This window comes from Streptomyces maremycinicus, assembly GCF_001184025.1.
Classification (GTDB): domain Bacteria; phylum Actinomycetota; class Actinomycetes; order Streptomycetales; family Streptomycetaceae; genus Streptomyces; species Streptomyces maremycinicus.
Window position 1 is genome coordinate 450030 of the sequence record NZ_BBYG01000008.1, and the last position, 112032, is coordinate 562061.

The window sequence follows — 112032 nt, forward strand, 5'->3', positions numbered from 1 at the left end:
GCGGTCGTGGGGCGGCGTGCGGGGGGTGAGGGTTCGGTCGTGGGCTGGTGTCCGGAGCCGAGGGTGCGGTCGTGGGGCGGTGGTGTCCAGGAGGTGAGGGCCCGGCCGTGGGACGGCGTCCCGGAAGGGAGGGTGCGGACGTGGGGGCGGCGTGCGGGAGGCGGGGGCCGGGCCGTGGGGCGGCGTCACGGTGACGAGGGCCCGACCGGCGGCCGCGGTGCCGGTTCCGCCGCCGGGACCGCCTCGGGCGCCTCCCCGAACCGGGCCAGTGCCAACGCCCCCGCCACCGCCACCGCGAAACCGAGCACGGCCAGCCAGCCGAGCCCCTCCCGGGTACGGTCGCCCAGCCACACCACCCCCACCAGCGCCGGCCCGATCGTCTCCCCGATCACCATCCCGGCCGTGGCCGTCGTCACCGACCCCCGCTGGAGGGCCGACGTCAGCAGCAGGAACGCGGCACCACCCCCCAGCAGCAGCGCGTACACCGCCGGGTCGGTGAGCAGCTCCGCCGGGTCCAGCGAGTCGATCAACCGCACCGCCACCTCCACCACCCCGAACCCGAAACCGGCCCCGAGACCCAGCACCAGCGCCCGCCCGCGCCCGGTCAGCCGCCTTCCGGCCGCCCCCAGCAGCAGCACCCCGCCCGCCGCGCCGAGCATCACCCACGGCAGCGCCGCCGGTCCGCTCTCCTCGCCCTCCGTCCCCGCCGCGAGACCCAGCATCGCCAGCCCCGCGCACACCACCGCGACGGCCGCCCACTCGGTCCGGCTCAGCCGTACCCGCAGCAGCCGCGCCGCGACCACCGCCGTCACGGCCAGGCTCGACGCGAGGGCCGCCCCCACGGCATAGATCGGCACCGACCGCAGCGCGGCGATCTGGAACAGGAACCCCAGACCGTCCAGCGCGAGCCCCGCCAGGTACCGCCACTCCCGCACCGCCCGCAGCAGCAGCGCCGCGTCCCCGCCGCGCCCGTCGGCCGCCGCCCGCGCGGCCATCGCCTGAAGCACCGTCGCCGTACCGAAGCAGACCGCCGCGCCGAGGGCGCACACCATTCCGAAGAGCACGAATGGACTGTAGGGGAACGGGTCCCGGGCGGGCCGCCTTCGGCCGCTCCGGGCACGGTGTCTAGGCTGACGGCCGGAAATCGTCGTAGCGGCGATGCGACAACGGGGAGACGGAACATGGCGGACGCGCGACGCAGACTTCGCTCGGGCACGGTCGTACTCGGCGGCATGGGAGTGCTCGCGGCGGCCCTGTCCGCCTGCTCCTCCGAACCCGACAAGCGGTGCGTCGACCGTGACAGCTACAACCTCACCAAGGGCTACAAGGTCGTCGCCGACAAGAACTGCCGGTCCACGGGGTCGGCCAGGTCCGGCAGGACCGCCAAGGTCTCCACCGACGCCGCCTGGTACTACGGCGGTGAGAAGAAGGGCTCCTGGGTCGACGGCGGATCCTTCGCCGAGCCGGGCGAGGACGCCGGCAGCTCGACCGGATCGAGCAGGACCACCGGCGGCGGCAGCGGCGGCAGCGGCAGCGGCGGCGTCGACCGCAACGGATTCGGCAGCGGCGGCGACAGCGACAGCGGCGTCGGCAAGGGCAGCTCCGGCGGCTGAGCGCCCGAGCGGCTGAACAGGACACCGGCACCGTGCGACGTCACACCATCGAACCCCGCCCCGACTGGCAGCGGACCGTCGAGGACCAGGGTCTCGTCTACCCCCTCACCCGCCACCCCGACGGCCGGCTGCGTCCCTACTGGGACGAGAGCGCCTACTACGCCTTCACCCTCGACGAGGTCGAGGCGCTGGAGGAGACCGTCGAGGAACTGCACACCATGTGCCTGGCGGCGGCCGACCGTATCGTCGCGTCCGACCGCCTCGCCGACCTCGGCATCACCGACCCGCGGATCGCGGCGGCGGTCGTCGAGGCCTGGCACCGACGCGCCGAACTCCCGTCCCTCTACGGCCGTTTCGACCTCCGCTACGACGGCACCGGACCGGCGAAGCTGCTGGAGTACAACGCCGACACCCCCACCTCGCTCGTGGAGGCGGCCTCCCCCCAGTGGTTCTGGATGGAGGACCGGTTCCCCGGCGCGGACCAGTGGAACTCCCTCCACGAACGCCTGACCGCCGCCTGGAAGGACCAGGCCCCCCTGCTGCCGCCCGGCGGCCCGCTCTACTTCGCGCACTCCTCGCAGGACGAGCTGGGCGAGGACCTCATGACGGTCGCCTACCTCAAGGAGACCGCCGAACAGGCCGGTCTCGACACCGACTGGATCTCCATGGAGGAGATCGGCTGGGACCCGCTCTCCGGCCGTTTCGTCGACCGGCAACTCCGATTCATCCGCAGCTGCTTCAAGCTCTATCCCTGGGAGTGGCTGACCACCGACCGGTTCGCCGGTCATGTCCTCGACACCCTCGACAACGGCGGCGGCACCGGCACGACCCTGTGGATCGAACCGGCCTGGAAGATGCTCCTCAGCAACAAGGCGCTGCTGGCCGTCCTGTGGGAGCTGTACCCGGGGCACCCCAACCTCCTGCCCGCCTACCTGGACGGCCCCCGGGAACTGGCGACCACCACCGGCTATGTGGCCAAGCCGCTGCTGGGCCGCGAGGGCGCCGGCGTCACCGTGCACGCAGCGGGCGGCGATCCCGCCCCGCGCACCGACGAAGCCTGCTGCTACCAGCAGTTGGCGCCGCTCCCCGCGTTCGACGGCAACCACGTCGTCCTCGGCGCGTGGACGGTGCGGGACGAGTCGGCCGGTCTCGGCATCCGCGAGTCCTCCGGCCTCATCACGGACGAGTACGCCCGCTTCCTGCCCCACGTGATCCTCTAGCTCCCGCCTCGTCCACCGGCCGCTCCGGGCCCGCTGGAGGCGTGCTCCTGCGCGGGTCCGGCGTCGCTCGCATGGTGGACGCCGGACCTTGGGATTCGGGCGTGCCCGGTAGGCTGGCGAGCGGGCCGTGACTGGCGCGCTGGGATGGGACGGACCATCGGGGAGCGGCCTGTGAGCGACAAGAGTGCCGTGCGCCTGGGCCAGACCGAGAACCGTGACCGCACGCCACGCCCCCGGAGGCCGACGACATGTCCGAGCAGCAGTCCCTCTCCACCGAGTCCACCGCCTTCCGCGCCGCACTCGACGTGATCCGCGCCGTCGAGCCGCGCGTCGCCGACGCCATCGGCCAGGAGGTCCACGACCAGCGCGAGATGCTCAAGCTGATCGCCTCGGAGAACTACGCCTCCCCGGCCACCCTCCTCGCGATGGGCAACTGGTTCAGCGACAAGTACGCCGAGGGCACCGTCGGCCGCCGCTTCTACGCCGGCTGCCGCAACGTGGACACCGTCGAGTCACTGGCCGCCGAGCACGCCCGTGAGCTCTTCGGCGCCCGCCACGCCTACGTCCAGCCGCACTCCGGCATCGACGCCAACCTCGTCGCATTCTGGTCCGTCCTCGCCGACCGCGTGGAGGTCCCGGCGCTCGCGAAGGCGGGCGTCCGCCAGGTCAACGACCTCTCCGAGGCCGACTGGGCCGACCTGCGCCAGGCCTTCGGCAACCAGCGCATGCTCGGCATGTCCCTGGACGCGGGAGGCCACCTCACCCACGGATTCCGCCCGAACATCTCAGGAAAGATGTTCGACCAGCGCTCGTACGGCACGGACCCGGCCACCGGCCTGATCGACTACGAGGCCCTGCGCGCCACCGCCCGTGACTTCAAGCCGCTGATCATCGTCGCGGGCTACTCCGCGTACCCCCGTCTGGTGAACTTCCGGATCATGCGCGAGATCGCCGACGAGGTCGGCGCGACGCTCATGGTCGACATGGCGCACTTCGCCGGGCTGGTCGCGGGCAAGGTCCTCACCGGCGACTTCGACCCGGTCCCGCACGCCCAGATCGTGACGACCACCACCCACAAGTCCCTGCGCGGCCCCCGCGGCGGCATGGTCCTGTGCGACGACTCGCTCAAGGACCAGGTCGACCGCGGCTGCCCGATGGTCCTCGGCGGCCCGCTCCCGCACGTGATGGCCGCCAAGGCCGTCGCCCTGGCGGAGGCCCGTCAGCCCTCCTTCCAGGACTACGCCCGGCGCATCGTCGACAACTCCCGCGCACTGGCCGAGGGCCTGACGCGGCGCGGTGCGACCCTGGTCACCGGCGGCACCGACAACCACCTGAACCTGATCGACGTCGCCTCCTCCTATGGCCTCACCGGCCGCCAGGCCGAGGCGGCCCTGCTCGACTCGGGCATCGTCACCAACCGCAACGCCATCCCCGCCGACCCGAACGGCGCCTGGTACACCTCCGGCATCCGCATCGGCACGCCGGCGCTGACCACGCGGGGTCTCGGGACGGCCGAGATGGACGAGGTGGCGGGTCTGATCGACCGCGTCCTCACCACGACGGAGCCCGGCACGACGAAGTCGGGCGCCCCGAGCAAGGCCTCCCACGTCCTGGACGCGAAGGTGGCGGACGAGATCGCCCAGCGGGCGACCGACCTGGTCGCGGGCTTCCCGCTGTACCCGGAGATCGACCTCGGCTGACCCCGGCGGCACCCCGGGCGGCCCGGTGGCCGCCCGGGACCCGTTCCGGGTGGTCTCCGCGCTCTGAGACAATGATGAGCATGGCCTCAGACCGACCCCGCGTGCTCTCCGGAATCCAGCCCACCGCAGGCTCGTTCCACCTCGGCAACTACCTCGGCGCCGTCCGCCAGTGGGTGGCGCTCCAGGAGAGCCACGACGCGTTCTACATGGTCGTCGACCTGCACGCGATCACGGTGCCGCAGGACCCGAAGGAGCTCAGCGCGAACACGCGGCTGGCCGCCGCCCAGCTCCTCGCGGCCGGTCTGGACCCGGACCGCTGCACGCTCTTCGTCCAGAGCCACGTCCCCGAGCACGCCCAGCTCGCCTGGGTCATGAACTGCCTCACCGGCTTCGGCGAGGCGAGCCGGATGACCCAGTTCAAGGACAAGTCCGCCCGGCAGGGCGCCGACCGCGCCTCCGTGGGCCTGTTCACGTACCCGATCCTCCAGGTCGCGGACATCCTGCTGTACCAGGCCGACGAGGTCCCGGTCGGTGAGGACCAGCGCCAGCACATCGAGCTGACCCGCGACCTCGCGGAGCGCTTCAACGGCCGCTTCGGCGAGACCTTCACGATCCCGAAGCCGCACATCCTCAAGGAGACCGGGAAGATCTACGACCTCCAGGACCCGTCGATCAAGATGAGCAAGTCGGCGTCCACGCCGAAGGGCCTCATCAACCTGCTCGACGACCCGAAGGCGACCGCGAAGAAGGTCAGGAGCGCGGTCACGGACACCGACACGGTCGTCCGCTACGACACCGAGAACAAGCCCGGCGTCAGCAACCTGCTCGGCATCTACTCGACGCTGACCGGCACGAGCGTCGCCGAGCTGGAGCAGCGGTACGAGGGCAAGCTCTACGGCGCGCTCAAGACGGACCTCGCCGAGGTCGTCGTCGACTTCGTGACGCCGTTCCGGGACCGCACCCAGCAGTATCTGGACGACCCCGAGACGCTCGACTCGATCCTGGCCAAGGGCGCGGAGAAGGCGCGTGCCGTCGCCGCCGAGACGCTGTCGCAGACGTACGAGCGCGTGGGATTCCTGCCCGCGAAGCACTGAGCGGCGCTCGGAGTCACCCGGAGGCACTCGGAATCACCCGGGGCGCACTCGGGGCGCACCGCACACCTGTTCCTCTGGGCAGAGCGCTGCACATCACTGTCCCTGCGCCTGCCCAGAGCACAGCTGTGGCCGTACAGTCGATAGCCGTACGACTGAGTACGAACCCGGCAACACACCCCGCCAGGACGACATGACGACAGGAGAAGACGTGGGGACCGTAACGATCGGTGTGTCGATCGCGGTCCCGGAGCCCCACGGCAGCCTGCTCCAGGAGCGGCGCCTGGGCTTCGGCGACGCCGCGGCTCACGGCATCCCCACGCACGTCACGCTGCTGCCGCCGACCGAGCTCGCCGCGGGCGCGCTGTCGGCCGTCGAGGCGCACCTCACCGAGGTCGCCGCGGGCGGCCGTCCCTTCCCGATGCGGCTGTCCGGCACCGGCACCTTCCGGCCCATGTCGCCGGTGGTCTACGTGCGGGTCGTCCAGGGCGCCGAGACCTGCGCACGGCTCCAGCAGCGGATCCGGGCCGGCTCCGGGCCGCTGACCCGTGAGCTCCAGTTCCCCTACCACCCGCACGTCACCGTCGCGCACGGCATCGACGACGCGGCGATGGACCGGGCCTTCGAGGAGCTCGCCCACTACGAGGCCGAGTGGTCCTGCACCGGCTTCGCCCTCGCCGAGCAGGGCGCCGACGGCGTCTGGCGCAAGCTGCGCGACTACCCCTTCGGCGGTGCAGTCGTCCCCCCGCAGGCGGCCCACGTCGACCGGGGCTCGCTCCCCACGCGCTAGCCGCTCCCGCTGCCGCCCGCTCCCGCTGCCGCCCGCTCGCGCCGGACCGGGGGCCCGGGGGGCCCGGGGGCTAGACCGGCAGCCTGCGGAACAGTCCGCGGGGCGCGTGCCGCAGGGCCGACATCACCACGCGCAGCACGCCGGGCACCCACACGGTCTCCGAGCGGCGCCGCAGCCCCAGCTCGACGGCCGTGGCGACCGCCTCCGGGGTGGTCGCCAGCGGCGCCTCCGGCAGCCCCGCGGTCATCTTCGTCCGGACGAACCCGGGCCGTACGACCATGACGTGCACGCCGGTGCCGTGCAGCGCGTCGCCCAGCCCCTGCGCGAAGGCGTCGAGGCCCGCCTTGCTGGAGCCGTAGATGAAGTTCGAGCGGCGGGCCCGCTCGCCTGCGACGGAGGAGAGGACGACCAGCGAGCCGTGGCCCTGGGTCTGGAGGGCCCGCGCGGCGACCAGCCCCGCCGACACCGCCCCCGTGTAGTTGGTCTGCGCGACGCGCACCGCGGCCGCCGGGTCGCGCTCGTCGTGCGCCTGGTCGCCGAGCACGCCGAAGGCGAGCAGCACGGTGTCGACGTCGCCCTCGGCGAAGACCTTGCCGAGGACCGTCTCGTGGGACCCGGGGTCGAGCGCGTCGAAGGCGACGGTGTGGACGTCCGCCCCCAGTGTGCGCAGCTCGGCGGCGGCCGACTCCAGGGCGGGCGACGGGCGCCCGGCCAGCCACACGGTGCGGGTGCGGCGGGCGATCAGCCGGCGGGCGGTGGCCAGCGCGATCCCGGACGTGCCGCCGAGGACGAGCAGGGACTGGGGGAGGCCGAAGGCGTCCTTCATGGTGACTCCTGGAGGTTGAGCCGGCGGGCGAGGTCCGACATGAACACCCCGCGCGGGTCCAGCTCCGCGCGCAGCGCGCGGAAGTCGTCGAGGCGCGGGTACATCGCGGTGAGCAGGTCGGGGCGCAGCCGGGAGTCCTTGGCGAGGTAGACGCGGCCGCCGGCGCCCGCCACCTCCTCGTCCAGTTCGTCGAGGAAGGCGCCGAGGCCGGGCAGCCCGGCCGGGATGTCCAGCGCGAGGGTCCAGCCCGGGCGGGGGAAGGACAGCCAGCCGGGGTCGGCGTCCCCGAACCGCTTGAGGACGGCCAGGAAGGACGGGCAGCGGCGGGCGGAGACGCGCCGCACGATCCGGCGCAGGGTCTCCTCCCGGCCGTGCCCGACGACGAACTGGTACTGCACGAAGCCGTCGCGGCCGTAGACGCGGTTCCAGTGCGGGACGCCGTCGAGCGGGTGGAAGAACGCGGCCAGGCTCTGGAGTTCGCCGGTACGCGCGCGGGGCGCGCCGCGGTACCAGAGCTCGTTGAACAGTCCGACGGTCGTGCGGGTGAGCAGGCCGCTCGGCAGGAACGCGGGGACCGCCGGGAGCCGCGGCGGGCGGAACACGAGCGGGGTCCTGCGCGCGCGGGCGGGCAGCGCGTCCAGGGGCGCGTGCTCGCCGCGGGTGAGGACGGCCCGTCCGGTGGCGGCCCCGCGCGCGAGGAGGTCGATCCACGCGACCGAGTAGCGGTAGCGCTGGTCGCCGGCCGTCAGCCGGGCCAGCAGGTCGTCGAGGTCGGCGGCCCGCTCGGTGTCGACCGACATCAGGGACGTCCCGACCGGCTGGAGCCGGATCCTGGCGGTCAGCACCACGCCGGTCAGGCCCAGGCCGCCTGCGGTCGCGTCGAACAGGTCGGTGCCCTGCTCCACCGTGCGGATCGTGCCGTCCGCCGTGAGCAGTTCGAAGGACAGCACATGCCGGGTGAAGGACCCGGAGACATGGTGGTTCTTGCCGTGGACGTCGGCGCCGATCGCGCCGCCCACGGTCACGTACCGGGTGCCGGGGGTCACCGGCACGAACCAGCCGAGCGGCAGCAGGACCTCCATGAGCCGGTGCAGGGAGACCCCCGCGTCGCACAGGACGCTCCCGTCGCCGGCGTCGATGACGTGGATCCGGTCCAGGCCGGTCAGGTCGATCACCGCACCACCGGCGTTCTGCGCCGCGTCCCCGTACGCCCGCCCCAGGCCCCTGGGGATGCCGCCGCGCGGACCGCACTCCCGGACCGCCGACACGGCCTCCGCGTAGGTCCGGGGGCGGACCAGGCGCGCGACGGAGGGGGCGGTGCGGCCCCAACCCGTGACGGAGACGGTCTCGGCGGTGATCGCGGTCGTGGTCTCGGCAGGCATGGAGGTGACCGTATCGGCTCTATATGGGCGATTAATTTTGAAACATGCACCACTCCCCGAAATGGGTGATTAATGGGATGTCGCTCTATATTGCCGGAGTTCCGGGAGTGCGGACGTGAACAGTCGGTCCCCATGGACGAACTCGACGACCTGGACCACCGGATCCTCTCGGCGCTCCACGCCCTGGGCGCGGACCCACGCGTCGCCCGCGTCGCGCGCGCCCTCTCCCGGACGGGCGAGCACGCCGCCCTGTGGCTCGCGGCGGGCGCCCTCGGAGCCGCCCTCGACGGCGCCCGGCGCGGCGCCTGGCTGCGCGCCACCGCGCTCACCGCGGGCGCGCACGCCGCCGGCACGGTGGTGAAACACGTCGTCCGGCGCCCGCGCCCCAGCCGCCTCGCACCCCGGGTGCGCACCGTGGGCCGGCACTCGTTCCCCAGCTCGCACGCGACCTCCGCGACGGCGGCCGCCGTCGCCTACGGCGGGCTCGGGGTGTACGCCGCCGCGCCGCTCGCCGCCGCGATGTGCCTCTCCCGTCTGGTCACCGGCGTCCACCACCCCTCCGACGTGGTGGCGGGCGCGGCCCTGGGGGCGGCCACCGCGCGGTGGGGGGCGCGCTGGACGAGAGAGGGACGCCGTGGCTGAGGCACTGCTCCACCGGCAGCGCACGCACCGCCCGCCGGCCCCCCGGCCCCCGAGCCGGCGCCCCGGCCCCCTCGTCGGCGGCCTCCTGCGGACCACCCGCCCCAAGCAGTGGGTCAAGAACGTCCTGGTCGTCGCCGCCCCCGCTGCGGCCGGCCGGCTGTTCTCCCCGCACGCGGCCGGCCGACTCGCCCTCGTCTTCGCCCTGTTCACCGCCTGCGCCGCCGCCGTCTACCTGGTCAACGACGCCCGGGACGCCGAGGCCGACCGCGCCCACCCCACCAAACGGCACCGCCCGATCGCCGCCGGAGAGGTCCCGGTACCCGTCGCGTACGGCGTCGCGGGCATCCTCGCGGTCCTCGCGCCGGCCGTCGCGGCCTGGCTGACGACCCCCGCCGTCGCGGTGCTCCTCACCGCCTACCTGGGCATGCAACTGGCGTACTGCGTCAGCCTGAAACACGTCCTGGTCGTCGACCTGGTCGTCGTCACGACCGGCTTCCTGATGCGGGCCATGGCGGGCGGACTCGCCCTGGGGATCCCGCTCTCGCGCTGGTTCTTGATCACCACCGGGTTCGGGGCGCTGTTCATGGTCGCCGCCAAGCGCTACTCCGAGGCCGTCCAACTGGCCGGCGCGGCGGGCGCCACCCGCGTGCTGCTCACCGAGTACACCACCGGCTACCTGCGCTTCGTCTGGCAGCTGGCGGCCGGGGTCGCCGTGCTCGGCTACTGCCTGTGGGCCCTGGAGGCGGGCGGCGTGCCGCACCCGAGCGTGCTGCCCTGGCGCGAGCTGTCCGTGGTCGCCTTCATCCTGGCCGTCCTGCGCTACGCCGTCTTCGCCGACCGGGGCACCGCGGGCGAGCCCGAGGAGGTCGTCCTCGGCGACCGCGCGCTCGTCGTCATCGGCCTGGTCTGGCTGGGCATGTACGCGCTGGCGGTGGCCGATCGGTGAGCCCCGCGCGCGGGCCGCGACCGGCCGGCCCGGCATCGGCGGTCTCCCCGCGTTTGCGGGGTACCCGAACCACGGTGTTCCGCGGGATTCGCACCGGCGACATCCGCGTCGTTCCTCCTGACAGGGGCAGAGTCGGACCATGGACTGGCTGAAGAAGCTCCCCGGCATCGGGCCGTGGATCGCGCGCCTCATGGCCACGCACGCGTGGCGGTCGTACGAGCGACTGGACCGGGTGAAGTGGACGCGGCTGGCCGCCGCCATGACCTTCGTCAGCTTCGTCGCGCTCTTCCCGCTGCTGACCGTGGCCGCCGCCGTCGGCGCCGCCCTGCTGAGCGAGTCCCAGCAGCAGGACCTCCAGGACAAGATCGCCGACCAGGTCCCCGGCATCTCCGACCAGCTGGACATCAACGGCCTGGTCCAGAACGCGGGCGCGATCGGTCTCATCGCCGGTGCGCTGCTGCTGGTCACCGGCATCGGCTGGGTCGGCCAGATGCGGGACTGTCTGCGCGCCGTGTGGGAGCGGCCCGACGACGACGAGAACCCCTTCCTGCGCAAGGCCAAGGACACCGGCGTCCTCGTCGGCTTCGGCGGCGCCGTCCTGCTCACCCTCGCCATCTCCACCGTCGCCTCGGCGCTGGTCGGCTGGATCACCGAGCAGTCCGGCATCGACAAGGAGGGCTGGGGCAGCGTCCTGCTGCGCGTCGCCGCGTTCTCCGTCGCCGTCCTCGCCGACTTCCTGCTCCTGCTGTACGTCCTCACCCTGCTGCCCGGGGTCGAACCCCCGCGCCGCCGCCTCGTCGTCGCCGCGCTCATCGGCGCCATCGGCTTCGAACTGCTGAAGCTGCTGCTGAGCGGCTATATGCAGGGCGTGGCCGCCAAGAGCATGTACGGGGCGTTCGGCGTGCCCATCGCCCTGCTGCTGTGGATCAACTTCACCTCGAAGCTGGTCCTCTACTGCGCGGCCTGGACGGCGACGGGCAGCGTCCCCGACAACCCCCGGGACATCGACGTCAGCGACGACGTCGTACCAGGTCCGGCAGCGGCCAGCGGCGGTTGACCAGGTACCCGCCGCCCGCGAGCAGCACCAGCAGCCCACCGGTGATGGCCAGCGCGATCCACATGCCGCCCGAGCCGCTTCCGGTCACCGCGCCCGCCACCGGCTTCGCCGACACGGCTCCGGCGCCACCGGCCTGTCCCTCGGAGGGAGACGGGCCCGCGCCGGGCTGCGCGCCGGCCGGCGCGGTGCCCTTCGGCGCGACCAGCTCACCGACCGGCGTCACCTTGCCGACCGCCTGGAAGCCCCAGTCCAGCAGCGCGGCGGTCTCCTTGTAGACCTCGTTGTGGTCGGTCTTCTCCGGGTTCATGACCGTCACGAGCAGCACCTTGCCGTTGCGCTCGGCCACGCCGGTGAAGGTGGCGCCCGCGTTGGTGGTGTTGCCGTTCTTGACGCCCGCGATGCCCGGGTACTGGGAGATGTCGTAGTCGCCGCTCAGCAGCCGGTTGGTGTTCTGGATCTCGAAGGTCCCGCGGGTGGTCCTGCCCTTCTTCTTCGTCGTCTCGCCGGGGAACTTGGCCGTGACGGTCGCGCAGTACTCCCGGAAGTCCTGCTTCTGGAGTCCCGAGCGGGCGAACAGCGTCAGGTCGTACGCGGAGGAGACCTGGTGGGGGGCGTCGTAGCCGTCCGGGGAGACGACGTTGGTGTCGAGGGCCTGGAGCTCCTCGGCGTGCTCGTTCATGTCCTTGACGGTCTCGGCGATGCCGCCGTTCATCTGCGACAGGACATGCACGGCGTCGTTGCCGGAGCGCAGGAAGACGCCGAGCCACAGGTCGTGGACCGTATACGTCTCGCCCTCCTTTATGCCGACGAGGCTGGAACCGGCCCCCATGCCGGCCAGGTCCGCGGCCTCGACCTTGTGCACGGTGGTCTTCGGGAACCTCGGCAGCACGGTGTCGGCGAAGAGCATCTTCAGCGTGCTCGCCGGGGGCAGCCGCCAGTGCGCGTTGTGCGCGGCGAGCACGTCTCCCGACTCGGCGTCGGCGACGATCCACGACCGTGCGGTGAGGTCCTTCGGCAGCACCGGCGCGCCGCCCGCGAGCGCCACCTGCGTCCCGGCCTGCCCGAGCCGCGTGCCGCCCAGGGACGACATGTTCGCCGGGGGCGCGACCGACGGCGACGCGGAGGCGGACGCCGATCCGGAGGCCGCGGCGGACGCCGACACGGACGCCGACGGTGATCCGGACGCCGCCGGGGACGGTGACGGGCTCGGCGCCGCGAGCGAGACGGGCGCCGTGAGCGCGAGGGACGCGAGGGTCGCGGAGGTGACCAGCAGGGTTCGCCTGACGGTCTGCATCATGGGTGCGGGCACGACGGAGAACGTACCTGGCACGCGACGGGATGTCCCGTCCCCCACCCCACCCCGGTCACGGAACCGGACAACCGCCGGTGATACTGAACCCATGAAGCTCAGCCGCCCCGTTTCCTGGTTCCTGCTCGCCTTCGGGGTGTGGAGCTGGGTCATCTGGGTCACTTTCGTCAAGAACCTGGTCAAGGACAGCAGCGGACTCGCGTTCGACGACGGCGATCCCACGGCGTACTTCTGGGTGCACCTGACGCTCGCGGTCGTCTCCTTCGTATTGGGGACGGTCGTCGGGGCCATCGGGTTGCGTGGTCTGCGGGCACTGCGGCGGGCGTCATAGCCATGGTGATCGTCTTCGCGCTGCTCGCCCTGACCGTGCTGGTCGCGGCCAACTGGTACCTGTGGCGGCGGCTGTTCCACGACACCACCCGCGGCCCCGGACCGGCGCGCCGCGGCGGGGCGGTACTGGTCGCGGGCGGCTGGGCGCTGGCGATCGGCGCCCTGGTCGCCGAACGCGCCGGCGCTCCCTTCTGGCTCCAGCGCGCACTGGCCTGGCCGGGCTTCCTCTGGCTGGCCCTGTCGGTGTACCTGCTGCTGGCCGTGATCGTGGGCGAGGCCGTACGGCCGCTGCTGCGCCGCTTCCTGGAGAAGCGGGCCGAGCGGGCACCCGCCGAGACACCGGCCCAGGCGCCCGCGGCGCACCCCCAGCCCAGCCCGCTCCCGGTCGGCGGGCCCACCCCCGGGTCACCGGAACCCGAGCGTCCGGCACCGTCCGTCTCCGCCCCGTCCCGCCGGCTCTTCGTGTCCCGGGTCGTGGGCGGCGCCGCCGCCGCGGTCGCCGTCGGGACGGTCGGCCACGGCACCTACGGCGTCCTGCGCGGCCCCCGGGTCAAGCGGGTGACGGTGCCGCTGGCCAAGCTCCCGCGCGCCGCCCACGGGTACCGGATCGCGGTCGTCAGCGACATCCATCTGGGCCCGGTCCTCGGCCGCGGCTTCGCGCAGCGGGTCGTCGACACGATCAACGCGACGCAGCCCGACCTGATCGCGGTCGTCGGTGACCTGGTCGACGGCAGCGTGAAGGACCTCGGCCCGGCGGCGGCCCCGCTCGCGCGGCTGAAGGCCCGGCAGGGCACCTTCTTCGTCACCGGCAACCACGAGTACTTCTCCGGCGCCGAACAGTGGGTGGAGGAGGTGCGGCGACTCGGCATGGACCCGCTGGAGAACGCACGTCAGGAACTGCCCTGGTTCGACCTGGCCGGCGTCAACGACATCGCGGGCGAGAGCGAGGGTCAGGGGCCCGACTTCGACGGCGCCCTCGGCGACCGTGACACCACGCGCGCGTGCGTGCTCCTCGCCCACCAGCCCGTCCAGATCCACGACGCCGTACGCCACGGCGTGGACCTCCAGCTCTCCGGCCACACGCACGGCGGTCAGCTGTGGCCCGGCAACTTCCTGGCGGCCGCCGCCAACCCGACCGTGGCGGGGCTGGAGCGCTACGGCGACACCCAGCTGTACGTGTCCCGGGGCGCGGGCGCCTGGGGTCCGCCGACCCGGGTCGGAGCGCCCTCCGACATCACCGTCGTCGAACTGGCCTCGACGCACGCCTGACGGACCGTCAAAAATCCTCGGCAGGCTGTGAACAGGCTGTGAAACCCGGGCGAAACACGGCGTCGGTAAGTTCTTTCCCATCTCGTCAGATTCCTCTTCCCCCTGGCGAAACACGTGTGATTAGGTGAGCCCGCCGCCAAGGGGGGCGGCACTTTCTTCTGGGGACTGGGCCCCTCGGGCGGCCTGGGGAGGCAGGGCATCACCATGCGATCTGTTCGCATGCGGATACTCGTGACGCTGCTGGTTCTCGCGGTCGTCGCAGTGGGCGGCTGGCAGTTGCTGCCGTCGCGGGACAGCGGTGGCGGCGAGACCATCACGGTCGGCACCACGGACACCGTCACCTCGCTCGACCCGGCGGGCGCCTACGACGCCGGATCCTGGGCGTTGTTCAGCAACGTCTTCCAGTCGCTGCTGACCTACGAGCCGGGCGGTGTCTCGCCCGTGCCGGACGCGGCCGAGAGCTGTTCCTTCGCCGGCGGCAGTCTCCTCACGTACACCTGCGAACTGCGTGACGACCTCACCTTCGACAGCGGCGCCGAGGTCACCGCCGAGGACGTGAAGTACTCCTTCGAACGGGTCAAGAAGATCAACTCTGATGTCGGCCCGGCGTCCCTGTTCTCCACCCTGAAGTCGGTGGACGCCAAGGGTCTGAAGGTCACCTTCCACCTGTCTGCGCCGGACGCCACGTTCCCGTTCAAGGTGGCCACCGGCGCGGGCTCGATCGTCGACCACACCCGCTACCCGGCGGACGGACTGCGCGTCGGCAGCGGCGTCGACGGCACCGGCCCGTACCGGCTGACCCGGTACACGAAGGGCAAGAAGATCCTGCTGTCGCCCAACCCGCGCTACCAGGGCGCGGTGTCGACCGGCGCCCCCGTCGAGCTGCGCTACTACGCCGACCCCGAGGCCCTGGACAAGGCGTGGAAGGCCAAGGAGATCAAGGCCGCCACCCGTCAGCTGCCGCCCTCGGTACTGGCCGCCCTCGACACCAGCGACCCCGAGCAGCGCGTCTACGAGGCCGACGGCTCCGAGACCCGCAACCTGTACTTCAACACCCGCTCCGGCTCGCCGCTGCACGCCACGGAGGTGCGCAGGGCGATGGCCTGGCTGATCGACCGGGAGCAGCTGGCGGCGAGCGTGTACGACGGGACCGTCGAGCCGCTGTACTCGCTCATCCCGACCGGTATCACCGGCCACACCACCTCCTTCTTCGACAGCTACCCGCACCGCGACGCCACGAAGGCGCGCAAGCTCCTCGAGGCGGCCGGTGTCGGCATCCCGGTGAAGTTCACCTACGGCTACGGCGTGGGCAGCGGCGCCGCGGCGGCCGAGGCGGAGGAGCTCAAGCGGCAACTGGAGGCGAGCGGTCTGTTCCGGGTGGACGTCAAGGGCTACGAGTGGACCGACTTCCAGAAGCGGTGGGCCACCGGCAAGCTCGACGCGTACGCGGTCGGCTGGGTCGCCGACTACCCCGACCCGGACACCTTCGCCGGCCCGCTCGTCGGCACCGGCTCCACCATGAACACCGGCTTCAGCGACAAGGCCGTCGACAAGTACATCGCCGGCAGCCGCCAGTTCGCCGACCGCAGCCGGGCCGCCGGCGACTTCCGCGACCTCCAGCAGGTCGTCGCCCGGGAGGTGCCTGTCGTCCCGCTGTGGCAGCGCAAGGAGTACATCGTCACCAGCGCGGACATCGGCGGCGGCCAGTTCCTGGCGGACGGCAACGGGGTGTTCCGCCTCTGGAAACTCGACTGGATCTGAGCCAAATCCCCACCCGGCTCGCGGACCTGATCCCGTGAGCCGGGCATGCGCCCCCGTCCCACCGGGCAGGCACCCGGAGCGGCACCATGTGACGGAGGTGTGTACGGGATGAGGAGCAGACGTGCTGAGACGCAACTCCTTCCGGCTGCCCCGGCACCCGGCGTCCGTCGGTCTCGCCCGGCGCCGGGTACGGGACCATCTCGCCGACTGGGGCCACGGTCCCGACGACCCGGCGCTGGCGGACGTGATCCTCGTCGTGTCCGAGCTGGCCACCAACGTCGTACGCCACGGGCCCCTGCTGGAGCGGGAGTTCGAGGTGGCCGTCACCGCCCTCGGGGACGGTTCCTGTCTCATAGAGGTCTCCGACGAGGGCCGGCTCGAACCCCGGCCGCGGCAGGTCGGCGAGTCGGAGGAGCACGGCCGCGGCCTGCACCTGGTGGAGCACCTCGCCGCCGCGTGGGGCGTCTGGAGCCGGGGCCGCCACGGCAAGACGGTGTGGGCCCTGGTCACGGCCCCCGCCTAGGGGGTCGCCCGGGCATCCGCTCGGTGGCACACGCTCAGACGCAGGCCTTCGGCCGGGCCGGCAGCGTCACGGTGACGGCCAGGCCCTCGCCCGGCGCCGTCCGCACACTCACCTCGCCGCCGTGCGCCCGGACCACCCCCTGCACGATGGCCAGGCCTAGGCCGCTGCCCGCGCCGCCCCCGGCCCGGAAGAAACGGTCGAAGACCCGGGCCGCGTCCTCCGGTCCGAGCCCCGGCCCCTGGTCCTCCACCGACAGCCGTACGACCCCGTCCACCCGCTCCACACCGAGCCGTACCGGTACCTCGGCGGACGTGTGGGTGCGCACGTTGGCGACCAGGTTGCCCAGCACCTGACGCAGCCCCGACTCGTCGGCCCGCACCAGGACGGCCCCGTCGGCCTCGACCGTGACCGGCCGCCCGGGCTGCTGCGCGCGCAGGTCCTGCGCCGAGTCCCGCACCAGACGACTCACGTCCACGCCCCGCAACCGCAGTTCGGGCCGCTGGTCGAGACGGGCCAGCGTGAGCAGCTCGTCGACGAGCCGGCCCATCCGGTCCACCTCGCCGTTCATCCGGTCCCAGGCCCGCCGGCGCTCCTCCCGCTCGACCAGCATCCCCTGGTCGTAGAGCTGGAGGTAGCCGCGGATCGCGGCGAGCGGGGTGCGCAGTTCGTGCGAGGCGTCGGCCACGAAGCGGCGCAGCTGGGCCGCGCTGTGCTCGCGCGTGCGGTACGCCGTCTCCACCTGGTGGAGCATGGAGTTCAGGGCGAGCCGCAGCTGCTCGACCTCCTGGGTGGGGTGGTGGCTGGAGGGTACGCGCCGGGTCAGGTCGCCCTCGGCGATCGCCGACGACGTCTCCACCATGTCCTCCAGCGGCCGCATCCGCCGCCGCACGCTGAACAGGGTCAGACAGGCCAGCAGGGCCAGCAGCAGGGTGCCGACGGCGAGGTCGAGCTTCAGGGCCTTCGCTATGCCCTGGTGCAGGGCCTCCGTGGAGGTGGCCATCAGGATGTAGGTGCCGTCGGGGAGCCGGGTCGCGGTCGCGCGGTAGGTGTCGCCCAGCACGGTGACGTCGTGCGGGTCGGTGTCGGTGCTGAGGGCGAGCGGGTCGGACACCGCCCGCGCGAGGCCGCGCTGGGCCTCGGTGGGCTCGACGGCGAAGATGGCGAGGGCGCTGCCCCGGCCGTCGACGGCGGTGAAGATCGATTCCGGTGCCGGCCGGCTGTCCGCGTTCCGCGTGTCCGTGCCCTCGTCCGTGGACCGGGGCATGAGCCGGTCGCTGACGACGCTCAGCACGGACAGCGAGTCGATCTGGCGCAGGGTGAGCTGCGAACTGCCCAGCGAGTCGCGCATCTTGGTCAGCTCGGTGTCCACCTGGTCGACCAGGTAGTGGCGCATCCCCATCAGGCTGACGGCGGTCGCGACGACGATGCCCAGCGCGAGCAGCCCCACGTTCGCCGCCGTCAGCTTGGCCCGCAGCGAGTGGATGCCGTGCCGGTGGACGCGCCTCACGCCAGCCCGTATCCGACGCCCCGCCGGGTGGTGATCACCGGCGGTCCCAGGACGTCCAGCTTGCGCCGCAGATAACTGATGTAGGTCTCGACGACCGTCGATTCCGGCGGGGTGTGCTCGTACTGCCAGACATGACGCAGGAGTTGCTCCTTGGGCACGATCCGGCCGCCGTTGCGCACCAGGAACCGCAGCAGCGCGTACTCGGTGGGTGTGAGCTCGACCGAGCGGCCCGCGCGGTGCACGCTGTACGTCGTCTCGTCGAGCTCCAGGTCGCCGTAGCGCAGGGGCGGCCGCTGCGGCAGGACGTCGGCCGGCCGGGTACGGCGCAGCACCGCGGTGATCCGGGCGACGACCACCTCGATGTCGAACGGTTTGGTGATGTAGTCGTCGCCGAAGCCCAGGGCGCCGACGATCTCGGTCGGCGCGTCCCGCGCGGTGAGGAACACCAGCGCCAGACCGGGCCTGCGCGCCCGCAGTTCACGCCCCAGCGCCCGGCCGTCGCCGTCCGGCAGCATCACGTCCAGCAGGGCCACGTCCGGCCGGGTGCGGTCGGCGAGGGCGAGGGCCTCGCGGACGGTGCCCGCCACCATGACCTCGAAGCGGTGGAAGCGCAGGGCGATGGCGAGGACGTCCGCGATGCTCGGTTCGTCCTCCACGACCAGCACGGTGCCGGAAGCCGTCGTCATGCCCCCAGTATCGGCGGACCCGCCCACGATCGGGCCGGTTCCCGCTTTGGAGTTCCTTGAGAGTCATGGTCGTCACATGTCCTTGCACGCGTGGCGCCGCCGATCCTGTTGTCCAGGACCTGGGGGACCGACCGACGATCTGTTGAAGGAGATTGAGCGTGGCGGCATTGGCACGCTGGTGCTATCGGCACCGGCTGGTGGTCCTGTTGCTCTGGGTGGGGGCGCTGTTCGGCCTGGGATTCTCGGCCTCGACGGCGGGCACAGACTACGCGAACGTCTTCTCCCTCCCCGACACGGACTCCAAGAAGGCGTACGACCTGATGGAGAAGGCGTTCCCGGCGAGCGCCGGCGACACCGACACGGTCGTGTGGAAGGTCGACGAGGGCTCGGTACGGGACCAGGACGTACGGTCCCGGATCCAGCCCGCGCTGGACGAGATCGCGAAGATGAAGGGCGTCGGCGGGGTCACCGGTCCGTACGCCCCGGACACGGCACAGATCAGCGGTGACGGGCGGATCGCCTACGCCCAGATCACCTTCACCGAGCAGGCGAACGCCGTCCCGAAGGAGCTCGTCCAGGACGTCGTCGACACCGCGCGGGACGCCGGAAAGGACGGCCTGGAGGTCGAGGTGGGCGGCCAGGCCGTCCAGCGGGTGCAGGAACCGCCCACCGGACTCGCCGAGATGGTCGGCCTCGCGGCGGCGGCCGTCGTCCTGTTCCTGGCCTTCGGCTCGCTGTACGCCATGCTGCTGCCGCTCGCCGTGGCGGTCTTCGGCGTCGGCATGGGCCTGTTCTCGACCCAGCTGCTGAGCCATGTCACGGACATCCCGGACCTGGCCCCGCTGCTGTCCTCGCTGATCGGCCTCGGCGTCGGCATCGACTACGCCCTGTTCATCGTCACCCGGCACCGCAAGGGCGTCCTGCGCGGCATGGACCCGGAGGAGTCGGCGGTCACCGCCCTCAACACCTCCGGCCGGGCCGTGCTGTTCGCCGGCGGCACGGTGTGCATCGCCCTCGCCGGGATGCTGGTGACGAACCTGCGCTTCCTGGACGGCGTCGTCATCGGCACCTCCCTGACGGTGGTGCTGAGCGTCCTCGCCGCGACGACCCTGCTGCCCGCGCTGCTCGGCTTCCTCGGCCCGCGCGTGCTCAGCCGCAAGCAGCGGCGCCTGCTGGCCGCGACCGGCCCCGAGCCGGAGAGGACGAGCGGCCCGGCGGCCCGCTGGTCGGTGGGCGTCCAGCGCCGGCCGCGGACGATCGCCGCGATCGCGCTGGTCGTCATGGCCGTGCTCGCGCTCCCCGTGCTGTCCCTCCGTCTCGGCGCCACCGACCAGGGCAACGACGACGCCTCGACGACCACCCGGCAGGCCTACGACCTGCTCGCCGAGGGCTTCGGGCCGGGCTTCAACGGCCCGCTCCAGGTGGTCGTGGACGGCGCCGGCGCCGACGCCCTGGCCCAGGGCATCAAGGGCACGGAGGGCGTCGCCCAGGTGGTCGCGCTGCCGCCCGCGAGCGGGGTGACGGTCATCCAGGTGGTGCCCACGACCTCGCCGCAGTCCGAGCAGACCGACACCCTGATCGACCGCCTGCGCGACGAGGTGATCCCCGACGCCGGGGCCCGGGCGCACGTGGGTGGTGTCACGGCGGTCTCCAAGGACTTCGCCACCGTCACCGGCGACCGGCTGCCGCTCTTCGTCGCCACCATCATCGGCCTGGGCTTCCTGCTGCTCCTGGTGGCCTTCCGCTCCCTGGTGGTGCCACTGACGGCCGCTCTGATGAACCTGGTCGCGGCCGCGGCCTCGTTCGGTGTGCTCGTCGCGGTCTTCCAGTGGGGCTGGGGCCTGGACCTGCTCGGCCTCGGCAAGGAGGGGCCGATCAACGCCTTCCTGCCGGTCATCATGCTGTCCCTGCTCTTCGGCCTGTCGATGGACTACCAGGTCTTCCTGGTCAGCCGGATGCACGAGGAGTGGGTGCACACCAGGGACAACGCGCGAGCGGTCCGGGTGGGCCTCGCGGAGACCAGCCGGGTCATCAACTCCGCCGCCCTGATCATGGTCTGCGTCTTCCTCGCCTTCGTGCTCAGCGGCGACGCGGGCGCGGCGATGGCGGGCGTCGGCCTCGCGGCCGCGGTCGCGCTGGACGCGTTCATCCTGCGCACGGCACTGGTGCCGGCCGCGATGCACCTGCTCGGCGACTCCAACTGGTGGCTGCCCGGGTGGCTGGAGAAGCGGCTGCCGCATCTCGCGGTCGAGCCCAAGGAGGAGGCGGCGGCGCCGGAGCCGGCCGCGGCCGGCGAAGGACCGGCCTCGGTCGTGCACGGCTTCGTCCGGAACACCGCCGGTGAGCCGGTGGAGGACGCGACGGTCACCCTGCTGTCGCAGGGCGGCCGGGAACTGGACCGCGTGACCTCCCTCGCCGACGGCTCCTACATCCTCTCCGTCCCGGCCCCGGGAACGTACCTGCTGGCCACGACGGCCGCCCCGCCCCTGCTCAGGCGCGCCCGCAAGCTGACGGTGGCGGGGGAGCCGCTGGTCCTCGACGTGGAGCTGGAGGAGGGCGCCGAGGTGGGCTGACTCAGTCCGAGGAGGAGTCCGCCGGGCCGGGCGGACTCTTCCTCACGGGGTCCGGCAGGGCGTTGGTCATGCCGGGCAGGAAGTCCGTGAACAGGTCGTGGACCTCGAGGACGAGCGGCCGCAGCACCCGGAACCGGGCCAGCGCCACCCCCCGCGCGGTGAGGCGCGCGCCCCGCCCGGCCAGCCGGTAGCTGCGCTCGCGCCCCGGCGTACGGTCGTAGATCCAGTACATGACGAGGCCCATCTGGGAGAGCCACATCAGCTCGGGCAGCACCTCCCGCAGCTCCTCCGGGACCTTCGCCTTCGACCCCGCGAGCACCTCCTTGTGGACGGCGATGGCCTCCTCGCGCGCGTGCTCCGACTCGGCGGAGAACGGGCTGAGCGGGCTGTCCGGGTCGGCGGCGTTCTTGAAGAACTGGACCGCGAACTCGTGGTACGGCTCGGCCACCTCGAGCCAGACCCGCAGCACCCCCGCCAGCCGGGCCTCCAGGCCGGTCTCCCGGGACAGGACGTCCCGGACGGCCTCCCGGTGCTCGGCGGCCAGCCGGTCGTAGAAGCCCTGGATCAGGTGCTCCTTGCCGGCGAAGTAGTAGTACGCGTTGCCGACCGAGACACCGGCCTCCTTGGCGATGGCCCGCATCGTCGTCTTGTCGTAGCCGCGCTCCTGGAACAGCCGCATCGCCGTCTCCAGGATCAGAGCGCGGGTCTGCTCGGACTTGGACGTGGGGACGGCCTCATGGCGTTCGGTCGCGGGGGCGGCCTCATGGGGCTCGGACGGGGAAGCGGCCTCGGCGGGACCGTCGTTGTTCGCGGGCACGTACAGGAGCCTAGCCAGTGGCGCAGGCGCCGTCGGCACAGGTGGGCCGCCGGTAGCTCCAGCCCTGCTGCGGGTCGTACGACCAGCCGTCGCCGCGGCGGTAGACACCGCCGTCCCAGCCCACGGCCTGCCCGTGGCTGTCGCGCCACCTGGCGGCGGCGAGCACCGCTCCCCGCGCCAGTTTCGCCCCGGCGGGAGTGCTCAGCCGGTGGGACGTCGGGCGGTACTCGCGCAGCGCCCACAGGGTGACGATCCAGGCCGCGGGGCCCCGGTAGACCTGGCCCGAGTCGCCGACGACGGTGATCTCGTCGAGGGTCGCGCGGTGGTCGAGGCCGGGGAAGCGGGCGGCCGCCTCCGCGGAGCCCGCCGGGACGAACTCCAGCGGCACCAGCTGCGACTGCCGGCCCAGCCAGTCGCGCAGGTAGCGGCACAGGGGACACGCGGCGTCGTGGAGCACGGTGAGCCGGCGGACCGGGACGCGCCGGGCGTCCCGGTCGGCGGCGTCCCGGTCGGTGGCCGGTCCGGCGGCCATGGTGCTCACGCCCCGGCGGCGGGTGCCGAGGGGGCGGTCCAGGCCTGCGGGGCGACGGGCGGGACCTGCTCCCGCTCCATGACCCCGCGCCGCCGGATCCGGTTGAGGACGTACACGTTGGCCAGGTGCATCGCGCCGAGGACCAGCAGCACCACGCCGAGCTTGGTCGAGAGGGCCTCGAAGATGCCGCGCGTGTCCTCGATGGTGTCGTCGCCGCTCAGGTAGAGGGCGACGAAGCCGAGGTTGAGGAGGTAGAAGCCGACCACCAGGAGGTGGTTGACGGCGTCGGCGAGCTTCTCGTTCCCCTGGAGCACGTCGGCGAGGAAGATCCGCCCGTTGCGACTGAGGGTCCTGGCCACCCAGACGGTCAGACCGATGCTGACGACCAGGTAGACGACGTAGGCGATGACCGTGCGGTCCATGTTCCCCACCCTTTCTTGAACGCGTTCAAAACGCTGTCGAGGCATGACTGTAGCGCTTGTTTTGAACACGTTCAACTGGAGGGGTGCCGCTGTCCCGCCGCGCTAACGCCTCGCCAGCTCGGGCCGCTTGAGGTAGTCCGTGAGCCCGAGGACGTTCCCCCAGGGGTCGGCGATCTCGACGGTCCAGCCGGTGGACGTGGAGAACGGCGGGTCCAGAAGGGTGAGGCCGGCCCCGGTCAGCCGCCGGGCCGCGGCCCGCGCGTCCGGCACCTCCAGCCACAGGCGTGGGGACGGCCACGGTGGCGGCCGGTGCCCCAGGCCCTCCTCCTGCCGGAGGAGGATCCCCGGCGTCTCGCCCCCTGCCTTCAGCAGTGCGATCCCGGCCTCGTCGAACCGCAGTCCCACCGTGAACCCGGCCCGCTCGTAGAAGCCGACCGCCTCCCCGAGGTCCCCGACGGGCAGCAGGACGTTGTCGAATCCGAGCAGCTCGTACGACTGGTCATCTGACATGCCGTCAGATTAGGTGGAGGGGGCCCGAAAACCGGTCAAGAGCACCCCGGTCTCCGCGTGGCGGGATTTCTGCTGCAAGATGTTGGGCCAGCCATCCGCGCTCATCACCTCTACGGATGGTCCGATCACCTGACCTCGGGGGAACTCACCTTGTCCGAAACACCGCAGCAGCCGCAGCCGCCACAGGAGCCCCAGCAGCCGCCGACGCCGCAGCCGCCCCATCCCGGCTACGGGTACCCCGGCGCGGGCCCCGCCGGTCCCGCCGGCCCGCAGGACGCCGGGCCGTTCGGTGGTCAGCCCGGTCAGCCCGGGCCCGGCCCCTACGGTTACCCCCAGGCCGGCCCGCCGTACCCGGGCTACGCCCACCCCGGCTACGCGGCCCCCGGCTACCCCGCGCCCGGTTACATACCGCCCGGCACCTTCACCGGCGATCCCCAAGCCCCTTACGGGTACGACCTCATGGGCCGCCCCTACTCCGAGAAGTCGAAGATCGTCGCGGGCGTGCTCCAGCTCACCCTGGGCAGCTTCGGCGTCGGCCGGTTCTACATGGGTGACGTCGGCATCGGCCTCGCCCAATTGTTCACCTGCGGAGGCCTGGGCATCTGGGCGCTGATCGACGGCATCATCCTGCTGGTCAGCGACGACAAGACCGACTCCGACGGGCGGATCCTGCGTGGCTGACGCGGACCGCCTCTCCACGAGGTGTCCGGCCGCGCTGCGGCACCCGGCGGCGGGGCCCCTCGCGGTGCTCGCCGCCGGCGCGGCCGGTTCCGTGTACCTCTACGTCACCGATCCGCACCAGCCCGGCCACTGGCTGCCGCGGTGCCCGTTCCGGCTCGTCACCGGCCTGCTCTGCCCCGCCTGCGGCGGCACCCGCATGGTGTACGACCTGATGCACGCTCACTTCGCCCAGGCCTGGCTCGACAACCGGGTCCTGCTGCTCGCCTCGCCGTACGCGCTCGCGATGCTGGTCCGCTGGATGTGGGAGGGGCTGCACGGCCGCGCCTGGCATCCGAACCTGGGCCCCAGGGCGTTGACGGTCGTTCTCGCCGTCGCGGTGGCATGGACGGTGCTGCGGAACGTCGTTGACTGATTTTGATCACGGATCAGGAACGATGGATCATCTGTACTCCCTTTTTACCCTCTGTTTTCTCTAGGCTCACCAGTCACAGGGGGGACGTCCTGGCATGGCGGAGCCGTGCGAGGACGTGGGTCGAGATCGGTCGACGTCGGTCGACGCGTGTGGTTGTCGCGTCGCGTCCCTCCTGGACTCCCCATTTCGGAGCAGGCCGCCTCGGCCTCCCGCAGTCATCCCAGGAGCAGTTCTCATGACCGTCCCCACCCCGCAGGCCCCCTACGGGGTCGACCCGCTTGGTCGTCCGTACTCCGACAAGTCCAAGATCGTCGCCGGTATCCTCCAGCTCTTCCTGGGCACCCTCGGCATCGGACGCTTCTACGTCGGCTCCGTCGGCGTGGGCGTCGCCCAGCTGCTCACCTGCGGCGGCCTCGGCATCTGGGCGCTGGTCGACGGCATCCTGTTCCTCACCAGCAACGACCGTACCGACAAGCAGGGTCGCGTCCTGCGCGGCTGACATCGGCACGGCGACACGGCGAGGGCCCCGCTCCTTCATGGAGCGGGGCCCTCGCCGTGTGCCGGGCTCAGCGAGCCGGGAGGCTCAGAAGCGGCGCGTGATCAACGCCCGCTTCACCTCCTGGATCGCCTTCGTGACCTCGATACCGCGCGGGCAGGCGTCCGTGCAGTTGAACGTCGTACGGCAGCGCCAGACGCCGTCCTTGTCGTTCAGGATCTCCAGACGCTGCTCACCCGCCTCGTCACGCGAGTCGAAGATGAAGCGGTGGGCGTTCACGATCGCGGCCGGACCGAAGTACTGGCCGTCGTTCCAGAACACCGGGCAGGACGAGGTGCAGGCGGCGCACAGGATGCACTTCGTCGTGTCGTCGAACCGCTCGCGGTCCTCGGCGGTCTGGAAGCGCTCGCGCGTGGGCTCGTTCGTGTCCTTCGTGATGAGGAAGGGCATGACGTCCCGGTACGCCTGGAAGAACGGCTCCATGTCGACGACCAGGTCCTTCAGGACCGTCAGGCCCTTGATGGGCTCGACCGTGATCGGCTTCTCGGGGTTGATGTCCTTGATCAGCGTCTTGCACGCCAGGCGGTTCTTGCCGTTGATCCGCATCGCGTCCGAGCCGCAGATGCCGTGGGCGCAGGAACGCCGGAAGGTCAGCGTGCCGTCGACGTCCCACTTGATCTTGTGGAGACCGTCGAGGACGCGCTCCTTGGGATCGATCTCCAGCGTGAAGTCCTGCCAGGCGGCTTCCGCCGAGACCTCCGGGTTGAACCGGCGGATCCGGAAGGTGACCGTGATGTACGGGGAGGCCGCGGACTCCGCCTCGACCTTGTCCAGAACGGGGGTTGCCATCAGTACTTACGCTCCATCGGCTGGTAGCGGGTCTGGACGACCGGCTTGTAGTCGAGTCGGATGGACTCGGTGCCGTCGTCGCCCACCTCGCGGTACGCCATGGTGTGGCGCATGAAGTTGACGTCGTCGCGGTTCGGGTAGTCCTCGCGGTAGTGACCGCCGCGGGACTCCTTGCGGGCCAGCGCGGACACCGCCATGACCTCGGCCAGGTCGAGCAGGTTGCCCAGCTCGATGGCCTCCAGCAGGTCCGTGTTGAACCGCTTGCCCTTGTCCTGGATCGAGATGTTCCGGTAGCGCTCGCGCAGCTCGGCGAGCTTCTCCACCGCCGTCTTGATCGTCTGCTCGGTGCGGAACACCATGACGTTGGCGTCCATGGTCTCCTGGAGCTCGCGGCGCAGTTCCGCCACCCGCTCGGTGCCCGTGGACGTACGAAGGTGCTCGACCTGGTCGATGACCTGCTGCGCGGGGTTTTCCGGCAGCTCGACGTACTCCGCCTTCTGCGAGTACTCGGCGGCCGCGATACCGGCCCGCTTGCCGAACACGTTGATGTCCAGCAGCGAGTTCGTGCCCAGGCGGTTGGCGCCGTGCACCGACACACAGGCGACCTCGCCGGCCGCGTACAGGCCTGGGACGACCGTCGTGTTGTCGCTCAGGACCTCACCCGCGACGTTCGTCGGGATGCCGCCCATCGCGTAGTGCGCGGTGGGCTGGATCGGGATCGGGTCCGTGTACGGCTCGATGCCGAGGTACGTGCGCGCGAACTCCGTGATGTCCGGGAGCTTCGCGTCCAGCTGCTCCGGCGGGAGGTGGGTGAGGTCCAGGTAGACGTGGTCGCCCTCGGGACCGCAGCCGCGGCCTTCCCGGATCTCGGTGTAGATGGAGCGGGACACGACGTCACGCGACGCGAGGTCCTTCATGACCGGCGCGTACTTCTCCATGAAGCGCTCGCCGTCCTTGTTGCGGAGGATGCCGCCCTCACCGCGGGCGCCCTCCGTCAGCAGGATGCCCATGCGCCAGATGCCGGTCGGGTGGAACTGGAAGAACTCCATGTCCTCCAGGGGCAGCCCGCGCCGGTACACGGCGGCCTGGCCGTCACCCGTCAGCGTGTGAGCGTTGGAGGTCACCTTGAAGAACTTGCCGGTGCCGCCGGAGGCGTAGATGACGGCCTTCGCCTGGAAGACGTGGATCTCGCCGGTGGCCAGCTCGTACGCGACCACACCCGCGGACCGCTTGACCCCGTCGACCTCGGTGATCAGCTGGTCGAGGACGTAGAACTCGTTGTAGAACTCCACGCCCTCCTTCACGCAGTTCTGGTACAGCGTCTGGAGGATCATGTGACCGGTGCGGTCGGCCGCGTAGCAGGACCGGCGGACCGGGGCCTCGCCGTGGTTGCGGCTGTGCCCGCCGAAGCGGCGCTGGTCGATCGTGCCGTCCGGCGTCCGGTTGAACGGCAGGCCCATCTTCTCCAGGTCGAGGACGGAGTCGATGGCCTCCTTCGCCAGGATCTCGGCGGCGTCCTGGTCGACCAGGTAGTCACCGCCCTTGACCGTGTCGAAGGTGTGCCACTCCCAGTTGTCCTCCTCCACGTTGGCCAGCGCCGCGGCCATGCCGCCCTGCGCGGCGCCCGTGTGGGAGCGGGTGGGGTAGAGCTTGGTCAGCACGGCGGTGCGGCTGCGCTTCGTCGACTCGATCGCGGCGCGCATACCGGCGCCGCCCGCGCCGACGATGACTGTGTCGTACTTGTGGATCTTCATGAGTGTGTCTCTCAGTCCCTCGGTCCCGTGCGCCTAGCGGATGTTCGGGTCGAAGGTGAAGATCACCAGCGTGCCCAGCAGGATGGTGAACACCGCGGCGGTGTAGAGCAGGCCCTTCAGCCACAGGCGGGTGTTCGCGCGCTCCGCGTAGTCGTTGATGACCGTGCGCAAGCCGTTCGTCCCGTGCAGCATGGCGAGCCACAGCATCAGCAGGTCCCAGACCTGCCAGAACGGGGAGGCCCAGCGGCCGGCCACGAAGGCGAAGCCGATCTTGGAGACGCCGCCGTCCAGGACGAGCTGGATCAGCAGGTGGCCCAGGACCAGGACGACCAGCACGACGCCGGACAGGCGCATGAACAGCCAGGCGCCCATCTCGAAGTTGCCCCGGGTGGACCGGGGGGTCTTCTTGGTGCGTTGGCGCGGGGCCTCGATGAGGGGCGCGGGGTTGTCCACGTCGTAGACGGATCCGCCCTCGACGGGGCCGATCCCGGCCGCGGTGGTTTCAGTGGTGGCCATCGGTCTCAGCTCCCGAACAGTTCACGAGCGGCGTGGCCGAGCACGGGGTAGATCGCCCCGAGCATCAGCACCAGCCACAGGCCGACGACACTCCAGAGCATCTGCTTCTGGTAGCGCGGGCCCTTCGACCAGAAGTCGACGGCGATGACGCGCAGGCCGTTGAGCGCGTGGAAGAGGATGGCGGCCACGAGGCCGTACTCCAGCAGCGCCACGATCGGCGTCTTGTAGGTGGCTACGACCTTGTCGTAGTCCTCGGGGGAGACACGCACGAGGGCGGTGTCCAGCACGTGGACGAACAGGAAGAAGAAGATGAGGACGCCGGTGACTCGATGAGCCACCCAGGACCACATTCCTTCCCGGCCGCGGTACAGCGTTCCAGCCGGCACGGAAGAACCCTCCGGGAGCGGGGATTGGGGCCTGCCGGCTTGGGGTGTCGGACGGGCCCGGCCGGGTACGGTCCACCGGCCCCCAGCATCGTAGCCAGCCATGGGCGCTCGGCTTACAGGGGGCCTACCGGTGTGATCAAACTGGCACGCGTATGGGTGAGCGGCGGAGGCATCCGGGAGGGTTCGGGACGGTATGCGCCGTTCGCGTGTTCCTGGTGTCCGGACCCGGCCCGGCGGCCGGGCGCCGAGGTCACGGCCCCGTGCCCCGGACCGAGCCCGCCAGCCGCTGTCTGGCCAGGCGGCGCAGCTCCTCGGCCGCGACCACCCGCTCGTCCTCGGGATCGTTCGTCAATCGTGACCGGATGCCTTCCAGGACACGGTCCAGGGACTCGTCCGCCGGAACGCCGTCGAGGCAGATGACGAACGCGTGTCCGAATCGGGCCTCGTAGGCGGCGTGGGCCGCGTTCAGCGCCGTGTGCGCCGCTCCGTAGGCGTCCTCCGGCAGACCGGGCAGGCACTCCGCCGCCAGGGCCTCCGCGAGATCGGCCGGGCTCAGGTCGTACGCGGCCTCGTCCGAGGCGGCCAGGAGGGCGTCGAGCGTCGGATACGGGCGGTGGTCGGCGATACGGCGGGCCCAGCGGGGACAGCGCAGACAGGCGAGGAGGGTGCGGTGCGCCTCGTCGGCGGGAGCGGTGTTGAAACCGTCCAGCAGAGGTGCGGGTGAGGTCCGGGTCTGCGCCGGTATGGCGAGGCGTCCGGAGAGAGGGGAAAGACGGTGCGCAGGCAGCGTGGATCCTCGCGTCACGTGTGATGTGGCAGGGGATGCAGTGAAAGGTGTGTCGACACGTTATCGAGAGCGGTCAGGACGTGTCTGACCGATGCCTGAATTTCACCCGAACGAGAGAGTTTCGGAATGTGTCGTGGACTCCGTCACGCCGGGCTCGACGCGCTTCCGGTCGCGGGGAGTCGTACGGTTGGCGGAGTGAGCAGGCACAGGCACCGGCGCCGCGCGCCGCAGAGGAAGCCGCACCGGCGGGTCGCCGGGCGGGCCGTGATGGCGGGCGGGCTGGTCGCCGCGCTCGGCGTCGGCATCGGCGTGTGGGCCTCCTCGGACGATGGCACGGAACCCGCGGGATCGGCCGCCTCCCGGCAGGCCGCGCGGACGCCCGGGGACACCGGCGCGGCCGCCGCCCAGGCCCCCACCCCGACGCCCAGCCGCTCCTACGCCCTCTCCACCACCCCGCGCACCATCCCCGCCGTCAGTGCCCACACCCCGGCGCGCGGACCCGGATGGAAGCCGCGGTCCGCGAGCCGGGTGGTGGTGAGCGACGCCGGACTCGCCGACGAGGGGCGGCTGGTCGCCGGCGAGCTGGGCCTGACGTACACCGGGGAGAAGGACGACGTACGCGCCGGGGACCTGCGGCTGGCGCTCAACGACGACGAGGGCGCGAACCCGGAGTCGTACACCATGACCGTGCGCGGCGGGCGGGTCACCATCAGCGCGCCCTCCGACGCGGGCGTCTTCTACGGCACCCGCACCCTCAAGCAGGAGGTGCACGGCGGCGGGACGGCTCCGGAGGGCGTCGTACGCGACCAGCCGGCCAAGCCGCAGCGCGGGTTCACGCTGGACATCGCGCGCAAGCACTTCACCGCCGGGTGGATCGAGGACCGGGTGCGCGAGCTGGGCGACCTGAAGTACAACCAGCTCGGCCTGCACTTCTCCGACGACCAGGCCTTCCGGATCGAGTCCGACAGTCACCCGGAGATCGTCTCCGCCCAGCACCTCAGCAAGGCCCAGGTGAAGAAGATCGTCGACCTCGCGGCGAGTCGGCACATCACCGTCGTGCCCGAGATCGACTCACCCGGGCACCTGGGCGCCGTCCTCGCCGCCCACCCCGAGCTCCAGCTGCGCAACGCGAGCGGGGTGGCGACCCGCGGGGCGATCGACATCTCCAAGGACGACTCCGCCGACCTTCTCGACGACCTGCTCGACGAGTACGCCGACGTTTTCCCCGGTGCCTACTGGCATCTCGGCGGGGACGAGTACCAGGCCCTGACGGTCTCCAGCCCGGCGGCCTCCTACCCCCAGCTCGCCGCCGCCGCGACCGCCCGGTACGGATCCGGCGCGGGCGTCGCCGACCTCACCACCGGCTGGCTCAACGACCGCGCCGACACCGTCCGCGCCCACGACCGCACCATGCGGGTGTGGAACGACGGCTTCTTCCGCGGCACCTCGGTCAAGCCGGCCTCCGACCTCGTGGTCGCCTACTGGACGGGCAAGGAGATCGGGGCGCGGCCGCCGGTCGAGTACCTGAGCGCGGGGCGCAAGGTGCTCAACTACAACGACGAGTACCTGTACTACGTCCTCGGCGAACCGAACGACTTCACCTACCCCACCGGGCAGCGGATCTACGAGCAGTGGACCCCGCGGGTGCTGCGCGGCACGACCCCGGTTCCCGCGAAGTACGACGCCCAGATCCTCGGCGGCTCCTTCTCGGTCTGGTGCGACCTCGCGAACTCGCAGACCCAGGACCAGATCGCGGCCGGGATCCGGATGCCGCTGCGGGCGACCTCGCAGAAGCTGTGGGACGCCGGGACGCCGCCGCTGACCTGGACGCAGTTCAAGTCCCTGGCGGACCAGCTCGGTTGAGCGGGCTCCCGAACGTGCCGTGCCCGTTTGCCGATCCGCCCAGGGTTGGCTGAAAAACCCTCCTGTGATACTCCTGGCCTGTCGCGCGCAGTAAGGGGAAGTGCGGGCTCCGTAAGGGCGGTGCCCTGGGGCGAGGGGGGCGTGGATGAGTCTGGTGGAACTGATAGCTCAGGCCGACGAACGCGGACTGGCTGCCAGCGGGCTGGCTTGTTTGGATCGGTGCGTACCCCTGCTCGGAGGTGACGACGAGATCCTGCGACCGCTGTGGGGGAACCTCACGGAGGACTCCGACGCCGCCGACTGGGGCGAGCTGCTGGAACAGGCGCGCGGCAAGCTGGCGTCGGCCGCCGAGGAGGGTGACGAGGAGGGCGACGAGGCCGGGTCGCTGGCCCGCCGGATGCTGGCCGCCGCCCCCGACGACCGCTCCGCCGCCGAGGTGCGGCTCTGGGCCGACGCCTGCTCCGTCGCCTCGCTCCAGATCCACCGCCTCCTCGACCCGGCGGAGGACGACTCCCCGGTCGACTCCCGCCGCGAAGGCCGCACCGAGGGCATGTCGCCCCTCGTCGCCGCCGAACTGCGCCGCCAGGTCGCCGTCCTCGAGGTGCTCGCCGGGCACGGCGCGGGCGGACTGCGCCGCGCCCTCGAAGTGTCCACCGAGGGCCGCCGGGTGCTGCGCGCGGTGGTCTCGCGGCGGGCTCGTGGACGCGGGTGAGGGGTCTGCGGGGGAGATGGGTCGGTCCTGCGCCGGTCTCGCGAAGGCCCCGGAAATGAGTGACGAGACCCGCGCCGACCTCGCTTTTCCTGATGTGACGCGCAGGACGAACGACCAGCCCGGCCGACCCGACCGGCCGCCCCGCCCCTCCGCCGCCGCGAAACCCGTGCGGTGGGCGGCGGAGGCGGTGGCCGCCGTGCCCGACGCCGTCCGCCCCCACCTCGACCACTCGGCGCCGAGCCTGTGGCGCGTCGACCGCATGATCGAGGAGCTGCGCCGCGAGGGCTCGCCGTACCCGGCCGTGGAGCAGGTGCTGCGCGGGCTCGGCGCCTACGCGGGCGAGGTGATCGTCCGGCAGACCGGGGCCGAGTGGTGGGGCGCCGGCGGCGACCACTGGGTCCGCACCCCCGACGGCCGCCTCTGGGAACCCCTGGACGAGTCCCGGCGCTGCTTCGCCGGCCACGGATCCCTGCGGTTGCTGTGCCGGGACGCGATGCGGGGGCGGTAGCCCCGGACCCGTCCGGCGGCCGGGGGCGCGTGCGCTGGTGCATTCGTCCGCTGTGACACTTCTGCGCCGCCCGGCGCTGATGACCGTGAGGGCGTGGCCGTGTCCGGACCCGGGGTCCGGCGGGGGAGTCGCGCGCCGTAACGCACTCCGCACGAACGAGGACAGTCTTGGGCCAGGGAGGGGAACCCCGGCGCGCGCAGGCGTACGACGGGGAACTGGGCGCGGCCGTGACGCGGGCCCAGGACGGGGACGAGGCCGCGTTCGCCGTGGCCTACCGGATCGTGCAGCCAGGACTGCTCGGCTACCTGCGGGGGATCGTCGGCGACGACGCCGAGGACGTGGCCTCCGACGCCTGGCTGGAGATCGCGCGGGACCTGGGGCGGTTCAAAGGGGACGGCGCGGGGTTCCGCGGCTGGACCGCGACCATCGCCCGGCACCGGGCCCTCGACCATCTGCGCCGGCTGCGGGTCCGGCCCCGGTCGACGGCGCTGGACCCGGACGTCGTCCTCGACCTGGCCGGCCCGCACAGCACCCACGACGAGGCGCTGGAGTCGCTCTCCACCGAGCACGCCCTGGAACTGGTCCGCGGGCTGCCGCGCGACCAGGCCGAGGCGGTGCTGCTCCGGGTGGTCGTGGGGCTGGACGGGCCCGCCGCGGCCCGTGTCCTCGGCAAGCGCCCCGGCGCCGTCCGTACGGCGGCGCACCGGGGACTGAAACGGCTGGCCCGCCGGCTCGACGCCACGGGCGCGGGCGAAGGTGTGACGGATGGCGGGCCCCGAACGCTGGGGGAGTCGACATGAACGCCGGGGGCTGTGGACCGTATGGATCAGTGGCGGGCCCGGCCACCAGGTCGAACGGTCTGAGCGCACGCACGGGACAGAGGCGGGAACGGACATGGGTGAACGGCTGAACGACGGCGCGGGCCACAGCCGTCGGCGCGCACACCCCGCGGACACCGCCGCCGAGAGCGCGGCCGCCGCCCCGGAGGCCGTCGCCCCGGACGCCGCGGAGGTGCCGTTGACCGTGGCCCTCCCGTCGGCGGCGCTGCTCCTGCGGGCCCTGCGCGGACAGCGGGGGCCGCGCGGCCCCGGCGACGGCCCGGACCTGGCGCCGGAGGCCGGGAGCGACGGCGAGCGGCGGGCCGTCGCCGCCTTCCTGGCCGCCCGCGACACGGGTGCGCACCGGGCCAGGACCCGGCGCCGGGACGACTGGCGACCCCGGGTCCGGCGGCACACGGCCCGCTCGCTGCGGGCCACGTTCTCCGTACTGGTCGCGGGCCTCGCGCTGGGCGGGGTCGCGTTCGCCACCGTGGGCTCGTCCACCGACGGCGTGGCAGGCGGCGCGCGGCGCTCCGCACCGGCGCCGACCGCCTCCGCGCCCGGGGCCCGGTCCGCCGACACGGTTTCCGCGAGCCCGCGGCCGCCCGCGCCCACCGGCCGGGAGCGTCCCGTGGGCGCCGCGGACACCGACGCGCACTGCCGTGCCTACGAGAAGGTGCGGGGGCGGGGCAGGGCGCTGGACTCCACCGCGTGGCAACGGCTCGTGACGGCGGCGGGCGGCGCGGAGAACGTCGTGGCGTACTGCGGGGCGGCGGCAGCCGGTTCGGCGTCAGCGGCGGCATCGGCGCCGACGGCGGGGAGCACCACGAAAGCCGCCGAGAGCTCGGGAACCACGAAGACCACCAAAGCCGCGAAACCCACGAATACCGCCAAGAGCGTGACGAGCCCGACGGCCGACGGGACGCAGCGGGCCGGGTCGGCCCCGGGGACCGCGAAGGCGTCGGGGGCCGGGAAGACGTCGGGGTCCGGCAAGAGCGTCGGGACCGTCACGAGCGGGGCCCGGGGGCGGTAACCGGTTGCCGCCAAAGCAACGGCCGGGGCCGCCACCCCCCACAGGAGAGGCCCCGGCCGTCGCGCGGCACGGGCCGCGCGGCGGCCCGTACTCCCTACAGCGCCATGAGTGCGGTTTCTGTCACACCCCGGACGCACCCGCTCGCGTCACGAGTTAGTTGCATGTTCTACGGACATGGACGTGCGGCTGTTTCAGGTCGTAACGTGCCTTTCGCGCCGGAAGGCCAAGCGGCAGACCACCGCAACGACCCGCGGTCCAGAAAACCGCGCACCATCGACCGAGGAACCACGACGTGGGGGACGACGCGGAGCTGACAGCCGCGGTGCTCGCGGCACAGAACGGGGACGAGAGCGCGTTCCGGACTGTGTACCGCACGGTGCACCCGCGGCTGCTCGGGTACGTACGCACGCTCGTCGGCGATCTCGACGCCGAGGACGTGTCCTCCGAGGCCTGGCTCCAGATAGCCCGCGACCTGGAACGGTTCAGCGGAGACGCGGACCGCTTCCGCGGCTGGGCCGCCCGGATCGCCCGCAACCGCGCGCTGGACCACATCCGCATGCGCGGACGCCGCCCGGCGACGGTCGCCGACGAGAGCGAACTGACGGCCCGGCCCGCCGAGTCCGACACCGCGGGCGAGGCCATGGAGGCGCTGGCCACCGGCCGCACGCTGAACCTCATAGCCCGGCTGCCGCAGGACCAGGCCGAGGCCGTCGTGCTGCGGGTGGTCGTGGGCCTGGACGCCAAGACGGCCGCCGAGACGCTCGGCAAAAGACCCGGTGCCGTGCGTACGGCCGCGCACCGCGGCCTGAAGAAGCTCGCCGAACTGCTCGGCGAGGATCCGGAGTCGGCCGGTGCGCTCGACGCGCTGCCGTCCCAGCGAGAACCGCGCCCGCGCGCGGTGACGTCCGCCGGTGTGACGCATACGCGCGTGCGGACGCAGAAGGACATGTGATGGCCGACAAGCAGGACAGGTGGCTCGATCGCGAAACGGCGGAGCGTCTGCTGCGCGGTGAGTCACCCGACAACGCTGTCGACGCGACGGCCCGCGCGGAGGCCGAGCGGCTCGCCCGGACCCTCGGCGCGCTCTCCGCCCTCGCCGCCGAGCCCCTGCCCGCCGACGATGAGCTGCCCGGCGAGGCCGCGGCCCTGGCCGCCTTCCGCAAGGCCCACGCGGACCGCGCCGACCTCGCGGGACGGACCGGCCCCACCGCGGTTCCCGCCGGACCCGACGGGACGGTGACGGCCGCCACCGGACGGTCCCGTGTCACGCACGCCACCGACGCGGGACTGGTGCGCATCGGCGTCCGTGTCCCGGAAGCCGGTCGTCCGGCCCGGTGGAGCCGGCCCGCCCGGCTCGGGCTGGCCGCCGTGCTCGCCGCCGGGATGGTCGGCGGTATCGCGGCCGCGACCGGTGTCCTGCCGACCCCGTTCGACGGCGCCGGGCCCGCCCGTCCCGCGGCGTCCGTCCCGGCCCCCGCGGCCCCGGACGAGAGCCCGCTCGACTCACCCGCGCCCGACGCGTCGGGCGGCGACGACGACCCGGCGGCCGGGGACGGCGGCACGGGCGCCACCGGCGGTGAGGACCCCGGGAGCGGGACGGCGGACGGCGCCGCCCCGACCGCCCCGGACCCGCGTGGCGGCCGGCCGGCCGGCGTGACCTCGTCCTGCCGCGACCTGAGTGCCGGCCGCACCCTGGACGCCGGGCGCCGACAAACCCTGGAACACCTCGCGGGCGGTCCGACGCGGGTGCCGAAGTACTGCGCGGGCGTCCTCGACGGCTCTGCCGCCGGAAACTCCCGGGGCGACGACCGCTCCCCGAACGGCACCACCGGCCGCGACACCGGGAAGAACCAGAGCGACCGCGGCGGCCGCGGCGGCGCCACCGGCGACAGGTCGGGTGCGGACGACAAGGGCGGCTCCGACGACGACGGCGACGGCGACGGGGGCCATGACCGTGATCGTGACGGCGACCGCGAGCGGGGCCGTGGTCACGGCGGCCGGGGCGGCGGCCACGGCGGTGACGCCAAGGACGGTGCCGCTCACGGGGCCCGCGGTTCCGGGCACTCCTCCACGGACTCGTCCTCGCACCGCCACTGACCTGCCCTTTTCGTGAATCCCCGGAGTTTTTTCGCCGGGGGTGTGACGTTTTCGGCGGCCGGAGCGCAGTAAGAAGTGAGCCGACTGGTCATCGGCCCTTGCACAGAGCCGGGGTTCCCCCCGTACTTCCGGCTCGTGCGCTCGGCGCGGGCGGGACACGTTCCCCCGGTCCCGCTCGCGCCCCGAACACCTCTCGCGGGACCGCGCTCACCAGGACACGACGACCTTGTCGCCGTTCCTCACCTGCGCGAAGAGGATCGCGATCGCCGTCTCGTCCCGCACGTTGACGCAGCCGTGCGAGGCCCCGGCGTAACCGCGGGCGGCGAAGTCGGCCGAGTAGTGCACCGCCTGCCCACCGCTGAAGAACATCGCGTACGGCATCGGTGAGTGGTAGAGCGTGGACACATGGTCCCGGGACTTCCAGTAGACGTGGAACACACCCTCGCGGGTGGGCGTGTACTGCGAGCCGAAGCGGACCGACACCGTCGTCAGCGTCCGGCCGTCCACCATCCAGCGCAGGGTCCGGGTCGTCTTGTCGATGCACAGCACCCGTCCGGACAGACACCGCGGATCGGGTGCGGCGGCCGGCTGACCGCCCATCAGGTACAGCTCCCACTCGCCGGGTTCGCGCGTCATCGCCAGCAGCCGCCGCCAGGTGACGGTGTCCGTCCGCCCGGTGGCCGGCAGCCCGCGCTTGCCCTGGAATCCCTTCACGGCCTGCTCGGTGCGTTCGCTGTACGTTCCCGTGGGCCCCTCGAAGAGCCAGGCGATCTGGCGCAGCCGGGCCTGGAGCTCGCGCACGTCGCGTCCCCGGTCGCCCCGGGACCACAGGACCGCGGGAGGCGGGGCGCCGGTGGCCGGGGCACCCGGTCTGTCGTCGGTGCTGGTCCGGGCCGGAGCCGACACCGGTGCCGACGGCGGCGCCGACCCGGGCGCCGAGGCGGAGCCCGCCGCCGACGACGTCCGGCCGACGTCGGCCGGCACGGGTGAGTGCGCCCCGCCGTCCGCGCCGGAGCCCCGCACACCGCACCCGCACACCGTCACCAGAGCCGCCGTGCCGGCCAGGACGGCGATCGATCTCCGCATCCGCATGCCTGAGATGTTCCCCCGGGATGACGCCTCGCGAACGGCGCGGCATTGTGGTGACCGGTACCGCGGACAGTCTGTGAGGAAGGTCCCAGCGTGGTCCTCCGCGCCGGCTGTGCGCGCGCCGATACAGTCCCTCGGACAACGGGTCCGTACCGACGGGTAACCGGCGGTGTGTTCGGCAGGTGACCGGCAGGCGACCCGAGTGGTCGAAGAAGCGGGAAAGCTCAGCGGGAGGCATGACACCCATGGCGCGTGAGTCGGAGTCCGGACTGCCCATCGAGCCGGTGTACGGGCCGCAGGACCTGGCGGGCTGGGACCCGGCCCGGCAACTGGGCGAACCGGGTGAGTACCCCTTCACCCGGGGCGTCTACCGGTCGATGTACACCGGCCGCCCCTGGACCATGCGCCAGTACGCGGGCTTCGGCACGGCGGTGGAGTCCAACGCCCGCTACCAGCAGCTGATCGCCAACGGCACGACGGGCCTGTCCGTCGCCTTCGACCTGCCGACCCAGATGGGCCACGACTCGGACGCCCCGATCGCGAGTGGCGAGGTCGGCAAGGTGGGCGTGGCCATCGACTCGGTCGAGGACATGCGGGTGCTGTTCGACGGGATCCCGCTGGGCAAGGTGTCCACGTCGATGACGATCAACGCCCCGGCGGCCCTGCTGCTGCTCATGTACCAGCTGGTCGGCGAGGAGCAGGGCGTCCCGGCCGACCGGCTCACCGGCACGATCCAGAACGACGTGCTGAAGGAGTACATCGCGCGGGGCACGTACATCTTCCCGCCGAAGCCCTCGCTCCGGCTGATCGCCGACATCTTCAAGTACTGCAAGGCCGAGATCCCTAAGTGGAACACGATCTCGATCTCCGGTTACCACATGGCCGAGGCGGGCGCGTCCCCGGCGCAGGAGATCGCCTTCACGCTGGCGGACGGCATCGAGTACGTCCGCACCGCCGTCGCGGCCGGCATGGACGTGGACGACTTCGCGCCCCGCCTGTCCTTCTTCTTCGTGGCCCGTACGACGATCCTCGAAGAGGTCGCCAAGTTCCGTGCCGCGCGCCGGATCTGGGCCCGGGTGATGCGGGAGGAGTTCGGCGCGAAGAACCCCAAGTCGCTGATGCTCCGCTTCCACACGCAGACGGCCGGCGTCCAGCTGACGGCCCAGCAGCCCGAGGTGAACCTGGTCCGGGTCGCCGTCCAGGGCCTGGCGGCGGTCCTCGGCGGCACCCAGTCCCTGCACACGAACTCCTTCGACGAGGCGATCGCGCTGCCCACGGACAAGAGCGCCCGCCTCGCCCTGCGCACCCAGCAGGTGCTGGCCTACGAGACGGACGTGACCGCGACCGTCGACCCCTTCGCGGGCTCCTACGTCGTCGAGAAGATGACCGACGACGTGGAGGCGGCGGCCGTCGGGCTGATGGAGAAGGTCGAGGACCTCGGTGGCGCGGTCGCCGCCATCGAACACGGCTTCCAGAAGTCGGAGATCGAGCGCTCCGCCTACCGGATCGCGCAGGAGACCGACTCCGGCGAGCGGGTCGTGGTCGGCGTCAACCGCTACCAGCTCGACACGGAGGAGCCCTACGAGCCGCTCCGCGTCGACCCGGCCATCGAGGCCCAGCAGGCCGAGCGGCTCGCGAAGCTGCGGGCCGAGCGCGACCGGGCGGCGGTGGACGCGGCCCTCGACGCCCTGCGGAAGGCCGCCGAGGGCGAGGACAACGTCCTGTACCCGATGAAGGACGCGCTGCGCGCCCGGGCGACGGTGGGCGAGGTGTGCGACGCCCTCAGGGGGGTCTGGGGGACGTACGTGCCGTCGGACGCGTTCTGAGCCGCGACGACTAGCCGAGGCCGACCCGTGCGCGGTAGGACGCGAGGCCGTCCTCCGTGGCGCCCGCCCAGCCCACATAGCCGTCCGGGCGGACCAGGAACACGCCGTCGTCCAGGGTCAGCAAGGTCCAGTCGGGACCCCTGAGCCGGTCGAAGAGGCGGACGCCGTCGACCGTCTGGTCCGGCACGCGGTCGCCGGCGCCGAGCGGGCCGGGGTCTTGCCGGGTCTCCTCGCTCAGCGACGAGTACCGGTAGTTCAGGCCCAGTTGCCGGGTCGACGCGCCGCGCCTCGCCTCGTCCCGGTGGATCGCGGTGGAGAGGCCGAGCACCTGCTCGGCGACCGGACGGCGCTCCTCCTCGTAGGTGTCCAGCAGGGCCTCGGGCGCCCGCCCCGACAGCACCGCGCCCAGCTTCCAGCCCAGGTTGTACGCGTCCTGGACGCTGGTGTTCAGCCCCTGGCCGCCCGCCGGTGAGTGCACGTGCGCCGCGTCGCCGGCCAGGAAGATCCGCCCCTCGCGGAAGCGGTCCGCCAGAGCGGCGCGCGGCCGGAAGTCGGACGCCCAGAAGAGCTCCGCCACCGCACCGGGCGCGAGGTGGGTGCGCTCCGAGACCAGCTTGCGGACGCCCTCCAGGGACAGATCCGGGGTCGTCCCGCCGGGCAGCCGCGCCACCAGCTGGAACTGGTCCGTCCCGGCCAGCGGGCACAGTGCCAGGAAGCCCGACTCCGGCCCGCTCGGCGGGAAGAGGTGCCACCACGCCCGGTCCAGATCCGGGATCCGCACGTCCGCCACCAGGGCCGCGTCCGGGTCGAGCGTCTCGCCCCGCATCTCGATGCCCAGCGCGCGGCGCACCGCAGAGCGGCCACCGTCCGCGGCGACGGCGTACCGGGCGCGGACCGGCTCGCCGGAGGCGAGGTGCGCCGTCACCCCCTCGCCGTCCTGCTCGAGCCGCACGACCTCACGGCCGAAGGCCACGGTCCCGCCCAGCTCCGTCAGCCGCGCCAGCAGGATCTCCTGGTTGCGCCACTGCGGGACCATCCACGGGGTGGTGAAGCGGCAGCCCTCCTCGCCGTCCTCCATCGGGTCGAACATCGCGTGCTCGCCGACCTGCTCGCCGTCCGCCCAGACCATGCCCACCGGGTACGCGCCACCGGCGGCGAGGATCCCGTCCAGGACGCCGAGGTCCTCGTACACCTCCATCGTGCGCGGTTGGAGACCCTTGCCGCGGGAGCCGGGGGCGAGGGTCTCGCCGCGCTCCACCACCAGAGCGCGCACTCCGCGCCGGGCCAGGTCGATGCCGAGGGCGAGACCGGTGGGACCCGCGCCGACGATCAGGACGTCCACGTCCATATCCATGCAACTCTCCTTAACGTTGTTAAGTGCCGTCGGCTACGAGAGTGGCCTTAACGGCGTTAAGCTGTCAAGTGTGAGTACCGAACGACGTGCCCCCCTCGACCGCAAGCGGGTCGCGGACACCGCGCTCAGGCTGCTCGACGAGGCGGGTCTCGACGGGCTGACCCTGCGTGCCATCGCCAAAGAGCTGGATGTCAAGGCACCCGCCCTGTACTGGCACTTCAAGGACAAACAGGCCCTGCTGGACGAGATGGCGACCGAGATGTACCGGCGGATGGTCGCGGGCGTCGCGCTCGACCCCGCCGACACCTGGCAGGACCGGACGCGCAAGGCCAACCACGGGCTGCGCGCCGCGCTGCTCGCCTACCGGGACGGCGCGAAGGTCTTCAGCGGCTCCCGCTTCACCGGCACCGACCACGCCGTGCAGATGGAGGAGAACCTGCGCCTGTTCACCGCCGCCGGCTTCACCCTCGCCGACGCCGTACGCGCCTCGTCGACCGCGTACGCGTACACCATCGGGTTCGTCACCGAGGAGCAGGGCGTGCAGCCGCGGCCGGACGAGCGGCGTGCGGGGTTCGACGTGGCGGAACGCGCCCGGATGCTCGCCGACTTCCCGCTGGCGGCGAAGGCGGGTGCCGAGATCTTCGCGGACTACGACCGGCACTTCGAGGAAGGGCTGGAGATCGTCGTGGCCGGCATCGCCGCGCGGTACGGGGTGCGGTAGCCCGGGACCCCCCACCGGCCGGGAATCGGGTGGGAGCGGTCCGTCGATTCACGGCATTGCACCACTCATCGCGAATTCTCATCTCGTTCACATCGCGCACCTAGTTTCGCCGAATGCCTGACATAGCCAGCCGGGTGCAGGAGTCCCGCGTGCCCCGTCAGCGGGGTGGCGCCGCGCTCGTCTCTTATGTGCTGCCCGTCTTCGACGAACAGGACGGGATCCGCCACTTCCACGAGGAACTCGTGGCGGCACTGCGTGAACGCCCCGAGTACGCCTTCGAGTTGGTGTACGTCAACGACGGGTCCACCGACGGCACCCCGCTCGTCCTGGAAGACCTCGCGAAGAACGACCGGCGCGTCCGGGTCGTCGACTTCGCGCGCAACTTCGGCCACCAGATGGCCATCACGGCCGGTATCGACGAGGCGCGCGGCGATGCCGTGATCGTCATGGACACCGACCTCCAGGACCCGCCGAAGGTCAGCCTCCAGCTGATCGACGCCTGGCGGGACGGCGCCGAGATCGTGCACGCCCGTCGGCGCAGCCGCCAGGACACCCTCTTCAAGCGGACCACCGCGCACGCCTTCTACCGCCTGCTGCGGTCCTCCACCGAGGTTGACATTCCGGTGGACACCGGCGACTTCCGGCTCATGGACCGGCGCGCCGCCGACGAACTGCGGCGCTTCCGCGAGCGCAGCCGGTTCGTGCGCGGCATGGTCGCCTCGATCGGCTTCCGGCAGAGCGAGGTGCACTTCGACCGCGACGAGCGGTTCGCCGGCGAGACCAAGTACCCGCTGCGCAAGATGGCGCGCCTCGCCGTCGACGGCCTGACCGGCTTCTCCACCGCGCCGCTGCGGATGATCACCAAGCTGGGGTTCGCGGTGCTCGCGCTCTCCCTGGTCGGCATCTGCTACGCGCTCGGCATGAAGCTGCTGCGGCCCGAGATCACGGTCTCCGGCTGGACGATGCTGATGGTCGTCGTGCTGTTCATGGGCGGTGTGCAGATGCTGTCCCTCGGCGTGCTGGGCAGCTACATCGGACGCACCTACAACGAGGTGCAGGGGCGGCCCCTGTACACCGTGCGGCAGGTCATCTCGCACGACGCGGAGGCCGGCGGTGACGGCACCGGACATGACCACTGAGGACATGGTGCGGGCCGACGTCCGTACCGGCACCGGCGCCCGCACCCGTGACCTCCGCCAGCTGATCACGTACGCGCTGGTCGGCGGCAGCGGTGTCCTGCTCGACCTGGGCGCGTTCCTGCTGCTCTACAACGTCGCCGGACTGCACGAGCAGGTGGCCAACGTGCTCTCCACCAGCCTCGGCATCACCAACAACTTCGTCCTGAACGCCCTGTTCACCTTCGGCAAGCGCGACCGGCTGCTGTTGCGCTACGTGCGCTTCTACGCCGTCGGCCTGACCGGTATCGCCCTGACGTTCGTCCTGCTCGCGGTGTTGTCCCGGGGGCTCGGCGTCGATCCGAACCTGGTGAAGGCCGGCTCGCTGCCCCTGGTGCTGGTCTTCCAGTTCGCGCTCAACAGAAAGTGGAGTTTCGCATGAATCTCGGCGTCATCGGCGCGGGAGCGACCGGCCTCACCGCCGCGTACGACGCGGTCAAGCGGGGCCACGCGGTCACCGTCCTGGAGGCCGCCGACGAACTCGGCGGGCTCGCCGCGTCGATCCCCGTCGGGGGAGTGCCGCTGGAGCGCTACTACCACCACATCTTCCGCAGCGACCGCCGGATGATCGAGCTCATCGAGGAGCTGGGCCTGGGCGGCGACCTGCGCTTCCACAAGACGACCACCGGAGTGTTCCGGGACGGGCGCACGTACCCCTTCAGTACCCCGCTGGAGATGCTGACCTCCCCGCTCTACGGGCTGCCCGCCGGTGTCCGCTTCGGTCTGTCGTCGGCGTGGCTGAAGATCGTCCGCGACGGGGAGCGGTTCAACGACCGCACCGCCCTGGGCTGGCTGCGCAAGTGGGCCGGGCGGCGCGCCACCGAGGCCGTCTGGGAGCCGCTGCTGCGCGGCAAGTTCGGCGACCGCGCCGACCAGGTGTCCATGGCCTGGCTGTGGGCGCGGGTGCACTGCCGCACCTTCGAACTCGGTTACCTGGACGGCGGGTTCGAGCGGGTGTACGCGACGCTCGCCGAGCGCATCGCGGAACGCGGCGGCAAGGTCGAGTTCGGCAAGCGGATGGAGACGATCCGTCAGGACGGCGGCGACGGGCAGGTCACCGTGCGCACCGCCGACGGCTCCTCGTACGCCTTCGACCACCTGATCGTCACCACTCCGCAGCCCGCCTTCGCCAAGGCCGCCGACGCCCCGGCCGACGACGTCGTCCGGCGCAACCAGTACCTGGGCGCCACCTGCTTCGTCCTGGAGCTGGACCGCAGCGCCATCCCGTACTACTGGCTGAACATCAACGAGCCCGACTTCCCCTTCCTGGCGGTCGTCGAGCACACGCGGATGATCGACCCGGAGCGGTACGGCGGCCGCCACATCCTCTACGTGGGCAACTACGTCGAGCGGGACGACTGGCGCTTCACCACCGATCCGGCCGAGCTGCTGGAGCGGTTCCTGCCGTGGCTCAAGCGGGTCAACCCGGAGTTCGACCGCTCCTGGATCAAGGACTGGCACTTCTCGCGGGCCCCCTTCGCCCAGCCGGTGGTCACGCCCGAGTACAAGGCGCTGATCCCCGGCCACGAGACCCATCTCAGTGGGGTGACGCTCGCGACGATGGCGCAGATCTACCCGCAGGACCGGGGGCAGAGCTACTCGGTCGAGCTGGGCCACAAGGCGGCCCGCGTCGCGGGCGTCGCCTGACCGGCCCCCCGCCCGCAGCGCGCAGGAACGGCCCCGGCGGGGAGTTCGCCGCCGGGGCCGTTCCTGCGCGCGGGTACCCGCCTCAGCGGCGCGCGGTGCACACCACGAGCTGCCGCCCCTCCGGCTCGGGGCACCGGTACGCCCTGCGGATGTCGGCGGCGATCCGCGGGTCGATGACGCCCAGCGAGAGCCAGCTGGGCTGGTAGACGGCGTAGGCGGCCGGATGCTCCTGCGTGACGCAGCGGACGTTCTCCCGGGTCGACTCCAGCGAGGGCACGTCGGTGAGCTGCTCGGGCACGTTGAGGAAGGTGGGGAAGGGGTAGCGGCAGGCGGTCGGGTGGCCGATGTAGTAGGCCTGCTGACCGAAGGCCAGATACAGGACGGGCACCCCGTCCGGGAGTTCGGCGTCCACCTGCTCGGCCGCCGCCGCGGCCGACCGCGCCTGCTCCTTCAGCTCGGCGTTGGTCGTGACGATCCGCCCCTCGATGACCCGCACCCCCGACAGCGGCCACACCGTCGCGGCCAGGCACACGACGACCGCGAGGACCGGCAGGGCGACCGGGACACGGAGGCCGCGCGGACGCGCCGCCCGCGCCCACCGCAGGTCCACCGCTCCGGCGAGGAGAGCCGCCGCCGAGGCGAGCCACGCGACGACATCCGTGTCGACGTCCTCGCGGACCAGGGTGAGCAGCGGGGCCGCGCCGTAGAGGAGGGCGAGCCCGGTGAGACACAGCGGAGGCCGCCCGTGGGCTCCGTACCAGCGGCCGATCGCGAGCGCGGTCAGCGCGGCGGCCACCACCGGCAGGCTCTCGCCGTGGTACGCGAACCAGTTGCCCTGGTAGACCACGACGGCCAGGGCCACGACCAGGAGCAGCAGCGTGACGAGCACGGCCTCGACGCGCCGCCGGCGCGAGGGGAGCGTCGCGGCGAACAGCAGCAGCGCGCCGGGCAGCAGCGCGAGCACCGGCGTCACCGCGATCCGGTCGCCCAGGTAGTCCGCGGTCCGCAGCAGCAGGTCCGGGACGACGACCGGGTCCTTGCCCAGCGCGTGCGCGTTGATGTGCGGCATGTCGCGCAGCCACTGGAGCTCCCGGGAGCCCGACCAGGCGCTGAACGCGAACAGCAGGCCGGTGCCGACGGCGGTCGCGGCGGCGAGCAGCAGGCCCCGCACCCGGTCCACGGCGAAGACCACGAGCAGCGCCATCGCGGCGGTGCCCGCGGTGGAGAACTTCATCAGCACGGCGAGACCGAGCGGCGGCGCGGCGAGCGCGGCGGCCTGCCACAGGTCGCGGACGCCGAGCGCGGCGGCGACGGCGCCCGCCGCGAAGACGATCGCGAACCACTCCGGCTGCAAGTAGTCGATGACCGGCGCGAAGGCCAGCGTGAGGGCGGTCAGGCCGGAGACGAGCACCGCGTCCCGCTCGGGCATCCGGCGCCGCAGGGCCCGGTGCAGCAGCAGACCGGTGGCCGCGCACAGGGCGATGCCGATGAGCCGCAGGAGGGCCTCGCGCACCGCGTTCGACCCGCCGGTGAGGGAGTCCAGACCGTCCAGCAACCAGCGGTAGAAGAAGGGCCGGTGAGCGAAGATCTCGGAGGGGGACAGTCCGCTCGCCCCCGTCGTCCGCAGGGCGGCGAGCACATAGCGGATGTCGAGGAAGACACCGGCGGTGAGCGTCGTGTGGAGCAGCAGCGCGACGGTGGTGAGGGCGGTGGTCCACCCCGCGGGAGAGGTGAGGCGCAGCCGGCGCGCCGCCGGTCCGTGCGGGCTCCGCCCGCGCCGCGCGGCGGGCGGAGGTGAGGTGGATATGTCGGTCACGTGCGCGAACGTAGCATCGAATTCCACGGGAATAACGGGTGTTGAAAAGGAGAGGGCGTGTCACACCCGTTCTTCATCTGTCATTTTCCGACCCGATCCGGATGTCACGTCGAATTCACCTGAGTGTCGGCGACGCGACATGCGGAAGCGGATCCTGCTTTCTTAGGATCACTTGACTTTCCGCTGAGAATCCAGGTGCGCACACGTGGCCAACACACCGACCCTGTCCGTCGTCGTCCCCTGTTACAACATCGAGTCGTATCTGCCCGAGACCGTGACCAGCCTGGTCAACAACGCCCGGGACGACTTCGAGTTCATCTTCGTCGAGGACAGATCCACCAAGGACAGGACGTACGAAGCCCTTCTCGCCCTGACGGCGCGGCTCGGGAACAGCCGGGTGATCCGGCACGAGCGCAACGGCGGACTGGCGACCGCGCGCAACACCGGGATCGACGTCGCGGAAGGCCGCTACCTCACCTTCCTCGACGGTGACGACTGGCTGGCGCCGGGCTATCTGGCCCGGCTGGTGGACGTCATCGAACGGTTCGACGTCGACTTCGTCCGCACCGACCACGTCCAGGTCACCGGCGTCGAGCGGGCCGTCCACCGGGCACCCGAGGGCCGCCGCCACACCCCGCTCGACCCGCGCACCTCGATCCTCCCCGTCGACGACACCACCATGGTCGACTATCCGTACGCCTGGGCCGGCGTCTACCACCGCCGCCTCCTGGACCGGGGCATGCTCCGCTTCCACGACGGGCTGCGCACCGCCGAGGACCGGCCGTGGATCTGGGACCTGCACCGCAGGGCCGAGTCCTACGTCGTCGCCGGCCTGCACGGCGTCTTCTACCGCCGGGGCATCGCCAGTTCGCTCACCCAGATCGGCGATGTGCGCCAGTTGGACTTCTTCCGCTCCTTCGACCTCGTCCTCGCCGAGCTCGCCGACGATCCCGAGGCGGACCGGCTGCGCGCGAAGGCGCTGCGCAACTTCTGCGTGGTCATCGCCCACCAGCTGATCGACCGGCGCCGGTTCGAGCGCAGTGTGGCCGCGAAGCTGAGGCGGCTGGCCGCCGAGGCGCTGGGCGCGATGACCGAGGAGGAACTGAGCGAGGCCGTGGTGGGGATGGGCGAGGAACGTGTCCATGTGCTGCGCCGGGTCCGCGGCGGTATGAAGGGTGTGGCGGCGTGATCCAGATATTCTGCTCGGCCACCCAGTACGCGGCCGCGACCGTCACCGCCGCGATCCGCGCCGGTCGGTTCGGCCCGCGCGAGGGCGTCCGCCGCATCCTCGTCGTCAGCAACACCGCCGCCGTGCCTGAGGTCGGCACCCCGCTGGACCGGATGGCCGGCTTCGAGAAGCTGCGCCCCGAGTTCGACCAGGTGCACTCCTGGAACGAGTTCATCTCCCCGCACCACCCGGCCGGCTGGTCGCCGCGCGCCCAGGACACCGGACTCTGGGAGAAGGCCGTACGCCTGGCCTGGGACCTGGGCGACGAACAGGTCGAGATCGCCTGCGAGTCCCTCCAGGCCAACCCCTCCCGCGCGATCGCCGACATCTTCGCGGACAGCCCGATCCACGTGTACGCGGACGGCCTGATGAGCTACGGCCCGACGCGCAACCGCATCCCGCACGGCATGAGCAGCCGCATCACCCGCGTGCTCCACCTCGACCTGGTCCCCGGGCTGCGCCCGATGCTCCTGTCCGAGTACGGCGTCCGGTCCGAGGCCGTGCCCCGGGAGGCGATGGTCGACGTCCTCGCGCAGATCGGCGAGTCCGGCGCCGGCCTCCTCGCCGAGCGGCTCCCGGCCGACCACCGCGCCACCGCCGTGCTCCTCGGCCAGTACCTCTCGGCGATCGACCTGATCACCCAGGACGAGGAGGAGCGGCTGCACGTCCGCATGCTGCGGGCCGCCGCCCGCGCGGGCCACGAGGACGTGCTGTTCAAGCCCCACCCGAGCGCGCCCGCCGTCTACAGCGAGTCCCTGGAGGCGGCCGCCGGGGAACTCGGCGTACGGCTCACCGTGCTGAACGAGCCGATCCTCGCCGAGACGGTCTTCGCCTTCCTGAAGCCGAAGCTCGTCATCGGCTGCTTCTCCACGGCCCTGATGACCGCCGCCGCCTTCTACGGCATCCCGGTCGCCCGGGTCGGCACGGAGCTCCTCCTGGAGCGCATCACACCGTACGAGAACAGCAACCGCGTCCCGCTCACCATCATCGACGTGGCACTGCCCGACGCGGAGCACGCGGAACTCGGCGCCCCGCTCGAACTCGCGGGGGCGGCCGAGAGGCTGACGCCCCTGATCCGGGCCGTGGGGTACTGCATGCAGTCCCGCAAGTACCACGGCCTGCGCGCGGAGGCGGTCGGCTGGCTTGCCGCGCATCTCACCGAAGGGTCCCCGTACCAGCGCTACTTCAAGCGCCGCCGCCTCACGAGCCTCCGCCTCCCCGGCGGCGGCCCGATCCGAGCGGAAGCCCTCCGCCGCCACCCGACGGTACGCCGCGCGGTACGCCGCCTCCGCCGGACGACCCGCCAACCGACCACATGACCGACTGAGCGAACAAACCGGGGGACCGGGACCGACGGACGAGCGAGCACGCGCAACGTCCCGCTCAGGGACACGGGGCTCCGTCGAATTTGCGGCTCCGCCGCGCGGGCGCGACCAGCCACGACGGTGCCGCGGACGGCGTACCGCGGCACCGCCGACCCCCGCACCCGGCCGCCGGCCCGGACTCCGGACCACTCAAGCCCGCCGCACGGCAGGCGCCGAGTCAGCGGACGAGCGAGGACGCGCAGCGTCCCGCTCAGGGACACGGGGCTCCGTCGAATTTGCGGCTCCGCCGCGCGGGCGCGACCAGCCACGACGGCCCGGGGGACGGCAGGCGCCGAGTCAGCGGACGAGCGAGGACGCGCAGCGTCCAGCCCAGGGGCGCGGGGCTCCGTCGAATTTGCGGCTCCGCCGCGCGGGCGCGACCAGCCACGACGGTGCCGCGGACGGCGGACGGCGTACGGCGGACGGCGTATCGCGGCACCGCAGAACCCCGCACCCGGCCGCCGGCCCGGACTCCGGACCGCACCGGCCGCGGGCCCCGGACTCCGACCCGCTCAAGCCCGCCGCACGGCGAGCGCACGCTTCAGCCGGGGCCCGACCGGCTTCTCCACGAACCGGTGGAGAAGCCAGGCGATCCCCAGCAGGGACAGAACCGTCGTACCGAACGTCAGGTACGGGTTCAGCCCGAAGTCGCGGTACAGCACCCGGATGAAGAACCAGCCCAGGTGCTCGTGGATCAGGTAGAAGGGGTACGTCAGCGCCCCGGCCACCGTCAGCCAGCGCCAGTTCGCCCGGCTCGTCCAGCCCAGGGCCACCGCTCCGACGGCGACGAAGGCGACGAGGACGATCAGTTCGATGACGTACGGACTGCGGTGGAACTGGCCCTGCGGGCCGGGGTGCCACAGGGCCGTGACCGAGTAGCGCTGGCCGAGCAGGAAGCTGAAGCCGACGATGCCCCACAGCAGCAGGTCGTTGCCGAAGCGGTGGATCAGGTAGAAGGCCAGACCGCCGATGAAGTACGGGGCGTGGTCACGCATGACCAGCTCGTCGGTCAGCGGGTGGTCGGCGACCCGGGCGAAGACGCCGGCCAGCGTCCACAGGACGCAGAACATGACGACCCGGCGGTAGGTGACGCCCCGCCAGACCACGAACAGCGCGAACAGGGCGTAGAAACGCACCTCCACCCAGAGCGTCCAGTCCACCCCCAGCACCCGGGGCACTCCCATCGGCTGCTGGAGCATGGTGAGGTTGGTGAGGATCTCGTCCGAGCGCAGCGGCCCGGACACCACCGGAAGGATCACACCGGCCGCGGTGACCAGGACGATCGCGGCCCAGTACGCCGGGTACAGCCGTGCGACCCGGGAGCGGAAGAAGTCCCCGGTGCTCCGGCCCCAGCTGCTCATGCAGATCACGAACCCGCTGATCAGGAAGAAGAACTGCACGCCCAGGCTGCCGTAGGTGGCGAACTGCGACAGCGTCGGGAACTTCTCGCCGGGGGACTGGTGCCAGGACTGCGCGACCTCGCCGTTCTTGCCGGCGTAGTGGTAGAAGCAGACCATCAGGGCCGCCAGCAGCCGCAGTCCGTCCAGGGCACGCAGCCGGCTCTCCGCCCGGGGCCGGACCGGAGCCCGTTCGGGGACGAGCATGTTCAGCCGGAGTGCTGGGGTCGGGGCCGGTGCCGCCGCCTGGTCAGCCGCGCTCATCCTGGGACCTTCCGTGGGAGTCATGAGAGGTGTTCCGTCGTGCGTGACGGTCACGGTCACGGCCGTGGCCGTAGTCGTGGCCGTTGTCTCGACGACGGAACGCTATGCATCTCCGACAAGTCGGGGATGAGTGACGGCTGACTCACCGGCGGCGCATGAATGACGATCGGATGAACAGCTGTCCCGGTATGTCTCGTTTCCCCTCGCCGGCCACCCCTCGCCGGCCACCCCTCGCCGGCCACCCCTCGCGGCCACCCCTCGCGGCCACCCCTCGCCGGCCACCCCTCGCGGCCACCCCTCGCGGCCACCCTTCGCCGGCTACCGCTTGCCGCCCACCCGCTTCAGGGCCCGTGCCCGCCGCGCCAGGCGGCGGACGGTCGCGTTGCGCGGGATGAAGGCCAGCTGCCCCGGGACGGCGCCGGGGAGGGCCAGTGCCGCCAGGCGCCGACGCTTGAAGTAGCGCCAGGTGTGCGGGTCGAGGTGGGTGGAGAGGTAGCGCTCCGCATCGCCCTGGAGTCCCGGATAGATCTTGGGCTGCATGGCGAAGCCGACGGCCTTGAGGAGCGCGGCCAGTTCGTCCACCCGCTCCGCCGAGGGCATCGCCCAGGACTCCACCGCCGACCGGTCCGCCAGGTCCGGCAGCAGCGCGTCGACGATGGTGAGCGGCACCCGGTTGCTGTTCTGGTACGGCGCGAGTCTGGCCAGCACGGTGTCGGTGCCGACCCGCGCGACCGGGAGGCCGTAGAGACCGGCGGCGGTGAGCAGCGCGGTGGAGAAACAGCCGACGACGAGCGCGGGCCGAAGCCGCTGGTAGACCACCTCCGCGAGGACGGGCCTTTCGAGCAGGGCGAGTTCGGCGCCGAGCTTCCTCGCCTCGTCCTCCAGCAGCCGTGTCCAGCGGACGGGGGCGGTGGGGTGCGGCTTGAAGACGAGTGTGCGGTGCCCGAGCGCCACGGCGCCGCGCACCATGCCCAGATGCAGTTCCTCCTCCTCGGCGTCCCCGAGGATGCCGAGCGCCGAGAGGTACTGCCCCAGCAGCAGCGCCGGACGCTCCTCGGGCTCGGGCGACCCCGCCTCGTCCTCGGCGAGTTCGCCGAGCACCTTCAGGAACGCCTCGGACGGCACCAGCACCGGCGGTACGCCGAACTCGGTGAGCAGCAGAGGGGTGAGGCCCGGCACCAGATCGAGGTGCAGCAGCCGGCCGACCCGGGTGCCGACCAGCGGGTCGATCTTGTCGCGGGTGGGTCCGTAGCTCATCAGGCCGTCGGCGTAGGCGTCGACGGGCGCGCCGGTGAACAGCTGGCACAGCGCGAGCGCCGGATTCACCTGGATGGACTCCACGGCCAGGTGGACCTCGTCGTCACCGAGGTTCCACAGCAGCCGTACGTACCGTTCCCACAGCGGGATGTCGTCCCCGCGGGGGCCCCAGCCGCCGGGGTGGAAGGGGGCGATGGTGCCGTTCCAGGACAGCACCTCGTCGAAGCGCTCACGGATCCGGTCGAAGCCCGGCATGGCGTCGACGGACGGCGTGATCTCCGGATTGACCGCGTTGTTGGTGACGAGCAGCAGTCGGCGGTCGGTCGGTTCGAAGAGCCCGGCGTCGAGGGCCGCGGCCAGGGTCGCGGCGCCGTAGAGGGTCGAGACGCAGAAGATCCGGGTCGTGCGGGGCATCAGACGGCCACCGTCCGAGCCGCCGCCGTCCGAGCCGCCACCGGCCTGCGCCGTACCCGCCGCAGCGCACCCGCCCGCTGTACGTCCATCGAGTCCATGACCTCCGTGAGCACGTCCTGCGGCATCCGCTTCAGGGCGGCGGCGCACAGGGAGCGCAGTTGCCGTGCCACTCCGGGTTCGAACCTCTCGATCGAGCCGAGGTGGTGGGACATGATCGCGCAGTAGGTGCGCACCGCCTTGGGCAGCAGCCTGTCGCCCTCGGGGTCCCGCGCCGTCTCCTCGATCACCTGGTCGAACGCGCGGATGAAGTCCAGTTGCCGCACATCGCCGATCTGGGTGAGGGAAGAGGCCACCCCGCGCCGGTAGTAGACGCCCAGCAGCCCCACCACGGCGAAGGTGTCCGCCTCCCGGTGGAGCTTCCAGATCCAGGGCCGGTCCTCGGCCGTCCGCAGTCCGTCGGTGAAGTGCAGCAGCCCGCGGTCGACGAGGCGGCGGTGGTAGATGCCGGCCCAGGCGTAGGCGTAGTCCACCGAGGTGGACCGGTCGGCGGGCAGGATCCCCTCCCGCGGGTTCAGCACCGTCCCGCGCCGGCCGTGCGGTACCCGGTGGATGCTCCGGGCCCGCGCGGTGCACTGCACGTGGTCGGTGCGGACGAAGTCGCAGCCCAGTTCCTCGATGGCGGCGAGGAGCCGCGGGAAGTATCCGGGCGCCAGCCAGTCGTCGCCGTCCAGGAAAGTCAGATAATCGCCGCGCGCCTTGTCGATGCCGGTGTTTCTGGCGGTCGCCAGCCCTCCGTTCTTTTCGTGTCTGACCAACACCGCGCCCGGCAGTTCTCGTGCCGCACGCGCGAGGATGTCCGAGGTCGCGTCGGTCGAACAGTCGTCGACCAGAATGAACTCGAAATCGTCGCGTGCGTTCGAACGCAGACTCGTCAGGGTGTCGGGCGCGTATTGCTGAACGTTGTAGAACGGCACGATCACGGAAAGCTTGGGCACCTGCGAAACCTTAGAAGGGCCCCCGGCGGCAAAAATTGCCGGTGCGGATACGGGGGGTGAACTCGATGTGGCGGAATGGTGCACCCACCGCGCATTCGCCTGATGGCCGGGCCAGTTCGGCGTTCGGTGGCGCGCTGTTAACTTCTCGTTGAGTCGAGGTTGGGTAAAGCAGGGGAATTGCTTTCTAGCGTCTAGCCCGTGCCAGCAAGTACTGCCAACCCCCCACGGATCGCCGTCCTCGCGGACTCCGACACCCGGTGGAAATGGGGTGCCCTGACCGCGACGCGGATCGCGCCCTCCATGGAAGCCGGATCCGGGAGCGGGGCGCAAGTCGCCCCCGTCCTGGACGGATTCCTGCTGCGCGGCCGGGCCACCCCCACCCCCCGCCAGTTGGCCGAGGTCGGCGTCCACGCCGACTCGCTGAGCGAGGTCACCGCCCTCGAGTTCCTGCGCGCCATGACGCGGACGTCGTACGACATCCTCGTGCTCGCGCTGGTCGGCGGCGGCGTCCAGGCCATCCTGCACGGCCTGAAGCGGATCTGGGAGGGACAGGGCGAACGCCCCGTCGTCGTCACCGGCTATGTCGGCGTCGTCTACGAGAAGCTCGCCGACGGCCTGCTGCTGCGGCACGGCGCCGACCTCGTCCTCGCCAACTCCCGTCAGGACGCGGAGCGTTTCCGCGCCGTGTACGAGGGCGTGGGCGCCGACGCCGCGTCGGTGACCGAAGTGGCCCTGCCGTTCCTGGGCGGTGCCCCGTACACCGGTGAACACGACCCCTACACGGTCGTCTTCGCCGCGCAGCCCTCCGTACCGGAGAGCCGCAGGGACCGTGCCTACCTGCTCGACCGGCTGGTGCGGCATGCGCGGCTGCACCCCGAGCGGGAGGTGCTGCTGAAGCTCCGCTCCAAGCCGGGCGAGCACACCACCCACATCGAGGAACTGCCCTACCAGAAGCTGGTGCAGAAGCTCGATCCGCCGGCCAACTTCCGCCTGGTGTACGGGAACATGGGCGAGGTCCTCGACCGCACCGACCTCATGGTCACGGTCAGTTCGACGGCCGCCCTGGAGTCCCTGCACCGCCGGGTCCCCACGGTCGTCCTCACCGACCTCGGGGTGCGCGAGGCACTCGGCAACCACCACTTCGTCGGCTCCGGCTGCCTCGCCTCCTGGGACCAGCTCGACGCCGGGCACCGGCCCGCCCCCGACGAGGGGTGGGTGGCCCGCCAGGGCGTCGCGGTGGACGGCTCGTACGCGACGGCCTTCGACGCGGCACGTCAGCGGATCGGCGAACTGCTCGGCGGTCCCGGCGGCCGTCCGCCCCTCACCCCCTACTACACACCCGCCACCGCGCCCGGCTATCTGCCCGGCATCCTCGCCCGCCACCACCTCGGCCCCGACGGCAGCCCGCTGCCCGGCGCGCCGGCCACCGACCGCGAGCCGGGCCCGGTCCGGCAGATCGTGCGCCGGGCGGCGCGCGGCGCCTACCGGCACGGCGTGCAGCGGGTGGCCCCGGTCATCCGGCGGATGGGGGAGCTGTGACCCGTCAAGGAGACGAACCCATGTCCGACTCACCAGCAGGGGTGCGCCGTGTGCTCGCGGTGATCCCCGCGCGCGGCGGCTCCAAGGGCGTGCCCGCGAAGAACCTCGCGCCGGTGGGCGGCGTACCGCTCGTCACCCGCGCGGTCCGCGAGTGCCGGGCGACCCGCCTCGTGACGGACGTCGTCGTGTCGACCGACGACCACGCCATCGCGGCGGCGGCGCGTGAGGCGGGCGCGGAGGTCGTGCTGCGGCCCGCCGCCATCGCCGGCGACACCGCGACCTCCGAGGCGGCCGTCCTGCACGCCCTGGACGCCCACGAGGCGCTGCACGGCTCCTCGGTCGACGCCGTCCTGCTCGTGCAGTGCACCAGCCCCTTCCTCGTCCGGGACGACATCGACGGGGTCGCCGCGGCCGTCGTCGAGCAGGGCGCCGACACGGCGGTGACGGTCGCCCCCTTCCACGGCTTCGTCTGGCGCGACGCGGACGACTCCGGTACCGACACCGGCACCGGCACCGGCACCGACACCGGCACCGACGGAGGCTTCGGCGGCGGCTTCGGCGTCAACCACGACAAGTCCTTCCGGCCCCGCCGGCAGGACCGCCCCCAGGACCTCCTGGAGACCGGCGCCGCCTACGCCATGCGGACCCGGGGTTTCCGTACCCACGGGCACCGCTTCTTCGGCCGCACGGAACTCGTCCGCACCGACCCCGCCCGGGTCCTGGAGATCGACGACCCGCACGACCTGGCCCGGGCGAGGGCGCTGGCGCCCCTCTTCGACACGGACCGGCCCGGCTCCCTCCCCACGGCCGCCGACATCGACGCGGTCGTCCTCGACTTCGACGGCACCCAGACCGACGACCGGGTGCTGATCGACTCCGACGGACGGGAGTTCGTCTCCGTGCACCGCGGCGACGGCCTCGGCATCGCGGCCCTGCGCAGGTCGGGCCTGCGGATGCTGATCCTCTCGACCGAACAGAACCCGGTCGTCGCCGCCCGGGCCCGGAAGCTGAAGCTCCCGGTCCTGCACGGCATCGACCGCAAGGACCTCGCGCTCAAGCAGTGGTGCGAGGAACAGGGCATCGCGCCGGAGCGCGTGCTCTACGTCGGCAACGACGTCAACGACCTCCCCTGCTTCGCCCTCGTGGGCTGGCCGGTGGCGGTCGCGAGCGCACACGACGTCGTACGCGGCGCCGCACGCGCGGTCACCACCCTGCCCGGTGGCGACGGCGCGATCCGGGAGATCGCCGGCTGGATCCTCGGACCCTCTCTCGACACCCTCACCAGGTAAGGACATCTCCGCCATGAGCACCAACTCCCGTCTGCGCAGCTTCGGTTCCCGCGAGGTCGGTCCCGGCAGGCCCGTCTACATCTGCGGCGAGATCGGCATCAACCACAACGGCGAGCTGGAGAACGCCTTCAAGCTGATCGACGTGGCCGCCGAGGCCGGCTGTGACGCCGTGAAGTTCCAGAAGCGCACCCCCGAGATCTGCACCCCGCGCGACCAGTGGGACATCGAGCGCGACACCCCCTGGGGCCGGATGACCTACATCGACTACCGCCACCGGGTCGAGTTCGGCGAGGACGAGTACCGGCAGATCGACGAGTACTGCAAGGAGAAGGGCATCGCCTGGTTCGCCTCCCCGTGGGACACCGAGGCGGTCGCCTTCCTGGAGAAGTTCGACGTCCCCGCGCACAAGGTCGCGTCCGCCTCGCTGACCGACGACGAGCTGCTGCGCGCCCTGCGCTCCACCCACCGCGCCGTCATCCTCTCCACCGGCATGTCGACGCCGAAGCAGATCCGGCACGCCGTCGAGGTCCTCGGCAGCGACAACATCCTCATGTGCCACGCCACGTCGACCTACCCGGCGAAGGCCGAGGAGCTCAACCTCCGCGTGATCAACACGCTGGAGAAGGAGTTCCCGAACGTCCCTATCGGCTACTCCGGCCACGAGACCGGCCTCCAGACCACCCTTGCCGCGGTCGCCCTCGGCGCCACCTTCGTCGAGCGGCACATCACCCTCGACCGCGCGATGTGGGGCTCCGACCAGGCCGCCTCCGTCGAGCCGGGCGGTCTCACCCGCCTCGTCCGCGACATCCGCACCATCGAGGCCTCCCTCGGCGACGGCGTCAAGAAGGTCTACGACTCCGAGCTCGGCCCCATGAAGAAGCTGCGCCGCGTGTCGGGCGTCGTCGCGGAGGCGGAGATCGCGGCGGCGGCGGGCGAACCGGTCGCGGTGTGACCTGAATACCCCTCCGAGTGCCTTACGGGATGGTCGTCCGACGATGAGTCCTCGCGCCGGGAAGAACACCGGCCACACCCCCCACACCCTCGCCTTCGTCGAGAGTCCGGTGCAGCTCCTGAACGTCCTGGAGTGGGCGTACGCCCGGGAACTCCAGCCGGGAGAGGAGCCCGGCGCGGGGCTGACCCTCGTCGTCCTGTCCCCGACCGACCCGATGACCCGCGGCCAGCTGCGCCGCATGGCCGAGCTGGCCCGCCGGGAAGGGCACACGGTCCGCTGGGAGGAGGCCCGCGGCGGCACCATGGCGCCCTTCCGCACCATCGGGGGCCTCACCCCGCTGCTGCGGCGGGCGGAACGGATGGTGATGGGCGACCCGTTCTCCCGTTACGTCCAGCTGCTGCTGACCATCACCAGGGCGAGCGAGCTGGTCGTGGTGGACGACGGGACGGCCACGATGGAGTTCGTCGGCCAGCTGGCCCGCGGTGAACGCCTCGTCCGCTGGCACCGCAAGGGCGGCCGCACGGGCCCGCGCGACGTGCTCTTCGCCCCGGTGTCCGGCGCGGCCCGCCGCCGGCTGCTCCCGGGTGCGGGCCGCGGGGTCGAGGTCTTCTCCTCCATGCCCATGAAGGAGGCCCCCGAAGGCGTCACGATCACGGCCAACGCCTTCGCCTGGACCCGTGAGCGCTTCGGCCCGCCGCGGGTGACGAAGAGCGCGGACATGGTCGGCACCTCGCTGGTCGAGACCGGCGTGGTGGACGCCGACCGCTATCTGGACGCGGTCCGCACGCTCGCCGGGGCGCACGGCGCGACCCGCTACTTCGCCCACCGCCGGGAGAGCACCGAGAAACTCCACCGGCTGGCCGTCGAGACGGGTCTCGAGGTCGTCCGCCCGGACCTGCCGCTGGAACTGATCGCCCGCCGCGGCCCCATCGGCCGGACCGTCCTCAGCTTCCCGTCGACGGTCGTCCACACTCTGCCGCTGGCCCTGGCTGGCACCGACGTCCGGGTCGCGGTCTGCGACATCGACCCGGCCTGGCTGACGGAACACGCCTCGCCCAGGGCGCAGGGATTCCTGTCCGGGGTGACGGGCACGGCGAAGGACGTCCACCGGCTGGCCGCGGTGAGCGCGGTCTGAGCGGGGCCGCGACCAGGGTGACTACGAGCCGCCGCCCCGTGGGGGCGGCGGCTCGGCCCGTTCCTCCTCCCAACGGCCGAATCCGTCGAAGAAGCTTTCCTCGCGCTCGGCGCGTGCCCGGTCGCGCCACCGGGTGACCGCCCACAGCACGCCCGCGAGCAGACACGCCGTGACGGCCATCACCGTCAGCCCGGTCAGCGCCAGCGCCGCCACGCCCCGCGCCAGGACCCCGGGTATCCGGTCCTCGCCGCACCCGCATGTCATCGTCTCCATGACCGCACCCTGCCCGCCCGGACCGGGCCGGTCGCCCAGCGTGGCGCAACCGCTGCACGGAGGTGATGATTCCGGGACCGGTCCCGGTACGTGGACAGAACCAGCGTGCCTCGAGCCGTCCGTGGTATCCGTGAAAGGAAGGAAGAAGTGTGGGTGCCGGCCGAGAAGGCGGCGAGTTTACCCATCCACCACAGCAGCCATGCGCCGCGCGGCCAACTTTTCTTCGCCTGACGGGCTGAACTTTTGTTGATCGGGTCAGTTGACCGCCCCGGCGTCCTACCCTTCAAAGGGTGAAGCAACTGATGTCCCGAGAGTCCGAGGCCGATCCGTCAGGGGAAGACCTGCTCCCCGGTGCACTTGCGGGTGTGCTCCCCGGCGCCCTTCCCGGCACCTTGCCGGAGGCGCTGCGCGCAGAGCTCGTGGCGTTCCGCCGCGACATGCACATGCACCCTGAGCTGGGCAACCAGGAGTTCCGTACGACGGCCGCGATCAAAGCCCGCCTCGAGAAGGCCGGTCTCCAGCCGCGCGTACTCGCCGTGGGGACCGGCCTCGTCTGCGACATCGGGACCGTGGGCGCGGCGGGCGCCGGGAGCGACGGCGTTCCGGTCCTGGCGATGCGCGCCGACATCGACGCGCTGCCCATCCCGGACACGAAGACCGAGTGCGCGTACCGCTCGAAGGTGCCGGACCGCGCGCACGCCTGCGGGCACGACGTGCACACCACCGTCGTCCTCGGGGCCGGACTCGTCCTCGCCGAGCTGCACCGGCAGGGCCGGCTCCCGCGGCCCGTGCGGCTGATCTTCCAGCCCGCCGAGGAGGTGCTGCCCGGCGGCGCCGCCGATGTCATCGCGGACGGGGCGCTGGACGGGGTCGGCCGGATCATCGCCGTGCACTGCGACCCGCGGGTCGACGCGGGCAGGGTCGGGCTGCGCGAGGGGGCCATCACCTCCGCCTGCGACCGGCTGGAGATCTCCCTGGACGGGCCCGGCGGCCACACCGCCCGCCCGCATCTGACCACCGACCTCGTGACCGCCGTCGCCCGGGTCGTCACCGACGTGCCCGCGCTGGTCGGCCGCCGCGTCGACACCCGGGCCGGGCTGGCCGTCACCTGGGGCCGGATCGAGAGCGGGCACGCCCCGAACGTGATCCCGCAGCACGCCGAGCTGTCCGGGACCGTCCGCTGCCTGGACATCGAGGCGTGGCGGCAGGCCCCGGACATCGTCGTCGCGGCCATCGACGAGGTCGCCAACCTGCACCGCGCCAAGTCGGAGATCAACTACGTGCGGGGTGTCCCGCCCGTCGTCAACGACGGTGAGGTCGCCGCGCTGCTGCGGGACGCCATGGTCGCCCGGCGCGGCGAGACGGCCGTGGAGGGTACCGAGCAGAGCCTCGGCGGCGAGGACTTCTCCTGGTACCTCGAGCGGGTGCCCGGCGCGATGGCCCGGCTCGGGGTCCGCCCGCCCGGCGAGCGCACCGTCCGCGATCTGCACCAGGGCGACTTCGACGCGGACGAGTCGGCGATCACCGTCGGCGTGGAGCTCTTCACGGCGGCCGCGCTGCTCGACGCCGCGACCCGCGACCGCTGACGGACCCCGGGCGCGAGCCCGGTGGAGGGTACGGAGGAAGGGGTGCCGGAAAGGCGCCCCTTCATCCCCTTGTGTCACCCACCCGTAACCCCGGGGACGCGCTTGTAACCCGGCGTCGGCACGAATCGATAACGGCCCTGAGGAATCCCGTTCCCCTGCGCTTCTACGCGCGTTACTGTGCGCCGGAATCGCCACCGGGAAAGGCTTGTTGGGGAGCCCTCCCGCACGGCGCCACCAAGGGGTATGCGGGCCGGTCACGGCGCCGTGGGGATGAAGGGGTGCTTGCTATGCGTCTGATGTCTCGGAGGACGAGATTCTCGAGGGCCGCGGTGGCCGTCGCGGTCGTCGCGCTCGCCGCCGCCGGCTGCGGGAAGTCCAGCAGCGACTCCAAGTCCAGCGACTCGGAATCCAGCGGCGGGGGTTACTCGGGCAAGGGCATCGGCCTCGCCTACGACATCGGCGGCAAGGGCGACCAGTCGTTCAACGACGCCGCCTACGCCGGTTTCCAGAAGGCCGAGAAGGAATTCAAGATCGGCGGCCAGGACATCGAGCCGCAGGACGGCGAGTCCGACGCGGACAAGGTGCAGCGGCTGACGCAGCTGGCCCAGGCCGGCTACAACCCGGTGATCGGCGTCGGCTTCGTCTACGCGCCGGCCGTCAAGGAGGTCGCCGCCAAGTTCCCGAAGATCACCTTCGGCATCATCGACGACGAGCAGGTCCAGGCCAAGAACGTCGCCGACCTGGTCTTCCACGAGGAGCAGGCCTCCTACCTGGCCGGTGTCGCCGCCGCCAAGGCCAGCAAGAAGGCGCACATCGGCTTCATCGGCGGCGTGGACATCCCGCTGATCCACAAGTTCGAGGCCGGGTACGTCCAGGGCGCCAAGTCGGTCAACCCGAACATCAAGATCGAGTCGCAGTACCTGACCGAGACCGCCCAGGAAGGCGGCTTCTCCAGCCCCGACAAGGGCAAGGACGCGGCGAGCGGCCAGATCGAGGCGGGCGCCGACGTGATCTACCACGCGGCCGGTCTCTCCGGTCAGGGCGTGATCACCGAGGCCGCGGCCAAGAAGGTGTGGGCCATCGGCGTCGACTCCGACCAGTACAGCCAGAGCGCGCTGGCGGCGTACAAGGACTACATCCTCGGCTCGGCGCTGAAGAACGTCGGCGGCGCCGTCTACGACCTCGTGAAGTCCGTGCACGAGGGCAAGCCGCTGTCCGGCGTGGTCCGCGGCAGCCTCTCCAACGACGGCGTCGGCTTCGCCGACACCAACCCGAAGTACAAGGCGATGACGGACGTCGTCGCGGCCGTCGACAAGGCCAAGCAGGACATCATCGACGGCAAGATCACGGTAAACACCAAGTAACGGTCCGAAACCCGTTCCGCGGGCTCTCGGCTACGCCCTTATGAGCGTCCTTGCAGCCCATACGCCCCTTGCCTCCCGCAAGGGGCGTACTGCTGTCCGTAACCTTGACCGCAACTGTGGCCACAGCTCGGTAACGGACCGGACAGAAGGGTTTTTCCGTCTGGTCTACGCGCGTTACGCTGCGGCGGAACCAGCGCCTGGTAGGGGCGCATGCACAAAGGAGTCAAGTTCCATGCGCCGGGTGTCCCGAATCGCGGTTGCGGGTGTTGCCACCGCAGCTCTCGCCGTGACCGTTTCCGCTTGCGGAAGCTCCTCCACCTCGTCCTCCTCTTCCAGCAGCAGTGACAAGAACCTGGGCCTCGCGCTCGCGTACGACGTCGGCGGCAAGGGCGACCAGTCCTTCAACGACGCCGCCACGGCCGGCCTGGAGAAGGCCGACAAGGAGTTCGGCTACAAGTCCACCGCGGTCGAGCCGCAGGACGGCGAGTCCGACGCGGACAAGGTGCAGCGTCTGGAGAGCCTCGCCAAGCAGGGCTACAACCCTGTGATCGGCGTCGGCTTCGCCTACGCGCCGGCCGTCAAGGAGGTCGCGGCCAAGTACCCGAAGACCACCTTCGGCATCGTCGACGACGAGCAGATCAAGGCCGACAACGTCGCCGACCTCGTCTTCCACGAGGAGCAGGCCTCCTACCTCGCCGGTGTCGCCGCCGCCAAGGCCACCAAGACCAACACCGTCGGTTTCGTCGGTGGTGTGGACGTCCCGCTGATCCACAAGTTCGAGGCCGGCTTCAAGCAGGGCGTCGAGGACACCAAGAAGGGTGTCACGGTCAAGTCGCAGTACCTGACCGAGACCGCCGCCGAGGGTGGCTTCTCCAGCCCCGACAAGGGTGAGAGCGCCGCCGAGGGCCAGATCGACGCCGGTGCGGACGTCGTCTACGCCGCCGCCGGTCTGTCCGGTCAGGGTGTCATCAAGGCCGCCAACGCCAACAAGGTGTGGGCGATCGGCGTCGACTCCGACCAGTACAAGCAGGACGCGCTGAAGGCCTACAAGGCCTCGATCCTCACCTCGGCCATGAAGAACGTCGAGGGCGCGGTCTACACGCTGGCCAAGTCCGTCAAGGACGGCAAGCCGGCGACCGGTGTCGTCCGCGGCAGCCTCGAGAACGGCGGCGTGAGCGTGTCGGACTCGAACCCGGCCTTCGCGAGCAACACCGCGATCCAGGACGCGATCAAGAAGGCCGAAGAGGGCATCAAGAACGGCACCATCACGGTGAAGACCTCCTGACCTTTCGTCAGAGGCCTGGCCGAGGAAGCGCTGTAATGGCAGCGTTACGGCCACGGAACCGGGCGCGGGAAGGATGTCCTCCCCGCGCCCGGTTCGCGCGGCAGAATGCTCGGAACGGATCGACAGTCGATCGGGATCCCTGGCGGAACCGATCAAGATCGAACTGATCCGGGCACTATTTAAAGCAGGGGCGCTACGCGCGTAGAGCGGCCCCTTTCCCAAGGAGAGTGCGCCATCGACGCGTCCAGCAGCCCTCCGCTCACCGCACAGTCGACGATCGCGGTAGAGCTGGCGGGGATCACCAAGCGCTTCCCCGGTGTCGTCGCCAACCACGACATCCACCTCGCCGTCCGCAAAGGCACCGTGCACGCCCTCGTCGGCGAGAACGGCGCCGGCAAGTCGACCCTGATGAAGATCCTCTACGGCATGCAGAAGCCGGACGAGGGCACCATCGCGGTCGACGGCGAGCAGGTGACCTTCTCCAGCCCCGCCGACGCCATCGCCCGCGGCATCGGCATGGTCCACCAGCACTTCATGCTGGCCGACAACCTGACCGTCCTGGAGAACGTGGTGCTGGGCAGCGAGAAGCTGTACGGCATCGGTGGCAACGCCCGTAAGAAGATCAAGGAGATCTCCGACCGCTACGGGCTCGGCGTGCGCCCCGACGCCCTGGTCGAGGACCTCGGTGTCGCCGACCGGCAGCGCGTGGAGATCCTCAAGGTCCTCTTCCGCGGCGCCAAGACCCTCATCCTCGACGAGCCGACCGCCGTGCTCGTCCCGCAGGAGGTCGACGCGCTCTTCGACAACCTGCGCGAGCTGAAGTCCGAGGGCCTGTCGGTCATCTTCATCTCCCACAAGCTGGGCGAGGTGCTCTCCGTCGCCGACGAGATCACGGTCATCCGGCGCGGTACCACCGTCGGCACGGCCGTTCCCGCCGAGACGACCCCGCGCCAGCTCGCCGAGATGATGGTCGGCAGCGAGCTGCCCACCCCGGAGACCGCCGAGTCCACGGTCACCGACAAGCCCGTCATCCAGGTCGCCCACCTCACCGTGTACGCCAGCGGCGGCGCCTCCCTGGGCGTCGAGTCGGAGCCCACGGCCGGCGGGGTCAGCGGCATGATCTCGCCCGAGGTCGCTCTCGGCGGCGAGGTCAAGAAGGCCCTCGACGACGTCAGCTTCACCATCCACGCCGGTGAGGTCATGGGCATCGCCGGCGTGGAGGGCAACGGCCAGACCGAGCTGATCGACGCGCTGATCGGCACCAAGAACGCCGACTCCGGCACCATCGCCTTCCTCGGCGAGGACATCACCCCCTGGAGCACCCGCAAGCGGCGCGAGTCCGGCGTCGGCTACATCCCCGAGGACCGTCACCGCCAGGGCCTGCTCCTGGAGGCCCCGCTCTGGGAGAACCGCATCCTCGGCCATGTCACCGAGGCGCCCAACGCCAAGGGCTTCTGGCTGAACATCAAGGGCGCCCAGGCCGACACCCGCCGGATCGTCGAGGAGTACGACGTCCGCACCCCCGGCATCGACGTCACCGCCGCCTCGCTCTCCGGCGGCAACCAGCAGAAGCTGATCGTCGGCCGCGAGATGAGCCACAGCCCGAAGTTCCTGATCGCCGCGCACCCCACCCGTGGTGTGGACGTCGGCGCGCAGGCCCAGATCTGGGACCGCATCCGCGAGGCCCGCCGCGCCGGCCTGGCCGTGCTGCTGATCTCCGCCGACCTCGACGAGCTGATCGGCCTGTCGGACACCCTGCGCGTGATCTACAACGGCACCCTGGTCGCGGACGCCGACCCCGCCACCATCACCCCGGAGGAGCTCGGCTCCGCCATGACCGGCGCCGCGACCGGTCACCTGGAACACGTGGACGAAGAACACGTCGACGACGCGGAAACCACCGAGGAAGCTGCCGGTCCGGAGGACGAGGCCCGATGAAGAAGTTCGACAAGGAGCGCGTGCTCCTCGCGGTGGCCGGCCCGGTCATCGCGCTCGTCGCGGCGATCCTGCTGACCTCGGTCGTGCTGATCGCCTCGGGCAAGAGCCCGATCGAGCCGTACACGCTCATGCTGGAGCAGGCCGGCTACTCCGACGTCCAGGTCCTGATCGTCAACCAGGCCTCGATGTACTACGTCGCCGCGCTCGCGGTCGCCATCGGCTTCCGCATGAACCTGTTCAACATCGGCGTCGACGGCCAGTACCGTCTCGCCGCGATGATGACCGCCGTCGTCGGCGCGAACATCGCCCTGCCGTCCTTCCTCCAGATCCCGCTGCTGCTCCTGGTCGGTGTCCTCACCGGCGCCTTCTGGGCCGGCATCGCGGGTGTCCTGAAGGTCACCCGCGGAGTCAGCGAGGTCGTCGCGACGATCATGCTGAACGCGATCGCCACCAGCCTCATCGGCTACCTCACCCTCGACAACATCTGGGGCGTGCAGGTCGGCAACAACAACACCACCGGCATCATGAAGGACTCCGGCTGGGTGCCCGGCATCGACCTCGGCGCGGACGTCGGCGAGATCTACGGCCTGGTCTTCCTCGCCATCGCCCTCGGCATCGTCTACTGGGTCGTCCTCAACCGCACCCGCTTCGGCTTCGACCTGCGCGCCACCGGCGAGTCCGAGACCGCCGCCGCGGCCTCCGGCGTCGACGCCAAGAAGATGGTCCTCACCGCGATGCTCATCTCCGGCGGCATCGCGGGCCTCTCCGGCCTGCCCCTGCTGCTCGGCGACGCCCACACCTACAGCCTGAGCTTCCCCACGGGTCTCGGCTTCACCGGTATCACCATCGCCCTGCTCGGCCGCAACAACCCGGTCGGCATCGCCTTCGCCGCGCTCCTGATCGCCTTCCTCGACAAGGCCTCTCCCGCCCTCGACTACGCGACCCCGGTGGCGTACGAGAAGGAGATCGCCACGATCATGCAGGGCCTCATCGTCTTCGCGGTCGTCATCTCGTACGAAGCCGTACGCCAGTGGGGTCTGCGCCGTCAGCAGAAGCGGGTCGGCGCCGAGCTGGCCGCCGCCGCCCAGAACACCAAGAAGGAGGTGACGGTCTGATGAGCACCACGACCATCGCCAAGCCGCAGGCGAAGCAGCCCGGCAAGGGCGGCCGCAAGATCTCGCTCCCGGTCCTCCTGCTGATCATCGCGGGCGTGCTGGTGCTGACCTCGATCGTCCGCCTCATCACCGGCGCGGACGGCATCACCTCCACCGGCCAGATGTCCACGGCGCTGCGTCTCGCCGTCCCGATCGGCCTCGCCGGTCTCGGCGGTCTGTGGGCCGAGCGCGCGGGCGTCGTCAACATCGGCCTCGAGGGCATGATGATCCTCGGCACCTGGTTCGGTGCCTGGGCCGGCTACCAGTGGGGCCCGTGGACGGGCGTCGCCTTCGGCATCATCGGCGGCGCGCTCGGCGCCGTCCTGCACGCCGTCGCGACCGTCACCTTCAACGTGAACCACATCGTCTCCGGTGTGGCCATCAACATCCTGGCCCTGGGCACCACCCGCTACCTGTCGAAGTTCACCTTCGAGAACGCCGACGGCGGCTCCGCCAAGCAGTCCCCGCCGATCGACTCGCTGGGCACCTTCGACGTGCCGGGCCTGTCGAGCTGGCTGGACACGCTCAACGAGAAGCACTGGTTCCTGATCTCGGACGTCGCCGGCCTGGTCGGCGGTCTGATCACCGACCTGTCGCCGCTCACCGTCGTCGCCGTCGCCCTCGTCCCGGTCACCTGGTGGGTGCTGTGGCGGACCGCCTTCGGCCTGCGGCTGCGGTCCTGCGGTGAGAACCCGGTGGCCGCCGAGTCCCTCGGCGTCAACGTCTACAAGTACAAGTACATCGCCGTGATCATCAGCGGTGGCTTCGCCGGCCTCGGCGGCGCGTTCCTGTCCATCGTGGCCTCGAACGTCTACCTCGACGGCCAGACCGCGGGCCGCGGCTACATCGGCCTCGCCGCGATGATCTTCGGTAACTGGATGCCGGGCGGCCTCGCCCTCGGCGCGGGCCTGTTCGGCTACACCGACAGCCTCAACCTGCGCGGCGGCACCACCAACGTGCACGCGCTGATCCTGCTGCTCGCGATCCTGCTGGTGTTCGGCGCCGCCTACCTGGCGTGGAAGAAGAAGTACGTCCCCGCCGTCGTCACCGCGCTGGTCTCGGCCCTGATGTTCGTCTGGTACCTCGGCACGGACGAGGTCCCGCGCCAGGTCGTGACGGCCGCGCCGTACGTCGTCACCCTCCTGGTGCTCTCGCTGTCCGCCCAGTCCCTCAGGATGCCCAAGGCGGACGGCATGCCGTACCGGAAGGGGCAGGGCAAGTGACCCCGCCCGCCGCCGGATCCGCCGACACGGTCGACTGGGAGAAGCTGCGTACGGTGGCCCGGGACGCGATGTCCCGGGCGTACGCCCCCTACTCCGGCTACCCGGTCGGCGTGGCGGCCCTGGTCGACGACGGCCGGACCGTGTCCGGCTGCAACGTCGAGAACGCCTCCTACGGGCTCGGCCTGTGCGCCGAGTGCGGGCTGGTCTCGGAGCTCCAGAACACCGGCGGCGGCCGGCTCACCCACTTCACGTGTGTGGACGGCCGTGGCGAGATCCTCGTCCCGTGCGGCCGCTGCCGCCAGCTGCTCTACGAGTTCGGCGGCCCGGAGCTGCTGCTGGAGACGCCGGCCGGGATCCTGCCGCTGGCGGAGATGCTCCCGCAGGCCTTCGGGCCGGGCCACCTCACCAAGTAAGTCCCGTGCGGCCCCTCTGACCGGCGCAGAGGGGCCGCGCGGTTTCTGGAACGTCTCGCCGCACCCCCGTGCACCCGCACCCCCGTGCACCACCGGAAGGAAAGCCATGACGCAGTTGTCGATGGATGCCGTCTCCGTCATCCGCACCAAGCGTGACCGCGGCGAGCTCAGCGACGAGCAGATCGACTGGGTCATCGACGCGTACACCGGCGGCGAGGTCGCCGACTACCAGATGGCCGCCCTCAACATGGCCATCCTGCTCAACGGCATGAACCGCCGCGAGATCGCCCGCTGGACGGCCGCGATGATCGCTTCCGGCGAGCGGATGGACTTCTCGTCGCTGTCCCGCCCGACGGCCGACAAGCACTCCACGGGCGGCGTCGGCGACAAGATCACCCTCCCGCTGGCCCCCCTGGTGGCGGCCTGCGGCGCGGCGGTCCCCCAGCTCTCCGGCCGCGGTCTCGGCCACACCGGCGGCACCCTGGACAAGCTGGAGTCGATCCCCGGCTGGCGCGCGCTGCTGTCGAACGAGGAGATGCTGCACGTCCTGGACACGACCGGCGCGGTGATCTGCGCGGCGGGCGACGGCCTGGCCCCGGCCGACAAGAAGCTGTACGCGCTGCGCGACGTCACGGGCACGGTGGAGGCGATCCCGCTGATCGCCTCGTCGATCATGTCGAAGAAGATCGCGGAGGGCACCGGCTCGCTGGTCCTCGACGTGAAGGTCGGCACCGGCGCCTTCATGAAGACCATCGAGGACGCGCGTGAGCTGGCCTCGACGATGGTCGGCCTGGGCACCGACCACGGGGTGCGGACGGTCGCGCTGCTGACCGACATGTCCACCCCCCTCGGCCTCACGGCCGGCAACGCCCTCGAGGTCCGCGAGTCGGTCGAGGTGCTGGCCGGCGGCGGCCCGGCGGACGTGGTGGAACTGACCGTCGCGCTCGCCCGCGAGATGCTCGACGCGGCCGGCGTGAAGGACGCGGACCCGGCGAAGGCGCTGGCCGACGGCTCGGCGATGGACGTCTGGCGCCGCATGATCGCGGCCCAGGGCGGCGACCCGGACGCCCCGCTGCCCACGGCGAAGGAACAACACGTGGTGAAGGCGGACGCCTCGGGCGTCCTGACCCGCCTCGACGCCTACGACATCGGCATCGCCGCCTGGCGCCTCGGCGCGGGCCGGGCCCGCAAGGAGGACCCGGTGCAGGCGGGCGCGGGCGTCGAACTGCACGCCAAGCCCGGCGACACGGTCACGGCGGGCCAGCCCCTGCTGACCCTGCACACGGACACCCCCGAGCGCTTCGGGTACGCGCTCCAGGCGGTGGCGGGCTCGTACGACATCGGCGCGCCCGGCACCGGGTTCACCGCGTCCCCCGTGGTGCTGGAGCGCATCGCCTGACCGCATCGCCCGACCGGTGCGCTCCGGCTCCGATGAGTTGGGCGCCCCGCGCCGGTCTACCGATCGTGGAATCGACGACACCGCCCGTGCTCACCCTGACCGGCCCTGTCACCCGCTCCCGGGTGGCAGGGCTCGTCGACGACGCACGGGCGCTGCTGGAGGCCACCGGCGCCACGGTCGTCGTCTGTGACGTCGCCGGGATCGGACCGCCCGGGCTCGTCGCCGTCGACCTGCTGGCGCGGCTCCAGCTGGCCGCCCGGCGGGCCGGGGGACACCTGCGGCTGCGCGGCCCCGACCCGGCCCTAGGCGCCCTGCTCGATCTGGTCGGTCTGCGCTTCGAGGTGGAGGGGGAGGCCGAAGAGGGGGAACCAGCGCTGGGTGTCGAGATAGAAGTGGAACCCGGTGAGGCGGCCGTCTGAGATCTCCAGGACCTGGATCGCCCACGGGGTGAACCCGCCCTTGTCCGGGTCCGGCTTGTACTGGGCGAAGCCCGGCAGGCCGTTGACCTGGACCGGCAGCAGACGCGAGCCCTCGCAGGCGGCGCCGAGCGTGGTCATGAAGCCGGTGATGTCGTCGTGGCCGGTCAGCCACAGGTCGAACGGCGGCATCGTCATGATGGCGTCCTCGTGGAGGAGGGCCGTCAGCGCCGTCATGTCGTAGCCCTCGAAGGCCGCCACATAGCGTTCGAGCAGTTTCTGCTGCTCCTCGTCCAGCGGGTCGGACACCGCCGCGTCGGCGCCCGCGGCCTCCCGCTCGGACAGGGTCGCCCGCGCCCGCTGGAGCGCGCTGTTGACCGAGGCGACCGTGGTGTCGAGCAGTTCGGCGACCTCGCTCGCCTTCCAGGCCAGCACCTCCCGCAGGATCAGCACCGCCCGCTGCTTCGGCGGGAGCTGCTGGAGCGCGGCCATGAACGCGAGGCGCACCGACTCCTTGGCCACCGCCGCCTCGGCCGGGTCCTCCACCGTCGGCAGCACACGGGCGTCCGGCATCGGCTCCAGCCAGGTGTTGTCGGGGCGGGGCGAGAGTGCCGCCCGGGCCAGCGGGGTGGAATCGGAGAGGTCCATCGGCCGGGCCCGCTTGTTGCCGGCCGTCAGCATGTCCAGGCACACGTTCGTCGCGATCCGGTACAGCCAGGACCGCAGACTGGAACGGCCCTCGAACTTCTCGTAGCTCCGCCAGGCGCGGACCAGGGTGTCCTGCACCGCGTCCTCGGCCTCGAAGGACGAGCCGAGCATGCGGTAGCAGTAGCCGGTCAGCTCGGTCCGGTGCTTCTCCAGTGCGACGTCGATGTCGGTCGTCGTCGCCGTGCTGTTGCCCATCGTCCACCCACCCCTGTGGCCGTTCTGTCACGCGCCTTCGCGTCCAGCACTTCGGAAGCTACCGCAGCCCACTGACAATGGCCCGCCGAGTCGGCAAAGGCCCAGGCAGAAGGCGTGCGCAGACGTGTGCGAGGCGCGGGTCGGGTACGTACGAGGCGCGGGAGAGGCACCCGGCGGGCGCGTGGCGGTGTTCTCACACCAGCTGCTTCACGGACATCAGCAGATGCCGGTGGTCCACGGACGCGTCCGCCGCGCCCAGCAGCGCCCGCTGTCCCGTCCCCAGCAGCTGCACCCGCAGCCTCGGGGCCTCGAAGGAGGCCAGCGCGTCCAGCAGGTAGGCCGGGTTGAACGCCACCGTCACCTCCTCGGCGCCGGTCAGTTCGGCGGGCAGCCGCTGGGTGGCCACGTCGTCCCCGTACCCGGCGCTCGGCAGGACGGACCCGGCCGAGAAGTCCAGCCGCACCGGGCTGTTCGCCTCCGCCACCACCGAGACTCTGCGCACCGCTTCGGCCAGCGTCCCGCTCTCCACCTCGGCCACCGCGGCCCCCGCCATGTCGAACAGCTTCCCGTAGGCGGGCAGCCGCCCGTCCAGCCGACGCACCACCGTCCGGGTCCGCCCGCCCTCGAACCCGATCGGACCGGCCCCCGAGGCCCCGTCCAGCCCGACCCGGACGACCTCGCAGCGGGCCAGCGACCGGGCCACGTCCAGCAGCCGCCGGGCCGGCACGAGCGCCTCCGCCACCCCGGCGGCGGCCGCCTCCGGTCGCCACGCCAGCCGCCGTACCGCGTACCGGTAGCGGTCCGACGCCGACAGCGTCATCCCGTCGCCCTCCAGGCGCAGTTGGACGCCGGTCAGCACCGGGAGCGTGTCGTCCCGGCCCGCGGCCACCGCGACCTGGGCGACGGCGGTCGCGAACGCGGCCGCGTCGACGGTGCCGTAAGCGCGCGGCGCTTCCGGCGGGGTGGGGTACTCCTCGCGCGGCAGGGTCGACAGGCCGAAGCCGGTGCCGCCCGCCTCGACCGTGAACCGGCTGCCGGCCAGGGCACAGTGCACCGGCCCGTCCGGCAGCACCTTGCAGATGTCGAGGAGCCGGCGGCCGAGCACGAGCACCCCGCCCGCCGCGCCCACCTCCGCGTCGGTCTCGATCCGCGCCGCCGTCTCGAAGTCGAAGCCCGACACGGTCAGCCGGCCCGCCGCCGCGTCCAGCAGCAACCCGCCCAGCACCGGAACCGGCGTCCGGGCGGGCAGCGCGCGGGCCGCCCAGGCCACCGCCCCCACCAGGTCTCCGCGGTCGATCCGGAACTCCATCAAGAACCCCCTGCTCGCGTCGGTCGTCGCGCGGAGGCTATGCGCCACCACTGACAACCGGCCCCGAGCAGGGGGAGGAGCCGCGGGAGGACCGCGGGACGTTCAGTGTGCGGGGACCAGCGTCTCCCGGCGGGCCGCCCGGGTCCCCGACAGAGTGATCGCCACGACGCCGAGCACCGCCAGGACACCCACGCCGACCGTGCCGGCCCAGCCGCCCGAGTGGAAGGCCAGCGCGCCGACCGTGGAGCCCGCGCTGGAACCGATGTAGTACGCCGACTGGTAGAGCGCGGAGGCCTGGGCGCGGCCGGTCGTCGCCGTCCTGCCGACCGCCGAGGAGGCCACCGCGTGTCCCGCGAAGAAGCCCGCCGTGATCAGGACCAGGCCCAGCAGGACCAGGACCAGCGAGTCCGCCAGCGACAGCAGCAGCCCCGCGGCCGTGGTGCCGCCCGCCAGGTACAGCGCGCCGCGCCGGCCCAGCCGGCCGACCAGCCGGCCCGCCGTCGACGCCGACACCGTGCCCACCAGGTACACGAGGAAGATCGAGCCGACGATGCCCTGGGGGAGGGAGAACGGCGCCTCCGTCAGCCGGTAGCCGATCACCGTGTACACGCCGCCGAAGACCGTCATGAACAGCGCGCCGATCGCGTACAGGCGGCGCAGCAGCGGGTCGGCCAGGTGCGCGCGGACCGTGCCGACCAGCACCCGGGGCGCCAGTGAGCCCGCCTTGAAGTGCCGGGGCGCGGGCAGCAGCAGGCGGAAGGCGATCGCGCAGGCCACCGCGAGGGCGCCGATCACCCCGACGGCCACCCGCCAGCCCCACTCCTGGGCGACCCAGCCGGTGATGACCCGGCCGCTCATCCCGCCGACGCTGTTGCCCGCCACGAACAGGCCGATCGCCGTGACGAGCGCCTTCGGCCGGACCTCCTCGGCGAGATACGCGGTCGCCGACGCCGGGAGACCGGCCAGCGCCGCGCCCTGCACGGCCCGCAGCACGACCAGGGTGCCCAGCGAGGGCGCGAACGGGACGAGCAGGCCCACGCCCACCGCGACGCCCAGCGAGGCCGTCATCACCGTACGGCGGCCGTAGCGTTCCGACAGGGCGCTCATCGGGAGCACGAACAGCGCCAGTCCGCCGGTCGCCGCCGCCACCGTCCAGCTCGCCCGGCTCGCCGCCACCCCGAAGTCACCGGAGATCAGCGGCAGCAGCGCCTGCGTGGAGTACAGCAGGGCGAAGGTCGCCACCCCGGCGAGGAAGAGCGCGAAGCTCATCCGGCGGTAGCCGGGGCCGCCGGGGGTCAGCCGGGAGTCGGTGTCGAGGGGGGTGGAGGGGACGGAAGCTGAGGACGCGGCGCCCACGGTCGTGGACGCCCCGGTACTGGCGGGAGACATGCCTCGAAGTTACGTACGGCCCCGCTCATCCGTCCAATGCATGGAATCGTCATAATCGTTCCCATGGTGCATCAGCAGAGGTCAGCGGCCCGCCTGTCACCGTCCGGTGACACAGAAGACATGGCGGCGGACGCGGCGGACATGGCGAGGACGCTGGCCCCGAGGCTCGCCTACTTCGCCGGGGTCGCCCGTACCGAGCACGTCACGCGCGCCGCGCAGGAGATGCAGGTCCCGCAGTCGACGCTCTCGCGGGCGATGGTCCGCCTCGAACAGGACCTCGGCGTCGACCTGTTCGCCCGGCACGGCCGCACGGTCTCCCTCACCCCCGCCGGGCGTACCTTCCTGGCCTCCGTCGAGCGCGCCCTGGGCGACATCGAACGGGCCGCCGACGAGGTCCGGGCGGACGCCGACGCCGCCACCGGCAAGGTCGCCTTCGGCTTCCTGCACACCATGGGCGCGGAGACCGTCCCGGGGCTGATCCACGCCTTCCGCGCCGACCATCCGCGGGTCCGCTTCAGCCTGGTCCAGAACTACGGCGAGGCGATGCTCGAACGGCTGCGGGCGGGAGAGCTCGACCTCTGTCTGACCTCCCCCGTCCCGGACGCCCCCGACCTGGTGGCCCGCCGCCTCGACGAGCAGAAACTGCGCCTGGTCGTCCCCGCCGACCACCGCCTCGCCGCCCGCCGCCGGGTCCGCCTCGCCGAGGCCGCCGACGAGACGTTCGTGACCCTGGAACCGGGCTACGGCCTGCGCCGCATCACCGACGACCTCTGCAAGGAGGCCGGATTCCGCCCCCGGATCGCCTTCGAGGGCGAGGAGGCGGAGACCCTGCGCGGACTGGTGGCGGCGGGGCTGGGCGTGGCGCTGCTCCCCCCGCCCGCCGTGGCCCGTCCGGGGGTGGTGGAACTGACGGTCACCGCCCCGCGAGCCGCCCGCGAGATCGGCGTGGCCTGGCTGGACGGCCACCCGGACACCCCGCCTGTCGCGGCCTTCAAGAAGTTCCTGCTGTCGAGGAGGGGCAACCTGCTGCCGGACTGAGGGCCACGCCCCCGGGGACGAGCCCCGGGCACCTGCATCAGAGGTCTGCCCCGGAGGTCTGCCCTGGAGGTCTTGCCTCGGAGGTCTGCCCCGGAGGTCTGCCTCGGAGGTCTGCCTCGGCGGCCGGTGTCAGAGGTCGGCCTCGGGGCGCCCCGGGCGCCGTAACGACGTGCCGAACCCGACGGCCAACGGCATCCGCAGCCCCAGCGGCGGCGGGGCGGCCAGCGCGTCCTCCACCGGCCGCGAGAGCGTCCGGCCGAACAGCGCGCCCATGACGAAGTCCTCGGCCAGCGCGAGGACTTCACCGCGGTACTGGTGCAGCCCGTGGCCGTCGGAGTGCACCTCGAACCGGCACACGTCCCGGTTCGCCTTCTTCGCCCGTGCCGCGAGCCGGAACGACAGCTCGGGGTCGCAGCGCTCGTCGTTCGTGCCGTGCACGATCAGCACCCGCCGCCCCGCCAGCTGCTTCACCGGTTCGGGTGGAGCGGCCATGTCCTCCTCCGGCAGCCAGGGAGCGATCGCCAGCACGGAGTTGACGGCGTCGTGACCGCCCGCCCGCAGCGCGGCCCGCGCACCCATGTCGACGCCGGTCAGGCACACCGGGACGTCTCCGTATCGCCGTACGGCCTCGTCGGCCGCCCAGTTCGCGTCGGCCGCGAGATGCGCCTCGCTGCCGTTCCAGCCGCGGTAGCGGTAGTGCACGGCGTGGACGGCGAGGCCCTCCTCGCGTCCGGCCCGCACCAGCCTGCGCCCCAGCCCCCGCACGGAGGCCGCCGCCCACACCGCGGACGGTTTCCGGCTGGACACCTCCTCGCCGCCCGGGAGCAGCAGGACCACCCCGCTCACCGCCGTCGGCGCGGGGCCGAGCGCCTTCCCCAGCCGGACCGTCCGAACCGGCGTCACATCCTGTGCCATGACAGAACAGTGTCAGAAGCGCCGATGGACTCCACCCGTCCGGGCGGTCACCGTTACGTATCGGCGGAGTTGTACAGCGCGCCGTCTACGCGCGTAGGAGTTAGAGTGCCGAAATGACGAGCCAGAGCACCCAGGCGGGCATCACCCCGAGCTCGGACCAGATCCGGCGGGCACCCAAGGTTCTGCTGCACGACCATCTCGACGGCGGGCTGCGCCCCGGCACGGTCGTCGACCTCGCCCGGGACTCCGGGTACGCCCAACTCCCGGAAACCGACCCCGACAAGCTCGGCATCTGGTTCCGGGAGGCCGCCGACTCCGGTTCGCTGGAACGGTATCTGGAGACCTTCTCGCACACCGTCGGCGTGATGCAGACCCGCGACGCGCTCGTCCGGGTCGCCCGCGAGTGCGCGGAGGACCTCGCCGAGGACGGCGTCGTCTACGCCGAGGTGCGCTACGCGCCGGAGCAGCACCTCGAGGGCGGACTGAGCCTCGAAGAGGTCGTCGAGGCCGTCAACGAGGGCTTCCGACAAGGCGAACGGACGGCCCGGCAGAACGGCCACCGCATCCGCGTCGGCGCCCTGCTCACCGCCATGCGGCACGCGGCCCGCGCCCTGGAGATCGCCGAACTCGCGAACCGCTACCGGGACCTGGGAGTCGTGGGCTTCGACATCGCGGGCGCGGAGGCGGGCTTCCCGCCCACCCGCCACCTCGACGCCTTCGAGTACCTGAAGCGCGAGAACAACCACTTCACCATCCATGCGGGCGAGGCCTTCGGGCTGCCGTCGATCTGGCAGGCCCTCCAGTGGTGCGGCGCCGACCGGCTCGGCCACGGGGTGCGCATCATCGACGACATCGAGATCGCCGCCGACGGCGGCGTGAAGCTCGGCCGGCTCGCCTCCTACGTCCGCGACAAGCGCATCCCGTTGGAGCTCTGCCCCAGCTCCAACCTCCAGACCGGAGCGGCCGCCTCCTACGCCGAGCACCCCATCGGCCTGCTGCGCCGGCTCCACTTCCGGGCCACCGTCAACACGGACAACCGGCTGATGTCCGGCACCAGCATGAGCCGGGAATTCGAGCATCTTGTCGACGCGTTCGGCTACACGCTCGACGATCTCCAGTGGTTCTCCGTCAATGCTATGAAGTCAGCATTCATTCCTTTCGATGAACGACTTGCCATGATCAGTGACGTGATCAAGCCCGGTTATTCCGAGCTGAAGTCCGAATGGCTGTTCCAGCAGACCGCTTCCACCAGCGGTTCTCCTCTCGCGGAAGACTGAGTAGCGCTTTTTCGGCGCATGGAATGCGGGCGGGTGTTCACCATCCGTCCGCATTTCGATGTTTGCCGCCGACCCCTCTCCGTGTTTACGGTCGAGAACCGCTCAGTTCCCCGTATCCCATTCGAGGACGCATTCATCATGAAGCAGTCTGCTGCCAAGACCCTCGGTGTCGCCGCTCTCGGTGCCGCCTTCGCCGCCGTCGGTGCGGGGGCCGCGAACGCCGCCCCCGCCGTCCCGGACGCCACGCAGGCCCTGGACGGTGTCACCAGGACGCTGCCGGCGGAGAAGGTGACCTCGGCGCTGCCCGCGCCCGGTGAGGTGCTCTCGCAGGCCCAGCCGGCGCTCGGCGCGGGCCTGGCCGCCGCGCAGCCGGTCGCCGAGAAGGTGCTCGCCGAGGGCCCGACCGCGCCCGTCGCCGGTCTGCTCGGTGGTCTGCCGCTCAAGGGTCTGCCCACGCACGGCCTGCCGGTGAACGGCATCCCGCTGGGCTGAACAGCGCCGCACGTCACACACGGCAACGCCGTCGGGGCGCGCTCGGGAATCCCGGGCGCGCCCCGACGGCGTTGCCGTGGACGGCCGTCACCAGGCCGTGCGCGCCGCCTTGTCCTCCGAGGGCAGCAGGACCCACAGCGCTATGTAGAGCAGGAACTGCGGGCCGGGCAGCAGACAGGAGAGCAGGAAGATCACCCGCATCGTGGTCGCGGAGGTGCCGAAGCGCCGGGCCAGCGCGGCGCACACTCCGCCGATCATGCGGCCGTCGGTGGGACGAGCGAGGCTGGACATCTGCGGCTCCTTCGTGAGCGATGGGGGCCCCACCCGCTCGAGCGAAGTCGAGAGGGGGGCGGAGGCGGCCCCTGCGGCCGCTCCATCTGCCTTTCACGCTACGGTGACGAAGGGGACGAAGCGTCGCTCTACGGTGCGACCCCGACCCTGGGAATCCTCGGGGTCAGACCCTGAGCGGCCTCCTCCTGACGGACCGCCGCCCGCCCTCGTCGCTCGTCCCTGCGGCGCAGCCGGGCGCGCACCGCCGGCACCACCGCGACATGCGCCAGCGCCACGCCCAGGGTGTTCAGCAGCATCGAGTCGACGTCCACCACCTGACCGGGCACCCCGGTCTGGAGCAGCTCGATGCCCAGCGACAGCAGGGCGCCCGCGGTGACCGTACGGATCAGGGAGGCGAGCCGCGAGACCCGGATCCTGCCGTGCGCCAGCGGCAGCAGAAAGCCCAGCGGGGCCAGCAGCCCCAGCCCCTCGCCTATCCGCCGGGCCGCCTCGGGCCAGCCCAGTCTCAGGTCGGCGCGTATCCCGTCGAACGGATGGAGATTGGCCGGTACCACCCAGGGGACGTTCAGCGGGCGCAGCGCGACCCAGGCGACGAACACGAGGTGGGCGGCCAGGAGGAGAATCCCGGTCGCGCGGATGCGGATCGCGGCGCTGCCGCCGATGGAGCCTTGACGCTGCACGCCCCCCAAGACGCGCCCCCCGGCACGATCGGTTCCGGCCCGTCCCCGGTCACCGGCGTCCGGGACCCGCCCGCCCGGCCGCCGCCCCCTCGCGGGCCGACGGTGACCTGCGGCGACCACGGCCGCCGGACACGGCGTGAGGCGTCCGCCACACCGGCCGGACGCCCCCTCCGGTTCAGCCGCTGTCGGTGACCGCCGAGGACGGGGGCTCCGCGCTGCCGGGTCGGGAGCGGACCTCCTCGGTGCACGCGTAGCGGCGCAGCGGGTCGGAGCCGGGGCCGCCCAGGATCACCGAGCCGTCGCCCTCGGCGGCCGCCGAGTCGGAGAACGTGCAGACGAGCTGGGCCAGGGCGTACGAGGTGAGGCTCCCGGGCTGGGCGCTCAGCCGCAGGGCGTCGTCCGGGTCGTTCCCCCGGGGCCCGCCGACCGTCATGCCGCCGCGCACGTCCGTCGTGTACCCGGCCTCCTTCTCGCCCGCCGACGGCGACTCGGCGAGCTGGTCGAGCAGGCCCTGCGCCACCAGCACCCGCCGCTGGAAGTCGGCCGCGCCGTCCGGCACCCGCACGAACCGGTCGACGGTCACCAGCGAGGAACCGCACAGCAGGAACACCTGCACCGGCACGCCCGCCCGGGCGGACTGCGAGGTCACGTCCGGCTCGGTGAGCGAACAGCGGGCCCGGGAGGGCGCGGGCCCGAAGTCGGTGGGCACCTCGGTCGCCCGGATCCCGCAGCCCGCGAGCACGACGGCCAGGCCGGCCAGCACGGGAACGGCACGCAGCCGTCGTACCGTCGCACGGCGCATGGTCACTACGCGTCCCCCTTGTCCTGCACGGAGTTCCCGGACTGCGTGGACTTCCCGGACTGCGCGGGCATGGACGGGACGGACCGCGCCGGCCGCGCCGCCCGCTCGTCCTCCTCGCCGCCCCGGTCCGCCGCCTCCAGGACGCCCCGCGGCAGCCGCAGCGTGAACACCGCACCACCCTCCGGGGAGTTGGCCGCGGTGATCTCGCCGCCGTGGATATGGGCGTTCTCCAGGGCGATGGACAGGCCGAGCCCGCTGCCCTCGGAACGCGGCCGGGAGGCGCTCGCCTTGTAGAACCGGTCGAAGACGTGCGGCAGCACCTCCTCGGGGATGCCGGGCCCGTGGTCGCGCACGGAGATGACGACCGCGTCGTCCGCCGCCGACACCGACACCCGCACCGGCGATCCGCCGTGCTTGAGCGCGTTGCCGATGAGGTTGGCGAGGATCACGTCCAGGCGGCGCGGGTCGAGCAGGGCGTGGATGCCGCGCTCGGCGTCCAGGTCGACCGCGTCCAGCCAGGCGCGGGCGTCGATGCAGTGGGTGATCTGGTCGGCGACGTCGACGTCGTCCAGGACCAGCCGCGCCGTACCGGCGTCGAAGCGGGTGACCTCCATCAGGTTCTCGACGAGGTTGTTCAGCCGCCGGGTCTCGCTGACCACCAGCCGCACCGCCGGCTCGATCATCGGGTCGATGCTGCCCGACTCGGCGTCCAGCTCCTCCTCCAGCACCTCCGCGACGGTGGTGATGGCGGTCAGCGGCGTGCGCAGCTCGTGCGACATGTCGGCGACGAACCGCCGCGAGGCGTCGTCCCGCGCGGCCATGTCGGCGACCCGCTTCTCCAGGGACTCCGCCGCCCGGTTGAACGTCCGTGACAGATCGGCGAGTTCGTCCGTCCCGGACACCTGGAGCCGGGTGTCGAACCGGCCCTCGCCGAGCCGCCGCGCCGCGATCCCCAGCCGGTGCACCGGCTTCAGCACGGTCGTCCCGGCGGCCTGCGCGAGCAGCGCGGCCCCGATCAGCGCGAGGCCGGTGGCGATCCCCAGCGACCAGGCCAGCGAGTTGAGGTCCTTGGCCTCCGGCTCCAGCGACTTGCGCATGTACCCGGTCGGCCCGCCGCCGTTCACCCTCGTCCCGGCCACCAGGTACGGCGTCCCGTGGTCGACGACCCGCTGCCAGTACAGGTGGTACGGCGCCTTGTTGCCGCCCGTGACGTCCTGCCGCTTGTTCACCGCCGTGCGCAGCGCCCCTGGCACGTCCTCCAGCGAGAAGCCGTTCAGCCCGCCCGAGTTGCCGTAGACGGTCTTGCCGCTCGCGTCCTCGCCCACCAGCAGCACGCTGAAACGCTGGCTGCTGTTGGCCATCTGCCCGGCCGTGTGCTGGAGCTCGTCCTGCGAGGGGTGCTCGGGCAGCGAACCCGCCCGGTTCTCCATCTCCTGCTCGAAGTCGCGCAGCACCGCACCCTGGGTACGGGTCAGGACGGCCTCGCGGTTGAGCCAGTACGCGATGCCGGACGCCGACACCGCGGCGGTCAGCGCCACCGCCCCGAAGACGACGACGAGCCGCAGCCGCAGGCTGGTGAAGCGCAGCCGCGACAGTCTTCCCCTGCGCGCCGCGGACCAGCCGCGGAGCCCCCCTTGCGGCTGTGTCACTGAGGTGCGTCCAGGCGGTAGCCGACGCCGCGCACGGTCCGGATCAGGACCGGGGACGACGGCACGTCCTCCACCTTGGCCCGCAGCCGCTGGACACAGGCGTCCACGAGCCGCGAGTCGCCGAGGTAGTCGTGCTCCCACACCAGCCGCAGCAGCTGCTGCCGGGACAGCGCCTGTCCCGGCCGCCGGCTCAGCTCGAGCAGCAGCCGCAGCTCGGTCGGCGTGAGCTGGAGGTCCTCGCCGTTCTTCGTCACCGTCATCGCCGCGCGGTCGATGACGAGACTGCCGAAGGTCGCCGAGTCGCTCGACTCGCGCTCCCCGCGCCGCAGCACGGCCCGGATCCGGGCGTCCAGCACCCGGCCCTGCACGGGTTTGACGACGTAGTCGTCGGCGCCGGACTCCAGCCCGACGACCACGTCGATGTCGTCGCTGCGCGCGGTCAGCAGGATGATCGGCAGTTGGTCGGTGCGCCGGATGCGCCGGCACACCTCGAAACCGTCGATGCCGGGCAGCATCACGTCCAGCACGATGAGATCCGGCCGCTGCTCGCGCAGCAGCTTCAGACCGTCCTCACCGCTGGCAGCGGTGGCCACCCGGTGTCCCTGGCGCGTCAGTGAGAGCTCCAGGGCCGTACGGATGGCGTCGTCGTCCTCGATCAGCAACAGGGAAGGCACGGGCTCATTCTGGCCCATGAGGGGGCTGTCGTTCGACCTGTGGGTCGGGGGTGAGGTGCCCGAGGGCGCCGGTTCCCGCGGCGCGGGCCGCCCGCGCGGGGCGCGGACGGCCCGCGAACACCTGTGCCGAGGTCGCACGTATCTGCGTCCCGCACACCGTGGACCTGCGGTTTCGGCCCTCGCGGGGCCGCTCGCCGGGGGCGGGCACCGAGACCGGCGGCCGGGCCGGACGGGAGTGCCGGATCCGCCTCCTTGTCGCCGCCGCTCCACGAGACCGGTCGGGGACCCGCGCGGCATGCGCCGTCCGGCCCGGGCCGGCGAGGTGCGGGTCCGGTGGGCGCGGGCGTCCCGGAGGGCGCGCTCCCGGCCGGGAGCCCCCCGGCGGTCTCCCTCGGTGACCTGCGCGGACCGGGTCAACTGCCGTACCGCCGACGCCTGTGGGCGGTCTGTGGTGTTGCCATGACAGGCCCCTGTGACAGGTCTGTGACAGTCGGCGGACACGGCGATGAAGTGGCCCGGGCAATCTTTTGGTCACGGACAAGGCGACGCGGAACGACAGCGGAGCCGGACCGGCGCAGGAGACCGAACACCGGAAGTCCACGACGGGGGGCGCGAGATGAACACGCTGCACGGTATGAGCACCAACGCAGTCGCAGTCGTCACGCGTCTGCACGACGTGCACCGGGGTTCCGAGAAGTCCGGTGCCGTGAGCGGGCGGGGGTGCGCTCGCGGCACCGGGCGTCAGCACACCACCTTCATGACGGTGGTCGACACGGGGGAACAGGCGGCTCACGGGGGAGCCGCGTACAGGGAGGACACGGGGGAGCGTCGCTCGCTGAGCGAGGCGGAGTTCACCGCCTACGTCCAGGAGCGCCGCGCCTCCCTGTACGCAACCGCCTACCACCTCACCGGTGACCGCTTCGAGGCAGAGGACCTGCTCCAGAGCGCGCTGTTCTCGACCTACCGGGCGTGGGAGCGGATCAGCGACAAGGCCGCGGTCGGCGGATACCTCCGCCGGACGATGACCAACCTGCACATCAGCGCGTGGCGCCGCCGCAAGCTGAACGAGTACCCGACCGAGGAGCTGCCGGAGACGGCCGGCGACACGGACGCGATGCGCGGCACCGAGCTGCGCGCGGTCCTGTGGCAGGCGCTGGCCCGGCTCCCCGAACTCCAGCGGACGATGCTGGTCCTGCGCTACTACGAGGGCCGCACCGACCCGGAGATCGCGGAGATCCTCGACATCAGTGTCGGCACGGTGAAGTCCAGCATCTGGCGGTCGCTCCGCCGGCTGCGCGAGGACGAGGTCCTCAGCTTCGGCCGTGACGAGGAGGACGCCTTCGGGGAGCTTGTCGCCTGAGGGTGAACGGGGGAAGGGCCCGGCTCCGCTCAGGGGAGCCGGTGAACGGGGGAAATCGGGGGAAACACGGGGGAAGCGGTACCGGGGGGCCCGACGGGGGACGTCGAGGGAGCGGTACCGCGCCGGCACGGGGGAAGCACCACCCGGGGGGACACGGGGGAGCACCGAGGAAGCGGGGCTGGAGGGCCGGGGGGTCCATCCAGTCCCGCTTTCGCGTGCCGCCGGTGTGGGCGCGTCAGGCGGCCGTACGCGCCGTCGGGGTGCGGTGGCCCGCCGCCGCGGCCGCCAGGCGGCCCAGCGCCTCGTCGCGGTCGCAGGCGTGTGCCCCGAGCGCGGTCTGCCGGGCGACGATGGAGCGTTCGGCGCGCATCAGGCGCCAGCCGCGGCGCAACAGGAAGGGCACCGACTTGCGGCCCTCCCGCAGATCGCGCAGGAAGCGGCGGCGGAAGGTCTTCACCGGGCCGCGGCTCAGACACAGCGCGTCGGCCAGGACACCCAGTTCGCGGCACCGGTTGACGATCTCGGCGGCGAAGATGCCCTCCGCGATGAACAGCGGCGTCCGCCCGAACTCGATCGCGTCGGCGCCGGTGCGGGCGCTGAGCGAGAGGTCGTAGACGGGAACGTTCGTACGGCCCGTGCCGCACAGTTCCACGATCGAGGCGACGGCCGTGTCCGCGTCCCACGATCCGGGGTGGTCCCAGTCGATGTCGGAACTCCCCGCGACCAGCGGCAGCGTCGGGTCGTCGCCCTCCTTGTAGAAGTCGTCCAACCGCAGCACCGGGAGGCCGGAGCGGGCGGCGAGCAGGGACTTGCCGGAGCCGGAAGGGCCGCAGAGCAGCACGACTCGCGTCGGTATGGGCGAAGGGGAGGTCACGGGACACCAGTCTGAGGCATCCCCCCGGCCGTCAACGACCCCGCGGGTCGACTTTGAAGCGCGCGTCACACCTCAACTACCCTTCGTGTCGACCTGATCACCTTGCGCATCAGAAGGCGGCATCGCGATGGCCCGACACGCTTCCCCCCACACCTCCACCGGCCGGCGCGCCCTCGCCGCCCTCGCGACCGCCGGGGTGGCGCTGGGCGCCGGCGCCGGGACCGCCGCGGCGGCCACCGGCGAACCGGCCCTCGACCTGGTGCGGACCAAACCCACCTCGGTCGGTCAGCTCGACCCGCAGGCGGGGGTGCAGGGGGCGCTCGGCTCCCTGACGTACGTCACCGGCGCCGTGACCGGCCTCAAGCCCAACCCCCTCGCGGGCACCGGCGTCGACCCCCTGGACAACGGCGTCGGCACCCAGCTCGCCGACTTCAAGCCGCTGACCTCCCAGATGCTCACCGCGCCGGTGGCGCAGGCGCAGTCCATCGGCTCGATCCCGGTGCTGGGAGACGTGACGAAGGTGCTGGGCGGCTGAGGCCGGCCCGCACGGACGGAAGCCGCGCCGCCCCCGGACGGAGGGGTGGCGCGGCTTCCGCGTTCTGTGGGCCCGGTGACCTGCCTGGTACGACGAGCCCGAGGCGCCTAGTACGACGAGCCCGAGGCGCCCAGGGAGCCCGTGGGGTGCCAGACCGTCTTCGTCTCCAGGAAGGCCGTCATGCGGTCGGTGCCAGGAGTCGCCGTCCAGTCGTCCACAGGCTGTGGACGAAGAACGCGCTTCAGGTTGTCCGCCGCGGCGATCTCCAGCTCCTTCGCCAGCACGTCGTCGGCGCCCGCGAGGTCGATCGCGTTGACGTCCTGGTGGGCGGCGAGCGGCGCGGCGATCTCCGCCGTACGGCCGGAGAGGACGTTGACGACCCCGCCGGGCACGTCGGAGGTGGCCAGTACCTCGCCGAGCGACAGCGCCGGGAGCGGGGCGCGCTCGCTCGCGATCACGATCGCCGTGTTGCCGGTCGCGATCACCGGGGCGAGGACCGAGACCAGGCCCAGGAAGGACGACTCCTGCGGGGCCAGCACCGTGACCACGCCCGTCGGTTCGGGCGAGGAGAGGTTGAAGTACGGGCCCGCGACCGGGTTCCCGCCGCCCACCACCTGGGCGATCTTGTCGGTCCAGCCCGCGTACCAGACCCAGCGGTCGATCGTCGCCTCGACCTGCTCGGCGGCCTTGGACTTCGACAGCCCCTCGGCGTCGGCGACCTCGTGGACGAACTGGCCCTTGCGGCCCTCCAGCATCTCCGCGACGCGGTAGAGGATCTGGCCGCGGTTGTAGGCCGTCGCCCCGGACCAGCCGCCGAACGCCTTGCGCGCGGCGACGACCGCGTCCCGGGCGTCCTTGCGCGAGGACTGCGGTGCGTTGGCCAGCCACTTGCCCTTTGCGTCGGTCACCTCGTACACCCGGCCGCTCTCGGAACGCGGGAACTTCCCGCCGACGTACAGCTTGTAGGTCTTGAAGACGCCGAGTCGCTGCTGCTCGGTCTTGTCGGTCTTATCGGACATCGAGGTACGCCTCCAGGCCGTGGCGGCCGCCCTCGCGGCCGAAGCCCGACTCCTTGTAACCGCCGAACGGCGACGTCGGGTCGAACTTGTTGAACGTGTTGGACCAGATCACGCCCGCGCGGAGCTTGCTCGCCACCGCGAGGATGCGGGAGCCCTTCTCCGTCCAGATGCCGGCCGACAGACCGTACGGCGTGTTGTTGGCCTTGGCGACGGCCTCCTCCGGCGTACGGAAGCTGAGGACCGACAGGACCGGGCCGAAGATCTCGTCGCGGGCGACGGTGTGCGCCTGGGTGACGTTCGTGAAGAGCGTCGGGGCGAACCAGTAGCCGGAGGTGGGCAGTTCGCAGGCCGGGGACCAGCGTTCGGCGCCCTCCGCCTCGCCCTGCTCGACGAGCGAGGTGATGCGCGAGAGCTGCTCGGCGGAGTTGATCGCGCCGATGTCGGTGTTCTTGTCGAGCGGGTCGCCGAGCCGGAGGGTGGCGAGCCGGCGCTTCAGCGACTCCAGCAGCTCGTCCTGGATCGACTCCTGGACCAGGAGCCGGCTGCCCGCGCAGCAGACCTGGCCCTGGTTGAAGAAGATGCCGCTGACGATGCCCTCGACGGCCTGGTCGATCGGCGCGTCGTCGAAGACGATGTTGGCGCCCTTGCCGCCCAGTTCGAGCGTGACCTTCTTGTGCGAGCCCGCGACCTGCCGGGCGATCGCCTTGCCGACGGCGGTGGAGCCGGTGAAGGCGACCTTGTTCACGTCCGGGTGCGCGACCAGCGCGGCGCCCGCGTCACCGTAGCCGGGGAGGATGTTGACGACGCCCCGGGGCAGGCCCGCCTGGCGGCAGACGTCCGCGAAGAACAGGGCCGACAGCGGCGTCGTCTCGGCGGGCTTGAGCACCACCGTGTTGCCCGTCGCCAGCGCCGGGGCGATCTTCCACGCCAGCATCAGCAGCGGGAAGTTCCAGGGGATGACCTGGCCGGCGACGCCCAGCGGCTTCGGGTCCGCGCCGAAGCCCGCGTGGTCGAGCTTGTCCGCCCAGCCCGCGTAGTAGAAGAAGTGCGCGGCGACCAGGGGCAGGTCGGCGTCGCGCGTCTCCTTGATCGGCTTGCCGTTGTCCAGCGTCTCCAGGACGGCCAGTTCGCGGCTGCGCTCCTGGATGATCCGGGCGATACGGAACAGGTACTTGGCGCGCTCGGCGCCCGGCAGCGCGGACCACTTCCCGAAGGCCTTGCGGGCGGCCCGCACGGCACGGTCGACGTCCGCCTCGCCCGCCTGGGCGATCTCGGAGAGGACCTCCTCGGTGGACGGCGAGACGGTCTTGAAGACCTTGCCGTCGGCCGCCTCGGTGAACTCACCGTCGATGAACAGGCCGTAGGAGGGGGCGATGTCGACGACCGAGCGGGACTCGGGGGCCGGAGCGTACTCGAATGCGGATGCAGTCGTGGATGCCATGGTGATCAGTCCACCGTCACGTAGTCGGGGCCGGAGTAGCGGCCGGTGGCCAGCTTCTGACGCTGCATCAGCAGGTCGTTCAGGAGCGAGGAGGCGCCGAAGCGGAACCAGTGGTTGTCCAGCCAGTCCTCGCCCGCGGTCTCGTTGACCAGGACGAGGAACTTGATCGCGTCCTTGGTGGTGCGGATGCCGCCGGCGGGCTTCACACCGACCTGGACGCCGGTCTGCGCGCGGAAGTCCCGCACGGCCTCCAGCATCAGCAGGGTGTTCGCGGGCGTGGCGTTGACGGCGACCTTGCCGGTCGAGGTCTTGATGAAGTCGGCGCCGGCCAGCATGCCGAGCCAGCTCGCCCGGCGGATGTTGTCGTACGTCGACAGCTCGCCCGTCTCGAAGATGACCTTCAGCCGGGCGGCCGTCCCGCACGCCTCGCGCACGGCGGTGATCTCGTCGTACACCTTCAGGTACTTGCCCGAGAGGAACGCCCCGCGGTCGATGACCATGTCGATCTCGTCGGCGCCCGCGGCGACGGCGTCCCGGACGTCCGCGAGCTTCACCTCGAGGGCGGCGCGGCCGGCCGGGAAGGCGGTGGCGACCGAGGCGACCTTGACGCCTGAACCGGCGACGGCCGCCTTGGCGGTGGCCACCATGTCCGGATACACGCAGACCGCGGCCGTGGTCGGGGTCGTACGGTCGGTCGGGTCGGGGTGGACCGCCTTCACGCCGAGCGCCCGGACCTTGCCCGGGGTGTCCGCGCCTTCCAGCGTCGTCAGGTCGACCATCGAGATCGCGAGGTCGATGGCGTACGCCTTCGCGGTCGTCTTGATGGAACGGGTGCCGAGCGCGGCGGCGCGCGCCTCCAGGCCGACCGTGTCGACGCCGGGCAGCCCGTGGAGGAAGCGGCGCAGCGAGCCGTCGGACGCCGTGACGTCCGTGAGTGCGTCGGCTGCGGTAGGTGTATTGGTGGGCATGGTCACCAGACGAGCATATCTACGCGCGTAGCGGCTGTACACCCCGGCGGTCGCATCCGTGCTCGCCGTGAACGGCGGGGCCGCGGATGAGCGGGCCGGTGGGTGTCGGGCAGAATCGGGACCATGACGACCCCGGAAGACCAGCCCCCCGCGCCGCAGCCTTCGGCACCCGAGATCAAGGACCGCATCTACCGGTCGCCCGCGGGCATGGCCGGTGGCGTGCTGCTGCTGGGTCTGGTGGCCTGGCTCGGCCTCGACGCGATCTTCGTGGGCGAGGGGAGCACGCCCTGGCTGGCGCTCGCGACGCTGATCCTGGTGGTGCCGCTGATCGTCGCCTTCACGCTGCGGCCCGCCGTGTTCGCGGGCCGGGACCGGATCCGGGTGCGCAATCCCTTCCGGGTGATCGTGCTGCCGTGGGGGCAGGTGGCCTCCCTGCGGTCCGGCTACTCCAACGAGATCGTCGCGGCGTCGGGGAAGAAGTTCCAGCTGTGGTCCATCCCCGTCTCGTTGCGGGCGCGGAAGAAGGCGACCCGGCGGGAGTCCAAGGCGGCGGCGGAGCGGGCCGGGGGCGGCCGCGGCGGCCGGGACGCGGGCCTCGGCGGGCTCACCGGCCTGCGCGGAGGTTCGCGCAACGCCGGCCCCGCGGCGGACGGGCCCGTGCGCGCCGAGACCGACCGGGTCATGGACGAGCTGCGGGAGCTGTGGGAGACGAACGAGAAGGCGGCGACCGCACAGGGCGAGGTCACCGTCCGCTGGGCCTGGGAGATCCTGGGACCGGCGGTGGCGGGGGCCGTGGTGCTGGGGATTCTGCTGGCTGTGGGGTGAGGCGGGGTCGGCACGGCGGGGCGCGGTCGGCGCGGGGCCGCGGCGGGGGCTCGTTCGTGGTGCGTGGGCGCCTGGTGTCGCTTGTGGGACGTCGGGTGAGGGGTGCCGGGCGTTGCGAGGGGGGCGCGGGGTGTCGGGTGCGGCGCGGGGCGTCGGGCGTTGCGCGGGGCGTCGGGTGTGGCGGCCGGGGTGGGTCGGAGAACTGGTGGGTCGGTAGGTCGGGGGAGCGATGAGTACACATTCCGCTGAGGTTCTGCGGCTGCCGGACGGGGCGATACCCGAGGGGTGCCGCTCCTGGGACGCCGGGCAGGCGGCGCGCTGGACGCGCGGGCTGCCGCCGCGCTGGGTGCCCGTGCGGGCGCGGGAGTCCGTGTTCGTGGCGCTGCCGGTGGCGTCCGTGGCCGGTGCCGGTCTGCTGCACCGGTCCGGCGGGCTGCCCGCCTGGGCCGCCGCACTGGTCGCCCTGCACCTGGTGTGGCTGGTGCTGCGGCCCGAGGCGGCCCTCGTCCTCGCGCCGTTCGCCGTGGCCGTCGTGGCGGCGCAGGGGGACTCCGCCTGGCCGGTGCGGCTGGGACTGACGGTCGCGCTCGTCGGCGTCTGGGCGGCCGTGGGCCTGAGGCTGGCCGCGCGGAAGCGGCAGCGTGCGGCGGCGCTGGAGGCCGCCGGGGGAGTGACCGCCGGGGTGCCCCTGGCTCCCGGGGCCGCGCGCCGACGGGCGGAACGGGGCACCTTCCTGCTGTGGGCCGGGCTCGTCACGGTCGTCGCCGGTGGCGTCCTGTACGCCACCGCGGACCTCTGGGGACCGGCCGAGGACCGGCAGGTGGTCCCCGCGGCGGGCTGGTGCCTGGCCGGGCTGGGGCTCACCGTGCTGTACTCCGCGGCGCGGGCCCGCCGCCGGGCCGTCGGTCTGCGCCGGGCGCCCGTCCCGGTGCTGCGTGTGCTCGTCCGGGAGAACGCCGATGTCGAGACCGAGGTCTTCGCCGCCGACGACCTTGCCGCGCTGCGCCCCCTGTTCACGGTGTCCACCACCGAACTCGGCGGGCCCGCGGACGACGACGAGGAGGACGAGGAGGAGGACGACCACCGAGAGGACCACCCAGAGGACGACGCGGAAGGCGACGCCGAGGGTGACGAGAGCCTTCGGGAGCTGATCTCGCGGATCGACGCCGAGAGCGCCGGGCCCCTGCGGGAGGCCGTTCTGTACGGGTCCCCCTGCGACGGCGCCGAGGCCGTGCTCCTCGCGGCGGCCGACAAGGCCGGTGAGCCGCCGGTGGTGGAGGCGTCCGTGGGGCCCGTGCGGCCGGTGACGGGCCTCGCGTTCCGGCGCAGGGCCAGGGCCGAGCGGGGCAAGGCCCTCCGGGAGGCCCGGCAGGAGGAGCTGCGCGGGGCCGCCGTCGCGGTCGTCGTCGCCGAGCGGACCGGGAGCGCCGACCCCGTGACGGTGCGGCGGTGGCGTGCCGGATGGGCCGACTGGTGCGCGGTCGGGCTGGCGCTGCTGCTCGTCTTGGTCTACTGGGAGGACTCCGGGTGGTGGAGGTACGGCTACGGCCTGGCCGCCACCGCGCTCGCCGCCCTGATGGTGCCGCGCCGGATCGGCTGGCGGATCACCGCCGACCGCGAGGGCCTGTGGTTCAACGGCCTGGGCGCGGCCCGGCACCTCGCCTGGGAGCAGGTACGGGCCGTGGAGTGCCAGGGCGCCCGGCTGCGGATCCACGGCCGGCAGTCCTCGTTCGAGGAGTGGCGGGTGGCCTCGCTCCGCTGGCCCTGGCTGGAGGCCAGGTTCGGCCTGCTGCACCCGTACGAGCGGACGGCCGCCGAGATCACCGCGATGTGGCGGGACCCGCAGGCCCGCCCATCCGGTCCGGCCGACGCGCGCCGGCGCGGGCGCGCGCTGTGGCCGATCGGGGTCGTCGTCGGCGTCCTGGGCGCGGCGGCGGTGCTGTTCCTGCCGTGAGGACCGCCCGGCCCCGCGTGGGGCCCGGCCCGGGGGCGCGGGCCCCACGGGCCGGTGCTCCGCCCGCCGGGCCCGGCCCGGTGGCCTCGCGAGATCAGATACCGGCCGCCGCAGACAGGTCCCGCTTGATCGCGGTGAGCAGCTCGTCCGCCGTGGCGCGGGCCGCCGGGAGGTCGGCGTGGGCGGGGACCGGGACCACGACCTCCAGGTAGCACTTCAACTTCGGCTCGGTGCCGCTGGGGCGGACGATGACCCGGGCGCCGTCCAGTGTGTAGCGCAGCCCGTCGGTGGGGGGCAGGCTGTCCGTGCCCCGGGTGAGGTCCTCGGCCCGGGTGACGGCCAGGCCCGCGAGGGAGGCCGGGGGCCGCTCGCGCAGGCGCCGCATCGCGTCGGCGATCAGCGAGAGGTCCTGGACGCGCACCGAGAGCTGGTCGGTGGCGTGCAGACCGTGCTCCACGGCGAGGTCGTCGAGCAGGTCGAGGAGCGTGCGGCCCTCGGACTTGAGGGCGGAGGCCAGCTCCGTGATCAGCAGGGCGGCGGTGATGCCGTCCTTGTCCCGCACTCCCTCGGGGTCCACGCAGTAGCCCAGGGCCTCCTCGTAGCCGTAGCGCAGGCCGTCGACGCGGGCGATCCACTTGAAGCCGGTGAGGGTCTCCTCGTAGGGCAGGCCCGCCTTCTCGGCGATACGGCCGAGCAGGGAGGAGGACACGATCGACTCGGCGAAGGTGCCCCGCGCCCCGCGCCGGACGAGGTGCGCGGCGAGCAGCGAGCCGACCTCGTCGCCCCGCAGCATGCGCCAGTCGCCCTCGTGGGGCACGGCCACGGCGCAGCGGTCGGCGTCCGGGTCGTTGGCGATGATCAGGTCGGGGGCCGTCTCGCGGGCCCTGGCGAAGGCCAGGTCCATCGCGCCGGGCTCTTCCGGGTTGGGGAAGGCGACGGTCGGGAAGTCCGGGTCGGGATCGGCCTGCTCGGCTACGAGGACGGGCTCGGGGAAGCCCGCGCGGGCGAAGGCCGCCAGCAGGACGTCCTTGCCCACACCGTGCATCGCGGTGTACACCGTGCGGGCCGTGCGGGGGGAGTCCGGCGCGAGCACGGCGTCCGTACGGGCCAGGTAGGCGTCGAGGACGGCCTCGTCGAGGGTCTGCCAGCCGGTCTGCGGACGCGGCACGTCCGCCAGGGCGGCGATCGCGTCGATCTCGGCCGCGATCCCGGCGTCGGCGGGCGGCACGATCTGCGAGCCGTCTCCCAGGTACACCTTGTAGCCGTTGTCGCGCGGCGGGTTGTGGCTGGCGGTGACCTCCACGCCGGCGACCGCGCCCAGATGCCTTATGGCGAAGGCGAGGACGGGGGTGGGGAGCGGTCGGGGCAGCACGGCGGCCCGGAAGCCCGCGCCGGTCATCACGGCCGCGGTGTCGCGGGCGAAGTCCTCCGACTTGTGGCGCGCGTCGTAGCCGATGACGACGACTCCGCCGGTCCCGCCGGTCTTCGTGAGGTACGCGGCGAGGCCGGCCGCGGCCCGGATCACCACGGAGCGGTTCATCCGCATGGGCCCGGCGCCGAGCTCGCCGCGCAGGCCGGCGGTACCGAACTGGAGGGTCCCGCCGAAACGGTCGGCGAGTTCGGTGACGTCCTTGGCCTCGATGAGCGCGGCGAGCTCGTCGCGCGTCTCCGGGTCGGGATCCTCCGCGAGCCAGGCGTGGGCGCGGGCGAGGAGATCGTCGTGCACGGTGGTTCAGCCTCCGGTTGCGAGTCGGCGCCGGCCGGTGTCACTGGGTCCGTCCGGCGATCGGGGACGAGGCCCGTTCCCGGGTCGGAGCCGGGGGTCCGGGGCCACGCGGCCCCCGGGAACGGGAAGACGGCGCTAGAGCCGTCCGAGCACCTGGGCCAGCAGCGAGCCCATCCGCGTCGCGCTGTCCCGCCCGGCCTGGAGGACCTCTTCGTGGTTCAGCGGCTCGCCGGTCATGCCGGCGGCGAGGTTGGTCACCAGGGAGATGCCGAGCACCTCGGCTCCGGCCTCACGCGCCGCGATGGCTTCCAGCACGGTCGACATGCCCACCAGGTCCGCGCCGATCGTCCGGGCCATCCGGATCTCGGCGGGCGTCTCGTAGTGCGGGCCGGGGAACTGGGCGTAGACGCCCTCCTCCAGCGTGCCGTCGATCTCCTTGCACAGGGTGCGCAGCCGCGGCGAGTACAGGTCCGTGAGGTCCACGAAGTTCGCGCCGACGATGGGGGAGGTCGCCGTGAGGTTGATGTGGTCGCTGATCAGCACCGGCTGGCCGGGGCGCATGCCCTCGCGCAGGCCGCCGCAGCCGTTGGTCAGCACGATCGTCTTGCAGCCGGCCGCCACCGCCGTACGGACCCCGTGGGCGACGGCGGCGACGCCGCGGCCCTCGTAGTAGTGGGTGCGGCCCAGGAAGACCAGCGCCCGCTTCTCACCGATCTGGTAGGAGCGGATCTTGCCGCCGTGGCCCTCGACCGCGGGCGGCGGGAATCCGGGCAGCTCGGTGACCTGGAACTCGGCGTCGGGAGTGCCCAGGGCGTCGACGGCCGGCGCCCAGCCGGAGCCCATCACGAGGGCGACGTCGTGGGTCTCGGCGCCGGTCAGTTCGCGCAGTCGTGCGGCGGCGGCGTCGGCGGCGGCGTGCGGGTCGCCCTGGATGTCGTCCGGGAGGAGAGATGCGTTCACGCGATGAGGGTAGCCCGTTCCGGCCTACGCGCGTAGATGACAGAGCCCACGGGATGGCGATCGTTGTCTTGTCGTTTCCAACGAGGGCGCCCGGCGCCGGGCGGTCACTCGCCCGTGACGAGGATGTCCTTGTCGTTGAAGACGGTGTACGCAGTCCTGCCGGTCATCGCGCTCTCCCGTGCGTGTGCTGATGCGCACCGAGTCTAGAGTCGACCGGGCTCAGCAAGGCCTCTTGCGCAGCTCCATCACGTAATCGTGTGGTGCTCCCGCCGACTCCGCCGCGTCGGCGATCTCCCCCAGATAGCGGGCCGCGGGCAGCCCGCCCTCGTAGCCGTCCAGCACGAACATCCAGGCGGACTCCTCGCCCTCCATGGTCTGCACCCGTACCCGCGCCCGCCGGTAGATGCCGAGACCCACGCCCTCCCAGCGGTCCAGGGAGTCCTCGTCCATGGGGGCGACGTCGTACAGCGCGACGAAGACCTGCGCGCCGGGGTCGGCCGGATCCTCGACGACCGTCGCCAGCGCGCCCTCCCAGCCCAGCTGCTCGCCGCCGAACGTCAGCCGCCACCCGTTCAGCCAGCCGGTGGCGCGCAGTGGCGAGTGGGGAGCGCGGCGGGTCATCAGCCGCGCGTCGAGGTTGCCGGCGTACGCGGCGTAGAGCGACATGCAAGGAGAGTACGGCAGGCCGCGCACGCGTCACTCTCGTAACGGTGCCGACCCCGCGGCCCCCCGGGGCAGTACCACCGGCCCCGGTGCGGGACAATGGAGTACGTGACTCGGATCGTGATCATCGGTGGCGGACCCGGCGGCTATGAGGCGGCGCTGGTGGCCGCGCAGCTCGGCGCGGAGGTGACCGTCGTCGACTGCGACGGTCTGGGCGGGGCGTCGGTGCTGACCGACTGCGTGCCGTCGAAGACCCTGATCGCCACGGCCGAGGTGATGACCACCTTCGACTCCTCGTACGAGGAGCTGGGGATCATCGTCGCCGACGACACCCCGCCGCTGGAGCAGGCGGCCCGGGTCGTGGGCGTGGACCTCGGCAAGGTCAACCGACGCGTGAAGAGGTTGGCGCTCGCCCAGTCGCACGACATCACCGCCTCCGTCACCCGGGCCGGCGCGCGCGTGCTGCGCGGCCGTGGCCGGCTGGAGGGCATGCAGGCCCTCGACGGCTCGCGCAAGGTCGTGGTCAGCGCCGCCGACGGCACCGAGGAGACCCTCACCGCCGACGCCGTGCTGCTCGCCACCGGCGCCCACCCGCGTGAGCTGCCGGACGCCCAGCCCGACGGCGAGCGCATCCTGAACTGGACCCAGGTCTACGACCTCGGCGAGCTTCCCGAGGAGCTCATCGTGGTCGGCTCGGGTGTGACCGGCGCGGAGTTCGCCGGCGCCTACCAGGCCCTCGGCTCCAAGGTCACCCTCGTCTCCTCCCGCGACCGCGTGCTGCCCGGCGAGGACCCGGACGCCGCCGCCGTCCTCGAGGACGTCTTCCGGCGCCGCGGCATGAACGTCATGGCCCGCTCGCGCGCCGAGTCCGCCAAGCGGGTCGGCGACCGGGTCGAGGTCACCCTGTCCGACGGCCGGGTCATCACCGGCTCGCACTGCCTCATGGCGGTCGGCGCCATTCCCAACAGTGAGGGGATGGGCCTGGAGGAGGCGGGCGTCAAGGTCCGCGAGTCCGGTCACATCTGGACCGACAAGGTCTCCCGCACCACCGCCCCCGGTGTGTACGCCGCCGGTGACGTGACCGGGATCTTCGCCCTGGCCTCGGTCGCCGCGATGCAGGGCCGCATCGCCATGTACCACTTCCTCGGCGACGCGGTGGCCCCGCTCAACCTCAAGACCGTCTCCTCGAACGTCTTCACCGACCCCGAGATCGCCACCGTCGGCTACAGCCAGGCCGACGTGGACGGCGGAAAGATCGACGCCCGGGTCGTCAAGCTGCCGCTGCTGCGCAACCCGCGCGCCAAGATGCAGGGCATCCGCGACGGCTTCGTCAAGATCTTCTGCCGGCCCGGCACCGGGATCGTCGTCGGCGGGGTGGTCGTGGCGCCGCGCGCCTCGGAACTCATCCATCCGATCTCGATCGCCGTCGACAACAACCTGACGGTCGAACAGATCGCGAACGCGTTCACCGTGTACCCGTCCCTTTCCGGGTCGATCGCGGAGGTGGCGCGGCAGCTGCACACCCGGAAGACGACCGGCGAGGCCTGACGTCCGGTTCCGACTCCCCGCTGGTCGCGGGGAGTTGACGGTGCGTCGTCGCCGGGTCGCCGTACATGCGGGAGGCATAGGCGCCGGAAGTGGGCCCTATACCACTCCCCGTCCCCCTGTGCGAACAACTTCTACTATTCGGCGCAAAGAGCTGAAAGCAGACGGTCGTCCGCGTTACTGTCAGTTTCGTGTTCGCTGCAGAACGTCGTCAATTGATCCTCGAAATGGTGCGAGCGAACGGGGCCGTGTCGCTCCGTGAACTCGCCCGCGTCGTCCAGACCTCCGAAGTGACCGTACGGCGGGACGTGCGCGCACTGGAGGCAGAAGGACTCCTCGACCGCCGACACGGCGGTGCGGTATTGCCGGGCGGGTTCACGCGAGAATCCGGCTTTCCGCAGAAATCCCATCTCGCGACCGCCGAAAAGACCGCCATCGCGGACCTCGCCGCCAACTTCGTCGAAGAGGGCGAGGCCATCGTGGTCGGGGCGGGCACCACGACACAGGAGCTGGCCCGCCGGCTCGCCCGGGTGCCCGGACTGACCGTCGTCACCAACTCGCTGCTGGTCGCCCAGGCGTTGGCCCATGCCAACCGGGTCGAGGTCGTGATGACCGGCGGCACCCTGCGGGGCTCCAACTACGCCCTCGTGGGCAGCGGCGCCGAGCAGTCCCTCCAGGGACTCAGGGTGTCGCGGGCCTTCATCTCCGGGAGCGGGCTGACCGCGGAGCGCGGGCTGTCCACGTCCAACATGCTGTCGGCGTCCGTGGACCGGGCGCTGGTGCAGGCGGCCGCCGAGGTCGTCGTCCTCGCCGACCACACCAAGCTCGGCACGGACACGATGTTCCAGACCGTGCCGACGGACGTCATCACCCGGCTGGTGACCGACGAGCCGCCCGCGCACGACGACCGCGCGGCCACCGAGCTCCAGGCTCTGGCGGACCAGGGGGTGCAGATCGCCGTGGCCGGGGCGTCGGGGAGCCCGGGGGGTGACGCGGTCCCGGCGCGCCATCAGCAGCAGCGTCGGGACGTTCCGTTGCCCGCCCCGCGACGGGGCCAGGTGCCGGGCGCCGCCGCCGGCCTGCGGGCGGCCTCGATGCTGGGTGAGCAGGCTCCCGGCGGGGAGCGGGCGCGGGTCGCGGACCTGCGCCGTCGGTGACCTCGGGCGGTCGTCGGCGCGGGTGAGCCGGAGATCCGGCACGGGTGACCTGGGGGCTCCGCCCCCCCAGACCCCGGATCGGCCCTGAACGGGCCTCGTGCTCACGTTCCCCCGGGAGGGGGACCCCCAGACGGGCCGCATTCGCCGGCCGGTGCCGCGAAAGGCGAGAGCCGGACGGGCCGAGACGGCCGGACCGGCGCCGTGAACGCGGCGAGGCGCCCGGGGAGCGGGCGCCTCGACACGGTGAGCGGTGTTGCGCGGTGGGTCAGTCCTTGATCTCGCAGATCGCCGAGCCCGAGGTGATCGACGCGCCGACCTCCGCGCTCAGGCCCTTGACGGTGCCGGTGCGGTGCGCGTTCAACGGCTGCTCCATCTTCATCGCCTCGAGGACGACGATCAGGTCGCCCTCCTTGACCTCCTGGCCCTCCTCGACGGCCACCTTGACGATGGTGCCCTGCATCGGGGAGGCGAGGGTGTCGCCGGAGGCCATGGGACCGGACTTCTTGGCCGCGCGGCGCTTGGGCTTGGCGCCCGCCGCGAGGCCGGTGCGGGCCAGGCTCATGCCGAGCGAGGACGGAAGGGAGACCTCCAGGCGCTTGCCGCCGACCTCGACGACGATCGTCTCGCGGTCGGTCTCGTCCTCGGCGTCGGTGTCGGCCGGGGCCGAGAACGCCGGGATCTCGTTGACGAACTCGGTCTCGATCCAGCGGGTGTGCACCGTGAACGGGTCCTGGCTGCCGGTGAGCTCCGGCGCGAAGGCCGGGTCCTGGACCACCGCACGGTGGAACGGGATGGCCGTGGCCATGCCCTCGACCTGGAACTCCGCCAGCGCGCGGGCCGCCCGCTGGAGCGCCTGCTCACGGGTGGCGCCGGTGACGATCAGCTTGGCGAGGAGCGAGTCCCACGCCGGGCCGATCACGCTGCCGGACTCGACGCCCGCGTCCAGGCGCACGCCCGGACCGGACGGCGGGGCGAAGGTGGTGACCGTGCCGGGGGCCGGCAGGAAGCCGCGGCCCGGGTCCTCGCCGTTGATACGGAACTCGAACGAGTGACCGCGCAGCTCCGGGTCGCCGTACCCGAGCTCCTCGCCGTCGGCGATCCGGAACATCTCGCGCACCAGGTCGATGCCCGCGACCTCCTCGGTCACCGGGTGCTCGACCTGGAGGCGGGTGTTGACCTCCAGGAAGGAGATCGTGCCGTCCACACCGACGAGGAACTCGACGGTGCCCGCTCCGACGTAACCGGCCTCCTTCAGGATGGCCTTGGAGGAGGAGTACAGCTCGGCGACCTGCGCCTCGGACAGGAACGGCGCCGGGGCCTCCTCGACCAGCTTCTGGTGGCGGCGCTGGAGCGAGCAGTCACGGGTCGAGACGACGACCACGTTGCCGTGGCTGTCGGCCAGGCACTGCGTCTCCACGTGCCGCGGCTTGTCCAGGTAGCGCTCGACGAAGCACTCGCCCCGGCCGAAGGCGGCGACCGCCTCACGGACGGCCGAGTCGTACAGCTCCGGGACCTCTTCCAGCGTCCGGGCGACCTTCAGACCGCGACCGCCACCGCCGAAGGCGGCCTTGATCGCGATGGGCAGCCCGTGCTCCTCGGCGAACGCGACGACCTCGTCGGCGCCGGAGACCGGGTCGGGCGTACCGGCGACCAGCGGCGCGCCGGCCCGCTGGGCGATGTGCCGGGCGGCGACCTTGTCGCCGAGGTCACGGATGGCCTGCGGGGGCGGGCCGATCCAGATCAGACCCGCGTCCAGCACCGCCTGCGCGAACTCGGCGTTCTCCGAGAGGAAGCCGTAGCCGGGGTGAACGGCGTCGGCCTCGGACTCCCGTGCCGCGTTCAGCACCTTCTCGATGTCGAGATAGCTGGTCGCAGGAGAGTCACCGCCCAGGGCGAACGCCTCATCCGCCGCGCGGACATGCAGAGCGTCCCGGTCCGGGTCGGCGTATACGGCCACGCTCGCGATACCGGCATCCCGGCATGCCCGGGCCACGCGGACTGCGATTTCGCCACGGTTGGCGATGAGCACCTTGCGCACGATTGAGGCTCCCTCCTTGAAACAAGCCGAGTTTAGGGACTGCCGACACGACTCTTCGACCCGTCCCCAAAGGTGAGCTTGCCCACACGGAGCGTGATGCCAGGCTCACTCGACAGCGAAATCCCTTGTAGTACCGCCGTACGCAGCACTCCTCCGGCAAACCCTAGCCCTCTGATGTGGCCAAGGTCTCTGTGAGCACGTGCTGCGGCACACTCTGTTTCTTTGTGGAGTCCCTACGAATGGCCCAATGATTCTTTGCCGCGCGCAGAACCCTTGTCCCGGGGTTTACCCGTTAGTAGCGTTCAGGATGTTCCGAACGTACTTCAGGTAACAGCACCCTTGCTCGGGTCGGGGTCGAAAGTGGGTGGGACCGGTGGTGCGCAGACCGGTGGCGTGGATCGTGGCGGTCGTGCTCTTCGCGGAGGCGCTCGGCGTCGCCGCTGTGAACTGGTTCATGGGCGTCGTGGTGGACCGGCAGGACATGTCCCTGGCCGGAATGGACCCGGACGTCATGTCGACGTCCTCGAAGGTCGGCGGGATCCTCTTCGGGCTCTACTTCGGCCTGTGCGCCGTGGTGGCCCTGCTGGTGGCGCTGCGCGACCGCGCGCCCGCCGGCCTCGGCCGGGTGCTGCTGATCAGCGCCGCGGTCGTCCACGGCCTGCTGGGGGCCTTCGCGTGGGGTCTGCTGGGCTTGACGCAGTTCCTGTTCATGGTGGTCGTCCTGGCCCTGATCGTGCTGCTCCTGATGACCTACGACGCCCAGGCGCGGCCCGCCGCGGGGCAGCCGGAGGGCGGCAAGGGCGACGGGGACGGCCCGCCGGCCGCGCCGGCGCCGGTCACGCCTCCGACGGCGCCCACAACTCCGTGATCCCGACACCCAGTTGCGCCAACAGGCGGCGCACGAGGGGCAGGCTGATGCCGATGACGTTGCCGTGGTCGCCGTCGATGCCCTCGATGAACGGGGCCGAGCGGCCGTCCAGGGTGAAGGCCCCGGCGACGTAGAGCGGTTCGCCCGAGGCGACGTACGCCGCGACCTCCTCGTCGGTCGGCTCGCCGAAGCGCACGACGGTGGAGGCGGTCGCCGAGGTGTAGCGCCCGCTGACGGTGTCGTAGACGCAGTGGCCGGTCTGGAGGGTCCCGGCCCGGCCGCGCATCGCCTTCCAGCGCGCGGTGGCCTCCGCGGCGTCCGCCGGCTTGCCCAGCGCCTCGCCGTCCAGGTCGAGCACCGAGTCGCAGCCGATCACCAGGGCGCCCTTGACCTCGGGCTTCGCGGCCACGACGGAGGCCTTCGCCTCGGCGAGCGCTAGCGCCAGTTCGGCCGGGGTGGGGGCGGTGACGGCGTCTTCGTCGACCCCGCTCACGATCACCTCGGGGGCGAGACCGGCCTGGCGCAGCAGGTTCAGCCGGGCGGGGGACTGGGAGGCGAGGACGAGTCGGCGCATGCGATCAGCCTAGCGGCGCGGCGTGCTCTATCTGAGCCCCAGCACGATCATCGCCACGACCATGGCCAGCGCGAGAAAGAGGCCGAGTCTCCGCAGGCTCTCCTGCATCTCGCGGAGTTCCTCGGGGGGCTCGTTCTCGGGGTCGGACCACAGCATGCCGCCAGCGTGCGGCATGCCGGATTGACGGCGCCTGAGTACCCGTACTCAAGTTGCGGGCCCGCAGTCGTTCACCGGATGTTCGCTCGGCGTTCGACTGCGGGCCGACGGGGTCGGTCGCGCCCGCGCGGCGGGGCCGCGCTCGGCGGAGCCGCGCGCCGCGAGAAAAGGCCGGCGAGAAGGTGGGCGGTGCTCAGCTCGGCCAGTAGGTGCGGGTCCAGGACGCCCGGCCCGGGTGCGGGACCCGCTGTGCCGCGATGCGGGACGGGTCGGACCACGCGTCCCTCGGGGTGTCCGCGCCGGACGGGGCGGCCGCCGCCGCCGCGGCGCGGGCCCGGACCACCGCCAGGGCGGCGGCGAGCTCCTCGGGGGTCGGATTGCCCCGTACGACCTTGATCGTCACAGCGGCTCCTTAGAGGGGGATGTTGCCGTGCTTCTTCGGAGGGAGGGATTCCCGCTTGGTGCGCAGCTGACGCAGGCCGCGCACGATGTGCCGACGCGTGTCGGACGGCATGATCACCGAGTCGACATAGCCGCGCTCGGCCGCGACGTAGGGGTTGAGGAGGGTGTCCTCGTACTCCCGGATCAGCCGGGCGCGCACCGCCTCCAGGTCCTCACCGCTCGCCGCCGCCTCCGCGATCGTGCGGCGGTGCAGGATGTTGACCGCGCCCTGGGCGCCCATCACGGCGATCTGGGCGGTCGGCCAGGCCAGGTTGAGGTCCGCTCCCAGGTGCTTGGAGCCCATGACGTCGTAGGCGCCGCCGAAGGCCTTGCGGGTGATCACCGTGATGAGCGGGACCGTCGCCTCGGCGTACGCGTAGATCAGCTTGGCGCCGCGGCGGATGATGCCGTCGTGCTCCTGGTCGACGCCGGGCAGGAAGCCGGGCACGTCCACGAAGGTGACGACCGGGATGTTGAACGCGTCGCAGGTGCGGACGAAGCGGGCCGCCTTCTCCGAGGCCGTGATGTCCAGACACCCGGCGAACTGCATCGGCTGGTTGGCGACGATGCCGACCGGGTGGCCCTCGACCCGGCCGTAACCGGTGAGGATGTTCGGCGCGAACAGCGCCTGCGTCTCGAAGAACTCGGCGTCGTCCAGCACATGCTCGATCACCGTGTGCATGTCGTACGGCTGGTTGGCGCTGTCCGGGACGATGGAGTCCAGCTCCAGGTCCTCGTCGGTGACGGACAGGTCCGCCTCCTCCGGGAACACCGGGGCCTCGGAGAGGTTGTTGGACGGCAGGTACGACAGCAGCTGCTTGACGTACTCGATGGCGTCCTTCTCGTCGCCGGCCATGTGGTGCGCCACGCCCGACACCGCGTTGTGGGTGCGCGCGCCGCCCAGCTCCTCGAAGCCGACGTCCTCGCCGGTGACCGTCTTGATGACGTCCGGACCGGTGATGAACATGTGCGAGGTCTGGTCCACCATCACCGTGAAGTCGGTGATCGCCGGCGAGTACACCGCGCCGCCCGCGCACGGGCCGACGACCAGGCTGATCTGCGGGATAACGCCGGACGCGTGCGTGTTGCGGCGGAAGATCTCGCCGTACGCGCCCAGCGAGGCGACCCCCTCCTGGATCCGCGCGCCGCCGGAGTCGTTGATGCCGATGACCGGGCAGCCGGTCTTCAGCGCGAAGTCCATGACCTTGACGATCTTCTGGCCGTAGACCTCGCCGAGCGCTCCGCCGAACACCGTGAAGTCCTGGGAGAAGACGGCGACCGGACGGCCGTCGACCGTGCCGTAGCCGGTGACGACGCCGTCGCCGTACGGACGGTTGTTCTCCAGGCCGAAGTTGGTGGAGCGGTGCCGTGCGAACTCGTCCAACTCGACGAACGACCCCTCGTCGAGGAGCAGCTCGATCCGCTCACGGGCCGTCAACTTGCCCTTGGAGTGCTGCTTCTCGACGGCACGCTCCGAACCGGCGTGCGTCGCTTCCTGGATGCGGCGCTGGAGATCCGCGAGCTTGCCCGCGGTCGTGTGGATGTCGATCCCTGGGATCTCGTGGCGCTCTTCCGGCTCGGACATCGGGATGTGGCTCCCTGCCTGCTCAAAAGGGGGGACGGTTACTCATCCGTAGAGTAGTGCTGGCCCTGGGGATCGGCAGTGCGGCATTCAACACACCTAGGGTGGCTTGCATGACACCGCGAGATGCAGCAGACGACGGCGGCGGCCGGTGGTCCGATCTGGACCGTCCGCCCCTCAACGCCCCGGCACTGCGCCGGGCGCTGGTACGGGAGGGCGGGCTGTGGTCGCGCGTGGACGTGGTGCAGAGCACCGGTTCCACCAACTCCGACCTGGTGGCGGCGGCCGGCGCGGGCAAGGCGGCCGAGGGCGCGGTCCTCGTCGCCGAGGAGCAGACCTCGGGGCGCGGCCGGCTGGACCGACGGTGGACCGCGCCCCCGCGCTCCGGGCTCTTCTTCTCCGTGCTGCTCACGCCGGCCGAGGTGCCGGTGGCCCGCTGGGGCTGGCTGCCGCTGCTCACCGGGGTGGCCGTGGCGACCGGCCTGGCCCGGGCCGCGGGCGTCGACACGGCACTCAAGTGGCCCAACGACCTCCTGGTGACCGTCGGGGGAGAGGAACGCAAGGCGGGCGGCATCCTCGCGGAGCGGGCCGGGCAGGAGGCCGTGGTCATCGGTGTCGGCCTCAACGTCACGCTGCGCGCGGACGAGCTGCCGGTGCCCCAGGCGGGATCGCTGGCCCTCGCCGACGCGCTCACCACGGACCGGGACCCGCTGCTGCGGGGTGTCCTGCGCGCGCTCGAGGAGTGGTACGGGCGCTGGCGGACGGCCGGCGGCGACCCGGCGGCGAGCGGTCTCCAGGAGACGTACGCGGCCGGGTGCGCGACGCTGGGACGAACGGTACGGGCCGAGCTGCCGGGAGACCGGTCGATCGTCGGCGAGGCGGTCGCGGTCGACGGGGACGGACGGCTCGTGATCGCCACGAAGGAAGGGGTACAGGAGCCGGTGGGCGCGGGGGACATCGTGCATCTGAGACCGGCGTGACCCGGACGCCGGGCGGCCTCGCCCCGTCGAACCGGACGGAGTGAGCTGGCGCACACCTGCCGTAGAGTTGAGGCCGGTCGATACCTGACCGCGGAAGATCGGAAGGGCAGCAGGCGTGACCGTCGACGACACGGGCTCCGGCGCGGGCGCGGACGGCCGGGGAAACCTGCCGTCCGCCGAACCCGTCGATCCGGGCGACCCCGGAGAGGACCCGCATCCTCTCGCCCTGCGCCTCGAACAGCTCATCCTCGGCGCCGAGCGGCGCTACACCCCGTTCCAGGCCGCCCGCAGCGCCGGTGTCTCCATGGAGCTGGCGTCGCGCTTCTGGCGGGCCATGGGCTTCGCCGACATCGGGCAGGCCAGGGCCCTCACCGAGGCCGACGTCCTCGCCCTGCGGCGCCTTGCCGGCCTCGTGGAGGCCGGGCTGCTGAGCGAGGCGATGGCCGTGCAGGTGGCACGGTCCACCGGGCAGACCACCGCCCGTCTGGCGGAATGGCAGATCGACTCCTTCCTGGAGGGGCTGACCGAACCGCCCGAGCCCGGGATGACCCGCACCGAGGTCACGTATCCCATCGTCGAGCTGCTGCTGCCCGAACTGGAGGAGTTCCTCGTCTACGTCTGGCGCCGCCAGCTCGCCGCCTCGGCGGGCCGGGTCGTGCAGGCCGCCGACGACGAGGAGATGGTCGACCGGCGGCTGGCCGTCGCCTTCGCGGACCTCGTCGGCTTCACCCGGCTGACCCGGCGGATGGAGGAGGAGGAACTCGGCGAACTCGTCGAGGCCTTCGAGACGACCGCCGCCGACCTGGTCGCCGCGCGCGGCGGGCGGCTGATCAAGACGCTCGGCGACGAGGTGCTCTACGCGGCCGACGACGCGGGCATCGCCGCCGACATCGCGCTGCTGCTCGTCGAGACGATGAGCAACGACGAGACGATGCCGGAACTGCGCGTCGGCATGGCCTTCGGCACGGTCACCACCCGGATGGGCGATGTCTTCGGCACGACGGTCAACCTGGCCTCCCGGCTGACCTCGATAGCCCCCCGGGACGCGGTCCTCGTCGACAGCGCCTTCGCCGAGGAACTGATCCGCACCGGCGACGCCCCGGCCTCGGAGGCCGAGGCGGCCGAGGAGGCGGCGGCCGCCGAGAAGGAGGGCGAGGAGCCGCCGAAGTACCGCTTCGCGCTCCAGCCGATGTGGCAGCGGCCGGTGCGCGGCCTCGGTGTGGTCGAGCCCTGGCTGCTGACCCGCCGCAACGACGTCGACGGCTAGGACGGGCCCAGGGCGCGTCCGTTACCGGGCGGGCTCGGTCCGGGGCCTCGGTACGGCGGCCCCGAGGGGGTCCACGCACAGGCCGATGACGGGAACGCAGACGCCCGGCCGACGTGGATCGTCGGACTGCTCCGGCTGGGGCGCGGGTGCGGCCGTGGTCGGGGCGGGGGCCGGTGCGGCCGGGGGCGACGTGGGTCGCGGTGCGGCGGTCCTCCCGGGCGCCGGGGCGCGGGGCGCGGGTGCGGCCGGGGTGTAGGTGGCGCCCGGGGTGAGCGAGACGGACGTCGGCGCGCCGGGGACGCCCGGGACCAGGCTCGCCTCGGGGGCCGGTGTGGCGCTCGCTCCGCCCATCGCGCTGGGCGCGGTCGGTGAGGGCATGACGGCGGCGGACGGGCCGGCCGGGCGGTCGGTGCCGGTGCCGGTGCCGGTGTCGGCGGCGGGAGTGTCGTCGGTGCCCGCGACCGGTTCCGGCCGGGGTTCCGCCTCCGCCGTGCCGTAACCGCCGGCGCCACCCGGGTCGGGGGTCAGCCGGACGAGACTCAGCACCCCGGCGGCCAGCGCGAGGCCGCCGGCGGCGAACAGCACCTTGCGGGGACGGGGACGGCGGTGCCGCCCACGCGGGCGCGGCAGCCACGGCGCGCCGGTCTCACCGGACGCCGCCTCCTCCCGCGCAGCCGTCTCGTACGGCCCGGTCCAGGTGCTCACCGGTGTGCTCGTCATCGCGTTCTCTCCCCGGTGCGGTCGCGCCCCCGATGCGCCGGGGCGGACGCACGTTATGCGCTCCCGTGCCCGATGCGGGCGGAGTTGGGCGTCATGTCACTCGAACGGGTTCACGGGCCTGGAATCCGGGGGCGTGGGCTCCGGGCCGCTCTTTCGTCTCCCGGCCCCGGCTGGGATGATCGGGCGAGCGTTGTTAACCCGCGTTAACCGGAGGGTGTCGTGAGCGGTGTCGGGAACGGTGTCATGAGCGAGGAGAGGTTCGGGGAGTTCGTCCTGGTACGGCGGCACGGGGACGGCGGGCACGTCGCCGAGCTGGTCCTGGACCGGCCGAAGGCCATGAACGCCGTCTCCACCGACATGGCCCGGTCGATCGCCGGCGCGTGCGCGGCGCTGGGCGGGGACCGGGACGTACGGGTCGTGGTGCTGACCTCGACGCACGAGCGGGCGTTCTGCGTCGGCGCCGACCTCAAGGAGCGGAACTCCTTCAGCGACGCCGAGCTGCTGCGCCAGCGGCCGCTCACCCGCGCCGCCTACACCGGGGTGCTCGAGCTGCCCGTGCCCTCGGTCGCGGCGGTGCACGGCTTCGCGCTGGGCGGCGGCTTCGAACTGGCCCTGGCGTGCGACGTGATCGTGGCCGACCGTACGGCCGTGGTCGGGCTGCCCGAGGTGTCGGTGGGCGTGATCCCCGGCGGCGGCGGTACCCAGCTGCTGCCGCGCCGGGTGGGGGCGGCCCGGGCGGCCGAGCTGGTGTTCAGCGCCCGCCGGGTGGAGGCGGCCGAGGCGCGGGACCTGGGGCTGGTGGACGTCCTGGTGGAGGAGGGGCGCGACCGGGAGGAGGCGCTGGCGCTGGCCGCGCGGATCGGTGCGAACTCGCCGGTGGGCCTGCGGGCGGCGAAGCGGGCGCTGCGGCTGGGGCAGGGGCTGGACCTGCGGGCCGGGCTCGAGGTCGAGGACGCGGCCTGGCGGTCGGTGGCCTTCTCCGGGGACCGGGCGGAGGGCGTGGCGGCCTTCAACGAGAAGCGGAAGCCGCAGTGGCCGGGCGAGTGAGGGAGCGGGGAGCGGGCGACACGCGACCGGAGGTGCGCTCATCACTCTCCGTGCCTCTTCGGTGTCCCCTTTCGGGCTGAATGTCCCTAGCCTGGGGAGATGGGTGAGGACAGACGCCTGGTGGCCGTGGTGGCGCTCGCGCAGGGGATGGCGGCGGCGCACACCCCTCGCGAGTCCTGGCGCGCTGCCGCGCTCGGTGCCTGCCGGGCGCTGTCCGGGGGGTTCGCCGCGCTCTCGGTGTGGGAGCGGGACCTCGGGCGGCTGCGCGTCCTGGTGAACGTGGGGGAGCGGGCCGCGGGCGAGGACGAGTTCCCGGACGGCGAGGCCTATCCGGTGCACCAGTTCCCCGAGATCACCGAGTTCCTGCACGAGCGCTGGGTGGCCGGCGGCGAGCCCAACGCCTGGGTGGAGACGGCCCAGGGCCCCGCCGCCGGGCGCCCCGGCTACTGCCATCAGCGCGTCGCCGCCCTGCGGCGCCGGGGCCGGGGCTCCTGTGTGGTCGCGCCGATCGTGCTGCACGGCCGCGCGTGGGGCGAGCTGTACGTCGCCCGGCCCGTGGGCACCCCCGTCTTCGACCGGGCCGACGCCGACTTCGCCACCGTCCTCGCCGCCGTCGTGGCCGCCGGACTGGCCCAGACCGAGCGCCTGGAGGAGGCCCGCCGGCTCGCCTTCACCGACGCGCTCACCGGTCTGGCCAACCGTCGCGCCGTCGACGTACGGCTGGAGGAGGCGGTCGAGCGGCACCGCGCGGAGGGGGTCGTCGTCAGCCTCGTGGTGTGCGACCTCAACGGGCTGAAGCGGGTCAACGACACCCTGGGGCACGCGGTCGGGGACCGGCTGCTGGAGCGCTTCGGGTCGGTACTGTCGCTGTGCGGGGCCATGCTGCCCGGAGCGCTGGCCGCCCGGCTCGGCGGCGACGAGTTCTGTCTGCTGGCCGTCGGTCCGCCCGCCGACGAGGTCGTCAAGGTCGCCGACGACCTGTGCCGACGGGCCGGGGAGCTGGAGCTCGGCGAGGGGGTGGCCTGCGGGGTCGCCTCCACCGAGGACCCCATCGGGCCGGTGTCCTCCGCCCGCAGACTGTTCCGGCTGGCCGACGCCGCCCAGTACCGGGCGAAGGCGGTGCGCGCCGCCCGGCCGGTGGTCGCCGGGCGGGAGGGGCCCGACGATCCCGTCGTACGCCTCGCCGACGAGCCCTCCCACGAGCGGCCCGGGGAGCGCCGGCGGTTCCGCGGCCGACGGTGAGGATGTGATCTGTTCGGTAAGGGGTGAAGCCGGTACCCACTGGTGACATCTCGGTCTTCACTGCGTACGCTCCTGAATATGGATATGCACACTGTGGTGGTGGGGACGTCCGGCGTGACCGCGTCCGACGTCCTCGCCGTGGCGCGCGGCGGCGCCAGGATCGAGCTCTCCGGGGAGGCGGTGGCGGCCCTCGCCGCGGCCCGCGAGATCGTGGACGCGCTGGCGGCCAAGCCCGAGCCCGTCTACGGCGTCTCCACCGGGTTCGGCGCCCTGGCCACCCGGCACATCAGCCCGGAGCTGCGCGCCCAGCTCCAGCGCAACATCGTCCGCTCGCACGCCGCCGGCATGGGCCCGCGGGTCGAGCGCGAGGTCGTCCGGGCGCTGATGTTCCTGCGGCTCAAGACCGTCTGCTCCGGGCACACCGGCGTCCGGCCCGAGGTCGCGCAGACCATGGCCGACATCCTGAACGCCGGTATCACCCCGGTCGTCCACGAGTACGGCTCCCTCGGCTGCTCCGGCGACCTGGCCCCGCTCTCGCACTGCGCCCTCACCCTGATGGGGGAGGGTGACGCGGAGGGCCCCGACGGCGCCGTACGGCCCGCCGGCGAGCTGCTCGCCGAACACGGCATCACGCCCGTCGAGCTGCGCGAGAAGGAGGGCCTGGCGCTCCTCAACGGCACCGACGGCATGCTCGGCATGCTGGTCATGGCCCTCGCCGACCTCGACATGCTCTACAAGTCCGCCGACGTCACGGCCGCGCTCAGCCTGGAGGCGCTGCTCGGCACCGACAAGGTGCTCGCCCCCGAGCTGCACGCCATCCGCCCGCATCCCGGTCAGGGCGACTCGGCCGCCAACATGCTCGCCGTGCTGGCCGGTTCGGAACTCACCGGCCACCACCAGGACGACGCGCCCCGGGTCCAGGACGCCTACTCGGTGCGCTGTGCCCCGCAGGTCGCCGGCGCCGGCCGCGACACCATGGCGCACGCCCGGCTCGTCGCCGAGCGGGAGCTGGCCTCGGCCGTCGACAACCCGGTCGTCCTGCCCGACGGGCGCGTCGAGTCCAACGGCAACTTCCACGGCGCGCCGGTCGCCTACGTCCTGGACTTCCTCGCCATCGCCGTCGCCGACCTCGCCTCCATCGCCGAGCGGCGCACCGACCGGCTGCTGGACAAGAACCGCAGCCACGGCCTCCCGCCGTTCCTCGCGGACGACGCCGGTGTCGACTCCGGGCTCATGATCGCCCAGTACACGCAGGCCGCGCTGGTCAGCGAGCTGAAGCGGCTGGCCGTACCCGCGTCCGCCGACTCCATCCCGTCCTCCGCGATGCAGGAGGACCATGTGTCGATGGGCTGGTCGGCGGCCCGCAAGCTGCGCACCGCCGTCGACAACCTCACCCGCGTGATCGCCGTCGAGCTGTACGCCGCCACGCGCGGAGTGGAGCTGCGCGAGGGGCTGGCTCCCGCCCGAGCCACCCGGGCGGTCATCGAGGCCGTGCGCGAGGCGGGCGTGCGGGGCCCCGGCCCGGACCGCTTCCTGGCGCCCGACCTCGCGGCGGCGGACGCCTTCGTCCGCGAGGGACGGCTCGTCGCCGCGGTCGAGACGGTCACCGGACCGCTGCGCTAGGTCGGACCGCCGCGCCGGGTCGGACACCGGCTTGCGCGAAGGGCCCCGCCGCGGGATGCGGCGGGGCCCTTCGGTGTGCGCGGGCCAGTCGGCTGCCTCGGCTCGGCTGCCTCGGCTTGGATGCTTCGGTTCGGCTGCCCCGGCTCGGCCGTAGGCTCGGGCGCCCGGGCTCGGGCGCCCCGGCTACTTCAGCTTGGCGACCTGCGCGTCGACCACGGCCGCGGGGACGGTGCCCATGTCGCCGCCCTTCGACATCGCGGCGAAGTTCACCGTGTAGAACGTGGCGATGGTGTTGCCCTTGCGCACCACCGTGGTGTGGAAGGTGGCCGTGCCCGCGCCGTCCATGTCGACGTCCGCGGCGAACGCCACCGTCTCGTCGCCCTTCGCGGCACCCTTGTCCGCGGCGACCTTGGTGACCTTGGTGGTCTCACCCTCCGCCTTCAGGACGTAACCGCCGGCGCAGCCCGTCACGCCGTCGGAGACGGCCTTCATGGCCTTCTCGGCGCCGTCGGCCTCGTACGACGAGAGGCCCACGAAGGTCAGGTCGACGTCGAAGGCGGCCGCGATGTCCTCCGGCTGCGCGGTGGCGCCCGAGGCCTTGTCCTCCGAGACGGTGTTGCTGGCGTTGGCGTCCGTGTCACCCGGGGCGAGAGCGGCCGTGGCCCAGGCCAGCGGGTCGCAGGCCGGCTTGTCGGTCTTCACGGCGGTCTTGGAGGACGGCAGGGTGTCGTCACCCGACTCGGACTTGAAGCCCTTGAGTTCGCCCTGCGCGAGCAGCAGCTTCTCCAGTTCGGCGGTGGTGAGCGCCTTCGCGGCCGGAGCCGACGAGGAGGAGCCGGCGGACGAGGAGGAGGACGCCTTGGAGTCCGCGGAGTCCTTCGACCCGTCGTCCGAACATGCGGTGAGGAGGGAGAGCGACAGTGCGCTAATTGCGGCGGTGGCGCACAGCCGTGCCCCCGGTGATCTCTTCATGAGCGAACTATGAAGAGCCTGTCAAAGGACAGTCAAGTTCATTCAAAAACCCAGGCGTTCCCGGCGAACGGAATAAACCACGAATCCCGCACCGAGCGCGAGGAGGGTGGTGCCGCCGACGACGTACGGGGTCGTGTCGAAACTGCCGGTGTCGGCGAGCCGGACGCCGTCGTCGGCCGTGGTCCCGTCGGCGGTGTCGGCCGCCGTGTCCACCGCCGTTCCGGCCGCCGCCCCGGCCGTGCCGTGGTCGGCTGCGGCGTTGCCCGTGGTGGTGCCGGTCGTGCCGGCGGTCGTGGTCGTCGACGCGGCCCGTGCCTGGGTCGTGATCTGCGTCGTCGTGTCCGTTCTTGCCGGGGTGTCCTGGGACGCGTTCGCGGACGGGACGAACCACAGGGCACCCAGCAGGGTCCCCGCGGCGGTGGCGGTCAGCAACGGACGTCGAGCGGATGACACGGAATATCTATCCCCTTGTGGCGCTGGCGAATTGGCCGTGTGGTCCGATGCTAATGAAAGTCGCGGGTCGCGGGAAAGTTGCGGGAGCTGTGAGCCGTACGCTCCGGCCATGACTACTGAAGAGACATCACGTTTTGTACGGATCAGGGTGGAAGTGCTCCTCGAGGTGCACGACGACATCGCCGTGACGACCGCGGCGCTGCGGCGGATCGCCGACGACGCGGAGCTTCCGGACGCCGAGCGCGCGCACGCCGAGGGTGCTGTGACGGAGGACACCGCGGAGGCCCTCGCCTATCTCGTCGACCCGTTCGACCTGGTGGGGCAGGTGCCCGGGGTGGAACTCCAGCAGGCGTCCTGGTCCAGTGAACGGGTCGACTACGACCCGGATTCGCCGGAGTGGGACCTCGACGAGGATGATGTCGACGAGGATGACGAGGCGGACGGCGAAGAAGGCCGCATCGGCTGACCGTTCCGGGAAACTCGTGACCCCGGACGGCAACCGCCGACCGGGGTTTCCTCGTCTCACCAGACGCACGAACCGACACCCGCACCATCCGCGCCGCGAACGTGGCGTGCCCCACACCTCCGGGAAAGTGGAACGGGGGGAACCGGTCGTAGCGTTGATGTTCTTGACGGGGACTCTCTGGGTTCTGGTATTCGGCAACGATGGAGAAGCGTGTGATGACGGACAGTAGGCGGCGCCGAGGTCTGATGGCCGCGTCCGCACTGCTCGGCGGTGTTCTGGTGCTCTCTGCGTGTTCCGGCAGCGACAGTGACGCGGCCGACGGCGGAGGCAGTTCCTCACAGGCCCAGGCCGACGAGGCGGCGGCCAAGAAGTCCTCCGAGGCCCAGATCAAGATCACACCCGCGGACGGCTCGGACAACGCCTCCATCAACAACTCGGCCGCGGTCACGGTGAGCAAGGGCACGCTCACCACGGTGACGATGACCACCTCCGACGGCACGGCCGTCGAGGGCGCGCTCTCCGCGGACAAGACCAGCTGGAAGCCGAACGCCCAGCTCGAGCGCTCCACCACCTACAAGGTGGCGGCCGAGGCGAAGGACTCCAGCGGCCTCGTGGCGCACGAGAACGCCTCCTTCACCACGGTCTCCCCGGACAACAGCTTCATAGGCAACTTCACGCCGGAGAACGGTTCGACCGTCGGCGTGGGCATGCCGGTGTCGATCAACTTCAACAAGGAGATCACCAACAAGGCGGCCGTGCAGAAGGGCGTCACGGTCACCTCCACCAGCGGTCAGGAGGTCGTCTGCCACTGGTTCTCCACCCAGCGCATGGACTGCCGTCCCGAGGACTACTGGAAGGAGAACTCCACCGTCACGCTGAAGCTCGCGCTCGACGGGGTGGAGGGCGCCGACGGTGTCATCGGTGTCCAGCAGAAGACGGTCACCTTCAAGGTCGGCCGCAACCAGGTCTCCTACGTCGACGCGAAGACCAAGCAGATGAAGGTCACGCACAACGGCGCGGTCATCAAGACCATCCCGATCTCGGCCGGCTCGCCCGACAACAAGACGTACGAGGGCCAGATGGTGATGTCGGAGAAGTTCAAGGAGACGCGCATGAACGGCGCGACCGTGGGCTTCACCGATGACGACGGCAAGGGCGAGTACGACATCAAGGACGTCCCGCACGCCATCCGCCTCACCAACTCCGGCACCTTCGTGCACGGCAACTACTGGGGCGCGAAGTCCATCTTCGGCTCGGTGAACACCAGCCACGGCTGCGTCGGTCTGTCCGACACCAAGGGCGCCAACGACTCGGGCACGGCGGGCTACTGGTTCTACACCAACTCCATCGTCGGTGACGTCGTGGTGGTCAAGAACACCGGCGACAAGACGGTCTCCCCGGACAACGGCCTCAACGGCTGGAACATGGACTGGGCGCAGTGGAAGGCGGGTTCGGCCGTCTGAGGCGGTTCCTGACGGTCGCTCGACAGTCCCCACACAGCTTTACGGTGCCGCCCCCAGGGGCGGCACCGGTGTTTCCGGGGCCGATCACAGCCTTCTCATCGTTCTCTTATTTCGGCCTTATCCTGTCATCACGCGCGGTACCTACCGTGCGGCCATGTTCTTCACCTACCTGAGGCGCGAACTGCGCCGCCGTAGAAAAGCGGCCCTCGTCGTCGCCTCCGGGCTCGCGCTGGGCATCGCGCTGGTCATCGTGGTCACCTCCGTCTCCTCCGGCATGGGGAAGGCCCAGGACAAGGTCCTCCAGTCCCTGTACGGCCTCGGCACGGACATGACCGTCACCAAGGCGGCCTCGCCCGCCGCGAGCGCCTCGGACCGTCCGCGCTTCCAGTTCGACGCGCAGGACGAGGACTCCGACGCCGAGCAGAGCACCGACCGCGTCATGGTGCAGGGCTTCCAGACCCTGTCCACCGCGACCGTCACCAAAGTCGCCGAGCAGGGCGGTGTCTCCGACGCGGTCGGCGGACTGAGCCTCCAAGTGCTGAAGGTCGACGGCCAGTTCACCCGCGGCCAGTTCCAGCAGAACGGCAACGGCGGCCAGCAGGGCGGCGGCGCCGGCGGCAACGGCGGCGGCAGCGGCAGCGGCCAGCCGCAGGGTGAAGTGCGGGGCGGCGGGGCCAACTTCGACGTCAACAGCTACTCCGTCTACGGCACCGACGTCACCCGGCCCGCCCTCGGCCCGCTGACCTCCTCGACGATCACCAGC

At 72.0% G+C, this 112032-nt stretch carries 107 protein-coding genes and 1 riboswitch (1 of these 108 cut by a window edge); of the genes, 61 read left to right on the forward strand and 46 right to left on the reverse strand.

What is annotated here, in order from left to right:
• Window positions 1-185 precede the first annotated feature (185 nt).
• Window positions 186-1052 (reverse strand): DMT family transporter, encoded by an 867-nt coding sequence (locus AOQ37_RS02145; RefSeq protein ID WP_062640516.1) that lies wholly within the window; start codon window positions 1050-1052, stop codon window positions 186-188.
• Between the two features lie 129 nt (window positions 1053-1181).
• Between AOQ37_RS02145 and AOQ37_RS02150 the strand changes: the two genes are divergently transcribed.
• The 5 genes from AOQ37_RS02150 (at window position 1182) to AOQ37_RS02170 (ending at window position 6414) form a co-directional block, all read left to right on the forward strand.
• A complete protein-coding gene (locus tag AOQ37_RS02150; RefSeq protein ID WP_062640518.1) occupies window positions 1182-1613 on the forward strand; it encodes a hypothetical protein in 432 nt (143 codons plus the stop codon).
• Window positions 1614-1645: 32 nt separating this feature from the next.
• Window positions 1646-2833, forward strand: coding sequence for a glutathionylspermidine synthase family protein (locus AOQ37_RS02155; protein ID WP_062640520.1), 1188 nt, complete (start codon window positions 1646-1648; stop codon window positions 2831-2833).
• 117 nt (window positions 2834-2950) lie between these two features.
• Window positions 2951-3041: riboswitch (ZMP/ZTP riboswitch) on the forward strand.
• Window positions 3042-3081: 40 nt separating this feature from the next.
• Window positions 3082-4533, forward strand: a complete 1452-nt coding sequence (locus AOQ37_RS02160) for a glycine hydroxymethyltransferase (protein ID WP_062640522.1) — start codon at window positions 3082-3084, stop codon at window positions 4531-4533.
• Window positions 4534-4613: 80 nt separating this feature from the next.
• Window positions 4614-5627 carry a tryptophan--tRNA ligase gene (trpS, locus tag AOQ37_RS02165; RefSeq protein WP_062640524.1) on the forward strand — a complete coding sequence of 338 codons (1014 nt, stop codon included), beginning with the start codon at window positions 4614-4616 and terminating at the stop codon, window positions 5625-5627.
• 208 nt (window positions 5628-5835) lie between these two features.
• On the forward strand, window positions 5836-6414 hold the full coding sequence (locus AOQ37_RS02170; RefSeq protein WP_062640526.1) for a 2'-5' RNA ligase family protein: 579 nt from the start codon (window positions 5836-5838) through the stop codon (window positions 6412-6414).
• Between the two features lie 70 nt (window positions 6415-6484).
• Here AOQ37_RS02170 and dprE2 read toward each other — a convergent pair whose 3' ends face one another.
• On the reverse strand, window positions 6485-7240 hold the full coding sequence (gene dprE2, locus AOQ37_RS02175) for a decaprenylphospho-beta-D-erythro-pentofuranosid-2-ulose 2-reductase (RefSeq protein WP_062640528.1): 756 nt from the start codon (window positions 7238-7240) through the stop codon (window positions 6485-6487).
• Window positions 7237-8622 (reverse strand): decaprenylphosphoryl-beta-D-ribose oxidase, encoded by a 1386-nt coding sequence (gene dprE1, locus AOQ37_RS02180; protein WP_062640530.1) that lies wholly within the window; start codon window positions 8620-8622, stop codon window positions 7237-7239. Before dprE1 ends, dprE2 begins: the two co-directional genes overlap by 4 nt.
• 132 nt (window positions 8623-8754) lie before the next feature.
• On the opposite strand from dprE1, the gene AOQ37_RS02185 reads away from it, so the two are divergent.
• The 3 genes from AOQ37_RS02185 (at window position 8755) to AOQ37_RS02195 (ending at window position 11267) form a co-directional block, all read left to right on the forward strand.
• Window positions 8755-9264: a phosphatase PAP2 family protein gene (locus AOQ37_RS02185; RefSeq protein WP_062640532.1), complete on the forward strand. Its 510-nt coding sequence runs from the start codon at window positions 8755-8757 to the stop codon at window positions 9262-9264.
• Window positions 9257-10210, forward strand: a complete 954-nt coding sequence (locus AOQ37_RS02190) for a decaprenyl-phosphate phosphoribosyltransferase (protein WP_062640534.1) — start codon at window positions 9257-9259, stop codon at window positions 10208-10210. Before AOQ37_RS02185 ends, AOQ37_RS02190 begins: the two co-directional genes overlap by 8 nt.
• A 139-nt stretch (window positions 10211-10349) precedes the next feature.
• Window positions 10350-11267, forward strand: coding sequence for a YihY/virulence factor BrkB family protein (locus AOQ37_RS02195; RefSeq protein WP_062640536.1), 918 nt, complete (start codon window positions 10350-10352; stop codon window positions 11265-11267).
• On the opposite strand, the gene AOQ37_RS02200 is transcribed toward AOQ37_RS02195, so the two are convergent.
• Window positions 11221-12576, reverse strand: a complete 1356-nt coding sequence (locus AOQ37_RS02200) for a D-alanyl-D-alanine carboxypeptidase family protein (RefSeq protein WP_470793892.1) — start codon at window positions 12574-12576, stop codon at window positions 11221-11223. The genes AOQ37_RS02195 and AOQ37_RS02200 overlap by 47 nt on opposite strands.
• A gap of 91 nt (window positions 12577-12667) precedes the next feature.
• Here AOQ37_RS02200 and AOQ37_RS02205 point away from each other — a divergent pair, with 91 nt between their 5' ends.
• The 4 genes from AOQ37_RS02205 to AOQ37_RS02220 all read left to right on the forward strand — a co-directional run bounded on the left by AOQ37_RS02205 (window position 12668) and on the right by AOQ37_RS02220 (window position 16459).
• Window positions 12668-12907, forward strand: a complete 240-nt coding sequence (locus AOQ37_RS02205; protein WP_057602998.1) for an SCO4848 family membrane protein — start codon at window positions 12668-12670, stop codon at window positions 12905-12907.
• A gap of 2 nt (window positions 12908-12909) precedes the next feature.
• A complete protein-coding gene (locus AOQ37_RS02210) occupies window positions 12910-14175 on the forward strand; it encodes a metallophosphoesterase (protein WP_062640538.1) in 1266 nt (421 codons plus the stop codon).
• 219 nt (window positions 14176-14394) lie between these two features.
• Window positions 14395-15936: an ABC transporter substrate-binding protein gene (locus tag AOQ37_RS02215; protein ID WP_234436765.1), complete on the forward strand. Its 1542-nt coding sequence runs from the start codon at window positions 14395-14397 to the stop codon at window positions 15934-15936.
• Window positions 15937-16057: 121 nt separating this feature from the next.
• On the forward strand, window positions 16058-16459 hold the full coding sequence (locus AOQ37_RS02220) for an ATP-binding protein (protein WP_062640542.1): 402 nt from the start codon (window positions 16058-16060) through the stop codon (window positions 16457-16459).
• 34 nt (window positions 16460-16493) lie between these two features.
• Here AOQ37_RS02220 and AOQ37_RS02225 read toward each other — a convergent pair whose 3' ends face one another.
• Both AOQ37_RS02225 and AOQ37_RS02230 read right to left on the reverse strand, forming a co-directional pair.
• Window positions 16494-17966: a sensor histidine kinase gene (locus AOQ37_RS02225; RefSeq protein WP_062640543.1), complete on the reverse strand. Its 1473-nt coding sequence runs from the start codon at window positions 17964-17966 to the stop codon at window positions 16494-16496.
• A complete protein-coding gene (locus AOQ37_RS02230; protein ID WP_062640545.1) occupies window positions 17963-18652 on the reverse strand; it encodes a response regulator transcription factor in 690 nt (229 codons plus the stop codon). Before AOQ37_RS02230 ends, AOQ37_RS02225 begins: the two co-directional genes overlap by 4 nt.
• A 167-nt stretch (window positions 18653-18819) precedes the next feature.
• Between AOQ37_RS02230 and AOQ37_RS02235 the strand changes: the two genes are divergently transcribed.
• Window positions 18820-21225: an MMPL family transporter gene (locus tag AOQ37_RS02235; RefSeq protein ID WP_062640547.1), complete on the forward strand. Its 2406-nt coding sequence runs from the start codon at window positions 18820-18822 to the stop codon at window positions 21223-21225.
• Window position 21226: 1 nt separating this feature from the next.
• On the opposite strand, the gene AOQ37_RS02240 is transcribed toward AOQ37_RS02235, so the two are convergent.
• From AOQ37_RS02240 to AOQ37_RS02255, 4 genes are all read right to left on the reverse strand, one after another.
• A complete protein-coding gene (locus AOQ37_RS02240) occupies window positions 21227-22042 on the reverse strand; it encodes a TetR/AcrR family transcriptional regulator (protein ID WP_062640549.1) in 816 nt (271 codons plus the stop codon).
• A gap of 10 nt (window positions 22043-22052) precedes the next feature.
• Complete coding sequence (locus AOQ37_RS02245) at window positions 22053-22574, reverse strand: thiol-disulfide oxidoreductase DCC family protein (RefSeq protein WP_062641386.1); 522 nt, start codon at window positions 22572-22574, stop codon at window positions 22053-22055.
• A 5-nt stretch (window positions 22575-22579) separates the two neighbouring features.
• On the reverse strand, window positions 22580-22996 hold the full coding sequence (locus AOQ37_RS02250) for a hypothetical protein (protein ID WP_062640551.1): 417 nt from the start codon (window positions 22994-22996) through the stop codon (window positions 22580-22582).
• A gap of 102 nt (window positions 22997-23098) precedes the next feature.
• A complete protein-coding gene (locus tag AOQ37_RS02255; RefSeq protein ID WP_062640553.1) occupies window positions 23099-23506 on the reverse strand; it encodes a VOC family protein in 408 nt (135 codons plus the stop codon).
• 150 nt (window positions 23507-23656) lie between these two features.
• Here AOQ37_RS02255 and AOQ37_RS02260 point away from each other — a divergent pair, with 150 nt between their 5' ends.
• From AOQ37_RS02260 to AOQ37_RS02270, 3 genes are all read left to right on the forward strand, one after another.
• Window positions 23657-24187 (forward strand): TM2 domain-containing protein, encoded by a 531-nt coding sequence (locus AOQ37_RS02260; RefSeq protein ID WP_062640555.1) that lies wholly within the window; start codon window positions 23657-23659, stop codon window positions 24185-24187.
• The gene (locus AOQ37_RS02265; RefSeq protein WP_062640557.1) at window positions 24180-24599 is read left to right on the forward strand and encodes a DUF2752 domain-containing protein; all 420 of its coding nucleotides are present in this window, start codon (window positions 24180-24182) and stop codon (window positions 24597-24599) included. The genes AOQ37_RS02260 and AOQ37_RS02265 overlap by 8 nt, the downstream gene beginning before the upstream one ends.
• Window positions 24600-24834: 235 nt before the next feature.
• Complete coding sequence (locus AOQ37_RS02270; RefSeq protein ID WP_062640559.1) at window positions 24835-25098, forward strand: TM2 domain-containing protein; 264 nt, start codon at window positions 24835-24837, stop codon at window positions 25096-25098.
• 84 nt (window positions 25099-25182) lie between these two features.
• Here the strand turns inward: AOQ37_RS02270 and AOQ37_RS02275 are convergent, their stop codons facing one another.
• The 5 genes from AOQ37_RS02275 to AOQ37_RS02295 form a co-directional block, all read right to left on the reverse strand.
• The gene (locus AOQ37_RS02275) at window positions 25183-25944 is read right to left on the reverse strand and encodes a succinate dehydrogenase iron-sulfur subunit (protein WP_062640561.1); all 762 of its coding nucleotides are present in this window, start codon (window positions 25942-25944) and stop codon (window positions 25183-25185) included.
• On the reverse strand, window positions 25944-27698 hold the full coding sequence (sdhA, locus tag AOQ37_RS02280) for a succinate dehydrogenase flavoprotein subunit (protein WP_062640563.1): 1755 nt from the start codon (window positions 27696-27698) through the stop codon (window positions 25944-25946). Before sdhA ends, AOQ37_RS02275 begins: the two co-directional genes overlap by 1 nt.
• A 33-nt stretch (window positions 27699-27731) precedes the next feature.
• On the reverse strand, window positions 27732-28214 hold the full coding sequence (locus AOQ37_RS02285) for a succinate dehydrogenase hydrophobic membrane anchor subunit (RefSeq protein ID WP_062640565.1): 483 nt from the start codon (window positions 28212-28214) through the stop codon (window positions 27732-27734).
• Between the two features lie 5 nt (window positions 28215-28219).
• Window positions 28220-28600: a succinate dehydrogenase, cytochrome b556 subunit gene (gene sdhC, locus AOQ37_RS02290; protein ID WP_078504082.1), complete on the reverse strand. Its 381-nt coding sequence runs from the start codon at window positions 28598-28600 to the stop codon at window positions 28220-28222.
• Window positions 28601-28850: 250 nt separating this feature from the next.
• Entirely contained in the window at window positions 28851-29405 is a 555-nt protein-coding gene (locus tag AOQ37_RS02295) for a 2-oxo-4-hydroxy-4-carboxy-5-ureidoimidazoline decarboxylase (protein ID WP_062640567.1), read from the reverse strand.
• 249 nt (window positions 29406-29654) lie between these two features.
• Here AOQ37_RS02295 and AOQ37_RS02300 point away from each other — a divergent pair, with 249 nt between their 5' ends.
• From AOQ37_RS02300 to AOQ37_RS02330, 7 genes are all read left to right on the forward strand, one after another.
• A complete protein-coding gene (locus AOQ37_RS02300; protein ID WP_062640569.1) occupies window positions 29655-31250 on the forward strand; it encodes a beta-N-acetylhexosaminidase in 1596 nt (531 codons plus the stop codon).
• A gap of 145 nt (window positions 31251-31395) precedes the next feature.
• Window positions 31396-31962, forward strand: coding sequence for a hypothetical protein (locus AOQ37_RS02305; RefSeq protein ID WP_062640570.1), 567 nt, complete (start codon window positions 31396-31398; stop codon window positions 31960-31962).
• A 55-nt stretch (window positions 31963-32017) separates the two neighbouring features.
• The gene (locus tag AOQ37_RS02310; protein ID WP_234436766.1) at window positions 32018-32470 is read left to right on the forward strand and encodes a hypothetical protein; all 453 of its coding nucleotides are present in this window, start codon (window positions 32018-32020) and stop codon (window positions 32468-32470) included.
• 167 nt (window positions 32471-32637) lie between these two features.
• Window positions 32638-33270, forward strand: coding sequence for an RNA polymerase sigma factor (locus AOQ37_RS02315; RefSeq protein ID WP_062640574.1), 633 nt, complete (start codon window positions 32638-32640; stop codon window positions 33268-33270).
• Window positions 33271-33364: 94 nt separating this feature from the next.
• On the forward strand, window positions 33365-34321 hold the full coding sequence (locus AOQ37_RS02320; RefSeq protein WP_062640576.1) for a serine/threonine-protein kinase: 957 nt from the start codon (window positions 33365-33367) through the stop codon (window positions 34319-34321).
• Between the two features lie 292 nt (window positions 34322-34613).
• Window positions 34614-35273 carry an RNA polymerase sigma factor gene (locus AOQ37_RS02325; RefSeq protein WP_062640577.1) on the forward strand — a complete coding sequence of 220 codons (660 nt, stop codon included), beginning with the start codon at window positions 34614-34616 and terminating at the stop codon, window positions 35271-35273.
• On the forward strand, window positions 35273-36418 hold the full coding sequence (locus AOQ37_RS02330) for a hypothetical protein (protein ID WP_062640579.1): 1146 nt from the start codon (window positions 35273-35275) through the stop codon (window positions 36416-36418). Before AOQ37_RS02325 ends, AOQ37_RS02330 begins: the two co-directional genes overlap by 1 nt.
• A 207-nt stretch (window positions 36419-36625) precedes the next feature.
• On the opposite strand, the gene AOQ37_RS02335 is transcribed toward AOQ37_RS02330, so the two are convergent.
• Window positions 36626-37510, reverse strand: a complete 885-nt coding sequence (locus AOQ37_RS02335) for a L,D-transpeptidase family protein (RefSeq protein ID WP_107085074.1) — start codon at window positions 37508-37510, stop codon at window positions 36626-36628.
• Window positions 37511-37752: 242 nt separating this feature from the next.
• Here AOQ37_RS02335 and AOQ37_RS02340 point away from each other — a divergent pair, with 242 nt between their 5' ends.
• Window positions 37753-39333 (forward strand): acyl-CoA mutase large subunit family protein, encoded by a 1581-nt coding sequence (locus AOQ37_RS02340; RefSeq protein WP_062640581.1) that lies wholly within the window; start codon window positions 37753-37755, stop codon window positions 39331-39333.
• 10 nt (window positions 39334-39343) lie between these two features.
• Here the strand turns inward: AOQ37_RS02340 and AOQ37_RS02345 are convergent, their stop codons facing one another.
• Window positions 39344-40681 (reverse strand): FAD-dependent monooxygenase, encoded by a 1338-nt coding sequence (locus tag AOQ37_RS02345; protein ID WP_062640583.1) that lies wholly within the window; start codon window positions 40679-40681, stop codon window positions 39344-39346.
• 76 nt (window positions 40682-40757) lie between these two features.
• Here AOQ37_RS02345 and AOQ37_RS02350 point away from each other — a divergent pair, with 76 nt between their 5' ends.
• From AOQ37_RS02350 to AOQ37_RS02365, 4 genes are all read left to right on the forward strand, one after another.
• Window positions 40758-41408: a TetR/AcrR family transcriptional regulator gene (locus AOQ37_RS02350; RefSeq protein WP_062640585.1), complete on the forward strand. Its 651-nt coding sequence runs from the start codon at window positions 40758-40760 to the stop codon at window positions 41406-41408.
• Window positions 41409-41521: 113 nt separating this feature from the next.
• Window positions 41522-42547 (forward strand): glycosyltransferase family 2 protein, encoded by a 1026-nt coding sequence (locus AOQ37_RS02355; RefSeq protein ID WP_234436767.1) that lies wholly within the window; start codon window positions 41522-41524, stop codon window positions 42545-42547.
• On the forward strand, window positions 42537-42965 hold the full coding sequence (locus AOQ37_RS02360) for a GtrA family protein (protein WP_234436768.1): 429 nt from the start codon (window positions 42537-42539) through the stop codon (window positions 42963-42965). Before AOQ37_RS02355 ends, AOQ37_RS02360 begins: the two co-directional genes overlap by 11 nt.
• Window positions 42962-44230, forward strand: a complete 1269-nt coding sequence (locus AOQ37_RS02365) for an NAD(P)/FAD-dependent oxidoreductase (RefSeq protein ID WP_062640589.1) — start codon at window positions 42962-42964, stop codon at window positions 44228-44230. The genes AOQ37_RS02360 and AOQ37_RS02365 overlap by 4 nt, the downstream gene beginning before the upstream one ends.
• An 82-nt stretch (window positions 44231-44312) precedes the next feature.
• Here the strand turns inward: AOQ37_RS02365 and AOQ37_RS02370 are convergent, their stop codons facing one another.
• On the reverse strand, window positions 44313-46046 hold the full coding sequence (locus AOQ37_RS02370; RefSeq protein ID WP_062640591.1) for a hypothetical protein: 1734 nt from the start codon (window positions 46044-46046) through the stop codon (window positions 44313-44315).
• A gap of 205 nt (window positions 46047-46251) precedes the next feature.
• Here AOQ37_RS02370 and AOQ37_RS02375 point away from each other — a divergent pair, with 205 nt between their 5' ends.
• On the forward strand, window positions 46252-47235 hold the full coding sequence (locus AOQ37_RS02375) for a glycosyltransferase family 2 protein (protein ID WP_078889942.1): 984 nt from the start codon (window positions 46252-46254) through the stop codon (window positions 47233-47235).
• Entirely contained in the window at window positions 47232-48593 is a 1362-nt protein-coding gene (locus tag AOQ37_RS02380) for a polysialyltransferase family glycosyltransferase (RefSeq protein ID WP_062640592.1), read from the forward strand. Before AOQ37_RS02375 ends, AOQ37_RS02380 begins: the two co-directional genes overlap by 4 nt.
• A gap of 557 nt (window positions 48594-49150) precedes the next feature.
• On the opposite strand, the gene AOQ37_RS02385 is transcribed toward AOQ37_RS02380, so the two are convergent.
• From AOQ37_RS02385 to AOQ37_RS02395, 3 genes are all read right to left on the reverse strand, one after another.
• Entirely contained in the window at window positions 49151-50299 is a 1149-nt protein-coding gene (locus AOQ37_RS02385) for an acyltransferase family protein (protein ID WP_199824915.1), read from the reverse strand.
• A 318-nt stretch (window positions 50300-50617) separates the two neighbouring features.
• Window positions 50618-51970 (reverse strand): polysialyltransferase family glycosyltransferase, encoded by a 1353-nt coding sequence (locus AOQ37_RS02390; RefSeq protein WP_062640594.1) that lies wholly within the window; start codon window positions 51968-51970, stop codon window positions 50618-50620.
• Complete coding sequence (locus AOQ37_RS02395) at window positions 51970-52965, reverse strand: glycosyltransferase family 2 protein (protein WP_062640596.1); 996 nt, start codon at window positions 52963-52965, stop codon at window positions 51970-51972. Before AOQ37_RS02395 ends, AOQ37_RS02390 begins: the two co-directional genes overlap by 1 nt.
• A 198-nt stretch (window positions 52966-53163) precedes the next feature.
• On the opposite strand from AOQ37_RS02395, the gene AOQ37_RS02400 reads away from it, so the two are divergent.
• From AOQ37_RS02400 to AOQ37_RS02415, 4 genes are read left to right on the forward strand one after another with little or no spacing between them, the layout of a single operon-like run.
• Window positions 53164-54504 (forward strand): DUF6716 putative glycosyltransferase, encoded by a 1341-nt coding sequence (locus AOQ37_RS02400; protein ID WP_078889943.1) that lies wholly within the window; start codon window positions 53164-53166, stop codon window positions 54502-54504.
• 20 nt (window positions 54505-54524) lie between these two features.
• A complete protein-coding gene (locus AOQ37_RS02405) occupies window positions 54525-55793 on the forward strand; it encodes an N-acylneuraminate cytidylyltransferase (protein ID WP_062640600.1) in 1269 nt (422 codons plus the stop codon).
• Between the two features lie 13 nt (window positions 55794-55806).
• Window positions 55807-56745 carry an N-acetylneuraminate synthase family protein gene (locus tag AOQ37_RS02410; protein WP_062640601.1) on the forward strand — a complete coding sequence of 313 codons (939 nt, stop codon included), beginning with the start codon at window positions 55807-55809 and terminating at the stop codon, window positions 56743-56745.
• A gap of 43 nt (window positions 56746-56788) precedes the next feature.
• Entirely contained in the window at window positions 56789-57880 is a 1092-nt protein-coding gene (locus AOQ37_RS02415; protein ID WP_062640603.1) for a hypothetical protein, read from the forward strand.
• A 21-nt stretch (window positions 57881-57901) separates the two neighbouring features.
• On the opposite strand, the gene AOQ37_RS02420 is transcribed toward AOQ37_RS02415, so the two are convergent.
• Window positions 57902-58153 (reverse strand): hypothetical protein, encoded by a 252-nt coding sequence (locus tag AOQ37_RS02420; RefSeq protein ID WP_062640605.1) that lies wholly within the window; start codon window positions 58151-58153, stop codon window positions 57902-57904.
• Window positions 58154-58455: 302 nt separating this feature from the next.
• Here AOQ37_RS02420 and AOQ37_RS02425 point away from each other — a divergent pair, with 302 nt between their 5' ends.
• The 9 genes from AOQ37_RS02425 (at window position 58456) to AOQ37_RS38260 (ending at window position 68934) form a co-directional block, all read left to right on the forward strand.
• Window positions 58456-59739, forward strand: coding sequence for an amidohydrolase (locus tag AOQ37_RS02425; protein WP_062640607.1), 1284 nt, complete (start codon window positions 58456-58458; stop codon window positions 59737-59739).
• A 296-nt stretch (window positions 59740-60035) separates the two neighbouring features.
• The gene (locus tag AOQ37_RS02430; protein ID WP_062641395.1) at window positions 60036-61103 is read left to right on the forward strand and encodes a BMP family lipoprotein; all 1068 of its coding nucleotides are present in this window, start codon (window positions 60036-60038) and stop codon (window positions 61101-61103) included.
• A gap of 232 nt (window positions 61104-61335) precedes the next feature.
• Window positions 61336-62388: a BMP family lipoprotein gene (locus tag AOQ37_RS02435; protein WP_062640609.1), complete on the forward strand. Its 1053-nt coding sequence runs from the start codon at window positions 61336-61338 to the stop codon at window positions 62386-62388.
• A 234-nt stretch (window positions 62389-62622) separates the two neighbouring features.
• Complete coding sequence (locus AOQ37_RS02440) at window positions 62623-64326, forward strand: ABC transporter ATP-binding protein (protein ID WP_078889944.1); 1704 nt, start codon at window positions 62623-62625, stop codon at window positions 64324-64326.
• Window positions 64323-65441: an ABC transporter permease gene (locus AOQ37_RS02445; RefSeq protein ID WP_057603061.1), complete on the forward strand. Its 1119-nt coding sequence runs from the start codon at window positions 64323-64325 to the stop codon at window positions 65439-65441. Before AOQ37_RS02440 ends, AOQ37_RS02445 begins: the two co-directional genes overlap by 4 nt.
• The gene (locus tag AOQ37_RS02450) at window positions 65441-66703 is read left to right on the forward strand and encodes an ABC transporter permease (protein ID WP_062640613.1); all 1263 of its coding nucleotides are present in this window, start codon (window positions 65441-65443) and stop codon (window positions 66701-66703) included. The genes AOQ37_RS02445 and AOQ37_RS02450 overlap by 1 nt, the downstream gene beginning before the upstream one ends.
• Window positions 66700-67116 carry a cytidine deaminase gene (locus tag AOQ37_RS02455; RefSeq protein WP_078889945.1) on the forward strand — a complete coding sequence of 139 codons (417 nt, stop codon included), beginning with the start codon at window positions 66700-66702 and terminating at the stop codon, window positions 67114-67116. Before AOQ37_RS02450 ends, AOQ37_RS02455 begins: the two co-directional genes overlap by 4 nt.
• Window positions 67117-67231: 115 nt before the next feature.
• Window positions 67232-68515, forward strand: coding sequence for a thymidine phosphorylase (locus AOQ37_RS02460; RefSeq protein ID WP_062641396.1), 1284 nt, complete (start codon window positions 67232-67234; stop codon window positions 68513-68515).
• A 32-nt stretch (window positions 68516-68547) separates the two neighbouring features.
• On the forward strand, window positions 68548-68934 hold the full coding sequence (locus AOQ37_RS38260) for an STAS domain-containing protein (protein ID WP_159401283.1): 387 nt from the start codon (window positions 68548-68550) through the stop codon (window positions 68932-68934).
• Here AOQ37_RS38260 and AOQ37_RS02465 read toward each other — a convergent pair.
• The 3 genes from AOQ37_RS02465 to AOQ37_RS02475 all read right to left on the reverse strand — a co-directional run bounded on the left by AOQ37_RS02465 (window position 68818) and on the right by AOQ37_RS02475 (window position 72532).
• Entirely contained in the window at window positions 68818-69834 is a 1017-nt protein-coding gene (locus AOQ37_RS02465; RefSeq protein WP_062640615.1) for a sigma-70 family RNA polymerase sigma factor, read from the reverse strand. The genes AOQ37_RS38260 and AOQ37_RS02465 overlap by 117 nt on opposite strands.
• Before the next feature lie 193 nt (window positions 69835-70027).
• Window positions 70028-71143 (reverse strand): DNA polymerase III subunit beta, encoded by a 1116-nt coding sequence (dnaN, locus tag AOQ37_RS02470; protein WP_062640617.1) that lies wholly within the window; start codon window positions 71141-71143, stop codon window positions 70028-70030.
• A gap of 102 nt (window positions 71144-71245) precedes the next feature.
• Window positions 71246-72532, reverse strand: coding sequence for an MFS transporter (locus tag AOQ37_RS02475; RefSeq protein WP_062640619.1), 1287 nt, complete (start codon window positions 72530-72532; stop codon window positions 71246-71248).
• A 63-nt stretch (window positions 72533-72595) separates the two neighbouring features.
• Here AOQ37_RS02475 and AOQ37_RS02480 point away from each other — a divergent pair, with 63 nt between their 5' ends.
• A complete protein-coding gene (locus AOQ37_RS02480) occupies window positions 72596-73570 on the forward strand; it encodes a LysR family transcriptional regulator (protein WP_062640621.1) in 975 nt (324 codons plus the stop codon).
• Window positions 73571-73699: 129 nt separating this feature from the next.
• Here the strand turns inward: AOQ37_RS02480 and AOQ37_RS02485 are convergent, their stop codons facing one another.
• Window positions 73700-74485: a prolyl oligopeptidase family serine peptidase gene (locus tag AOQ37_RS02485; RefSeq protein WP_062640623.1), complete on the reverse strand. Its 786-nt coding sequence runs from the start codon at window positions 74483-74485 to the stop codon at window positions 73700-73702.
• A gap of 113 nt (window positions 74486-74598) precedes the next feature.
• On the opposite strand from AOQ37_RS02485, the gene AOQ37_RS02490 reads away from it, so the two are divergent.
• Together AOQ37_RS02490 and AOQ37_RS02495 are read left to right on the forward strand one after the other, a co-directional pair.
• Window positions 74599-75762 carry an adenosine deaminase gene (locus AOQ37_RS02490; RefSeq protein ID WP_062640625.1) on the forward strand — a complete coding sequence of 388 codons (1164 nt, stop codon included), beginning with the start codon at window positions 74599-74601 and terminating at the stop codon, window positions 75760-75762.
• A gap of 138 nt (window positions 75763-75900) precedes the next feature.
• Complete coding sequence (locus AOQ37_RS02495; protein ID WP_062640627.1) at window positions 75901-76254, forward strand: hypothetical protein; 354 nt, start codon at window positions 75901-75903, stop codon at window positions 76252-76254.
• Window positions 76255-76341: 87 nt separating this feature from the next.
• Here the strand turns inward: AOQ37_RS02495 and AOQ37_RS02500 are convergent, their stop codons facing one another.
• From AOQ37_RS02500 to afsQ1, 5 genes are all read right to left on the reverse strand, one after another.
• Window positions 76342-76545 carry a PspC domain-containing protein gene (locus tag AOQ37_RS02500; RefSeq protein WP_062640628.1) on the reverse strand — a complete coding sequence of 68 codons (204 nt, stop codon included), beginning with the start codon at window positions 76543-76545 and terminating at the stop codon, window positions 76342-76344.
• 128 nt (window positions 76546-76673) lie between these two features.
• Window positions 76674-77225: a VanZ family protein gene (locus tag AOQ37_RS02505; RefSeq protein WP_062640630.1), complete on the reverse strand. Its 552-nt coding sequence runs from the start codon at window positions 77223-77225 to the stop codon at window positions 76674-76676.
• A gap of 175 nt (window positions 77226-77400) precedes the next feature.
• Entirely contained in the window at window positions 77401-78027 is a 627-nt protein-coding gene (locus AOQ37_RS02510; RefSeq protein WP_062641397.1) for a hypothetical protein, read from the reverse strand.
• Window positions 78028-78032: 5 nt separating this feature from the next.
• Window positions 78033-79676 carry an ATP-binding protein gene (locus tag AOQ37_RS02515; protein ID WP_062640632.1) on the reverse strand — a complete coding sequence of 548 codons (1644 nt, stop codon included), beginning with the start codon at window positions 79674-79676 and terminating at the stop codon, window positions 78033-78035.
• Window positions 79673-80350, reverse strand: a complete 678-nt coding sequence (gene afsQ1 / locus AOQ37_RS02520) for a two-component system response regulator AfsQ1 (protein ID WP_028807033.1) — start codon at window positions 80348-80350, stop codon at window positions 79673-79675. The genes AOQ37_RS02515 and afsQ1 overlap by 4 nt, the downstream gene beginning before the upstream one ends.
• Before the next feature lie 616 nt (window positions 80351-80966).
• On the opposite strand from afsQ1, the gene AOQ37_RS02525 reads away from it, so the two are divergent.
• Window positions 80967-81710: a SigE family RNA polymerase sigma factor gene (locus AOQ37_RS02525; protein WP_062640634.1), complete on the forward strand. Its 744-nt coding sequence runs from the start codon at window positions 80967-80969 to the stop codon at window positions 81708-81710.
• 235 nt (window positions 81711-81945) lie between these two features.
• Here AOQ37_RS02525 and AOQ37_RS02530 read toward each other — a convergent pair whose 3' ends face one another.
• Window positions 81946-82653, reverse strand: coding sequence for a uridine kinase (locus tag AOQ37_RS02530; protein WP_078889946.1), 708 nt, complete (start codon window positions 82651-82653; stop codon window positions 81946-81948).
• A gap of 58 nt (window positions 82654-82711) precedes the next feature.
• Between AOQ37_RS02530 and AOQ37_RS02535 the strand changes: the two genes are divergently transcribed.
• A complete protein-coding gene (locus AOQ37_RS02535; protein WP_062640638.1) occupies window positions 82712-83119 on the forward strand; it encodes a hypothetical protein in 408 nt (135 codons plus the stop codon).
• A gap of 107 nt (window positions 83120-83226) precedes the next feature.
• On the opposite strand, the gene AOQ37_RS02540 is transcribed toward AOQ37_RS02535, so the two are convergent.
• The 3 genes from AOQ37_RS02540 to deoC are packed head-to-tail and all read right to left on the reverse strand — an operon-like array spanning window position 83227 to window position 86547.
• Window positions 83227-84138: an aldehyde dehydrogenase family protein gene (locus AOQ37_RS02540; RefSeq protein ID WP_062640640.1), complete on the reverse strand. Its 912-nt coding sequence runs from the start codon at window positions 84136-84138 to the stop codon at window positions 83227-83229.
• Window positions 84128-85579: an aldehyde dehydrogenase family protein gene (locus AOQ37_RS02545; RefSeq protein ID WP_062640641.1), complete on the reverse strand. Its 1452-nt coding sequence runs from the start codon at window positions 85577-85579 to the stop codon at window positions 84128-84130. Before AOQ37_RS02545 ends, AOQ37_RS02540 begins: the two co-directional genes overlap by 11 nt.
• Before the next feature lie 5 nt (window positions 85580-85584).
• Window positions 85585-86547 (reverse strand): deoxyribose-phosphate aldolase, encoded by a 963-nt coding sequence (gene deoC, locus AOQ37_RS02550; RefSeq protein ID WP_062640643.1) that lies wholly within the window; start codon window positions 86545-86547, stop codon window positions 85585-85587.
• Window positions 86548-86670: 123 nt separating this feature from the next.
• On the opposite strand from deoC, the gene AOQ37_RS02555 reads away from it, so the two are divergent.
• The gene (locus tag AOQ37_RS02555; RefSeq protein WP_062640644.1) at window positions 86671-87372 is read left to right on the forward strand and encodes a PH domain-containing protein; all 702 of its coding nucleotides are present in this window, start codon (window positions 86671-86673) and stop codon (window positions 87370-87372) included.
• Between the two features lie 229 nt (window positions 87373-87601).
• A complete protein-coding gene (locus AOQ37_RS02560) occupies window positions 87602-89326 on the forward strand; it encodes a hypothetical protein (RefSeq protein ID WP_062640646.1) in 1725 nt (574 codons plus the stop codon).
• 94 nt (window positions 89327-89420) lie between these two features.
• Here the strand turns inward: AOQ37_RS02560 and AOQ37_RS02565 are convergent, their stop codons facing one another.
• The 3 genes from AOQ37_RS02565 to AOQ37_RS02575 all read right to left on the reverse strand — a co-directional run bounded on the left by AOQ37_RS02565 (window position 89421) and on the right by AOQ37_RS02575 (window position 92678).
• Window positions 89421-91052, reverse strand: a complete 1632-nt coding sequence (locus tag AOQ37_RS02565; protein ID WP_062640648.1) for a phospho-sugar mutase — start codon at window positions 91050-91052, stop codon at window positions 89421-89423.
• Window positions 91053-91187: 135 nt separating this feature from the next.
• On the reverse strand, window positions 91188-92012 hold the full coding sequence (locus AOQ37_RS02570; RefSeq protein ID WP_062640650.1) for a purine-nucleoside phosphorylase: 825 nt from the start codon (window positions 92010-92012) through the stop codon (window positions 91188-91190).
• 219 nt (window positions 92013-92231) lie between these two features.
• Window positions 92232-92678, reverse strand: a complete 447-nt coding sequence (locus AOQ37_RS02575) for a gamma-glutamylcyclotransferase family protein (protein ID WP_062640652.1) — start codon at window positions 92676-92678, stop codon at window positions 92232-92234.
• Window positions 92679-92774: 96 nt separating this feature from the next.
• Here AOQ37_RS02575 and AOQ37_RS02580 point away from each other — a divergent pair, with 96 nt between their 5' ends.
• Entirely contained in the window at window positions 92775-94223 is a 1449-nt protein-coding gene (locus AOQ37_RS02580; RefSeq protein WP_062640653.1) for an NAD(P)H-quinone dehydrogenase, read from the forward strand.
• 188 nt (window positions 94224-94411) lie between these two features.
• A complete protein-coding gene (locus tag AOQ37_RS02585; RefSeq protein WP_078889947.1) occupies window positions 94412-95377 on the forward strand; it encodes a DeoR/GlpR family DNA-binding transcription regulator in 966 nt (321 codons plus the stop codon).
• A 265-nt stretch (window positions 95378-95642) separates the two neighbouring features.
• On the opposite strand, the gene AOQ37_RS02590 is transcribed toward AOQ37_RS02585, so the two are convergent.
• Entirely contained in the window at window positions 95643-97415 is a 1773-nt protein-coding gene (locus AOQ37_RS02590) for an acetyl/propionyl/methylcrotonyl-CoA carboxylase subunit alpha (protein ID WP_062640655.1), read from the reverse strand.
• 364 nt (window positions 97416-97779) lie between these two features.
• Here AOQ37_RS02590 and AOQ37_RS02595 point away from each other — a divergent pair, with 364 nt between their 5' ends.
• A complete protein-coding gene (locus tag AOQ37_RS02595; protein ID WP_199824916.1) occupies window positions 97780-98283 on the forward strand; it encodes a hypothetical protein in 504 nt (167 codons plus the stop codon).
• On the opposite strand, the gene AOQ37_RS02600 is transcribed toward AOQ37_RS02595, so the two are convergent.
• The 4 genes from AOQ37_RS02600 to AOQ37_RS02610 all read right to left on the reverse strand — a co-directional run bounded on the left by AOQ37_RS02600 (window position 98252) and on the right by AOQ37_RS02610 (window position 101039).
• Window positions 98252-98857: a Maf family protein gene (locus AOQ37_RS02600; RefSeq protein ID WP_062640657.1), complete on the reverse strand. Its 606-nt coding sequence runs from the start codon at window positions 98855-98857 to the stop codon at window positions 98252-98254. The genes AOQ37_RS02595 and AOQ37_RS02600 overlap by 32 nt on opposite strands.
• Window positions 98858-98884: 27 nt before the next feature.
• On the reverse strand, window positions 98885-99013 hold the full coding sequence (gene mmpB, locus AOQ37_RS41745) for a morphogenic membrane protein MmpB (RefSeq protein WP_267887997.1): 129 nt from the start codon (window positions 99011-99013) through the stop codon (window positions 98885-98887).
• 193 nt (window positions 99014-99206) lie between these two features.
• Complete coding sequence (locus tag AOQ37_RS02605; protein ID WP_062640658.1) at window positions 99207-99416, reverse strand: acyl-CoA carboxylase epsilon subunit; 210 nt, start codon at window positions 99414-99416, stop codon at window positions 99207-99209.
• Window positions 99417-99425: 9 nt separating this feature from the next.
• The gene (locus AOQ37_RS02610) at window positions 99426-101039 is read right to left on the reverse strand and encodes an acyl-CoA carboxylase subunit beta (RefSeq protein ID WP_062640660.1); all 1614 of its coding nucleotides are present in this window, start codon (window positions 101037-101039) and stop codon (window positions 99426-99428) included.
• A 110-nt stretch (window positions 101040-101149) separates the two neighbouring features.
• On the opposite strand from AOQ37_RS02610, the gene AOQ37_RS02615 reads away from it, so the two are divergent.
• Both AOQ37_RS02615 and AOQ37_RS02620 read left to right on the forward strand, forming a co-directional pair.
• On the forward strand, window positions 101150-102016 hold the full coding sequence (locus tag AOQ37_RS02615; RefSeq protein ID WP_062640662.1) for a biotin--[acetyl-CoA-carboxylase] ligase: 867 nt from the start codon (window positions 101150-101152) through the stop codon (window positions 102014-102016).
• Between the two features lie 115 nt (window positions 102017-102131).
• Window positions 102132-103283, forward strand: coding sequence for an adenylate/guanylate cyclase domain-containing protein (locus tag AOQ37_RS02620; RefSeq protein ID WP_062640664.1), 1152 nt, complete (start codon window positions 102132-102134; stop codon window positions 103281-103283).
• Window positions 103284-103304: 21 nt separating this feature from the next.
• Here AOQ37_RS02620 and AOQ37_RS02625 read toward each other — a convergent pair whose 3' ends face one another.
• Window positions 103305-104003 (reverse strand): hypothetical protein, encoded by a 699-nt coding sequence (locus AOQ37_RS02625; protein WP_234436769.1) that lies wholly within the window; start codon window positions 104001-104003, stop codon window positions 103305-103307.
• A 243-nt stretch (window positions 104004-104246) separates the two neighbouring features.
• Here AOQ37_RS02625 and AOQ37_RS02630 point away from each other — a divergent pair, with 243 nt between their 5' ends.
• From AOQ37_RS02630 to hutH, 3 genes are all read left to right on the forward strand, one after another.
• Window positions 104247-105050 carry an enoyl-CoA hydratase/isomerase family protein gene (locus AOQ37_RS02630; RefSeq protein WP_062641400.1) on the forward strand — a complete coding sequence of 268 codons (804 nt, stop codon included), beginning with the start codon at window positions 104247-104249 and terminating at the stop codon, window positions 105048-105050.
• A 99-nt stretch (window positions 105051-105149) separates the two neighbouring features.
• Window positions 105150-106292 (forward strand): GGDEF domain-containing protein, encoded by a 1143-nt coding sequence (locus tag AOQ37_RS02635; protein ID WP_062640666.1) that lies wholly within the window; start codon window positions 105150-105152, stop codon window positions 106290-106292.
• 84 nt (window positions 106293-106376) lie between these two features.
• Window positions 106377-107915 carry a histidine ammonia-lyase gene (gene hutH, locus AOQ37_RS02640; RefSeq protein WP_062640668.1) on the forward strand — a complete coding sequence of 513 codons (1539 nt, stop codon included), beginning with the start codon at window positions 106377-106379 and terminating at the stop codon, window positions 107913-107915.
• Window positions 107916-108098: 183 nt separating this feature from the next.
• On the opposite strand, the gene AOQ37_RS02645 is transcribed toward hutH, so the two are convergent.
• Entirely contained in the window at window positions 108099-108887 is a 789-nt protein-coding gene (locus AOQ37_RS02645; protein WP_062640670.1) for a hypothetical protein, read from the reverse strand.
• A 42-nt stretch (window positions 108888-108929) separates the two neighbouring features.
• Entirely contained in the window at window positions 108930-109340 is a 411-nt protein-coding gene (locus tag AOQ37_RS02650) for an LPXTG cell wall anchor domain-containing protein (RefSeq protein ID WP_062640672.1), read from the reverse strand.
• A 109-nt stretch (window positions 109341-109449) separates the two neighbouring features.
• Here AOQ37_RS02650 and AOQ37_RS02655 point away from each other — a divergent pair, with 109 nt between their 5' ends.
• From AOQ37_RS02655 to AOQ37_RS02665, 3 genes are all read left to right on the forward strand, one after another.
• Complete coding sequence (locus tag AOQ37_RS02655) at window positions 109450-109806, forward strand: hypothetical protein (RefSeq protein WP_062640674.1); 357 nt, start codon at window positions 109450-109452, stop codon at window positions 109804-109806.
• A 200-nt stretch (window positions 109807-110006) separates the two neighbouring features.
• Window positions 110007-111269, forward strand: coding sequence for a L,D-transpeptidase (locus AOQ37_RS02660; RefSeq protein ID WP_062640676.1), 1263 nt, complete (start codon window positions 110007-110009; stop codon window positions 111267-111269).
• Between the two features lie 154 nt (window positions 111270-111423).
• On the forward strand, window positions 111424-112032 hold the beginning of the coding sequence (locus AOQ37_RS02665; protein WP_062640678.1) for an ABC transporter permease. The gene runs 870 nt beyond the window's last position; the window shows 609 of its 1479 coding nt (coding positions 1-609); the start codon lies at window positions 111424-111426; its stop codon lies off the right edge, out of view.

What these genes read in the sequence shown, in the direction of transcription:
- AOQ37_RS02145 (WP_062640516.1), bottom strand. Translation starts at nt 1,052, where the DNA reads ATGGTGTGCGCCCTCGGCGCGGCGGTCTGCTTCGGTACGGCGACGGTG.
- AOQ37_RS02150 (WP_062640518.1), top strand. Translation starts at nt 1,182, where the DNA reads ATGGCGGACGCGCGACGCAGACTTCGCTCGGGCACGGTCGTACTCGGC.
- AOQ37_RS02160 (WP_062640522.1), top strand. Translation starts at nt 3,082, where the DNA reads ATGTCCGAGCAGCAGTCCCTCTCCACCGAGTCCACCGCCTTCCGCGCC.
- trpS (WP_062640524.1), top strand. Translation starts at nt 4,614, where the DNA reads ATGGCCTCAGACCGACCCCGCGTGCTCTCCGGAATCCAGCCCACCGCA.
- dprE2 (WP_062640528.1), bottom strand. Translation starts at nt 7,240, where the DNA reads ATGAAGGACGCCTTCGGCCTCCCCCAGTCCCTGCTCGTCCTCGGCGGC.
- dprE1 (WP_062640530.1), bottom strand. Translation starts at nt 8,622, where the DNA reads ATGCCTGCCGAGACCACGACCGCGATCACCGCCGAGACCGTCTCCGTC.
- AOQ37_RS02185 (WP_062640532.1), top strand. Translation starts at nt 8,755, where the DNA reads ATGGACGAACTCGACGACCTGGACCACCGGATCCTCTCGGCGCTCCAC.
- AOQ37_RS02195 (WP_062640536.1), top strand. Translation starts at nt 10,350, where the DNA reads ATGGACTGGCTGAAGAAGCTCCCCGGCATCGGGCCGTGGATCGCGCGC.
- AOQ37_RS02205 (WP_057602998.1), top strand. Translation starts at nt 12,668, where the DNA reads ATGAAGCTCAGCCGCCCCGTTTCCTGGTTCCTGCTCGCCTTCGGGGTG.
- AOQ37_RS02210 (WP_062640538.1), top strand. Translation starts at nt 12,910, where the DNA reads ATGGTGATCGTCTTCGCGCTGCTCGCCCTGACCGTGCTGGTCGCGGCC.
- AOQ37_RS02215 (WP_234436765.1), top strand. Translation starts at nt 14,395, where the DNA reads ATGCGGATACTCGTGACGCTGCTGGTTCTCGCGGTCGTCGCAGTGGGC.
- AOQ37_RS02230 (WP_062640545.1), bottom strand. Translation starts at nt 18,652, where the DNA reads ATGACGACGGCTTCCGGCACCGTGCTGGTCGTGGAGGACGAACCGAGC.
- AOQ37_RS02245 (WP_062641386.1), bottom strand. Translation starts at nt 22,574, where the DNA reads ATGGCCGCCGGACCGGCCACCGACCGGGACGCCGCCGACCGGGACGCC.
- AOQ37_RS02250 (WP_062640551.1), bottom strand. Translation starts at nt 22,996, where the DNA reads ATGGACCGCACGGTCATCGCCTACGTCGTCTACCTGGTCGTCAGCATC.
- AOQ37_RS02255 (WP_062640553.1), bottom strand. Translation starts at nt 23,506, where the DNA reads ATGTCAGATGACCAGTCGTACGAGCTGCTCGGATTCGACAACGTCCTG.
- AOQ37_RS02270 (WP_062640559.1), top strand. Translation starts at nt 24,835, where the DNA reads ATGACCGTCCCCACCCCGCAGGCCCCCTACGGGGTCGACCCGCTTGGT.
- AOQ37_RS02275 (WP_062640561.1), bottom strand. Translation starts at nt 25,944, where the DNA reads ATGGCAACCCCCGTTCTGGACAAGGTCGAGGCGGAGTCCGCGGCCTCC.
- sdhA (WP_062640563.1), bottom strand. Translation starts at nt 27,698, where the DNA reads ATGAAGATCCACAAGTACGACACAGTCATCGTCGGCGCGGGCGGCGCC.
- AOQ37_RS02285 (WP_062640565.1), bottom strand. Translation starts at nt 28,214, where the DNA reads ATGGCCACCACTGAAACCACCGCGGCCGGGATCGGCCCCGTCGAGGGC.
- AOQ37_RS02300 (WP_062640569.1), top strand. Translation starts at nt 29,655, where the DNA reads ATGGCGGGCGGGCTGGTCGCCGCGCTCGGCGTCGGCATCGGCGTGTGG.
- AOQ37_RS02305 (WP_062640570.1), top strand. Translation starts at nt 31,396, where the DNA reads ATGAGTCTGGTGGAACTGATAGCTCAGGCCGACGAACGCGGACTGGCT.
- AOQ37_RS02310 (WP_234436766.1), top strand. Translation starts at nt 32,018, where the DNA reads ATGAGTGACGAGACCCGCGCCGACCTCGCTTTTCCTGATGTGACGCGC.
- AOQ37_RS02320 (WP_062640576.1), top strand. Translation starts at nt 33,365, where the DNA reads ATGGGTGAACGGCTGAACGACGGCGCGGGCCACAGCCGTCGGCGCGCA.
- AOQ37_RS02330 (WP_062640579.1), top strand. Translation starts at nt 35,273, where the DNA reads ATGGCCGACAAGCAGGACAGGTGGCTCGATCGCGAAACGGCGGAGCGT.
- AOQ37_RS02335 (WP_107085074.1), bottom strand. Translation starts at nt 37,510, where the DNA reads ATGCGGATGCGGAGATCGATCGCCGTCCTGGCCGGCACGGCGGCTCTG.
- AOQ37_RS02340 (WP_062640581.1), top strand. Translation starts at nt 37,753, where the DNA reads ATGGCGCGTGAGTCGGAGTCCGGACTGCCCATCGAGCCGGTGTACGGG.
- AOQ37_RS02345 (WP_062640583.1), bottom strand. Translation starts at nt 40,681, where the DNA reads ATGGACGTGGACGTCCTGATCGTCGGCGCGGGTCCCACCGGTCTCGCC.
- AOQ37_RS02355 (WP_234436767.1), top strand. Translation starts at nt 41,522, where the DNA reads ATGCCTGACATAGCCAGCCGGGTGCAGGAGTCCCGCGTGCCCCGTCAG.
- AOQ37_RS02360 (WP_234436768.1), top strand. Translation starts at nt 42,537, where the DNA reads ATGACCACTGAGGACATGGTGCGGGCCGACGTCCGTACCGGCACCGGC.
- AOQ37_RS02365 (WP_062640589.1), top strand. Translation starts at nt 42,962, where the DNA reads ATGAATCTCGGCGTCATCGGCGCGGGAGCGACCGGCCTCACCGCCGCG.
- AOQ37_RS02385 (WP_199824915.1), bottom strand. Translation starts at nt 50,299, where the DNA reads ATGAGCGCGGCTGACCAGGCGGCGGCACCGGCCCCGACCCCAGCACTC.
- AOQ37_RS02390 (WP_062640594.1), bottom strand. Translation starts at nt 51,970, where the DNA reads ATGCCCCGCACGACCCGGATCTTCTGCGTCTCGACCCTCTACGGCGCC.
- AOQ37_RS02405 (WP_062640600.1), top strand. Translation starts at nt 54,525, where the DNA reads ATGTCCGACTCACCAGCAGGGGTGCGCCGTGTGCTCGCGGTGATCCCC.
- AOQ37_RS02410 (WP_062640601.1), top strand. Translation starts at nt 55,807, where the DNA reads ATGAGCACCAACTCCCGTCTGCGCAGCTTCGGTTCCCGCGAGGTCGGT.
- AOQ37_RS02415 (WP_062640603.1), top strand. Translation starts at nt 56,789, where the DNA reads ATGAGTCCTCGCGCCGGGAAGAACACCGGCCACACCCCCCACACCCTC.
- AOQ37_RS02420 (WP_062640605.1), bottom strand. Translation starts at nt 58,153, where the DNA reads ATGGAGACGATGACATGCGGGTGCGGCGAGGACCGGATACCCGGGGTC.
- AOQ37_RS02425 (WP_062640607.1), top strand. Translation starts at nt 58,456, where the DNA reads ATGTCCCGAGAGTCCGAGGCCGATCCGTCAGGGGAAGACCTGCTCCCC.
- AOQ37_RS02430 (WP_062641395.1), top strand. Translation starts at nt 60,036, where the DNA reads ATGTCTCGGAGGACGAGATTCTCGAGGGCCGCGGTGGCCGTCGCGGTC.
- AOQ37_RS02435 (WP_062640609.1), top strand. Translation starts at nt 61,336, where the DNA reads ATGCGCCGGGTGTCCCGAATCGCGGTTGCGGGTGTTGCCACCGCAGCT.
- AOQ37_RS02445 (WP_057603061.1), top strand. Translation starts at nt 64,323, where the DNA reads ATGAAGAAGTTCGACAAGGAGCGCGTGCTCCTCGCGGTGGCCGGCCCG.
- AOQ37_RS02450 (WP_062640613.1), top strand. Translation starts at nt 65,441, where the DNA reads ATGAGCACCACGACCATCGCCAAGCCGCAGGCGAAGCAGCCCGGCAAG.
- AOQ37_RS38260 (WP_159401283.1), top strand. Translation starts at nt 68,548, where the DNA reads ATGAGTTGGGCGCCCCGCGCCGGTCTACCGATCGTGGAATCGACGACA.
- AOQ37_RS02465 (WP_062640615.1), bottom strand. Translation starts at nt 69,834, where the DNA reads ATGGGCAACAGCACGGCGACGACGACCGACATCGACGTCGCACTGGAG.
- dnaN (WP_062640617.1), bottom strand. Translation starts at nt 71,143, where the DNA reads ATGGAGTTCCGGATCGACCGCGGAGACCTGGTGGGGGCGGTGGCCTGG.
- AOQ37_RS02475 (WP_062640619.1), bottom strand. Translation starts at nt 72,532, where the DNA reads ATGTCTCCCGCCAGTACCGGGGCGTCCACGACCGTGGGCGCCGCGTCC.
- AOQ37_RS02480 (WP_062640621.1), top strand. Translation starts at nt 72,596, where the DNA reads ATGGTGCATCAGCAGAGGTCAGCGGCCCGCCTGTCACCGTCCGGTGAC.
- AOQ37_RS02485 (WP_062640623.1), bottom strand. Translation starts at nt 74,485, where the DNA reads ATGGCACAGGATGTGACGCCGGTTCGGACGGTCCGGCTGGGGAAGGCG.
- AOQ37_RS02490 (WP_062640625.1), top strand. Translation starts at nt 74,599, where the DNA reads ATGACGAGCCAGAGCACCCAGGCGGGCATCACCCCGAGCTCGGACCAG.
- AOQ37_RS02495 (WP_062640627.1), top strand. Translation starts at nt 75,901, where the DNA reads ATGAAGCAGTCTGCTGCCAAGACCCTCGGTGTCGCCGCTCTCGGTGCC.
- AOQ37_RS02500 (WP_062640628.1), bottom strand. Translation starts at nt 76,545, where the DNA reads ATGTCCAGCCTCGCTCGTCCCACCGACGGCCGCATGATCGGCGGAGTG.
- AOQ37_RS02510 (WP_062641397.1), bottom strand. Translation starts at nt 78,027, where the DNA reads ATGCGCCGTGCGACGGTACGACGGCTGCGTGCCGTTCCCGTGCTGGCC.
- AOQ37_RS02525 (WP_062640634.1), top strand. Translation starts at nt 80,967, where the DNA reads ATGAACACGCTGCACGGTATGAGCACCAACGCAGTCGCAGTCGTCACG.
- AOQ37_RS02535 (WP_062640638.1), top strand. Translation starts at nt 82,712, where the DNA reads ATGGCCCGACACGCTTCCCCCCACACCTCCACCGGCCGGCGCGCCCTC.
- AOQ37_RS02540 (WP_062640640.1), bottom strand. Translation starts at nt 84,138, where the DNA reads ATGTCCGATAAGACCGACAAGACCGAGCAGCAGCGACTCGGCGTCTTC.
- AOQ37_RS02545 (WP_062640641.1), bottom strand. Translation starts at nt 85,579, where the DNA reads ATGGCATCCACGACTGCATCCGCATTCGAGTACGCTCCGGCCCCCGAG.
- deoC (WP_062640643.1), bottom strand. Translation starts at nt 86,547, where the DNA reads ATGCCCACCAATACACCTACCGCAGCCGACGCACTCACGGACGTCACG.
- AOQ37_RS02555 (WP_062640644.1), top strand. Translation starts at nt 86,671, where the DNA reads ATGACGACCCCGGAAGACCAGCCCCCCGCGCCGCAGCCTTCGGCACCC.
- AOQ37_RS02560 (WP_062640646.1), top strand. Translation starts at nt 87,602, where the DNA reads ATGAGTACACATTCCGCTGAGGTTCTGCGGCTGCCGGACGGGGCGATA.
- AOQ37_RS02575 (WP_062640652.1), bottom strand. Translation starts at nt 92,678, where the DNA reads ATGTCGCTCTACGCCGCGTACGCCGGCAACCTCGACGCGCGGCTGATG.
- AOQ37_RS02580 (WP_062640653.1), top strand. Translation starts at nt 92,775, where the DNA reads ATGGAGTACGTGACTCGGATCGTGATCATCGGTGGCGGACCCGGCGGC.
- AOQ37_RS02600 (WP_062640657.1), bottom strand. Translation starts at nt 98,857, where the DNA reads ATGCGCCGACTCGTCCTCGCCTCCCAGTCCCCCGCCCGGCTGAACCTG.
- mmpB (WP_267887997.1), bottom strand. Translation starts at nt 99,013, where the DNA reads ATGCTGTGGTCCGACCCCGAGAACGAGCCCCCCGAGGAACTCCGCGAG.
- AOQ37_RS02610 (WP_062640660.1), bottom strand. Translation starts at nt 101,039, where the DNA reads ATGTCCGAGCCGGAAGAGCGCCACGAGATCCCAGGGATCGACATCCAC.
- AOQ37_RS02615 (WP_062640662.1), top strand. Translation starts at nt 101,150, where the DNA reads ATGACACCGCGAGATGCAGCAGACGACGGCGGCGGCCGGTGGTCCGAT.
- AOQ37_RS02625 (WP_234436769.1), bottom strand. Translation starts at nt 104,003, where the DNA reads ATGACGAGCACACCGGTGAGCACCTGGACCGGGCCGTACGAGACGGCT.
- AOQ37_RS02630 (WP_062641400.1), top strand. Translation starts at nt 104,247, where the DNA reads ATGAGCGAGGAGAGGTTCGGGGAGTTCGTCCTGGTACGGCGGCACGGG.
- AOQ37_RS02635 (WP_062640666.1), top strand. Translation starts at nt 105,150, where the DNA reads ATGGGTGAGGACAGACGCCTGGTGGCCGTGGTGGCGCTCGCGCAGGGG.
- hutH (WP_062640668.1), top strand. Translation starts at nt 106,377, where the DNA reads ATGCACACTGTGGTGGTGGGGACGTCCGGCGTGACCGCGTCCGACGTC.
- AOQ37_RS02645 (WP_062640670.1), bottom strand. Translation starts at nt 108,887, where the DNA reads ATGAAGAGATCACCGGGGGCACGGCTGTGCGCCACCGCCGCAATTAGC.
- AOQ37_RS02655 (WP_062640674.1), top strand. Translation starts at nt 109,450, where the DNA reads ATGACTACTGAAGAGACATCACGTTTTGTACGGATCAGGGTGGAAGTG.
- AOQ37_RS02660 (WP_062640676.1), top strand. Translation starts at nt 110,007, where the DNA reads ATGGAGAAGCGTGTGATGACGGACAGTAGGCGGCGCCGAGGTCTGATG.